The sequence below is a fragment of the Deinococcus betulae genome, from assembly GCF_020166395.1.
GTDB lineage: Bacteria > Deinococcota > Deinococci > Deinococcales > Deinococcaceae > Deinococcus > Deinococcus betulae.
Map to the genome: position 1 here is coordinate 1 of NZ_JAIQXU010000010.1, position 110,934 is coordinate 110,934.

Here is a 110,934-nt window from a genome sequence, read left to right on the forward strand (position 1 = left end):
CCCGAAGTACAGCTAAGGGGGACAGGGAGAATTGTGATTCCTGGGCAATCTGGAAGGGGAGAATGGCGGTCCTGTCCGGTTCACGCCCAACACCAGCTGTATTCCTGCTCGCTTCACTCGAAAAGCATCCGTCTGAAGTGCAGCTATCCTGCGCCCCAACGGTTAAAGGAGGGTTGATAGAAAACACCGGCCCTGGCAGAGATGCCAGGGCCAGTGTGGGGCAGGGCTTTTACTTGCTGGTCAAGCGGTCGGGGAACGACTCGGTGGTCAGGCGGGCGACCTGCGTGTCCAGATACTTCTGGGCGGCGTCGCGAGCCAGCTGCTCACGAATTAGGGGCGCGGCTTCGGTCAGGGGAACCAGGCCGGCGGCATTGCGCTTGGTCACGGTCAGCACGTGCCAGCCAAACTGGGACTGCACCGTCTGCACCTGGCCCACCGGCCCAGTAAAGCTGGCCTTGTCGAAGGTTTCGACCATCTCGCCCTGGCCAAAGCAGCCCAGGTCGCCGCCCTGCGCCGCACTGCCAGGGTCCTGGCTCTTGTCGCTGGCGATTTTGGCGAAGTCGGCGCCGCCTGCAAGGTCCTTGACGATGGTCTGAGCCTCGGCCTGGGTGGGCACCAGAATGTGCTTCACGCAGGCTTCGGCCTCGCGGGTAAAGCGGGCCCGGTTGATGCTGTAGTAGCTGCCTACCACCGCGTCCCCAAAGGTAAAGCGCTTCTGGATGCCTTCCAGATACGTGCCTACGACGCCCTGCCTCTCCAGCTCGGCGCGCAGGGCGTCGGCGCTGGCGTATCCGGTGGCGGCCAGCGCCTCGGTGAACTCGGCCTCGGATTCAAAGTCGGCGCGGGCCTCTTGCAACTGTTCGTCCAGTCGGGCGGCCTCAACCTTGTTGCCAGCGGTGCGGGCCAGCTGGTACACGGCGCGGTCCCGCACGTATTGCTTCAGGAATTCAGGCCGGGCGTTCGCGAACTCCGTCAGGTAGCTGTCCTCAAAGGGAATGCCCTGCGCATTGACCACGCGGGCCGCTGCCAGGCGAAAGGCGCGGTCAAATTCGCCCAGCGTGATGGTCTCGCTGCCCACCCGGGCGACCACGGTGGCGGGGTCAGCGGCCGGGGTGGTCGTGGCGGGGGCCGGCGTGGTGGCTGGGGTCGTGGTGGCCGGGGCGGCTGGTGCCGGCGTGGCGGGCGTCGTCTGGGCCAGGGCGGCGCCAGACAGCAGCGCCAGGGTCAGCAGGATTTGTTTCATCCCTGCACTTTAGCGTCCTCTTTGCGCCCTTCTATGATGGCCGCGTGATGACGCTTTGGGGCAGCGGCGCTACAATCCCCCGCGTGCGCCTGACCCTGCAAGAAGCCACCGACCCGCGCGTGTACGACGACGCCGTGCGGTCTTTGCCCATCACCAGTGCCCTTCAGGGCTGGGGCTACGGGGAAGCGCGGCGCGTGCTGGGCCAGACCCCGGTGCGTTACCTGATTCAAGGCGGCGGCCGCACAGTGGGCGCCCTGCAACTGATTCGCAAGCGGCTGGTGCCCGGCTTCTCGACGCTGTACGCCCCGCGCGGTCCGGCCCTGGAGAGCCTGGACCTGCTGCCCGCCGTGGCCGACGCCGTCAAAAAGATTGCCCGGCCAGGTGACGCCCTGCTGAAAATCGAGCCGCCCGTGCCGTTTCTGGCCGACGACTCGGTGGTGCTGCCCGAAGGGTACGGCCCCTTTCGCCGCGCCGAGAGCGAGCAGCCTGAACACACCATCGTGGCTGACCTGACCCGCAGCGAGGACGAACTGTTTTCGGGCCTGCATTCGATGGCCCGGCGCAACGTCCGCACCGCCCAGAAGATGGGGGTGGTGGCTGGCCGCGACGACGACTTTGACGCTTTCTGGGAGATTTTTACCGCCACCAACGAACGGGCCAAGCTGGGCGCCTTTCCGCGCGCCTACTACGAAACCATGCTGCGCGAGGGGAATGCCCACGGCGGAGAAGCCTACATCGTCCTCTCGCGGCACGAGGGCCGCGCTCTGGCCGGCGGTTTTTTCCTGGCGATGGGCAAGGGGACGTACTACCTGTTTGGTGGCAGCGTGCGCGACGACCGGACCCAGCCCGACGGCAGCCCCGTCAAGGACGCCAAAGCGCCCGACGCTTTTTACTGGAACGCCATGCTGGACGCCCAGCGCCGGGGCTATGAACTCTTCGACTTCTGGGGGATTCCGCGCCAGCTGGACGAGGAGAAGCACTCGTTTGGCGTCTTCAAAATGAAACTCAAGTTCAGCGAGCAGCGCGTGTGGTATCCCGCCTACGACCTCAACCTGAATCCGGCGGCCCCCGCCATCGTCAAGGCCCTGCGCTGGCGCAAGACCCAGAACAATCTCCGCAAACGCGGCAGCGCCGACGACGTGCTGTAAGGGGCGGGAAGCAGGGAGTGGGTTGTAGGAAGTAGGAAAAGAGGAGAAGCGGTTGGCGGGGTGCAGGACAAAGACAGTGCCTGAGCGGGTGGCCTGGCTTCCTGGGTCTTATACAGATTCCGCTGAATTGCAGCGCAGCCGAAAAGGCACCGTCTGCGCTTCCATATCGCGGAATCCGCATCTGTTCCTGCTCGCTCTCCTGCGGAGCTTTTCAAGCCTGCTGCGCAGCTTTCCAAGTCTGTCTTAATCTGCTGGTTGGGCTTCCTGAGCCTTTTTGACCACCACGCCCCGGAGACCCAGGCTCAGGGCAAAGGCCACGGCCACCAGGCCCAGGGCCAGCCAGTAGGCGCGGCGCAGGCCCTCGGCCAGCTCAAAGCCGCCGGCCTCAATCGCCGCCGGGCCGATCAGCAGCGCCATCAGGGCCACGCCCAACGCGCCGCCCATCTGGCGGGCAAACAGCACGCCGCTGGTTACGGCGCCCAGTTCGCTGCGGGCTGCCGACTCCTGCGCGGCCAGCAGCAGGCTCAGCATGGCAAAGCCCATGCCCATGCCCACCGCGAAGCCCAGCGCACTGGTCACCCACAGCGGCGCGTGAACCGCAAACAGCAGCGCCGTGAACATGACCGTCAGCACGGCAAAGCCCGCCTGGGCAATCCGGGTCAGCGGCACGGTTTTTACGAGGCGCGCCGTGACGATGGCCGTCAGCGTCCAGCCCACCAGCATGGGCGTCAGAATGGCCCCGCCAGCGGTGGCGCCGCTGCCCGTCACGCCCTGGGCGTACAGCGGCAGGTAGGCAATCACGCCGAAGTAGGCCGCGCCGCCCAGCAGGTTGCCGGCGAAGGCCACGCGCGGCAATTTTTCCCGCAGCGCGCGCATGGGCAGCAGCGGTTCGGGGTGGCGGCGTTCTAGCCAGACGGCCCCGGCCAGTGTCACGGCGCCCAGCCCCACCAGCACCCACTGCCGTTGTTCCAGTCCCCACACCACCAGGCCGCTGCCCAGCGTGAACAGCGCGGCCCCGGCCCAGTCCAGGCGAGCAGGGCGGGGCTGTCCTGTTTCGGGCAGAAAGCGCAGCGCCAGCAGCAGAGCCGCGATCCCAAACGGCAGGCTGGCATAGAAGGTCCAGCGCCACGACGCCTGCTCGGTCAGCCAGCCGCCCAGCAGTGGTCCCAGCAGGCCCGACACGCCCCATACCCCCGAGATGAGGGCCTGTACCCGGCCGCGCTCTTGCAAGGCGTACAGCTCGCTGATCATGGTGAGGGTCAGGGGGAGCAGCGCGCCAGCCCCAATGCCCTGTGCCACGCGGGCGGCGATCAGGGTGCCCATGTCCTGACTGAGCCCGCACAGCGCCGAGCCCAGCAGAAAAATCACCACCCCCCACAGGTACAGCCGCCGCCGTCCCAGCAGGTCGCTGGCGCGGCCCCACAGCGGGCTAGAAACCGTACTGGCCAGCAGGTAGACCGCAAACGGCAGGGCATACAGGCGCTCGCCGCCCAGATCGCGGATGACGCTGGGCATGGCAGTAGCGACCACGCTGGCTTCCAGGGCCGCCAGAAACACGCCCACAATCAGGCCGGCGGTGGCCAGCTGGCGCACGCGGGGGGACAAGGCAGGAAGACTCACCTGCGCAGGGTACGCCTGCGGGGCAGATAAAGAGTGCATGACTGGCTTCACCCGCCCTGAATCGTTACAGTCGGCCCTATGGAACACAGCATGCATAGGCGCCCACTGGGCCGCACAGGCCTGAACGTCACAGAAATTGGCTACGGCGCCTGGGGGATTGGGGCCGATATGTGGAAAGGCGCCCAGGACGACGAGAGCCTGGGGGCCCTGCGCCGCTACATCGAACTGGGCGGCAACTTTATCGACACCGCAATGGGCTACGGCGACGGGCACAGTGAGCGCTTGGTGGGTCAGGTGGCCCGCGAGTACCCAGGCACCCTGGTCGCCACCAAAGTCAGCCCCCAGAACCAGCAGTGGCCCGCTGCGCCGGGGACCACGGCGGACCAGGCCTTTCCCGGTGAGTACCTGCGCCGCATGACCGACGCCAGCCTAGAACGGTTGGGTCTGCCCCGAATTGACGTGCAGCAGCTGCATGTCTGGAACGATTCGTGGTTGGGGGAGGGCGACTGGCAAGACGCCGTGGCCGACCTGAAACGCGAAGGCAAGATTGCCGCTTTTGGCATTTCCATTAACGACCATCAGCCGGACAATGCGGTTAAGGCCGTCGAGGCCGGCGCTGTAGACACCGTTCAAGTGATCTACAACGTGTTCGACCAGGCCCCACAGGACCGGCTGCTGGACGCCTGCCGCGCGCATGGCGTGGGCGTCATCGTGCGTGTGGCGCTGGACGAGGGCAGCCTGACCGGCCACATCACCCCCGAAACCACCTTTCCAGACGGCGACTGGCGCAACCGCTATTTCGGCGGGGACCGCAAAGAGCAGCTGCAGCCGCGCCTGCGCGCCATCGAGCGCGACCTGGGAATTGCCACAGACGGGCTGGCCGAGACTAGCCTGCGCTTCGTGCTGTCGCATCCGGCGGTGTCTACCGTCATCGTGGGTATGCGGAGCGTGCGCAACGTGGAGCGCAATGTCGCGCTGGCCGACGGCCGGGGCCTGGACGCCGAGGCCATTCATAAGTTGTACGCCCACCGCTGGGACCGCAACTGGTACGACCCCGCCTAAACTTCTCTCCTTAGACACCGCGCCGGGCTCCTGGCGCGGCTTTTTGCTGTAGGCCATGACGCCTATCGCATCCCTGCAGCCGCCCGACTACGCTGAACCTCCATGAACGACGACCGCATCCAGCGCTAAGGCCGCTGGCCCACGCACCTGCCGCGCCGCCCCGCCGTGCGCGACCCCTGGCATCGTCTCTCACAACTTCGGAGGTTCTTCCATGACCCTGACCGCCCCCCCGCAGGCGAGCAGCGCCCCCACTATGCCCCCACGCGACCTGAGTGGCCGCGACGTCGCCATTGACGTGCAGCACCTCGTCAAAGCCTTTCGGAAGCGCCAGGGGGGCACGCTGCTGCGCCCTCAGTTTTCCGAAAGCCGCGCGGTGGACGACGTGACCTTTCAGGTGCGCCGGGGTGAGATTTACGGCGTGCTGGGGCCCAATGGCAGCGGCAAGAGCACCCTGATTCGCGCCATGAGCACCCTGCTGATTCCCGACGCCGGCACCGTGGGCATCTTTGGCCTGGATGTGGTCAGGGACGAGGCGCAGGTGCGCCGGTTGCTGAACCGGGTGTCGGTGGACGCCGCCTTCTATAAAAAGCTCAGCCCGCGCGAGAATCTGCTGTATTCGGCGCAGCTGTATGGCCTGGACCGCCACGTGGCTGAGGAACGCGCCCAGGTGACCCTGAAGCGCCTGGGCCTCAAGGAAAAGGCCTTCTTCGAGCCGCTGGAGGAAATGAGCCGGGGCATGCAGCAAAAAGTCGCCATTGCCCGCGCGTTTCTGACCAGCCCTGTCATCGTGCTGCTGGACGAGCCCACCACCGGCCTGGACCCCAAATCGAGGCGTGACGTGCAGGAATTTGTGCTGGAACTGCGCGACGTGCATGACGCCACCATCATCCTGACGACCCATGACATGCCCGAAGCCGAGCGTCTGTGTGACCGCATCGCCTTTATCAGCGGCGGCAAGTTTGTCGCCGAAGGCACGGCCGAGGAGCTTCGTGGGCTGGTAGGCGAGGGCAAGACCCTTGAGGACGCCTTCATTGAGCTGACCGGCGAAGGGCTGGCTGAGCAAGAGGGCGAATGATTCCTGACCGTTCTAGTTCTCTGCTTCCTGAGGAGTGTCTATGACCATTCAAGCTGGCCCACCCTCTCCAGTGCCCGACCCTGCGCGGACCACGCCCGGTACCCTGGCCCACCAACTGCGCGCCGCCTTTGCCTTTGTCTTCCGCGACTTTCACCTGACCCGGCGCTACTGGTCGTGGGTGCTGGTCTTTACCTTCTACGACATGGTGTCAGCCGCCAGCATCATGCTCATTGGCGTGGCTGCAGGCGACCCGCGCCTGACGCTGACGCTGCTGCTGGGGGCGGTGATGTGGTCGTTCCTGGGGCGCCTGTTCGGCGAAATTGCCAACTCCATTTCCTACGAGCGCTGGGAAGGCACCATTGAGTACACCTTCATGGCGCCGGTCAGCCGCCTGACGCACCTGGTCGGGGTCAGCCTGTTTGCGGGGGCCTATGCCCTGCTGCGCGGCGTCCTGGTCTTCCTGTTCATGGGCATGTTCGTGGACATTGGCGCCAGCTTTGGGCAGGTGCTGCAGTGCCTGGTCGTCTTTATGGTCGCCAGCCTAGGCTTCATGGGGATTGGGCTGATGGCCGCCGTGCTGCCTGTCATGAGCACCGAAAACGGAGCGCAGGCCACCAACATCATTCAGGCGGTGTTTCTGCTGATCTCGGGGGTGTACTACCCGGTCAGCGTGCTGCCCGCGTGGCTTCAGCCGATCAGCGCGCTGTCGCCCGCCACCTACGCACTGGAGGCCTGCCGCAAGATTCTGGGTGTCAACGGCACAGGGAAGACCATTGAGGCCGGGATAGGGCTGGGTGGGGTGCTCCCCGAACTGGGGATTCTGTTGCTGTTTGGGCTGGTGACGATTCCGCTGGGGCTGGTGGTGTTTGGGCGGGCGGAGACGTGGGCGAAGAAGACGGGGAAATTGAAACGGGCGGGGTAAGGGGGTTGCCCCACCCCCCAGCCCCCATCCCCAGAGGGGACGGGGGAGCAACCGCTGCGCTCGGCAAGAGTTTCTACTGATGTCGGTTAGTGCGCTCTATATGTTCACGTGTCTGGCCTCGACGCCATCCGCTGCCCACGCGCAAGGGCCTGCGCGCTGCGCGCACAATGGCCTCGCCTGGACCTGGGCGGTAGGGGGGCAGGAAGGCGTGGTGCGTGCAGTGGGTTCTACTTTCAACAGCAAAATAAGGCGCCTCTGCTTTAGCGCCTTTCAAAAGTAGACCCTCGTGTTCTCAGCTTTCGTGCCTACCATCTTCACGGGGCAAGCAACGGAAGCCGTCGTGCGCGCAGCGCGCGGGCGTAAGACGATGGGCGGCAGGTGTGCCACGGCGTCCACCGCGTATAAAGTCCAGGCCTCTCCGCCGCGCCAGTCGACCCCTGCCTAGTGCCAACGTTGCTCCCCCTGCCCCTCTGGGGGAGGGGGCTGGGGGGTGGGGCGAACGAGGCAACATTTCTCATCCACCTAACCGGCGTAAGCTCTAAGCCTCAGGCCAGCCGTTTCTGCATCAGCGCCGTGCGCTTACACTTCGCCACCACCTCGCCACGCTGATTCAGCGCCCGGTGCTCCACAATCACAATGCCCGCGTCTGGTCGGCTGCGGCTCTCGCGGACCTCCAGCACCTCCGATTCGGCACGAATGGTGTCACCGTGAAAGACAGGTTTCGGAAAGACCACATCCGTCAGCCCCAGGTTGGCGACCAGCGTGCCCAGCGTCAGTTCATGCACGCTCAGGCCCACGAGCAGCGACAGGGTCAGGAGACTGTTCACCAGGGGCTGCCCGAATTCAGTCTGCGCCGCGTAGTCGTGGTCCAGGTGCAGTGGCTGCGGGTTCATGGTCAGCGTCGTGAAAAACACGTTGTCGGCTTCGGTCAACGTGCGCGTCACGCGGTGGCGAATCACCGTGCCGGGCGTCAGTTCTTCCAGGTAGCGCCCCTGCGGACGGTTCAGATCTTCATTCATAGGACACCTCGGAGGGTGGACAGTGGGGCGTGGTCAGGGGAGGAGCGGCAAAAGGCTCTGGCTTGGGCTCAGACTGCCCCACTGGCCGCTGCCTCCTCGTCACTGCCTGCGCCCGCAACAATGGCGCGGGCGGCGGCCAGCATCGGCTCGTCCACCATCTGCCCCTCAAAGGCGAAGGCGCCGTGGCCACTGAGGCTGGCGTCATGGGCGGCGGCCAGCAGCGCGCGGGCGCGACTCAGCTCGGCTGCCGTGGCGCCGAAAATGTCGTGGGCCAGGGTGACCTGTGCGGGGTGGATGCACAGCTTGCCGGCGTACCCCAGCGCGCGGCCCTGCGCGGCGTCCTCGCGGAAGGCGGCTTCGTCGTTCAGGCGCGTCACCACGATATCCAGCACCGGTACACCGGCCAGGCGCGCGGCCAGCGCCACCTGCGAGCGCGCGTACAGCACCTCCAGGTTGCCTGGGGTGCGCTGACCGCCCAGGTCCGTGGTGTAGTCCTCGGCACCAAAGTAAGCCCACGCCACCGCGTCTTCGCGCAGGATGTCAAGGGCGTGCCACACCCCCGCCCCGGTTTCCAGGCCCGCCAGCAGGGGGAGGCTCAGGCCCCTTGCCGCCAGCGCTTCTGCCACCAGCCGCACGTCGGCCGCTGATTCCAGCTTGGGCACCACCACCCCGGCCAGTTCGGGCGTCAGCACCGCCAGGTCACCTTCAAAGTAAGGCGAGTGCGGCGCATTCACGCGCAGAAACACTGGCAGGTGAGGATGGGCCGCGATCAGGTCCCGCGCTGCGTCGCGGGCGACAGGCCGAGCCGCCGCCTTCGCCTCGGCGTTGGCCGGAATAGCATCCTCCAGATCAATCACCACCGCGTCGGGGGCGCTGCGGGGCAGCTTGGCAATTAGTTCGGCGCGGTTGCCTGGGGCAAACAGCAGGCTGCGGGGGCGCAGGGATACGCCGGGCGTCATCCCCGGCCTCCAGAACGAACGTTTGTTCTCATAGCGGTCAGGATAACGGCTCAGGGCTAGGGGCTTTCGGGGCGTTGCAAGCGCAGTAGGGCCGGGGAGAGAAAGCCCAGCACGCAGACCAGGGTGCTCAGGACGCCGCCCACCATAAACACGCCGCGCACACCAATCCATTCGCCCAGCGGCGCGGCCAGGGCCAGCCCCACAGGTCCAGCCAGGCCCATCACCGTGCCCAGGAGGGACAGCACCCGGCCTTGCAGGTGGTTGGGCACGGTGGTTTGCAGCAGGGCCGTCAGCGGCGCGTTACCGAAAGCGAAGGCGCCGCCGCTGACCACCCACCACACCACCGCCAGCCAGAACCCGTTTGCCGGGGCCAGCGCAGTCAGCGCCACCGTCAGGCACGAAGCCGCCAGGGCCAGCAGCACGGTCACGATGGGCCGTTTCGGATTCAGGGCCGCCACCAGCAGGCCACCCGCAATCATGCCCACGCCGGAGAGGCCTTCCATCAGGGCCACCTGCCCGGCCCCGCCGCCAAAGTGCGTTTTGACCAGCAGCGGGGTCAGGGTAAAGGTCGGCATGATGGTCAGGACCACCACGCCCAGCAGGCCGTACAGCCGCCGCAGACCAGGGCTGCGCCAGACCACATTCAGGCCCTCGCGGAATTCGGCCCAGACGCCCCGGCGGTCTCCGGGCATCACCTGGGGCTGCGGAATGCGGTACAGCAGCAGCGGCACCACGCCCAGCAGCGCTGTCACCACGTCAATGCCCAGCGCCGCGCCCAGCGGCAGCACGCTGATCGCCAGCGCCCCCAGCGGCGCGGCGGCTACCGTCATGACGCCCTGAAGGGTCTGGTTGAGGCCAGCGGCGCGCGGCAGAAAAGCGGGCGGCACCAGCATGGCGGTGCTGGCGGCGGCGGCTGGCCCCTGAAACGCCTGCATAGCGCTGCGGACAAACATCATGGTGTAGACGTGCCACAGCTGCACGTTCCCGCTGGCAAACAGCCAGATCAGCACGCCCATGCACGCGGCGCTCACGGTATCGGCCCCAATCATCAGGGCGCGGCGGCTGTAACGGTCGGCAAAAGTGCCGCCCAGTGGGCCCAGCAGCGCCTGCGGCAGCAGCGCGGCCATGCCCGACACCCCCAGCGCGGCGGCGCTGCCGGTGGTGTCGGTAATCCACCACAGCAGCACGAACTGTGTCAGGGCCGACCCGATCAGCGACAGGGCCTGGCCACCAAAAATGGCCCAGTAGCGCGTGGCCCAGCCGGGACCAGGATGGGGGGTGCTGGCGGTCAGCGGGTCCATGCAGTCAGGGCCTCCCGGAGGTGCTGGGCCTGAACGGCGCTCAGGCGGGGCTGGTCGCTGCGTTCGGCCAGCCAGTAGCCGTCGCAGGCCAGGCGAACGGCGTGGGCCACCCCCGGAGGCAGGCCGTCGGCTTCGGCCTGGTCCAGCAAAAAGGTCTGGGCATCAGTCAGGGCCTGCATCAGCGTGGGCTGTTCGGTCAGGGGCGCCAGGGCGCGGTGCAGCGCCATGTCCTTCTCGCTGTCCTCGAACGTCAGGGTGATGTAGGCGCGCAGCCACGCGCCGGGCCGCTGGCCGTGGTTGGCACATTCGCGGGCATAAGCCGCGTCCAGTTCCTCCTTGAACTGCTCCACCAGCGCCAGGGCCAGCGCCTGAAGCAGCATGTCCTTGCTGGGAAAGTGGTGCAGCAGCCCCCCCTTGCTGACGCCAGCCGCGCGGGCCACCGCGTCCAGCGAGAGGGCTGCGCCCTGGTCCTGAACGACCTGCCGGGCCGCCTGGAGCAGAGCCGTGCGGGTGAGATCGGGCTGACGGGATCTGGGCATATAGATAAAATACCGTCTGGACGGTCGGTAAAACTACCCCCACTGGCCTGCCTAGTTCCACGATTGACCCCCGCCCGCCCCGCCCGGTACAGTTGGCCCCATGTTCGCGGCACACAACAACGTGAATGATGATCCCTGTTAGGGGACGTCTCGCCGCATACCGCGCCCCCGACCCCAGCACACGGAGTCGGGGGTTTTCCTTGAGCCCGCAGGAGGCACCCTCATGACCCAGACCGAATCTCAGCCCATCCACCTTCCCCGCACCCTGACCCGCGATCTGGCTGCGCACGACGGCCAGCAGGTGCGCCTGCAAGGTTTTGTTCATGCCCGGCGCGACCTGGGCGGCGTGCAGTTCGTGGTGCTGCGTGACGTCTCGGGGCTGACCCAGTGCGTGGGCAGTGGCCTGACCCTGCCGCTGGCCGAGAGCAGCGTGGAGGTCGTGGGCACCGTCAAGGCCCACCCCAAGGCGCCGGGCGGGTTCGAGGTGCAGATTCAGAACTTCCGCGTCATCAGCGCGGCGGTGGAGCCTGCCCCTGTTGAGATTCCCAAGATGGAATGGAACGTAAACCCCGAGACCATGCTGGACTACCGCGTGGTGACGGTGCGGGGCCTCAAAGAGCGCGCGGCGCTGAAGGTGCAGGCCGAACTGGTGGCGGCCTTCCGGGACCACCTGGCCGAGGAGGGCTTTACCGAGATCAGCACGCCCAAGATTGTCTCGGCGGGGGCCGAAGGCGGCGCGAACCTCTTTCCCATCGACTACTTTGGGCATCCGGCCTACCTGGCCCAGAGCCCGCAGCTGTACAAACAAATTATGGTGGGCGTCTTCGAGCGGGTCTTTGAGGTCGCGCCTGTCTACCGCGCCGAGGAACACGCCACCAGCCGCCACCTGAACGAGTACCTGTCCCTGGACGTGGAGATGGGCTTTATTGAGGACGAGGACGATGTCATGGCGCTGGAGAACCGTCTGCTGGCGGCTATCATGGAGCGCCTGAAAGCGCGGTGCGCGCCCGAGTTTGCGCTGCTGGGGGCCACCCTCCCCGAGGTGCCGGCCTACATTCCGCGCATCACCCTGCTCGACGCCCGCGCGCTGGTGACCGAGAAGTATGGTCACGCGGTCGGCGGCAAAGACCTGGATCCCGAAGCCGAGCGCCTGCTGTGCCAGCACTACGCCGAGACTGAGGGCAGCGACTTCGTGTTTGTAACCAAATACCCCCGCGCGGCCCGGCCCTTCTACGCCCATCCCGACGCCAATGCGGACGGCACGCCCAGCCAGGACCTGACGCGCGGTTTTGACCTGCTGTTCCGGGGCATCGAAATCACCTCGGGCGGGCAGCGCATCCATGACCACGCGATGCTGATGGACTCGATTGCGGCTTACAAACTGAATCCCGAGTCGCTGGCCGGCTACACCGAAGTCTTCAAGTACGGCATGCCTCCCCACGGCGGCTTCGCCATCGGCGCCGAGCGCCTGACCGCCAAGCTGCTGGGCATTGCCAACGTGCGGTATGCCCGCGCCTTCCCCCGCGACCGGCACCGGCTGACGCCCTGAGCTGGTCGGCGCTGACTGTGCTGGTCCCGCGCTTCGGGAGGCCTGAGGGCGGAACTCAGCGTGGTTGAGGGGTATGATCCTCAACCACGCTGAGGCGAACAGAGTGAGTCGCCGTCAGAGACAGCGGCGAAAGTGGAGTGGAGGGGCGTTGTTGGCCCCTCAATGGAACTGGTAGCCGCTATGGGGGCACTCCTCAAGAGCACGGACTCCCAACGCAAGAGAATTAAAAAGGTCGAAGAGTCTCAGGAGACGGGATGCCGACTTCCTTGGACTCTTTGCTACTCAGCCCTTTAGACTCCCTGCCTATGGAAGAATTCGCGCAGTTCAGTGTGGACGGTCAGCGGCTGTACGGCATGATGCACCGCCCAGAAGGCATCCCACCCGCACACGGCTGGCCCAGCGTGGTGATCCTGCACGGCTTTACAGGGAACCGGGGCGGAGACCACCGCCTGCTGCCGCTGCTGTCGCGTGTCCTGGCGGCGCGGGGGGTGGCGAGCCTGCGGTTTGATTTCCGGGGCAGTGGCGAGTCGCAGGGGGACTTTAGCGAGATGACTGTCTCGCGCGAAGTTCAGGACACCGAAGCCGCCTTTGAGTATGCGCGCCGTCAAGCGGGACTGGACCCCGAACGGGTCATGCTGCTGGGCTTCTCGATGGGCGGCCTCGTGGCGGCCCTGAGTGCCCCGCGCGTGCGCCCGCACCGGCTGGCGCTGTGGGCGCCGGCTCTGCCCGAACTGTGGTTGCCCTTCCTGCGCGGCGGGTTTCTGCCCGCCACGGTCACGGATTACAACGGCTGGCCGCTGGGCCGCGAATTCTTGCAGGAGATGACCCGCCTGAAGCCGCTGGACGCCGCGCAGGCCTGGGGCGGCGAGGCCCGCGTGTTTCACGGCGACGCCGACCAGACCTGCCCCCCCGAGTTTGGCGTGCGCTACGCCCGCGCCCTGGGCTGCGACGCGGTGGCTATTCCGGGCGCAGGCCACACCTTCGACTCGCTGGACGCCGTGGACATGCTCCACCGCGAGACCGCCCGCTTTCTGGCAAGCGGCTAAGAGATCGGTTGGGCTGGAGACCCTGCCTTTCTAGTCTTGGGAACAGAGGGCCTGAGAAAGGCTGTCTGGGACGAGCCTCTGGTGCCCTGGGAGAGAGTCACTCTCGATTGCACACGGGGTCGCCACCTGGCTATGGAGATTCGCAGTGATATGCAGTTTGACCGAGGCCACTCTCCCAGCGCGTTTGAGGCAGTTGCACTCAATGGCTCTGGGTACTGCTCCAAATTCTCCGTCCCAAACAGATAGAAGCAGCTCCGGCCAGCGCCTGACTAAAAGGCCCCTCCCTCCCTGTCATCTCATCAGCAGGTTCGGCAGGCTTAGTGATCCTGTGGAGGTGCCGCAACCTGCGGGTCGTTCTCGACCACATAAGCGTGGAGCTGGGCCAGTTTGCCGTCACGGAAGCGCCAGACGTCGCAGTAGGCGTGATGGGTCGCCTGGCCATCTTCGCCGGTCAACGTGATGTCGCCGGTGACGGCCAGAAAATCGCCTTCGGCAATCATGTGGTGAACGTTGAACCTGGGCGGTTCGCGGTACGCAGTGGCCATCCACTGCCGAACAGCGGCCTTGCCCTTCAGCGTTCTGTCGCCCACGAAGGTCCAGTCGGTGTCCTCTGTGCAGAACGCCAGGAAGCCCTCATGGTCCCCGGCCGAGATGGCCGCGTTGGCCTGTTCCAGCAGCTGCTTGTGGTGCTCTGACATAAAGCCTCCTCTGAGCGGTCTGCTGACTGTACCTCCTGGCCGAGAAGCCCCGCTTTACGTACTGGCCCACAACACCGCCGCCTCGGCGCGCAGCGGCAGCGGTTCCGGGGCCGGGCGGCCCAACACATAGCCCTGGGCGTAGTCGGCGCCCAGCGCCGTCACCAGTTTCAGAACGTCCACGGTTTCGATGCCCTCGGCCACCACCTCAATCTCTAATTCGTGGGCGTAGCGAATCAGGGCGGCCACGAGGTCCACCCGCGGGTCGTTGCCGTGCAGGTTGGCACTCAGGTCGCGGTCCAGTTTCACGATGTCGGGTCTCAGGGCGGCCAGATAGGTCAGGCTGGTGTGGCCGGCCCCCAGGTCATCCAGCGCCACGCGCGCCCCCTCGGCGCGGTAGCGGGTCAGAATGCGGCGCAGCATGTCCAGATCGGGAAACTGCTCGCTTTCCGTGACCTCGAACACCAGGCGGCCAAAATCGGCCCCGGCTTCGCGGCAGGCGGCAAAGGTCGTTTGGAGGCAAACATCCGGGTTGTACACGACGCCCGGCGCAAAGTTGATAAACAGTTGCTGGTCCTGCGTCAGCTGCGGCGTGGCCTGACGAATGGCCTCACGCCGGGCCAGCGCGTCGAAGGCGCGCAGGTGACCGTGGCTCTCGGCGGCCCGCAGGAGTTCGCCGGCGCCCAGGCGCTGACCCCTGTGTGGTGCCCGCACCAGCGCCTCGTAGCCGGTGACCGCGCCGGTGCCCAGGGCCACGATAGGCTGCAGGTCAAACGTCAGTGTTTTCAGCGCGTCAGCGTACCAGGGGGTTTCCAGGCGGTTCAGCCACACGGCCAGGGGGCGCACCGCCCAGGGGTCGGGCTGGCCCGAGGTCAGGGCCGGGGTCGCCAGCAGTTCGGTCTGGGCGGAGGGGCCAGCCAGCTCTAGCAGCGCCCGCAATTCGGCGTGTGCTGAGGCCGGAAAATGCCGCGCGTCACCAGGCTGCGGGCCAGGAGCCATGCGGTCCAGTAGGCGCTGCACGTGCGCGGTAGTTCCCCGGACCCACAGGCCCCCCGACTCATTCCAGACTGGCGAAGAGGTGGCCAGGCAGTCGCAAGGCGAAGAGGAGATTGGGGCTGGCATATGGGTCCTAGCGTGCCATATCCGGTCTGTAAAAATCCTTGCAAGGACTGACCCGCCGCTCTGTGAAGTTACAGCTCCAGCAGCGCCCCCAGTACCGCTGCGCCGACCACCACCAGAGCGGCATTCACCCGCGTGCGCCACAGCAGCGCAAAAGCGCTGACGGCGATCATGGCCTCGGCCCAGCCGTGCAGGGTGCCGCGGGCCAGGACCAGGGCGCCCGCCAGTAGCACCCCGGCCCCGAACGGCAGCAGAGCCGCGCGCAGGGCGGGCAGCCAGCGCCAGCGGCTCAGGCGCTGCCAGGCCAGCATGGCGGCGGCGCTGAGCAGGGCGGTGGGGCCGTAAAACCCGGCGGTGGCGGCCAGAGCGCCCCACCAGCCGCCCGCCGCGAAGCCGTAGTGCGTCATGGCCAGCATGTTGGGGCCGGGCATGATCTGGCCCAGCGCAAAGCCGTTGGCGAGCAGTTCGGGGGTCAGCCAGCCCCTCTGGTCCACCAGCACCCGCTCGATTTCGGGCAAGTTGGTGCCGCCAAAGCTGACCAACCCCAGCCGCATGAAGGTTAGCAGCACGTCCCAGGGATCGGCGGTCATGCGCCGCTCCGGGGGCGGTTGACGGTCAGACCGGCGGCCACCACCACTGCCAGCACCGGCAGCAATTCCAGCCGCAGCAGGGCCAGGGCGGCGAAGGTGGCCAGGGTCAGCGTCAGCCCGCCTCGCACCCCCAGGGCCACCTTCAACACCGGCACCGTGGCGGTCAACATCACCCCCAGTGCCGCGCAGGCCGCGCCCCGCAGGGCACTTTGCACGGCCGGTGGCAGCCCGCCGGGCAGGCCCAGCGTAATGACCGTAACCGTCAGCATGGCGACCAGCCCCGGCGCCAGCAGGCCCAGCACCGACAGCGCCGCCCCGCGCGGGCCGCACAGCTGCGCGCCAATCATGGCGGCTAGGTTGACAGCGTTGGGGCCGGGCGTCAGCTGCGCCAGGGTAAATGCCTCGGCAAAGGCGGCGTCGGTCAGCCACGCCCGCGCTGCCAGGGCGCGGCGGGTGTGCGCGGGCAGCCCCCCGCCAACGCCCGACAGCGCCACGCCCAGGAACAGGCGCAGCAGTCCCGCCGGGGTGGGGGGCGTGGTCGCTGTCACCGGAGACTGCTCCGGCTCTGGCACCGCTGGGACAGAGGCTGGGGCGCTCATGCCGTTCAGCCTAGAGCCGCGCGGGCCGGGGCTGGGCGTGACTGCACCGGGAACATGGGCGAACGGAATGCACGAAATAGAGGAAAAAGAGGGCGCTGCCTTAGCCGGTGAGGGGTGGAAGGTCCAGCCGCGCCAGGCAAAAAGGCCTCTGCCGAAACGGTGCCTGCGGGCCGCTGGGAGTGCTGTTTCTCAAGGACAGGCCAATCTCAACGCACCGGGCCGCATGGCTCGCCCGGCGCCGCCAGCCTCTGCTGGCAGGATGTGCGCGCCGACACGGTGCCCAGTTCCAAGCCGGAAAACGCCTGTGGGCCTGAGGACCAGAATGAGGAACGCCCAGTTCATCTGCCCAGCCGAGGGAACGCCCCAGCAGGCCACAGCTCTGTTCGGCGCACATTGCCGCCGGGCAGGGACCGCTGCTCTAGGCTGAGGCCACCTATGACCAGCCAGCCATCCAGCGCCGCCGTTCAGGTGCAAGGCCTGAGTAAAAGTTACGCCGTCCACGACAAGGAGCCGGGATTCGTGGGCAGTGTCAAAGCGTTCGTGAACCGCAAGACCCGGCAGGTGGAGGCGGTGCGCGGCGTCTCCTTTGAGCTGGCCCCAGGCGAGATTGTGGGCTTTCTGGGGCCTAACGGCGCCGGCAAGACGACCACCCTCAAGATGCTCTCCGGGCTGCTGCATCCATCGGGCGGGTCGGCGCGGGTGGCGGGGTTCGAGCCCCGGCGCCGCGAGCGCGCCTTCCTGAAAACCATCACCTTGGTCATGGGGCAAAAACAGCAGCTGATGTGGGACCTGCCCGCCCTGGACTCCTTTCTGATCAACCAGGCCGTCTACGAGATCCCCGACCAGCAGTACCGCGCCACGATGGCCGAATTTACCGAGGTGCTGGGGCTGGAGGGCATCCTGAAAAAGCAGGTGCGCAAGCTGTCTCTGGGCGAGCGCATGAAGTGCGAACTGGCCGCCGCCCTGCTGCACCGCCCGAAGGTGCTGTTTCTGGACGAGCCCACCATCGGCCTGGACGTGAATATGCAGGAAGCCGTGCGGGCTTTTGTGCGCGAATACAACGAGCGCCACGGCGCCACCGTGATGCTCACCAGCCACTACATGGCCGACGTGACCGCCCTGGCCCAGCGCGTGCTGGTGATTGACGCCGGGCAACTGGTGTTTGACGGTGACCTGCACGCCCTGACCGAACGCGGCAGCGGCGGCAAGACCATCCGGCTGCAACTGCGCCGCCCCGCGACCAGTGATGAACTGGCGGCGTTCGGCCAGGTGGTGTCCAGCGACGGCCTGAGCGCCGAACTGACGGTGCCGCGCGGCGAGGTCAGCGAGCGCGCCGCGCGGCTGCTCTCGGGGCTGGATGTGGCCGACCTGACGGTCGAGGACCCGCCCATCGAAACCGTGATGGCCGAGCTGTTTGGTGCCCGCTCGGCGCCGGCCTCTGCCCACCCGGCCCCCGAGGCCGCGCTGTGACCTGGGCGTGGCGCCGGCTGCGCGTGCTGTTCTCCACGCAGTTTGCCCTGATGGCCGAGTACCGTGCCGAGGTGATTATCTGGATGCTCTCGGGCACCCTGTCACTTGTCATGATGCTGGTGTGGATGGCGCAGGCGGCGGCCGCGCCGGGCGGGCAGGTACGCGGCTACTCGCCAGCCGAGTTTGCTACCTACTTTCTGGCGACCTGGCTGGTCTCGCAGCTGATGGTGGTCTGGGTGGCGCACGAGCTGGACCCGGCCATTCGCCAGGGGCAGCTCTCGCCCTGGCTGCTGCGGCCTCTGGACCCGTTCTGGTCGTACTTTATTGGCCACGTCGCCGAGCGCTTTGTGCGCCTGCCCGCGCTGCTGGCGCTGGTCGCCCTGTTCGCTTGGCTGGCCGGGGCGCAGTTTACCCGCGAGTGGTGGGTGTACCCGGCAGTGGTGGGGCTGGCGGCGCTGGGGTTTACCGTGCGCTTCCTGTGGGAATACCTGATTGGGCTCCTGGCCTTCTGGACTGACAGCTCGACCAGCTTTCAGGAACTCGTGTGGCTGCTGTACGCCGCGCTGGGCGGCATGTTTGCGCCGCTGGCCTTTTACCCCGAATGGGTGCAGCGCGTGGCGGTCTGGACCCCTTTTCCGTACATGCTGGGCCTGCCCGCGCAGCTGCTGTCCGGCAAGGCCACGGCCGAGCAGGCCGGGCAGGGCGCGGCGGTGCTGCTGGGCTGGGGGGTCATTTTTGTGCTGCTGCGTTTGTGGGTGTGGCGCGCAGGGTTGCGGCGCTACGGGGCGGTGGGCGCATGAGCGCGTCCGGTCTGACGGTTCCGGGCCTGTCCGGGGTGGCCCGGTGACCCGCTACCTGCGCCTGGTGCGCGTGTTTACCGGGGCCAGCGTGTCGGCACAGCTGGAATACCGCGCCAACTTTTTCGGGGCGGTGCTGGCCAGCCTGGGTGAGGCGGGGGTGGCCCTGCTGGGTATTTCCATCCTGTTTGGGCAGCCGGGGGCCACGTCGGTCGGCGGCTGGACCTTCCGTGAGGCGCTGCTGGTGACCGGCTTTTTTATGCTCACCGAGGGCTTTATCTCCGTGGTGGTGCAGCCCAACATGAGCCGCATCAGCGAGGCCATTCGCACGGGCAACATGGATTTCACGCTGCTCAAGCCCATTGACGCCCAGTTCAACGTGAGCGTGCGGTATCTCAATCTCCTGCGGTTTCCCGACGTGCTGCTGGGGCTGGGGCTCTTGCTGTACGCCTCGGCTGGCTTGCCCGTCACGCTGGCTGGCGTCCTGAGCGCCGCCACGCTGTACCTGTCGTCGCTGGTCATCGTGTACTGCATCTGGCTGGGTCTGAGCACCACCGCCTTCTGGCTGGTCAAGACGCAGAACGTCTCCGAGCTGTTTAACGGGGTCTTCGGCGCGGCGCGCTTTCCGGTCACGGCCTTTCCGGTGCCGGTGCGCGTGGTGCTGACCTTCGTGGTGCCGGTGGCGTTCATCACGACGGTTCCGGCGCAGGCCCTGGTGGGCAGCCTGACGCCTGCGCTGGCGCTGGCTTCGCCCGTGGTGGCCGCCGCGCTGTTTTGGGTCACGCGCCGCTTCTGGCTCTACGCGGTGGCCAGTTACACCAGCGCCAGCAGTTGAGAAGGTTGCCGTTCATTCCCCGATGAACCGAGCGGAGCGGGCCGCCAAGAAGTTCAGTTGTGGAGGTAATGGAGCGGTTCCGACCCTTTTCTGGACATGCGCCCTGCGGCAGCCTTGAGATGGATGCCAGTTCAGCCCGGAAGAAAAAGGATGGCCATTCGTATGATGGCTCTCGTATGACGAACGTGGCCGCCTGGACCGCGCTGGGTCAGCCGCGCCCGCGCGCCTTGCCTCTCACGGCAGCCGTCCGCGCTCAGCTGGCCCATCTGGCCGAGTGGCGCGACCTGGCCTCACCTGCCGCCGCCGAGCGGGCAGGAGCTGAGTTCTCGGGCGAGCGCGCCCTGGCCGCCGACCTGCTGGGCGTGCGCCCCTGGCTGCCCCCGGACCTGAGCCCCCGTCAGGCTGTTGCGGCGGTCTTTGCCCACGAGTGGGCGGGCTTTCTGGCGCTGCTGGGCGAACATGGTCCCTGGGTATACATCGCGGATGTGCGTGCCCTGCAGCGTCTGTCGGGGGCCTACGGCGCGCTGGTGGGGGCTGCCCAGGACGTAAGCGAGGAGGTCGTCCTGAGCGCCGCGCAGGCCTCGGTGACCCTGGGGCCTGGCCGCACGCTGCTGCCGCGCCTGGAGGCGGTGCCCTACCGCCAGCCCCGGCGCGGGGCGCTGGCTGCTGGGGCCCTGGTGGCGCTGGAATCGGCCTTCTGGACGCAAGCCGCCGAGCTGGCCCAGGAGCGGCACCGAGCCTGGGCGGCGCGGCGGCTGTAGCACGCTGATAGCGGCTGTGGGTTAGGGGCGGGGCTCACGCCCGCTAGCTCTTGGACCTGCTTCGTTCGTCTGCCTGTTCCACCCTGAAGGCAGACAACGCCCCCTCATAGCAGAACTCAGCGTGGTTGCGGATCACCACCCTCAATCACGCTGAAACACAGTGAGTGTCGGTCAGAGACAGCGGTGCCAATGGCACTGGCAGCCGCTGTCAATTCCGTTAGCGCTGCTGTCTCCTGCGGTCCTTCCCTCGGTTCACCCCCGCGTGGTTGAGGCCTCCTTCAGCGGTTCTACCGCTCTTGGCACCGTCCAGAGCCTCAGGACTGGCTCAACGCCGCGCCTCTGGCGGTCAGGCGCCGCGCCGCACTAGGCTCTCGCCATGACCGCCGAGCCCCTGCTGCTTCGCCCGCTGAAAATGCGTGACCTGACGCTGCCCAACCGCGTCGTGGTGTCGCCCATGTGCATGTATTCGGCCCAGAACGGGCTGGCCAACGACTTTCATCTGGTGCATCTGGGGCAGTACGCCCTGGGCGGGGTGGGGCTGATTTTCACCGAGGCTGCTGCCGTCAGTCCCGAAGGCCGCATCAGCCCTGAAGACCTGGGCCTGTGGGACGACCGCCACATCACGCCGCTGGGCCGCGTCACCGACTTCGTTCACACGCAGGGCGGGCTCATTGGCGTGCAACTGGCCCACGCCGGGCGCAAGGCCAGCACCTATGCCCCCTGGCGCGGGCGCGGCGCCGTGCCCGACGAGCGCGGCGGCTGGGAGGTCATGGGCCCCAGCGACCAGCCCTACAGCGAGGCCCTGCGTTCACCGCGCGCCATGACCGCCGAGGACATTGAAGCCGTCACTGCCGCCTTTGCCCGTGCTGCCCGCCGCGCCGAGATTGCCGGGTTTGACGCCGTGGAAATTCACGCCGCGCATGGCTACCTGCTGCACCAGTTCCTGTCACCCCTGGCCAACACCCGCACCGACGACTACGGGGGGGCCTTTGACAACCGCGTGCGCCTGCTGCTGGAAGTGACCCGTGCGGTGCGGGGCGCCTGGCCTTACCACAAGCCGCTGTTCGTGCGCCTGTCGGCCACCGACTGGGCCCCGGGCGGGTGGGACGAGGAGCAAACAGTCGCGGTGTGCGCTCTGCTGGCCCGCGAAGGCGTGGACGCCGTGGACATCAGCAGCGGCGGCCTGACCAGTGAGCAGCAGATCACGCCCGGCCCGGCTTACCAGGCGCCTTTCGCCGCCGCCGTCAAGGCCGCCGTGCCCGACCTGCACGTCATGACGGTGGGCATGATTGACACCCCTGAGCGCGCCGAGGGCCTGCTGCAAAACGGCGACGCCGACCTAATTGCCCTGGCCCGCCCCCTGCTGGGCGATCCCCACTGGACCCAGGCGGCTGCACAGGCGCTGGGGGTGCCGCTGGACTTGCCTGCGCCGTATGGCCGCGCGACCCGCACCACCTGAAGCAGACTGAGCTGAGAGGCGACGTGGGCCACCCCTCACGCCCATAGCCAGACGGCAGGGGAGGCGTGTTCCCGCCCCGCTCTATACTGCCCTCCAGAACGCCCCGTGGGACTCTGGCGTGACTTCCGAGACACCCCTCTGTAGGTTGCACCTTGCCGTCACGCCGCCATTTCCCGGCGGCGTTCTGCTGTGTTGCGTGCTCATGGAGCCTCAGCAGGAACAGGGCCGGCCCCTCACTGCTCCTCCGCCACAAGCCGTATGACTGTGCGGAGGCTTCCCGCCAGAATGGACAGGCGCCTGGACTCTGTAGCTTCAGGCAGTCACCTTTTGGAGGAACCCCTATGCCCAGCGCCGACACCGTGGCGCGCGAGGACCTGACGCTGTTTTTGAATGCCGCCTACGCGTGCACTGGACAGCGCGAGTTCTACCACACCGCCGAAGACCAGCGCGTCAGCGTGCAGTTTTTACACGCCTACATTCTGGGCAATTACCGGCGGCTGTATGCACGGACCCTGGCGGCGGGGGTCAACGACTTCAACGCCGCCGAAATCATCCTGAACCTGCTGCGCACCGGCCGGCAGACCCCGCCCGACTTCCGGGCCGAGGAAAACGCGCTGCTGACCGCCGCCCTGCGCCGCCTGCCCCCGCAGCGCGGCTGGAAACTCTTGAGCCGGCTGCGGCAGGAGCGGGTCAACAACCGCCGGACACGGGCGCTGCTGCGCGCCTATATAGCGGGTCAGCGCGACCTGACTTTTCAGGCGGTCAAATACCGGCGGCATGTGCGGGCGGCGGCGCTGCATGCCCACCTGACCCTGCCCGGCGAACTGCCCGCCTTCCTGTTCGGGCAGCATAGCCGCGCCTTCCTGACGCCGCTGCTGGAAACCTTCCGGCAAGCGCGCTACAGCGGGCAAGCGGTCTACGACCTGCCGTTCACGGTGGCGCAGGGTCTGGCGGCCAAGCACGGGATTCCCCAGGCGGTCTTTCTGAGCCGCATCGAGCCGCGACTGACCGAGCGCGAACGCCTGCGCCTCCAGGGTCAGAGTGAGGGCCGGGTCGAGCTGCGCCCCGAGCGCCTGTCGCTGAGCGCCCTGTGCCTGTACGTGCTGTCATTGCCGCTGCACGAGCGTCAGGCCCGTCAGGAAGAACTGAACGGCTGGCTGTCGCGCGCGGCTGGCGCCCTGCTGGCCCGCGCGCCGCTGCCGTTGCCCCCTGGCCCCGTGGCGTCGCTGCTGGACAATTCAGCCTCTGCGGCGGGGTCGCGGGAGAAACGCCGCCGCCCCCTGGCGCTGGCCCTGGCGGCCGACGCCCTGCTGCGGGCCGCCCGCCCGGAAGGCAGCTACCAGGCTTTCTGGACCCGGCCGCCCCCAGAGGCGCTGCTGGTACAGGCGCGCGGGCAGACGAACCTCAGCGAGCGGCTGCTGGACGCGCTGGACTGGGGCGCCCGCATGGTACTGGTGGTCTCGGACGGCGTGGAAAATGACCCGCCCGGCGCCTTTCATCCGGCGCTGGTGGCCGCCCGCCGCCTGGTGCCGGGCCTGGAGGTGGTGCATGTCAACCCTGTCTTTGACGCCGAGATGCTGACGGTGCGCGCCCTGAGCCCCCTGCTGCCGGCGGTCGGCCTGAGGAGCGCCGAAGACCTGCCCACCGCCCTGGGCTTTGCCCGGTTTGCGGCGGGCCAGGCCAGCCTGACCGAGCTGGAAAACTACCTGGCCGGGCGCGTGCAGACGTTCTTGCTGACTGGAGGGCGCCGTGCTGAGGCTTGAGGGCCTGACCCCGGCCCCGGCCCAGGTGCGCGGTGCGTTCCGGCTGGTGCCGCTGCTGCGCACGCGCCCCTGCGACGACGTGCGCCTGTCGCCGGGTGTCATGGCTGCTGGGGTCAAGGTGGTGGCGCTGCCCGACCAAGCGCACTACGTCGCCTTTGTGCCCCACGCCCTGCGGCTGGATTGGTCGTCTTCAGGCGCGCCGTTGATGGCGCTGGGCACCCAACTGGCGGGACCGCAGCATTCCTCCTCGCCGCAGCCCTGGCGCGGTCTGGAATTGGTGGACCGGATGCGCAAACGCGAGAGTGCGGGCCTGCGCTTTTTGCCGCTGCATCTGGCGCTGGAGGGCCTGCTGGCGCTGCACTTTGCGCCGCCGCGCGTGGCCTGGAAGGAGTTGTCACATGACTTTCTGCGCGCCGGGCTGGGGTTCCGGGCAGAATCGGGCGTGCCCGGCAGTCTCCTTCCCGGCTTCGAGGACGCCCTGAACACCTTTGAAGTGCATGAGGGCCAGGTGGGCCTGCTGGTATTCACAGGTGATCAGCTCGCCTCGGCCTTTGTGGTGCCCTCAGCGCAGGATTATCGCCGCCTCCACCGCACAGTGCTGGAGGACCTGTACGGCGAACTGGTGCTGCGCTACGCCGTGCTGTACCCCGAGCCGCCGCCCCTGGAGGCTGCGCCCCGCTTTGAGGCCGCCCGCACGCTGCCCGAGCTGCGCGCCGCCCTCATGGGGGTGCGCCGCGAGTGGGCCAGCTTTGTGGAGGGCGCAATGCTGACCGACCTGCTGCGCCGCCCACTGCTGACCGAGCCGGTCTATCAGGCCGGGCCGCTGCGCCTGGAGCGCTTCGTGACCGACCTTGATCCCCGGCAGATCAACCACGTTGGCGAGCGCCTGACCCGCCCGGACGGTGAACTGCTGTATCTCAAGACCTTTCAGCTGTCGGCGGCGCAGACCCGGCGCGCGTATCTGCTGCATCAGCTGGCTGGCTACGGGTGGCATCTGGCCGACGCCGCAGAGGGCCTGGGCACCACCGTACCAGACCTCGTGGCGCGCATCGAGAAGGCCGGCTTTGGTTACCTGCTGACCCAGGCGGTGCGCGAAACAGCCGCCAAAGCTCGGCGCCTCCGCTAGGTCGCTGGTTCAAAATCCGGCGCGTCGTCCGTAAATTGCCCGTCCAGCAGGTGCAGGGTGCGGTCGGCGTGGCGGGCCAACCGCTCGTCGTGGGTGACCAGCAGCACGCCTGCGCCTTCCTCGCGCGCCAGGGTGACCAGCAGCGCGGCCACCGCCTGCGCGTTGGCGCGGTCCAGGCTGCCTGTGGGTTCATCGGCCAGCACGGCTGCCGGGCGGGCCGCCAGGGCGCGGGCCACCGCCACCCGCTGCCGCTCGCCGCCGCTCAGAACGCCGGGGAGGGTGCCTTCGCGCCCCGCCAGACCCACGCGGCGCAGCAACCCCGCCGCCCGCGCCTCGTCGCCCTGGCCCGACAGGCGGCAGGGCAGCAGCACGTTTTCCAGCACATTCAGGTCGTCCAGCAGATAGTGGTGCTGAAACACCAGCCCCAGCTGCCCGGCCCGCCGCGCCGCCCGCACCTGGGTGCCCAGGGTGTCCACCCGCGTCCCCGCCCACCAGACCTCGCCGCCCTGCGGGGTGTCCAGGCCGCCCAGCAGGTGCAGCAGGGTGCTTTTGCCGCTGCCGGACGGCCCAGTCACGGCCACCACTTCGCCCGGCGCGACACTCAGGCTCACGCCGCGCAGCACCGTCATGGGGCCGTACGCCTGGGTCAGGTGGCGGGCGTCCAGGGCGGCAGGGGCGGGGTGGGTCACGCGGCGCATGGTAGCTCATCCGGTTTCCGGTGCAATTGTTGGTACCGGCGGTGCCAGTTGAGGAACAGCGAGTAGGAGCCGAAAGGGTGCTGGGCAGGACAGATAGCAGCCCATCACTGTAGGTCAAGATCCCCCCAGTGGGCGGCGCCGTTGTGGTGGCTGGGGCCGGCACGCTAGCATGGGCCGCAATGGCGCGCCTGGACGACCTCAAAGCATCTTTTCTTTTCCACAACGTGCCCCAAGGAGCGCTGCAAGAGGCGCTTCAGGTCATCACCGAGCGGCACTACCGCGCGGGCGACACCATCCTGGAGCAGGACGCCGAGGGCGAGGCGCTGCACCTCCTCACGCGCGGTGTCGTGCGGGTCAGCCGGGTGAGTCTGGGCAGCCGCGAGCGCGTGATGGGCGACGTCTACGCGCCGGGCGTGGTGGGTGAAACCGCCGTGCTGGGCGGCGGCGAACGCAGCGCCACCGTGGTCGCCCTGACCGACGTGACCACGCTGATGCTCTACCGCTCTCATTTCCGGCAGATTCTGCGCCGTCACCCGGACGTGCTGTGGAACCTGAGCGTCATGCTGGTGCAGCGCGTGACCCACCTGAACGACGAGCTGATCGCCTTTGGCCTGAACACCGAAGCGGCCCTGAGCCACGTCTTTACCACGCTGTACCGTCAGCGGGTGCAGGCGCAGGTGCCTCAGCCCGAGGTGCTGCCGCTGTCCACCCAGGACATCATGAGCCGCATTTCCAGCAGCCGCGAAACCGTGTCGCGCGTGATGCGCAAGCTGGAAGGGCAGAAGCTGCTCAAAAGTAACGGCCAGACCGTGACCCTGCTGGACCCAGGAGGTCTGGAAAACGTCACGATGGAAGAAGCCGACAGCCTGGACTGACTGCAGCTTTCAGCGTCTGGAGAGCGGCTTCTATAACCTTGATGATGCTGTCCGGCGACCACAGAAGACAGTTTTGAAGCGGCGCTCCAGCCTGCGCCCGCTATCCTGGCCCGCATGAATCTCGTTCGTATGACGTGGCAGGGGCAGCCCTGCTGGGGAGAGCTGGAAGGGGAGACCGTTCACCTGCGCGCCGGCATGCTGGGGCCGCGCACCGGCGAGGCGGCGCCTTACACCCCCGCCGCCCTGCTGGCCCCCGCCGAGCCCAGCAAGATTGTATGTGTGGGCCGCAATTATCTGGACCACATCCGCGAACTGGGCAATGACGCGGCTGGGCTGCCCACCGAACCGGGCATCTTCCTCAAGGGTCCCAACGCCCTGGCCGAGCCGGGCGGCGCCGTCACCAGACCAGATTGGACCGAGAACTTTCACTTTGAGGGTGAACTGGCCGCTGTCATCGGCACGCGGGCCAGCCACCTGACCCCGGAGACGGCCCTGAGCGCTGTGGCGGGCTACACCTGCGGCCTGGACCTGACAGCCCGCGACCTGCAAAAGACCGACCTGCAATGGTTCCGCGCCAAGGCCGCCGACCGCTTCTGCCCGCTGGGGCCGCAGCTGGTGACCGACCTTGACCCCCTTGACCTGCGCGTGCAGACCCGCGTGAACGGCGAGATTCGCCAGGACAGCCGCACCAGCCACATGATCTTTGACCTGCCGGCCATCCTGACGTACATCACCCGTTACGTGACCCTGGAGCCGGGCGATGTGGTGCTGACTGGCACCCCCGAAGGCGTCGGGCCACTGGAACGCGGCGATGTGGTAGAGGTCGAGGTCGAAGGTGTCGGGGTCCTGCGCACGCCGATTTTGTAACGTTGGGCGCTATGCTGGCGCCACTGTGACGTCCGAGTCTGGCCAGCCTGTCCCCGCTTCACTACCGCCGCTAGCAGTCGTCTTAAACCCCCAGGCGGGCGGCGGCCTGGCCCTGCGGGAATGGCCCCGGCTGGAAGCTGAGTTGCAGCGGCGTGGCCTGGCCCACACTCTGATTCAGGAGGAATCCGGCGAGGCGGCGCTGGCGCGGGTGGCGGCCTTACCGGCCGACATGGCGGTGATGGCGGTGGGCGGTGACGGCACCGTGGGCGCCCTCCTGAGCGCTGTGGTGGGCACGGGCCGGCCGCTGGCCATCGTCCCGCTGGGCACCGGCAACGATTTTGCGGGGCTGCTGGGCCTGCGCCCCGGTCAGTTTGGCGAGGCCCTGGACCGCCTGCACTACCAGCCGCGCGCCCTGGACGCCATGCAGGTCACTATTGTTCAGGGCGATGAGGCTGGGCGCACAGTCGTCCTGCTCAACGGCCTGGGCATGGGCTTTGACGCCGATGTCACCGCCAACATGGACACCATGCCCGCGCGGCTGCGCGGCCTGGCGCGGTATGTGGCCTCGGCGCTGTCCACCCTGCGGCACCTGAAGCTGGCCCGCGTGGAGGTGGTGGCTGACGGTCAGACGCTGTATGCCGGCCCCAGCCCCCTGGCCGCCGTGATGAACGGCACCCGCTACGGCGGCGGCTTTCTGATCAGTCCTCAGTCCGATGTGCGCGACGGCCTGCTGAACGTCGTGGTGGGCGGTCCCATGACCAGGGGCCAGCTGCTGGGCCTGATGGTCCGCGTGCTGCGCGGCGCCCACCTGGGTCATCCGCTGGCCCACCACACCCAGGCGCGCGAGGTGCAGGTAACCTGGGACACGCCCACCCGTCTGCATCTGGACGGCGACCTGTACGGCCGCGTGACCGCACTGCAGGTGCGGGTGCTGCCAGGGGCGACGCTGCTGCTCAATGCGTGAAGGAAAGTGGGGAGTGGGTTGTGGGCAGTGGCAAAAGATTTGGAGAGTCAGTCGCTCTGTCCTCGGCCAGCAGAAAACCTGACGTGAATTGAGCTGGAAAGCGTCAGGGACGGCAGCGAGCCTCGCTTCCCCTCGCCGAGTCCGAAAAAACCTTCTCTCTGGCTTCCAGCTTGCCGCAGCAGCTCGCATCAGGCATCTGAACGAGGAGAGGTGGGTTGGGGAATGCTCTTCCCACAACCCACCTCCTCCACCCCGCAACCTTATTTCAGCTTCGCCAGCGTGGCCTTAGCCAGCTCCTCGTTGCGCTTTTCCCAGAAGGTGTCGGCGCTGAAGCTCAGGGCCTTGTCCAGCTGGGCAGCGGCTTCGGCTTTCTTGCCCTGCAGAATCAGGGCGTTGGCGTACTCAATGCGGTGAACGGCCACGTTGGGCTCCAGCGCAATGGCCTTTTCAAAGTTGGGGATGATCTGGTTGCGGTCGGCCCCGGTGGCGCGCGTGGCGATAAAGCCCTTACTGATCAGGTTGGCGTTCCACAGCCCCAGAGCCACGTAAGCGCCCGCCAGCTTGGGTTCTAGGCGCACGGCCGTATCCAGGTTCTTTTTCATCTCGCCGGCCAGGCCCAGGCTCTGCAGGATGCCGCTGAATTGTGCTAGGCGGCCCTGGGCGCGCGCCAGTTCAAAGTAGGCCTCGGCGTTGTTCTTGTCCCTGGCAATCGCCTGACGGGCGTAACCCTGGGCCTTTTCAAACTGGGCCTTTTTCTGAGCGTCCGGCACCAGGCCGGCGCCAGCGGTGGTGGCCTCGGCGGCCAGGGCCAGGCCCTCGGCCGTGTTCAGGGCGGCGGCGGCGCTGGCCGCTTCCTGCCACTTACCCTGGTCAAACAGGCTCTTGGCGGCCTGCTGGCTCTGGGCGGCAGCGGTCACGGCGAGGGCAAGGGTAAACGACACAATGGCTGTACGCATGGGGGTTCCTCCGGGGGAAATGAACTGAGTTGAAAGCTGGGCAAAGTATACACATCCCGCCTCACAGATTGCTGACGAAAGCGTCAGGAACGGCTGCGCCCTGGCTTTTTTAAACCGGGTGCAGCGGGTGCTACGCTGGCGCAGTGCCCCGCGCCCCCACAGGACCGCGCCGTGCCTGAGCGCCCCTTGGACGAGCGGGCGGTGCTGGCTGACCTGCGCGCGCATCTGCCTCCCACCCCCGGCGGCCAGGCGCGCGGCAGCCTGCGCTGGCTGGAAGCCGAGATGCGCCGCCGGGGGGCTAACCCCAGCAGTGTGCGGAACATCGTGTACCGGGGCGTGGGGACCGCCGCCGACAAGGCCGCGCTGCGCGGCATCCTGGCGGACCTGGCCCGTGAGGTCGGGCGTCCACTGCCCGAGGTGACTGCGCCTGCCCGGCCCGAGACCCCTCCCGAACTGGACCTGCTGGGCCGTAGCAAGACGCGCGCCTACCGGCAGTTTCTGGCGGGCGTGCGGGCGGGCCGCGCCCCACGCCTGATGGTCTGGGGCCGCGCGGGGGCGGGGAAGACGGTGCTGCTCTCGCACGTGGGCCGGACGCTGGAGGCGCAGGGGGTGCCGGTCACCCGCCTGTTTCTTTCGGGCGAGGGGGCCAGTGCCCTGAAGATGCCGCCGCCCGCAGGCACGTCTTACGCGGCGCAGGCCCAGGCACAGGCGGACGCGGCGCTGGCCGCGCTGCCACCCACAGGGGCGCTGCTGGTGAGGGTCACGGCCGATCTGCGCTTTGATGGGCAGCCGCCGCGAGCCCTGGACGGCTCGCCTCTGGGTGCAGCGGCCTGGGCCGCCGGGGCGCTGCTGGCCCGCGCGCCGGCCGGGGTGGCCGTGCTGCTGGCCCTGGAAGACGAGCCGCCACCCGGCACAGCACTGGAGTGCATTGAGCTGCGGCCCCCTACCCCGGCCGAGGCCCGCGCCTACCTGATGACCCACCTGAACCTGCCGCGCGCCGAGGCCGAGCGCCTGGCGCACGAAACGGGGCGCAGTCTGGACCGCCTGACCCTGCTGGCCCGCCTGGCCCATGAAGGGGCGACCCCCGCCGACCTGCTGGCCGACCCCGACACCCGCGCCCTGACCGAGGCGGCGGCCGCGCTGCACGCGGCGGGGCCGGATCCGGGGGCCCCCTGGCCGCACGCGGCGCTGACCGCCGTGCTGGGCCGCGACGCAGCGGCGCTGCCGCCCCACGCCCGCATGTTGCTGCGCGGCGACCCCCAGGCCGGCTGGCAGCCTGCGCCGACCCTGCGCGCCGCCTGGCCCGAGGTAGCGCCCCAGGCCAGAGTCGCCCCGCTGCGCGCCCTGGCCAGCAGTGAAGCGGCGGCGCTGACGCCCCTGCGGCTCGCGGCATGGGCGGCCTTACATGACTGGGCGGCGGTGGCGGCTCATGTCCAGGCCGCCCCGGACGACGCCCGCTTTTTGCCGCCGCTGTGGCCTGTCCTGCGCGAAGCCCCGCCCGGCGACCACCGCGAGGCGCTGGCGCGCGCCGTGGTCGCGCACCACGCGGGCCGGGGCGATTACGGCGAGGTGCAGCTGCGCGGCGCCCTGTTTACCCTGCTGGAATCGCCGCGCGACCCGGTGCGCGCCTGGGCGCGGGTCAAGCTGGCCGAGAGCAGCCTCGAACAGGGCCGGATGGACGCCGCCCAGACTCAACTGGCCCACCCCGACGTGACTGGCATGACTGGCCACGACCCCTGGACCCGCGCCGCGCAGGCCGATGCCCTGCTGGTGCAAGCGGCGTTGGCCCGCTGGCGCGGTGACCTGGCGGCGGCCACTGGAGCCGTCACCGACCCCCGCGCTGCGCAGGGGGGACCCCGCGCCGGGCTGTGGCGCGGCCTGATCGCCAAGGACGCCGGGCGGTGGCCTGAGGCGCTGGCGGCCCTGCGGGCGGTGCCGGCGGGCAGCCCACTCCTCTCGGCGCGGGCGCGGTATCAGGAAGGCGACCTGTTGCTGCGCCTGGGGCAGCCCCTGCTGGCCCTGACTGCCCTGCAAGACGCGTCCAGGCGCCTGGCCGCCGCCGGCAGCGCCGATGAGGAGCAGGCTCGCGTGCTGGCCCGCACCGCCACGGCCCTGCGGCGGCTGGGCCGCTCGGCGGAAGGCTGGAGTCACCTAGAGCGCGCACTGGCCTTGGTGCCGCCCCCCGAACGCCGCCACGCCGACGGGGTGCCGCGCGCCCGCCTGCTGTCGGAGGGGGTGCCGCTGCTGCTGGCCCTGGGCCGTCCCGACGCCGCCCTGATGCACGCCGCGCAGGCCCTGACTCTGCTCGCGCGCCCCGACGCTCGCCCCGCCGAGGCGAGTTACCGCGAGCGCCGCACCCGCTACCGCGCCGCCCTGGCCTACCTGTCGCGTGGGCTGGGGCGGCCGTACCTGCAACCCCTGGCCGGGGCCACGGCCGACCACCCCGACCTGGTCCACGCTCGCGCCGCGCTGGACGAGCTGCTGGCCGGGGGTGGGGGCGGGGCCGACCGCGACCACCTGCTGCACCTCGACATGTGGCTCAGCCGCGCGCTGGCCGAGCCGGACCCGGCGCGCGCCCTGGCCCTCATTGGGCAGGCCCTGGCGCTGGCCGCCCATCCTTACGAAGAAGCCCAGGTGCGGGCCATGCGCGCCGAAGCCCTGGTGCGCGCCGGACAGCCAGAGGCTGCGCTGACCGACCTGAACCGCGCCCACGCCCTGCTGCGCCGCGCCGCCCCGGACGGCGGCCCCGGCGACCCTGGCCTGCAGGCCCAGCTGCTGGCCGTCGAAGCCCGCGCCTCGGTGGCCGACGGCCTGACCATGCTGGCATGGCTGCGCGCCGCCCTGGCCGACCCCCACCTGGCGCCCTTTCGCGCGGGGGTGTGGCGCGAGGCTGGGCACGCCCTGGCGGCGCGCCCGGACGCCGGGGCCCTGCTGAGCGCCTGGGGCGTGGACCCGCACAGCGTCTTTCGGCTGCCCGACGCGCTGGTGCTGCACGAGGCGGCGCGGCTGGCCAGCGGGGATGAGCGCTGGTGACTGGGCGCGGCACCCTCACCCGGTCTCAAAAGCCGGTATGCTACAGCGCGTGAGTACCAGTGAACCGCCGCCTGTGGGGCGAGCCGCCGTGCGGCTGCTGCAAGGGTATGTGTGGCACCCCCAGGACGCCGAGATAGACCTGGAACACTTTCTGCCGCATGAACTGGACCTGCCTGGCCCAGAACAGGAAGAGCACGAGGCCGCGCATGTGCTGTGGGACGCCGTCACGCCTCCCTTTGCCTTTTTCGAGAACGGTGAGCCCACCGCGTCGCAGGCGTTTTACCAGTTCACCGTGCTGCGCGTCTATGAGGCCCGGCCGCCCAACGACGCCCTGCACGCCGATGCCAGCGCCGCCAGCGAACAGCTGGGGCCCCTGCTGGACGGCACCCCGGACGGCGTGGGCTGGCAGCTGTGGGAGGACCTGCGCGACCTATGATCACCTGGCTTGACCTGACGGTCGAGGGCGATCCCCACCCGCGCCGCTTTGACCGCCCCGACACCGCCCTGACCTACCTGCTGCGCGTGGAGCGCCTGTCGGAAGAAGCGGCCCAGCATCTGCTGGAGCACGGCGAGGTGGAGCCGCCTCTGGCGCGGCGGGCGTACACCCTGCGCCCCCTTGGGACCGCGTGACCGACCCAGAACCGGCCTCACCCCCCGGCCCCGTGGTGGCGCTGCCGGTCTATCCCGGCGTCAGCGAGCTGGAACTGGGCCTGATGGTGACCGTTCTGCGGCTGTGCGGCGGCGAGAAGGCGGCCCTGACCGTTCACCGTTCGCGGATCAGCGTGGTGACGGCAGGCGGGCTGGTGATGACGCCGCATGTGCTGTACGCCGCGCTGCCCGAGCCGGCGGCGCTGCTGCTGCCGGGCGGCCCCGGCGCGGCCAAGGCCAGCCGCGATCCCCTGCTGCGCGCCTTTCTGGCGGCGCACGCGGCTCTGCCCACAGGCGTGAGTGGCAGCGGCCTGCTGCTCCTGGGCGAGGCGGGGGTACTGGATGGCCGCGCGGTGGGCGGTCCCGCCGACCTGACCGATACGCTCTGGAATTACACGCCCCAGGAGGTGCGCCCCGGCGAGGTCGTGACGGACGGTGCGCTGTGCAGCGCCCCCGCTGGGCTGGGGGCCCTGCACGCCGCCCTGCATGTGGCGCGGGCCGTATGGGGCGAAGAAGCGGCGCAGGACACATTGGTACGTATAGGTGGAAATTCTTTATTGATACCGGCATAAGTTGGAATCCATCAGGTGACGAGGCAGTTCGACGTATCGAACCCGCTGCCAAGCCGTCACGAGCTTCGCTTTCAGCACGGTGACCGAACGGGCACAGAAGTTGCCCAGCACATTCCTTTTGACATACGCCCAGACCAATTCAATCGGGTTCAACTCGGGGGCGTAGGGCGGCAGAAAGACCAGTGAGAGGCGTTCGTGGCCTGCCACGGACGCCTGTGTTGCTCTGGCCCGGTGGATCCCAGCGTTGTCCAGCACGACCACGATCTCCCCTTGAACGTGACGCAGGAGATGCTGGAAGAACCGGATGACGTCCCCACTGCGAATCGCCCCGGACTTCGTGTGCTGGAAGAATCGCCCATCCGACGTGATCGCTCCAATGGTCGAGAGTTTCTCCCAGTTCGCCGGGAGCGTGACCAAGGGCGTCACGCCCCTGGTCGACCACGTTCGTCTCCGCACACCTTTCAAGGAGAAGCCGACCTCATCCAGGTACACGAGCGTCGCGCCCTCAGCGACCTTTTTTCCCCAACTCCGGCGCGATCTGTTCCTGCCAGGACGCGATGCGGAGTTCGTTGCGTTCAGCCGCCCGTCCATCTGGCATTTGGGGCGTGAAGCCCAACTGGCGGAGAATTCTGCGCACATGGTCGGGGTGGTACCACACGTCGAAGTGCCGCCCAATCAGGTCCGTGACTCGCCTGGTGCTCCACGTCTGGTCAGGGAACCCATGCTGGACGGCACCCTCCCGCAGGAGGGTGCGGACTTGTTCAAGTTGGGTGGCGGTCAGTCGGGAGGGGCGTCCAGTCGTCACCGTGGCCTGGAGGCTACCGGTGCGTTTCAGGCGCTTCTTCCAGTTACTGACGGTGTGTATGGAGACGCCGAAGTGCTGCGCGATCTCCTGCTGTGAATGGCGGCCCCCTTGAAGCCAGGGGGTCGCGGCCAGCCGGCGTTCTTCCAGCTGGGCACGGGAGTATTTCGAAGGATGCCATTCGGCCACGCCGCCAGCCTACCAGCCTATACTTACATCGCTATCAATAACGAGATAATCAATTAAAATATTATATAATATTAAAACAGTTTAAGTTCATCTAGCACATCTGCTGTTCTCTTAAAGCTGCTGTTTCTTTTGTCGACCAAGAGTGACATATGTAGCATTCTAAGTATCACTGCCTGTCTGCTCGCGCCAAAGATTCTGACTAAGCGGCCAGTGACTATTCTTAGCATTTCTTGATTGTATCTTTGTTGATCTACAAAAAGCAGGGCCTTTCCATGTCGATATAAATGATGTTTAGCAGCGATTTTTCGGAATTCTAATAAGAAATAATTCCTTGGTAATAAAATACAACTGGCCAAATAATTTGCTTGAAATTCCATTCTGGAAATATCTTTTATTGCCCATTTATGATTATATCTGCCGATATCGTCGTCGTCATACTCTTCTTTTGTCATGTTCGAGTAAGAAGTGGACAAATTCGTGAACGATTGTGAATCGTCGCCTACCTACATTGATGGGATTGTTTTTGTAGATATGGATGCTTGGATATAAAAAATTAGCCGTGGCGAGAACATGATCATGTATGGCATCATCTGGTCTATCGCAGTTTTCATACAGAGAAACTTTGGATAGAATGGGATTTTTCTGACGTAGAATCTCAAAATCTACTTTTCCACCCGTATAATTAGCAAGAGTTAGGGCATCACCAGCTATATCTTCAAGATGCTGTTTGCTAACAGACGGTACAACAGACCTGGAAGGCTGCTTAGCCTGTAAAAAGAAATTTCTTGCTTCAAACTCAAATAGTAAATTTCTGAAAAACCTCTCAATTGAATTGGTGTGTATGCCATTGGACCACATAAAATAGTCAAAATTTGAGCTTTGATATGCCTGATTGGTGAGAGCATCTTCAATCTCATTTATAGAAAGCGAAGCTAATGACAAACTGGAGGAAGGGCGAGCTAACTCATGCTTAAAGTTTGCGTCTGGAAAATAGCGGTAATGTCCAATCCCATCATGTTCTGCCAATTTTTTCGCACTCTTCTGTAGTGGTGACACTGTTGCAAAAATTCCCTTCGTCCCAACGCCTGTTATCTGTTGTAACTTTCTGCTAAATTCTTCTACGTCATTCACTGCAACTGAATGTTGATAATTCTTGCATTCTATTATGATAAGTTGTGAGCATTTATCCATTCTTGGAAGAACCAATTCTATAGATATATCAAAAGTTATGCAATCCCCTCCGGCTGGAGAATAATATTCCTTCTGTCTAAAGATTTGACAGAATTGAGGCACAAGACCGAGATGGCCAGAATTATTGACTCCGGCATGAGTTGGAGACGAGAGGTAGACTTCGGAGGTGCTGCCTGTCTGGCGACCCTCCACCTTGACCCGTGACCAACTGGAAGAACGGCGGCTGTATGTCCAGCAAGTCCTGGCCGCAGGTGAGGTCAGTTCCAAGGAGATTGCGGCAATAGTCGGCGTTTCGGAGAGTACGGTCCGCACCTGGAAACAGCGTCTCCGTGAGCGCGGAAGCCTTCAGGCCACCCGAGCCTCCGGGCCTCCACCGCGCCTGAGTTCAACACAGCGCCCTCAACTGGGCGAACTGCTGCGTGCCGGACCGCTGGCGGCAGGGTAGTCCGATCAACGCTGGACGACCTCCCGCGTGCGGGAGGTCATGGGTCTGCGATTTGAGGTGTGGTACCACGCCGATCACGTCAGGAAGCTCCTTCATCAGCTCGGGTTCAGCCCCCAAAGGCCAGAACAGCGTGCCGTGGAACGGGAGGAGCAGGCCATTCAAACCTGGGTCGAGTGCACGCTCCCCAGCTTGAAAAAAAAGATCAAGCGGGGCGTCACCATCGTCTTCGTTGATGAGAGTGGGTTCAGCCTCAAACCGACCGTGACCCGCACCTGGGCCGTCCGAGGACAAACACCCATCATTCGGGCCAAAGCCAGTTGGGACAAGCTCTCCACCATCGGTGCCCTCACCACGAGCGGCCAATTCCTGCAACACACGCACTCAGGGGCCATTCGAGGCGCACAGGTGGTGGCCTTCTGCCACCATCTCCTCCGGCACGTTGGAGGCGAGATCGTCGTGCTCATGGACAATGCCCGCATTCACACAACGAAGGCCCTCAGGGCCTTCGTCGAGCAGCAGCCCCGTCTTGCCGTCGAGTACCTCTCCCCCTACGCTCCTGAACTGAACCCCATCGAGCGAGTGTGGGCCTACGTCAAAAGGTCAGTCCTTGGCAACTTCTGCCCCAAGAATGTCGGTGAGTTGAAGGCCCGGCTGAACGCGGCGTGGCAACGTGTTCGCTCCGTTCAGCTCCGGCGCCTCACCTATGCCTTTGCCTCGTCCCAAACCTAGGCCGGAGTCAATAAGTAACATTTCGAAATGTTTGAAGGTAAGATCTTCGAACTCATCGCCTTTCTTGCGAGAATTCATGCGTCTTTTAGATTCTTTAACATAAGAAATTTTTATTTCTGAGCCAGTTTCTTGCTCAGTTCAGATGCTCAAACCCCGCCAGGCCGTCGAACAGGCCGCGCAGCGGATAGCTCCCAAGGGCAGTGCGGGTACCGCCGATGCTAAAGCGCTCGGCGCCCAGCAGCATCGCTTCCATTGTGGCGCGCTCTTCAGGGCTCATCTTGCCCATGACGCTCTGCTCGCCGGTCTGGGTGCCGTGGGCCTTCAGGGCAGCGCGTTTATTGTCGGCGTAGGCGGCCACGTCAATCTTGACGGCCACCGTTTCCTCGGACACGCCGTAGACCAGCGGGTCCAGGTTCTCGCCCATGCGCGACAGGCCCTGCGCCGCCTGGGTGGTCAGGGCGGTGTAGTACAGGCGCTGCGGCCCGCCGCCTGGCAGGTGCCCAGTGCTAAAGAAGGCCGCCGTGGCCGCGCGGTGGATTTGCAGGTGGTCAATGTGACCGTAGCCACCGTGGGGGTCAAAGGTCACCATGACCTGCGGCGCCACCTCGGCAATCAGGGCGCGCAGGCCCACTTCAACGTCTAGTGGGTTCACGTTCATCAGGGCCCTGGGGTCGCTGTGCCGGGTGCGCTCGTAGCGGCCCGAATCGTGGTAGTCCAGAAAGACGGGGGGGCCAATTTCCAGCGCCTCGCACGCCTCGCGCAGTTCCTGTTCGCGCTGGGCGCCCAGGTCGTCCACCGTCATGCCGGGCACGGTAATTTTTCCGGCCTCGCCGCGTGTGGCGCAGGCCAGGACCACCTTTACGCCTTGACGGGCGTAGTGGGTCAGGGTGCCGCCGACACTGAACGCTTCGTCATCCGGGTGGGCAAACACAGCCAGCAGGGTTGGGGTCGTCATGCTCGGCCCAGTGTAGCGGTGGCCAGTGGAATTCAGCCAAGGGGCCCGGCGTGGGCGGGTAGGGGCGCCCTAAACTGCCTCGGTGCAGCCCTACTTCAACGCGCCTTATGACTGGCGCCCCGCCGCGACCTCAGAACAACTGGAGGCCGCGGCCCAGGCCCTCGAAATAACTTGGCCGGATGCCCTTATGTCACTGTACGAGGAGCACGATGGCGCTGGCCCTCAGAGATTGGCTTCAGACTGGGAGGAGCAGTGGGAGGGCGTCTTGGACGAGGATGAGGACGCCCGGCCTCAGGCGCCTTTCCTGATGAGTCTGGAAGAAGCTGCGGCGTGGTACGTCAGCACCGCAGAGTTATTTCCGGCGGACCTGCGGTTTTTCTGGACGGATGACAACTCCAATTACGTCGGTGTCTATGTGCGGGGGCCGCTGGAAGGCATGGTGTGCGTGCTAGGCCATGACGGTGGTGGTCTGGTGCCGGTCTTTCGAACCATTCCGTCTTTTCTGGATTGGGTGGACGCGCATCCTCTGCGAGATGTCTTCACGGACGGCGCTCTCGTTCCCGCCTTTCCAGGCCGTGCGCCAGACCCTTTACATGATGAAGAGGACTGGCAGCGGGCACTGAGCCTCTATCAGAATGCGGAGCAGCGAGAGGACAACCCCCGCTTGGCCTGTGCCATGGCCCTTACCCCTTATGGGCAGAGCAGCGTCCTGCTGCCCTTTCTGGATCATCCAGACTTTTACGTGGTGGCGCGTGCGGTAGAGATTCTGGCGCAGCGGCGATATACCCCCGCCTACACGCTGATTCGGGAGCTAGCGGTCCAGCCGGGCAACCGCAGCAACGGCGCCGCCGAGCGGGCCATGAGAACCTGGCGCCCCTGAGGGCCGTCAGAGGGATTCCGCTCGCGCCAGCACCTGCCCCCGGCCGTAAAAGTCCCAGCAGGCTTCCGGCCAGGTCCGCAGAATGAGGCGGCGGTTGACCGCGTCGGCGGCGTGCAGCGCCTCGCCCAGCGCGCAGTAAAAGCGGCTGCCCTGCTCCTGCATGGCGCGGGCGGTCCAGTACACCGGGGCCTGTTCCAATTCTTGTTGCTGCTCGGGGCTGGGCATGGCCCCTATCTTGCCGCAAGCCTCCGGCTGGCCACGCTGCCCGCTACAGCTGACCGGGGGCCAACGTGGTGGGTGCTACCCTGGCCCCAGCATGACCCGGACAGTAGCCATCACTTCGGAAAAGGGGGGCGTGGGCAAAAGCACCCTGGCGGTCCACCTGGCCGGCGCGGCGCAGGAACAGGGCCTGCGGCCCCTCCTGATTGATGAAGACGGCCGTGTGGGCAGCAGCCTGCGCTGGGCGGCGCGGACGGGCGGACTACCGTTTGACGTGCTGGCCGCCGAGGACGTGAAGCCCAAGAAGCTGGCCGGGTACGACCTCGTGGTGCTGGACACCGAGGGCCGCCCCAAACGCAAGGAGCTGCGCCAGCTGGCCGAGCGCGCTGACCTGCTGCTGGTGCCCAGCGGGGTTAGTCCCCTGGAACTGGACGCCACCCGTGAACTGATAGATTTTCTGCACGCCGAGGGCGCCGCCCGCAAGACCCGCGTGGCCCTGACCCGCGTGCCGCCCGTGGGCCACGCGGCCGAGGACGCCCGCGAGGGTCTGCGCGACGACGGCTTTACGGTGTGCAACGCGGTGGTGCGCCAGTACGCCGCCTTTGGCCGCGCCGCCGAACTGGGCGTGCTGGTGCGCGACGTGCCCGTTCCCCGCGCTGACCTTGCCTGGACCGACGTGACCGCCCTGGCCCGCGAGCTGTGGTGACGCGCTGAGCATGGGCCGCTTTGATTACCTGAGCAAAACGGGCAAGAAGGCCAAGAAAGAGGCCGGGCGCAAGGTCACCCCGGCCCCCGACGCCCGGCGTACCCACGCACCCGACCCCGTCGAAGCTGTGTATCTGCGCCGCGAAACAGTCCGCGCGGTGAGTAGGGCACTGAAAAAGGGCGGCGGCGAGAGCGTCGAGGAACTGGCCGAGGACCTGCTGCTGGCCTGGCTGCGCGCCCGGTCATGACGCTGGCAGCGGCGCGCGCCGGTCGGGCGGTCGCCCTGTTGCTGGCCCTGTTCGTCACGGTGCCGGGTGTGCTCAATCCCTTGCAGCCGGGCTGGCTGAGTAACGTCAACCTGGTGTTCCACGAGGCCGGGCACGTGCTGCTCATGTGGGCAGGCGAGACGGTGACCCTGCTGGGCGGCAGCGCCGTGCAGGTGCTGGTGCCGGCCGCCTGCGTGGCGACCTTCCTGGCGCGTCGGGAGCGCTTTGCGGCTGGGCTGGTCACCCTCTGGCTGGGGCACTCGCTGGCAGGGGTGGCGGCGTACATCCGTGACGCCCCGGCGCGCGAACTGCCCCTGCTGACGGGTGACCCCGACACCCACGACTGGTGGCAACTGCTGGTCGGCTGGAACGCGCTGGGCGCCGCCGACCCGCTGGGCCGCTTCGTGCTGTTTCTGGCCTACGCCGCCGTCATTCTGGGGACGCTGCTGGCCGTCTGGAACGAACTGAACAGCCCGCCGGAGTCGGCGTGAGCGTCGTCGGCCGCTTTGCACCCAGCCCCACCGGCGCCATGCACCTGGGCAATGCGCGCACCGCCCTGCTGGCCTGGCTGCATTCGCGCGCCCAGGGTGGGCGCCACTTCTTGAGGTTTGAAGACCTCGACACCGGCCGTGTGCGCCCCTGGGCCTTTGAAACCACCCGCCTGGACCTGGCCTGGCTGGGCCTGGACTGGGACGAGGAGGTCATCCAGTCCAGCCGGCTGCCGCTCTACGAGGCGGCCCTGGCCCGCCTGGACACCTATCCCTGCACCTGCACCCGCAAGGAAGTGCAGGCGGCCATCCAGGCGAGTGCCGGCGCCCCCCACGGCGCCGAGCCGGTGTATCCCGGCACCTGCCGTGCGGGCCATATGCTGGGCCGCCCAGCGGCGGTGCGCTGGCGCGTGCCAGGCAAGGTGGTCTGTGCCCAGGACGAGCTGTCGCAGACCACCCTCTGTCAGGACCTGCCCACCGAGGTCGGTGATCTGGCCCTGCGCCGCAACGACGGCGTGTTCGCTTACCACCTGGCGGTGGTTGTTGATGACGCGGAGCAGGGCGTGACCGACGTGGTGCGAGGCGCCGACTTGCTGGGCGCCACCCCCCGGCAGGTGGCCCTGCAAGGCGCGCTGGGCCTGCCCACCCCGCGCTACTGGCATGTGCCGCTGCTGCTCGACTTCCGGGGCGAGCGTTTGGCCAAACGCGGCGGCGCGTCCCCCGTGCAGGCCCTGCGGGAGGGCGGCGATTCGCCGGGGCGTGTGCGCGCCGAACTCGCCCGCAGCCTGGGCTGGGCGGTGCCCCCCGAGGTCAGTCTGGACGACCTGCTGCCTCTGTGGCACGCGGTTCTTGAGGGCCACCTGTCCCTGACCACCTGACCCCGTCCCGCCTCTTCAATCTAGACAGATTGTCTAAGTTTGCCTAACGCCCGTTCGTGGGCGGGGTCTACGCTGGTGACATGGCTTTGTCTCTTCCCACGTATCCTCAGCCCGACGAACGTGGCCGCTTTGGCCGCTTCGGCGGGCGGTATGTGCCCGAAACGCTGATTCCCGCTCTGGATGAACTGGGCGCCGCCTACCACGTGGCCAAGGTGGACCCGGCCTTCCTGACTGAACTGGACCGTTTGCTGCGCGAGTTCGTGGGCCGGCCCAGCGCCCTGTACCTGGCCCGCCGCCTGACCGAGCATGCGGGCGGCGCGAAAATCTACCTCAAGCGCGAGGACCAGAATTACACGGGCGCCCATAAAATCAACAACTGCCTGGCGCAGGCGCTGCTGGCCGTTCGCATGGGTAAAAAGCGCGTGATTGCCGAAACCGGCGCCGGGCAGCACGGGGTGGCCAGTGCCACCGCCGCCGCCCTGCTGGGGCTGGACTGCGTGGTGTACATGGGCGCCGAGGACATCCGCCGCCAGGCCCTGAACGTCTTCCGGATGAAACTGCTGGGCGCCGAGGTCCGTGAAGTCACCTCCGGCACCGCCACCCTGAAAGACGCCACCAACGAGGCCATCCGCGACTGGGTGACCAACGTGCGTGACACCTTTTACATCCTGGGCAGTGTGGTGGGGCCGCACCCGTACCCGGCCATGGTGCGCGATTTCCAGTCGATTATTGGTGAAGAGGTCAAGGTGCAGCATCAGGCCCTGGAGGGCCGCCCCACCCCTGACGCCATCGTGGCCTGCGTGGGCGGCGGCAGCAACGCGATTGGCATCTTTGCGCCGTTTGCATACCTGCCCGAAGAAGAGCGTCCCCTGCTGGTCGGCACCGAGGCCGCCGGAGAGGGCGTGGAGTCCGGCAAGCATGCCGCCAGCGTGGCAGGTGGGCGCATCGGCGTGCTGCACGGCGCCATGATGTACCTCCTGAACGACGACGAGGGCCAGATTGTGCCGCCCCATTCCATCAGCGCGGGCCTGGATTACCCCGGCATTGGTCCGGAGCACTGCCTGTATGCCCAGACCGGGGCGGCCCAGTACGTCCCGGTGACCGACGCACAGGCGCTGGACGCCCTGCAACTGCTGACGCGCCTGGAAGGCATCATTCCTGCCCTGGAAAGTGCCCACGCCATCCACCACGCGGTCGAACTGGCCCGCACCATGCGCCCCGACCAGACCCTGGTGGTCAACCTGTCGGGCCGGGGCGACAAGGACGTGGCCGAGGTGATGCGCCTCCTGAGCCTGCAAGAAGGAACAGGGGACGCGCCAGGCCAGATTCTGTCCCCAGAGGTTCACGCATGACGGCCACTGTTTCTGCCACGCGCGGCGCCGCCCGCCTGCACGCCGCCTTTGCCCAGGCGGCCGCCCAGGGCCGCGCGGCCTTTATTCCGTACATGACGGCCGGTTATCCCAGCGCCCACGTCTTTCCGGCTCTGGCCGCCGACCTGCTGACCCACGCCGATATTCTGGAAGTTGGGATTCCCTACAGTGACCCGCTGGGCGACGGCCCCACCATTCAGCGGGCCAGCGAGCAGGCGCTGGCAGGCGGCACCAGCACCCGCCATTCCCTGCGGCTGATCGCCGGGCTGCGCGCCCAGACCGACAAGCCCATCGTGGTCATGACCTATGTGAACCCCATCTATGCCGTGGGACCGCGCGAGTTCATGCGCCTGGCCCAGGAAGCGGGCGTGGACGGCCTGATTCTGCCTGACCTCCCGCCGGACCAGGACCTAGAGATTGCCGACCTGGCCGCCGAACACGGCCTGGCCGTCACCTTCCTGATTGCGCCGACCAGCACCCCGGCGCGTGTGGCGCTGGTGGCGCGCGCCTGCACCGGCTTTCTGTACGCGGTCAGCGTGACCGGCGTGACCGGCGCCCGTGAAGGCGCGGCGCTGGGCGAGGTGCCCGCCATGCTGGCCCTGGCCCGGCAGCACGCCCGCGTGCCGGTGGCAGTGGGCTTTGGGGTCAAAGACGCCGCCACCGCCCACCAGGTCGCGCAGGTGGCGGACGGCGTGGTGGTGGGCAGCGTCTTTATCACCGCAGCGGCCAATGGCCAGGATGTCGGCGCGCTGGCGGCCAGCATCGCTGCTGGGTGCGGGCGTGAGCCGGCTCGGTCACTGGGCTGAGTGACTGGGCTTAAGCCGGGCGGCTGTCAGCCCCCTGTGAGCGCGCCCTTCCTAGACTGACCGCCACGGTTGGCTCCTTGCGGCGCCTGCCCTGGAGGCCCGCATGCACCACACAGAGCCGTCTTCGCTGGGGTCAGCGCTGCCCCCCACCGCCCCCGAGCGCACCGACGAACTGCTGCGGCGTTCCGCAGAGCTGATCTTTCAGCAGGCCCACCTGGCAGTGGCCTGTGCCGAAGAGGCGCTGGCGCTCTCGCGGGCGGCGGGTGACCTGCCCCGCACGGCGCTCAGCGCGCTGCGTCTGGGCAATGCCACATCGGTCTCAGGGGATGAAGCGCGGGCGGCGACCCTGGTCGAGGAGGCGCTGGCCCTCTACCGGCAACTGGGTGACCCCAGCGGCGAGGCCGGCGCCCTGCTGAGCCTGTCCACCATTACCCGCAACCTGGGTCAGTTGCTGCCGGGCCTCCAGTGTGCGCTGCAGGGGCTGGCCGCCGCGCGTTCCCAGGGCCTGCGTTCCCTCGAATGCGGCTGCCTGAGCAACATCGGCCTGGTGTACACCGACCTGGGTGATTACCAGAAGGCGCTGGAGGCGTTTCTGGACGCCCTGCCCATCGCCCGCGCCGCCGGGGCCAGCGAAAACGAGGCGCTGTGCCTGACCAATCTGGGCGACGTGTGCAGCCGCGCTGGCCAGCCCAAGCGGGCGCTGGAACACTACCAGGCGGCCCTGGACATCAACCGGGCCATGGCCGACACCCACCGGCAGATAGACACCCTGTGCGGCATGGGCTTGGCCCACCTGCAACTGGGTCAGCCGGTGCCCGCTCTGCGGCTCTTTCAGGAGGCGCTGGAGATGGCGGCGGCGGCGGATGACCATAAGTGCGACGCCCGGCTGCTGACAGGTCTGGGCGACGCCCATGTCGTGCAGGGTCAGCCAGAACAGGCGCGGGCCGCCTACGAGCAGGCCCAGCAGCTGGCCGCGCAGGCCCGCGCCCCCCAGGAAGAGGTCGCCGCGCTACGGCAGCTGGGGGCGCTGGCCCTGGCCCAGCAGGACAGCGCCGGTGCCCTGGAACACCTGAACCGGGCCCTGACGCTGGCCGCCGCCTGTCAGGCGCCGAGAGAGCAGCAGGAGATTTACGCCCTGCTGAGTGCCGCCGAGCGCCTGCGCGGCCACTTTGAGGCGGCCCTGGCGCATTACCAGCAGCACCACCAGTTGGAACGCGACCTGAACAGCCGTCAGGCGCTGCACCGCACCCAGGCCCTGATGCTGGAGGTGGACATTGCCCAGGCCCGGCAGGCCGCCGAGGTGCAGCGCCAGATCAACGCGCGCCTGACCGAGGTCAATGAGCAGCTGGCCACCGCGAACGAGCAGAAAGCGCAGCTGCTGGCCCGCCTGCAGGAGCAGGCCCAGCACCTCGTGCGCCTCTCGCAGGAGGACGCCCTGACTGGCCTGGCCAACCGCCGCCACTTCAACGAGCAGTTTGAAACCGAGGTCCAGCGCGCGGCCCGGTATCTGCGGCCCCTGAGCGTGGTGCTGCTGGACATTGACCATTTCAAGGCGGTGAACGACACCTATTCGCATCAGGTGGGCGACCTCGTGCTGCGCGAACTGGCAGGGCTGCTTCAGGCCGGGTGCCGTCAGACGGACCTGGTGGCCCGCTTTGGCGGCGAGGAATTCGTGCTGCTGCTGCCCGAGACCCCGTATGCCGACGCCCTGGTGGTGTGTGAGCGGCTGCGGCGGTGCGTCGAGCAGCACGCCTGGGCGGCGGTGCAGTCCGGCCTCCAGGTCACCATCAGCCTGGGGGTGGCGGCCGGGTCAGGGCTGAACACCAGCCAGCTGCTGGCCCTGGCGGACAGTCAGCTGTACCAGGCCAAGCGCAGTGGCCGCAACCGGGTCTGCGGCGAACTGGCCGGGCCGCCCCCGCCGGGTTCTGGAGAGAATGTCAGAGAGGCCAGTTGACCCCTGATGCTGTCTGCCGGGGGAGAGCAGCTGGTCTGGCTCTCCCCGGCGTGGTGTGGCAGTGGCAGGAGATGCTGTGAACCTCTGGGGCAAAAGTAGGGCTCGTGACGGTCTCTCTTGTGCAAATCCCAGACGGGCGCCGCCCTCTGTCTGAGGTCGGAGGTTTGCTCGACTGCTCCGCATCACAGGCTTGCCTGTCCCAGCGCCCTTGAGAACGACATCTTCTGTTTTGCCTTTAGTCCAGCGTCCAGACCTGCACCTTCAGGTGCGTGGCGTCCGGATAATCCTCGCCGGCCCCGAACTGGCGAATGAGGCTGGCTGGGCGACTCGCCTCCACTGTCCCGGCCTCCACCATCTGGGCCAGGCTGCGGCCCGTCACGCCTGCATGGTTCAGGAGCGCCAGTAGTTGCCCGCCCGGCGCCGTGACCCGCGCGGCCAGTTCGGCCAGCCGCGCGTAATCGCGCTCAGCCCGCCACACTCCCGCCTTGCCCCGCGCGAAGCTGGGCGGGTCCAGCACCATCAGGTCGAAGGTGTCGCCGCGCCGCTCCAGGCGGCCCAGCCACTCGAACACGTCGCCGTAGAGAAAATCCTGGTCAGGAGCGTGAAGGCCACTCAGGGCATAGTTGGCCTGCCCCCAGGCCAGCACTTTGCGCGACAGGTCCACATTCTTGACAGTCGTCGCCCCGCCCAGCGCCGCGCTAAGGCCAAAGCCGCAGGTGTAGGCAAAAGTGTTCAGCACCCGCCGCCCAGCCGAGTGGGCGCGCACCCAGGCGCGGGCCGGGCGGGCGTCGGTGAACAGGCCCACGCTCAGGTCGGCGCCGGGGCGAATCAGGAAGGGCACGCCGTCTTCCAGGCCCACCACTTCGGGCTGGGCTGCCCCCCAGATGGGTTCAGCCGGGGTCAGCTCGGCCCGCTGGACATTGGCGGCGTGGCTGGCCCCCACAGGACGGCGCTTGAGGTACACGCTGGCCAGGGGCATGGCCTCTGCAAAGGCGGCGGCCAGCTCGTGTTCCTGGGCCCCTGTCAATTCTTCGTAGAGGCTTAGCATGCCCGTGTCGCCCGCCACATCCAGCGTGAACTGCCCGCCCGTTTCGGTCAGGTGCGCGGCGCGGTACAGGGTGTTACCCTGCGCGGCCAGCGGCGCGCGGCGGGCCAGCAGGCGGGACAGGTCAGGGAGGTGCAACGTCACGCGCCCGAGTGTAATGCGCAGCCCAGGCGAAGATGGACTTCGGTGGGATCAAGAGAAGCCGCAAGCATGGACGAGGGGCGAGCAAACCGAGAAAGGCAAGACAGCCTCTACCGATGAAAAGTCATTTGGGTAGGGTGCTGGGACAGAACTTTAAAAAGAGTTCTGTCTACCGCCGCCGCTATCGCGCCCATCCACGCGGCTCATCATCAAAAAAGGGGAGAGGCGCGCTGCCCCTCCTCCCACTGTCCTGCTCTGTTACGGCCGCCCGCCCAGCAGCCACCACACACCGGCTGTGGCCACCGCCGTGATGGCCCAGAAGCGCATGGTGACGTGGGTCTCGGGCCAGCCGATGTCCTTGTGTTCAAAGTGGTGCTGAATGGGCGCCATCTTGAAGACCCGCTTGCCGCGCAACTTGAACGAGGCCACCTGAATGATGATGCTCAGGGTGGCGACCACCGGAATGATGGCGGCCAGCGGCAAGAGCCAGACATCGGCGTACAGCACATAAGCGCCCGCCGCAATGGCCCCGATCGCGTGGCTGCCCATGTCGCCCATGAAGACCCGCGCCGGGTAGGCGTTAAACCACAGAAAGCCCAGCAGCGCCGCCGCCAGCAGCGCCCCCACGGGCGACAGCCCCAGCAGCGGCAGCAGCACGATAATGGCCACGCCCGCCAGCAGCCCGTCCACGCCATCGGCAAAGTTAAAGGCGTTCACGCTGCCCACCATGACCAGAGTCAGCAGAATCACGTCGCCCACTGGCCCCAGGCTGGGCACCAGCTCGTGCGAGGCCAGCGGCGCGGCAAAGTACGCGAACGCGGCGGCCACCACAAACTGAAGTGGGAATTTTTCGCGGGCCAGCAGCTCGGTCTTGCCGCCGCCCTTCATGCGCGAGCGGATTTTCAGGAGGTCGTCGGCCCCACCGACCAGGCCCATGCCCAGCGCCGTCAGCATGATGAGCAGTTCGCGCGGTCCCCCAGCGTTACCGCTCAGATACAGCGGCACGAACACCAGCAGCGCCGCCAGCACGAAGGGCACGCCGCCGGCGGTGGGCGTGCCTTCTTTCACCAGATGGGTCTGTGGGCCGTCCACCCGCACCCGCTGGCCCCAGCCCCGCGCCTTGCTGACCCGCACGAACAGGCCCACCAGAAACCACGACAGCAGCGCCGTGACAATCATCATGGCCGCTTCACTCCGCTTCGCAACGTCATCTCAAGCGCGGAGCCTACCACGCGCCCGGCCAGCGCCGCCCGCCTGCAGAGTCCAGGTCAGCCGCTGCGGGGCCTTTACTCCTCGCTGTCACCGTTTTCCTTCTTCCCCTCTTGATCACGGCGTAGCTTTGTACAGCTTGACTTGATGCTGGGGTGTCTCAACGGCGTCATGTCGGCCTTGAGACTCGGCAGACCCTCTCACAGCTCTCCTGTGATTAAGCACCCTCCGTGAGCATCTGAATGGTTTTCGCCACCCGCCGGGCACGGGTCTCGGGGTTCTTGGTACCCTCCACCGCCAACACATGCTGACGCTGCTGGCTATAAGAAAGCCGTCTGAAACGCTCTGAGGCGCCTGGCGTGCCATCCAGCGCGGCCTGCAAGTCGTCGGGCACAGTGACTTGACGGGGTTCCGTGTCCAGGTGCAGGGTGACACTCACGTGGTCTCCTGCCTGAACGCCTGCACCCTGACGATGTTCGGCGCTGACCGGCAACATGTACCGGCCGCCCATCACCGCCACCGTGCTGCGGTACGTGTAACCGTTCAGGGTCACCGTCACGGCCGGTTTCTTCCCCGTGCCGAGTTCCGCCACAATGTGTGGGGGGACTTCGATGCCGGTGGCCGTCTTGCGTTCCAGTCTCAAGGTCGTCTCGAACGTGGGCATAGGTCTGTTTTATACGCCTGATGCGAGAGTGCGTTGGGCCGGAGAGCAAAACAGAACGGCGAGGAAGAAACGCTAGAGGAGCGCGAGCGGTTTGAACAGTGTCGTGTCAGCCCAGATGCTCAGGAGACCCGTGCGAACCCTGACCCCGATCAATGGGTGAATCAATGCTGGAGGAACGGCTTGACCGGAGGCCTTGATCAGTCGGCCAGATAACGAATAAAGTCCCGCATCTCATTGACGCAGGCGCTGGCGTCCTGGGCGGCGCTGCTGCCCGTCACGGTGCGCAGCAGGCCGCTGTCACTCAGGTACAGCTGACTGACCCGGTAATTCACCCCGCCTTCCTGAAAATCGTAGGCGGCCAGCACGCTCCAGATGCCGGCGCGGTCCACCGGCTGGGTGACGACGTTGCGCACGTTGCGCCCCAGGCTGCCCTGCAACTTCAGGGCAAAGGCGCGGGCCTCTTCGGGGGTGCCGAAACGGGGAAAGGCCTGCCCATGTCTCTCCTCGCGCATCAGGCAGTTGCCGCTGGCGTCGGTCCAGTAATTCGCGTCGCCGCCCACCGGCGTCCAGCCGGGCATAGGTACAATCAGGGCGCCCGAGGTCCAAGGCAGCGTCAATGCGGCGAGGCAGACCGGCAGCAAGGGGCGTGGCATCAGCGGTCACGCTAACAGGCAGTCTGATGACAATCTTGAAGCTCTTCTCATGGAGTGGGGCCAAACAGTTCGTCCAGCCGCCGGTCCAGTCCGTCGCGCACGGCCGGCCACTCGTCCCTCAGCACGCTGAACATCACGCTGTCGCGCGCCTGGCCATCTGGCCGCACCTGATAGGCCCGCAGCACCCCTTCCTCCACCGCGCCCAGGCGGCGCATGGCGCGGCGGCTGCGTTCGTTGCGGGCGTCCACCTTGAAATGAACCCGGCCGGCCCCCAACACCTCGAAGGCGCGGGCCAGCAGCAGCCGCTTGGCGTCGGGGTTGACCCCCGTGCCTTGCGCGGCAGGCAGCAGCATGGTGCCGATCTCGGCCCAGCGGTCGGCGGGCCTCACCTCGCTGTAGCTGATGCGGCCCACCACGCGCCCCGCCTGCCAGACGGCAAAATTGACCCGCTGCGGCAGGGCATTCAGCCGCTTGATGTACTCGCTCCACGCCTCTGGGGTCGGCGCGCTGGGACCGCCGCGCGCCAGAAAGCGAATGGTGTGCTCGTCGGCTCCGGCGCAGAGGTCGGCCGCGTGTTCGGGCTTCAGCGGCCCCAGCTCAATCAGGCGGCCGCGCAGGGTGGGCGTGGCCAGCCAGTCGGCCGCCGGGGCGGATGGGGGAGCACTGGTCATGCCGGGCATGGTACGCCGCCCGCCGGTTACGCCCGGTGATACGGCTCGCCCGCGCTGATGGTGGCGGCCCGGTACAGGGCCTCTAACAGCACCACCATGGCGAGGTCGTGCGGCAGGGTCAGCTGCCCCAGGCTCCAGAGGCGGTGCGCGCCGGCGCGCAGGTCGTCGGTGTGGCCCTCTGGCCCCCCAATCGCCAGGGCCAGCTCACCGACACCACCCACCGCCTGAGCGTCCAGATAGGCACTCAGGCCCTCTGAGGAAAACTGCGTCCCGCGTGGGTCGAGCAGCAGCAGTGGCGTGCGCCCGGCGGCCCGGCGTACCGCCTCACTTTCCTGGGCCTGGGTGCGCCCAGTGACCCGCGTGACCTGAAGGCGGTGGTAGCGCCGCAGCCGCTTTTCGTATTCGTCCCAGCCTGCGCGGGCGTAGGCCAGCTTCGGCTCTCCGACGGTAATGATATGCAGCCGCACGCCGGGCAGCTTAGCGTGCGGCGGCCCCCTGCCCGCTACACTGGGGGCCATGCGAGGCCCGATTTGCCCATGCTTTCCCGGAGAGCAGGCATGAACTACGCCGCAACGCTGGCGGTGCTGGTGGTGCTGGCCTTCAGCTTTCCGCTGACGGTGCAGCTGGGCGCACAGGTGGGCGTGCCAGAGGCCGTGATGCTGTCTATTCTGGGTGCGGCGCTGACCTTCAGCCTGGCCACCTTTCTGGTGCGCTGGCAGGTCAACCGCCACCGCGCCCGTCTGGAACGCCTGAACGCGGCGCGCGCCCAGATTGCCGCCGAGCCGGACAACCCGCGCGCCTATTTTGTGGGGGGCGAACATCTGGCCGCACTGCTGCTGCGCCTGGACCGGCGCCGGGAAGCCGCAGAAGTCATTGACCGTTACGCCCGCCTGGGCGGCGCGCGGGAAGCAGAAATCGTAGCGCTCCGGGAAGCGCAGTCGGCAGCCGAACGCCGCGTGCGCCGCGCGCAGGGGAGAGAAACATGAAAGCGTACAAGGGCGTCGTGGAAAACGGCGTGGTGGTGGTCATTGGCGGCCGGCTCCCTGAGGGCACGGTCGTGACGGTGACGGTGGGTGAGGGCGAGTTGCTGCGCGCCCGCATCACGAATGTCCTCAAGCGGCCCCGCAAGGTGCGCGTGCGCCTCAAGCCCACGCCTGGCCTGGCGGTCAGTGGGGTAGGGCTAGACGCGGGCAGCCCCGTGCTGCGCCAGGACGGCGCATGGGCGGCCGATGACTGAAGGGCCCGAGCTGGACCTGACGGCCACCGGGCCAGGGGAGGCTGAGAGTCCTGCCCTCCCCGGTGGTGCCCGCGTGTGGCTGGTGCCGACCCCGGTGGGCAACCTGGGCGACATCACCCTGCGGGCCCTGGAGGTGCTGCGCGGCGCCGACGCTGTGGCCTGCGAGGACACCCGGCGCACCGGCGCCCTGCTGACCCACCTCGGGATTCGCAAGCCGCTGGTGCGCCTGGACGCCCACACCATGCACCGCGCGCCGCAACTGCTCGAGCGCCACGCCCGCCTGGCTTACGTCAGCGACGCAGGCACGCCGGGCATCAGTGACCCCGGCGCCGAACTGGTGCAGGCGGCCATTGCGGCTGATGTTCCTGTGGAAGTGCTTCCAGGGGCCACCGCCCTGATTCCGGCCCTGGTGCTGTCGGGTCTGTCCGCAGGACGCTTTGCCTTTGAAGGCTTCCTGCCCCGCAGCGGCCGCGAGCGCCGCGAACGCCTGGAAGCCGTGGCGCACCGCGCTGAAACCAGTGTGCTGTACGAGAGTCCCCACCGCCTCCACGCCACGCTGCTGGACCTGGCCGGCGCATGTGGCCCTGAGCGCGCCGCCAGCGTGACCCGCGAACTCAGCAAGCGGTTCGAGGAAACGGCGCGCGGTCCCCTGGCCGACCTGGCGACCCACTTTCAGGAGGGCGTGCGGGGCGAGATTGTGGTGGTGGTGGCGGGTGCGCCAGCCACGCCGGCCCCCCAGGCCGCCGACTACGCCGCGCAGGCCCGCGACCTGGCCGCGCAGGGCCTGGGCGTCAGGGATATACGTGACCAACTGACCCGCCTGGGTTTGCGTAAGAATGACGCTTATGCGCTGGCGCTTCAGGCGACCAGTACAGGCGCGCAAGACTGACCCTTTTTCCAGACCAACGAGGCTTTTTTCCATGACCGACCTGCCCCACTGTCCCCCCCAACCCAACCCGGCCAACATTCGCCGCGTGGCCGTCCTGACCAGCGGCGGCGACGCCCCCGGCATGAACGCGGCCATTCGCGCCGTGGTGCGCACCGCGACCTCTCAGGGCATCGAGGTGATCGGCGTGCGCCGGGGCTTTTCCGGCCTACACCGGGGCGACTTCGTGACCCTGGGGCCCAGAGACGTGGCCAACACCATCCAGCGCGGCGGCACCATCCTGCTCTCGGCACGCAGCCACACCTGGCGCACCCCCGAGGGCCGCGCGCGCGGCGCCCGTCACCTGCACGCCCACGATGTGGACGCTCTGATCGTCATCGGCGGCGACGGTAGTTTTCACGGTGCCCACTACCTGCAAGAAGAGCACAACATCCCCGTTATCGGTCTGCCCGGCACCATCGACAACGACCTGTACGGCACCGACCACACTATCGGGTACTTCACAGCTGTAGAAACCGCGCTGGACGCCGTGGACAAGCTGCGCGACACCGGCGCCAGCCACGAGCGCATCTTCGTGATTGAGGTCATGGGCCGCCACGCCGGTCACATCGCCCTGGACGTGGCGGTGGCCGGCGGGGCCGAGGAAGTGTTTATCCCCGAAGACGCCAAGGACATGGACAGCGTCCTGGAGACGGTGCGCAGCAGTGTCAAACGCGGCAAGCTGGGCAGCATCATCATCGTGGCCGAGGGATATCCAGGGGGTGCACAGGGGGTGGCGGCGGCTATTGAGCAGGGCACCGGCATGGAAACCCGCGTGAGCATCCTGGGCCACATCCAGCGCGGGGGCACGCCGGTGTCGTCTGACCGGGTGCTGGCCAGTCGCCTGGGCGAGGCCGCCGTCTACGCCCTGATGGAAGGCCGCAAGGGTGTGATGGTGGGCCGCCAGAACCACGAAACCAGCTTCACGCCTCTGCCCGAAACGTGGGAACAGCGCAAGGATGTCAGCCGCGACCTCTACCGCTGCGCCCGCACGCTGAGCATCTAGCCTGTTCAGGCGCACAAGGAAGAAGCCGCTGGCGATAGGGCAAAGCGGCTTCTTCCTCGTGAACTGTCATAAAGACGGTGGACACCACTAGGGCACCTATCTGCTCCGAGGTGACTGAGGCAAACCCTTAACCAAGACTGCGTTGAGCCGTCCATCAAGCCGCCAGCTTCTCTACATCTCTTGAAAAGTCGCTGCGGAGATGCACGGCTCCAGGTCAAAAGGGCGCTCGCTGGCTGCCCTGTCTTCTCTAGCGTCCCTCGCCGTTCAGGTCGCTGGACGGCACGTTAATGGTGGGGTGGCGCTTTTCAAAGCGGATGGTCAGGACACCGCTGCTCAGGCTAGCCACACCTGACTGGGGCAGCACGGCTTCCGGGAAGGTCAGGGTACGGCTAAAGGGGCCACTGGGCCGCTCGCCGCTCAGCAGGCGAGGGGTGGCCTCCCGGTGACCAGCCACCGTGACCTGGCCGCCGTCCTCCTGCACTTCCAGGGTGTCGGCGGCTACGCCAGGCACGTCCAGGCACAGCAGCAGATGGGTGTCGTCCTCGGTCCAGTCAGCGGCCGGGCTCCAGACGGCTGGGGCCGAGAGGGTTTCCACCTCTTCCCGCAGCGTCATCAGGTGGTGCAGGCGCGCCAGTACGGGTTCGTTCATGCCGCACAGGCTATCATCCTCGCCGTGCGCGCCCTGCCGATGTTGACTGCCCCCACCGCTGCGGGCAAAAGCGCCCTGGCGCTAGACCTGGCCGAGCAGGCCGGCGCCGAACTGGTCTGCGCTGACGCCTTCACTGTCTATCAGGGGCTGGATATTGGCACCGCCAAGCCGGGGGCTGCTGAACGCGCGCAGGTGCCCCATCATCTGCTGGACGTGGCCAGCGTGACCGGGCCGTTCGATGTGGCGCAGTTTGTCGCTCTAGCTGAAACCGCCATCGCCGACGTTCTGGCGCGGGGCCGCACGCCGCTGATTGTCGGCGGCACCGGCTTTTATCTGGCGGCCCTGCGGCGCGGCCTGCCGCTGACCCCACCCAGCGACCCCCAGGTGCGCGCCGAGATCGAGGCCGAGTTGCAAGAACGTGGCCTGGACGCCCTGCTCGCCGAGATAGAACGCCGCCACCCCCAGGAGGCCGCCCGCCTGGAACGCAACCCGCGCCGGGTGGTGCGCGCCGCCGAGCTGTACCGCCGTACCGGCCGCTACCCCGGCGAATTTGGGCATCAGGCGCCCGCCTACCGCTACGAGGTGGTGGCGTTTACCCGGCCTCCGGCTGATCTGGAAGCCCGTATGCACGCCCGCACCCTGGCCATGTTTGCGGCGGGCTGGGCCGACGAGGCGGCGTGGCTGGCCACCCAGGTCAGCCCCGACCAGACCCCGCGCCCGACCGCTTGGCAGGCCCTGGGTTACCGCGAAGCGCTGGCGGTGGCCCAGGGCACCCTGAACGTTCAGGCCGCTGCCGAGCAGGTGACTCTGGCCACCCGCCAGTACGCCAAGCGGCAGCTGACCTTTATGCGCACCCAGCTGGGCGCGGCGCTGTTAAGTGAGGGTGAAGCGCGCCGGCATTTGCGCGCAGCGCTGGCCCGCTAGCGTAAGCCCCCGTCAAGGCCGCCAGAGTGGACATTCAGGCACGCTGGGTGTGAAGACCGCGCCCAGCCGGTACAGTGACGGTGACCGCCTTTAAGTGGCGGGCGCCGTATTGACCGAAAGCCGATTTTCAGGGGGAGCGCATGAAAGCAAGGGTTCTCGGCATGATTCTCGCGGGTGGTCAGGGGTCCAGGCTGGCCCCACTGACCCAGAAACGCAGCAAACCGGCTGTGCCATTTGGCAGCAAGTACCGCATCATCGATTTCGCCATCAACAACTTCATCAATTCGGGCGTGTTTTCCATCTACGTTCTGACGCAGTACAAGGCTCAGAGCCTGACGGAGCACATCCAGCGTGGCTGGCGCTTCGGTACTTTCCTGAGTGACTACTTCATTACGCTCGTCCCGGCGCAGATGTACCGCATCGAGGAACTGGGACCGGTGTGGTACCGGGGCACCGCCGACGCCGTGTATCAGAACATGCACCTCATAGACAACTACGAAGCCGATTACATCGCCATTTTCAGCGGCGACCACATTTACAAGATGAATGTGGAACACATGCTGCAAAAGCACATTGACAGCCGCGCCGACGTGACGATTGCGGCCTATCCCATGCCCCAGGCGCAGGCGCACCAGTTCGGCGTGATGCATGTGGATGAGAGCTGGCGCGTGACCCAGTTTCTGGAAAAGCCCAAAGACCCCCCCGCCATTCCAGGCCAACCCGGCACCAGCCTGACCAGCATGGGCAATTACATCTTCTCGCGCCGCGCGCTTGAAGAACTGCTGGAAACCAACATGGGCGGCGGTGAGGACGGCTTTGACTTCGGCGGCGACGTGATTCCGCGCGCCCTGTCCGACGGCTACACGGTGATAGCCTACGACTTTCACCGCAACCCCATTCCGGGGCAGGCCAGTGCCAACACCTACTGGCGCGATGTGGGGACGCTGGACGCCTACTACGAAGCCAACATGGACCTCGTGAGCATCAACCCCGAGTTCGACTTCTACAACCCGCAGTGGCCGCTGCGCACCAGCAGCGAGTTCTCGCCGCCCGCCAAGTTTGTCCATGAAAGTGATGGCCGCAAGGGCCAGGCCTTCAACTCCATCATGGCTGGGGGCATCATCGTCAGTGGGGGCACGGTGCGTGACAGCGTCCTGGGCCGCAACGTGCGCACCCACTCGTACTCGCTGGTGGAAAGCTGCGTGCTGTTTGACGAGGTTGAGGTGGGCCGCCACGCCCACCTGCGCCGCGTCATCGTGGACAAGAATGTGGTGATTCCGCCTGGCACGAAAATTGGCCTGGACCCCGAGGAGGACCGGGCACGCGGCTTTACCGTCACCGAGAGTGGCGTGACCGTGGTGCCCAAGAGCTACACCTTCTGACCGCACCCTACGGGCTTCAACTGTGCCCCCTCATCGCTGAGTCGATGAGGGGGTCTTGCTCTGTCAGCGCTCTAGATCAGTTGGAGCTGTCTACATCGCTGCCCGAACGGCGGCCTGTTGTAGATTCCAGTTGAATCCGGAATCTGTTTCGCGTTCACCTCGACTAGCCGCAGCGGGAAAGAGCTCAATGTTCAGAGCTCCATCTGCCTCATGCTCGGTGCGACGGCAGAGGGGATGTCTGCCCACCTCTAACGACTTCAGGCGCCTATGCGGTCTGACTCAACGTTGCGCTGGATGCCTCCCTCAAATGGCTCGTTGAAGCCACGCTGCCTGTTGAATAGGTGTGTCAGATTTGCGACAGGTGATGTGGAGATAATTTAAGACACTTAAAAGATCCTTCACGCTTGCGCGAGGGACCTGGGGAGAGTGCATGGACGAGTCGGGCAAGTCTTTGAAAGCCGTTGCTTTTACCTCTCAGGATCTCATTCAGGACGGAGAGGGGAACTGGTATCACCTGCCCACCCTGCGCGCCCTCCACACCGCTGGTCGCCTGGCCTCCGGTAGTGCCGGCTACCTCCTCCTGATGCAGCACGCAGCGCTGAACCGCCCCCGCCTGATCGCCTGAACGGGCCATCTGGAACAGCTGGGGGCAGGACCAGGAAGGCTGTTCTGGGTAGTACACCTGGAGCGTTCGGTGGCCCGTTTGCCCTAAGTCAATGACTCGGTCCTGAACCGGAATAAGCACAGGCCACACGACAATTTGGCAGAAGAAGCTGGACGGCCTGATTGAGGAGGCTGTCCGCTTTATGTGTCAGGAAAGGTCTGACTGTGGTGTGCCATTTCACCCTGCGGAGAAGCGCTACCTGTCAATTCCATTTCAAGTGCTGTCTATGACAGCTACCAAGGCTTGAAGATTTCCCTCAAATGACCGCTTTGGCAGTGTGCTAATTGCTCTCGGATGTCGTCTGGGCCATGTCCTTTCTGACGGCGGAGGTCAACGGAGAATCCACACTCGGCCATGCACTACACTGCCGCGCGTGAGAAATTTTGTGGGTCTTTTGCGGTGGCCCCTGCACGCGCTCGCTGCCCCATATGGTCTGGTCGCGGTGAGCGGGTGACGCGCCGCTCCATCCGTTTGCTGCTGGGCTCGCTGCTGGTTTGCTCGGCCTTACCGGCCAACGCGGCTTCTCTGTCTCCCCGCACTCTGCTCAGTGTGCCTGGCGACACCCCACTGGAACTGCGCCCGCTGACCAGCGGCCTGGTGGCCTGCCTGGGGGACCGCCTGCTGCTGCTGGGCGCTGGCGGCGAGCTGCGGCGCAGCCTGCCCACGGGCGACCGCTGCGCTGGTCTGAGTGTGAGTCCGGACAGCCGTTATGCCCTGACCCGAACCGCCGAGCAGGTCAGTGTCTGGCGCCTGGCCGACGGAGTGCGCCTGGCGCGCTTGGAGACGCCTGGGGTGGTGGGGGCGGGCTTTAGTGGCGCGCAGGACCTCCTAATTGGGTCAGGGCGGGGGACCGAGCGGGTCTCGTTGACCACCCTTGCGCGCACGGCCCCGGTGGGCGATGGGGTAGACGCGCTGGTCACGGCCCCAGACGGCCTGCGCGCGGTGGTCACGCGCGGTCAGCGCGTTCAGCTGCTCGACAGCGCCACCCTGAGTATTCAAAGCGCGGTGGCCTGTGCCGTGTCCTGCACTCTGGGCCCTGTCGCCTTCGCCTCAGATGGCCGCACCGCTGCCGTGCAGGCGGGTGGCGAGGTGTACGCCCTGCGCGCGGGCTTCCCAGCGTCAGTGGTGGTGCGCCGGAGCGACGCGGCGGGCGCGGTGGTCAGTGCCTTGCCCCGACCTGACGGCAGCGTGTTGGCCCTGCGCGTGGGTCAGGCCGAGGTGCGCGACCTGCAAACCGGTCACCGAGAGCGGCTCCTGCCTGTGGCCGGGTTGCAGGCTGCCCCGGCGGCCCTGACTCCCAGCGGTCGTGTTTTGACCGTGCAGGGCAACGTGCTGCTGGACAGTGCCCCTGACCTGACCACGCCCCGGACTCTGCTGACCCTGCCCGGTGTCCTGACTGGCGGCGGCCTAGACCCCGCCACAAATGAAGCGCTGGCCCTGCTGCCCGGCGGCGCCCTGAAACTTGGGACGCAGGCCGCCGGGGACGTGATGGCTGTGCAGACCATGAACCGGTTCACCTGGCTGCTGAGCAGTGACAGGGCAGGCGGCGCAACCCTGAGCCAGTTCAGTGGTGGCCAGCGTCGCCCTGCCGCCGGCCTGAGCACCAGCACCCACCTGAGTGTGAATCACTGGGGCAACCACGCGGCCGTCTGGGACGACACGCGCCTGGTGGTGGTGGCGCAGAAAACCGGCCAGGTGGCGGTCACGCTGCCCGTGTCGGGCGCGGCGCGCGTCACCGTCTCGCCTGACGCTACCCGCGCCTATGTGTTTCCCCGCAGCGGTGACCCCGCTGTCATCTTGACCGCCAACGCCAAACGCTTTCCGCTGCCGGTCGTGGCCGGGGTGCGCTACGCCGACGTACAAATCAGTGGGAAAGGTCAGTTCGCGTACGTGCGCGCTGGGGGCGGCCTGGACCTGTACCGCCCTGGCCAGCGCTCGCCGTTTGCTGCTCTGCCCACCGTCAGCGATCAGGAGGGCGGCGTGCGGTACAGCCCCGACAGCGCCCACCTGGCCGCCGTGACCCGCGCCGACGGCGGCTGGCAGGTCACGCTGCTGGACCCCGAAACGGGCCGCGTGACGGCCACCAGCGGGCCGCTGGGCGACCGGCCCGCCTTTCTGGCCTGGAGTGCTCACAGCCGCAGCCTGACGGTGGGGGCTGGTCTGGGCACGGCACTGAACAATGTGACTGTGTTTGAGGTGACTCCTTAAAAGTTGGCAGATCCACGTGTTACTCAGTCGGAATGGTGATGCGGCGGCAGACCAGTACAGTCTCCAGGTGGGGGTAAACAGCGGCGCAGCGCGATCAGCAATCCCATATCAAACGGCCTTCTAGAGAGGTGGCGCTTCGCCAACGAGGCGGCGAAGCGCCGTATTTAGCTCCTCCCAGAGAGGCTGACCAAGCGCCGCGCGGTACTCAGCCTCAATCTCCTGCTTGATGGCCTGTGCGTCCAGCAGGTAGTGCCAACCTGCTGCTGTGAATTGGACCCGCGTGGCCCGGCCATCGTCGGGGTCGGGGTGCCGCTGGACGTAGCCGCCCTTTTCTAGCTCGGTGACCAGCTGCCCTGCCGCCTGTTTGGTCATTCCGGCACGCTCAGCTAGCGTGACAATTCGCGTGCCCCCGATGTCCAGATAGGGCAGGAGATTGGTATGGGCCAGACTCAGGGTGGTGTGCCCGCGCTCATGCAGTTTGTCTAATGCCAGGATGTTATAGGCCCGTGCGGCCCGGTGTAGCAGGCGGCCGACATGGTGCTGGCGGGCATGTTCGAGAGTAACGGAATCTGGTTTCTGGGACAAGATGGTCAGTCTCCTTGTCTAATTAGACAAGATGGTTTACTATATTTGAGTCTGTCTATAGAGGACAGGGAGGTTCTTATGATGGTGCTCCACGCTCAGCACATGCAAGCACTCGAAACCCCCAACGGCAACTGGGGCACGGCGCTGGCTACCCCCCGACTGGGAGCCACTGAGGTCACGGTCATTCACCAACGTCAACAGCCAGGCGGATTTAATCCCCTTCACCGGCAGTCGCGGGAAGAGGTCATGGTGATGCTCGTAGGTGAGGTGACCGTCAGTCAAGGAGATGAGCGCGTCCGGTTAGGCGCCCACGACACACTGATTATGCCCGCTGAGATCCTGCACCGCGTAGATAACACCGGCGACGTGGACGCCGAGTGGCTGATTATTTCTCCAGCTGGGATGCGTTTTTTCCGTGACACTGGTGAAGAGGCCAGCCCACCCTGGCTGAAGTAAGTGAGGCGACCTCCGCTCATGGCGGAGCAGGCTGTCACTTGCTGATGAAGCCAAAACTAACAGCCTCTATCAAATACGCCGGGCCAAATACGCCGGGCGCCATGTGGACACATGGCGCCCGGCCCGGTGGGCTCTTATACCACCGCCGGTTCCACGTATTCGCCGTACACCGTCTTGAGCACGTCCATCTGTTCACCCAGCGTGCAGTAGGCGTGGGCGCATTCCAAAAAGGCGGGCATGGAGTTGGCGCCCGTGACGGCCGTGTCGCGCAGGGCTGCCAGTGCCGCTTCTACCCGCATAGGGTCGCGCTCGCGGCGCACCTGGGCCAGGCGGGCTTCCTGCACACGCTCGACTTCCGGGTCAATGAGCTGGATGGGCACTTCGACCGCGTCCTGCACGAAGTCGTTTACGCCCACGATGATGCGTTCTCCGCGCTCGACTTCCAGCTGGTAGCGGTAGGCGGCCTCGGCCATTTCCATCTGGAAGAACCCGCTTTCAATCCCGGCCTCCACACCGCCCATCAGGCGAATCTGCTCGATGTAGCCCATGGCAGCGGCCTCAATGTCACCCGTCAGTTTCTCGACGTAGTAGCTGCCGGCCAGGGGGTCCACCACACCGGCCACGCCGGTTTCATAGGCAATGATCTGCTGGGTGCGCAGGGCAATGGTCGCGGCTTCCTCGGTGGGCAGCGCCAGCGCCTCGTCAAACGAGTCGGTGTGCAGGCTCTGGGTGCCGCCCAGCACAGCGGCCAGCGCCTGAATCGCCACGCGCGCGATGTTGTTCAGGGGCTGCTGGGCGGGCAGCGACACCCCGGCGGTCTGAGAGTGCGTGCGCAGCATCCATGACCGGGGGTTCTTGGCGCCGTAACGGTCACGCATCTGCCGCGCCCAGATCCGCCGGGCGGCGCGCAGCTTGGCAATCTCCTCGAAAAAGTCGTTGTGAATGTCCCAGAAAAAGCTGATGCGCGGCGCGAAGTCGTCAATGTCCAGCCCGCGTTCCATCGCCTTTTCCACGTAGTGAAAGCCGTCGGCCAGGGTAAAGGCCAGTTCCTGCACCCCGGTCGCCCCCGCCTCGCGGATATGGTAGCCGCTGACTGATACGAAGTTCCATTTGGGCACCACTTTCGGGCCCCATTCAAAGGTGTCAATGACCAGCTTGACGCTGGGGCTGGGCGGGTAAATGAATTCCTTCTGGGCGATAAATTCTTTCAGGATGTCGTTCTGGATGGTGCCGCCGACCCGCCCCAGGTCCTTGCCCTGCTTCTGCGCGTTGGCGATGTACATGGCCCAGATGGCGTTGGCCGGGCTGTTGATGGTCATGGAGGTGGTGACGGCGGTGGGGTCGATGCCCTGAAACAGGATCTCCATGTCGGCCAGGCTGGCCACCGCCACGCCGCATTTGCCGACCTCGCCCTTGGAAAAGGGGTGGTCCGAGTCGTAACCCATCAGGGTCGGCAGGTCAAAGGCGGTACTCAGGCCCGTCTGACCGGCCTTGAGCAGCGCGTGAAAGCGCTCGTTGGTCTGCTCGGCGCTGCCGAAGCCCGCGAACATGCGCATGGTCCAGAGCTTGCCCCGGTAGACGCTGGGCTGCACACCGCGCGTGTAGGGGAATTCGCCAGGATAGCCCAGGTCGCGCTCGGTATCCCAGTCTTTCAGGTCGTCGGCCGTGTAAATCGGCTCGGGGTCCATGTCCGACAGGTTCTTGAAGTTGTATTTGCGCTCGGGGAACTTCTGCGCGGCCGGGCTGTAGACGCTCTGCATCCACTCGTTCTTGCTTTTCATGTGGGGCCTCCGGGGGTGGGGAGCCAAACGCTCGTTAGAGGCACAGGGTAGCAGAGTGGCTCCAGGCAAAGGTGCGGGACAGGGCCAGATGTGACCACTACTATTATCCCAGTGACCCTTTCTGATCTGCCCACGGCCGCAGACCTGGCCCGTTTCAGCCTGGCTGCCCAGCATCCCCTGACCCTGAACTGGGCTGACACCTCCGAGCGTCTGAGCCGCCTGGCTGGAGGCCACGTCTTTGACCTGCAACTGGCCACCGACCTTGACCTTGCAGGGCAGCGGGCCGCTTTCCTGAACGCGGGTCCGGCCGCGCCCGAGTACCTGAATCACTGGGTCTATGTGCACAGCGACCTGCACGCCATGCTCAGCATCCGCTTTAAAGGGCTGGATGTGAGTAAACCTTTCATGGAAGTCAGCGTGACTTCCCGGCCTGTCGTGCCCGCCGACCTGGCTGCCCTGTGCGCGGCTGCTCAGGTCTACCACGCCTTTCGGCCCCCCAGGCTGCGGTTCTGGAGTGCGGCCCCACAGACGGTCTGGGCAGACCTGGCCCCAGACCGGCGTGTCCTGGCAGCTCCACTGCCCGACCTGCGCGGCGGCGCCGTGCCGGGCGGCCTGACCCTGCGGCCTACCGTGGATGCCGCCCAGTACGCCGAAGCTTGCGCGGCCTACGCCTCTGTGGACGCCGACCACCCTGGGCATCCAGAGCAGGCCAGAATTCTCAGTGAGGACGATCTCCACAAGACCATCGCCGCCGGCACGATGTTTGACGTGCTGTGGCAGGGGCAGTGGGCGGGGTACGTCGGGACTCAGGCTTACTCGCAGTTGGGACTGGACGCCCAGGTGATTCAGGAAGTGCTGCTGGCGCCACACGTCAGGGGCCGCCGTCTGGGCACGGCGCTCAGCACCCTGCTGGCCCGGCACCTGCCCGGCGAGCGGCAGGTCCTGAGCGGCACCATCCACGGCCACAACCGGGGCGCCCTCCAGGCCGCGCGGGGGGCGGGCCGCCACGATGTCGGTGGCTGGTGGTGGGTGCCGCTGGGCTGAATGGCGGCTCGACTGGGGCATTCAGTTCTGGTGCATGGCGCGTTTTTAGGCCTTCAAACTTCCGCCACTAACCTGACTGCCGATCTGACTGCTCCTGCTGCGCGGCCTCAAGGGCCTGTGACACCGCCTGCGCCCGCACCGTTCTGGCGGCGCGCACGGTAAACAGCATGACCACGCCGGCAAACAGCATCGTGAAATACAGGTAGGCGCTGGGCACCCCCACCTCGAAGGCCTCTGCCACCAGATTGGTTCCCACCAGCAGCAGGAAGGCAGCGGCCAGCAGTTTCAGCGGCGGGTGCGCGTCCAGATACCGGCTGATGGGCCCACTGGCCGCCACCATCACGACCATCGCCAGGACCACGGCGGTGACCATCACCGGCACGTTGCCGCTGATACCGATGGCCGTAATTACGCTGTCGAGGCTGAACACCACGTCAATCAGGGGAATTTGCAGGATGACACTCAGCAGCGAGACCTGGCCGGCGCTGGCCTCGCCGGTGCCCAGGGGGTCAGCCGCCATCCGCGACAACTCGCGCACACTCTTGACCATCAGGAAGAGTCCGCCGCCAATCAGAATCAGGTCGCGCACGCTGAGCCCCTGGCCCAGCACCGTCAGCAGCGGTTCTTGAAGGCGCGTCAGCCAGGCAATGCCGCTCAGCAGCGCCACGCGCGTCACGACGGCCAGGGTCAGCCCCACGGTGCGGGCCAGTGCCTGCTGTGAGGCGGGCAACCGGGACGCCAGCAGTGTGATAAACACAACGTTGTCAATGCCCAGCACCAGTTCCAGCAGGGTCAGGCTCAGCACGCCGACCCACGCTGAGGGACTGCTCAGCGCCTGCACAAAGTCCGCCATACCCTTCACCCTACGGTGAGCGGTCCCCGCGTGGCCCGGCTTAAAGGGTCGGTCAAGATATAAGGCGTCAGGCGAACGCTGACCTTGCTGTGTGGGCACACAACTGGGTCGCCTGACAGGGCTGCGGCGCGGCCATCTTCAGGTTGACAGGGCGCTGGGAGGGTCGGCTCCATTCTACAACCAGAAGAAGGCCGTACCAGGCTTGTCCTGTCTGCCTCGTTCACTCATCAGAAGGGCCCCAATGTGTCGGTGTCACGTTCGGCTCCCCGCCCTGCGCGGCCTGAAGCTTTTTGCAGACGCTTCAATCGGGGGCCCTGACAGACTGTCCAGAGCCCCTGATTTCTGCTAAACTTTCTGTTTGGGTGTCCCGCCCACGCGATGTGAGGCGGGCTTTTTCATGCCAATGAGAGCAGAAGGCCGCCCGCGCCGCCGGGGCCAACCGCTCCGCACCTAAGGAGCTGCAACTATGGAATACCGTAACATCGCCATTATCGCCCACGTTGACCACGGCAAGACCACCCTGGTGGACGGCCTGCTCAAGCAGACCCTAAAGCTGGGCCACGGTGAAGAAATTGCCGAACGCGCCATGGACAGCAACGACCTGGAAAAGGAACGCGGCATCACCATCCTGGCGAAAAACACCGCCGTGGAATACAAGGGCGTCAAGATCAATATCGTTGATACCCCTGGCCACGCCGACTTCGGCGGGGAAGTGGAGCGCGTGCTGGGCATGGTGGACGGCGCCCTGGTGCTGGTGGACGCCGCCGAAGGCCCCATGCCCCAGACCCGCTTTGTGCTCAGGAAGGCTATCGAGCTGGGCCTCAAGATTGTGGTCGTCATCAACAAGATCGACCGCCAGGACGCCCGCATCGAGGACGTGGTCAACCTGACCTTCGACCTGATGGCCGAACTGGGGGCGAGCGACGAGCAGCTCGACTTCCCGATTCTCTACGCCGTGGCCCGCGACGGCAAGGCGTACAAGGACCTGGACAACCCGCAGGAGGACATGCACGAGCTGTTCGAGATGGTGCTGGAGCAGATTCCCGCGCCGCCCGTGGATGTGGACGCCCCCTTCCAGATGGTCGTGACCAACCTCGACTACTCCGAGTACCTGGGGCGCATCGTGCTGGGGCGCATCCAGCGCGGCACCGTCAAGAAGGGCGAGTTCGTGCAGCTGATCCACAAAGACGGCACCATGACCAAGTCGCGCATTGTGCAGCCCTTCACGCACCTGGGCCTGCGACGCATCGAGGCGGACACCGTCAGCGCGGGCGACATTGTGGCGCTGGCGGGCATCGAGGACGCGCAGATCGGGGAAACCGTGGCCGACCTGGCCGACCCGGAAGCCCTGCCCATCATCACGGTGGACGAGCCGACCGTGTCGATGACCTTTCAACCCAACACCAGCCCGTTCGCGGGCAAAGAGGGCAAGTACGTCACCTCCCGCCACCTCAACGACCGCCTGAAGCGCGAAGTGATGACCAACGTGTCCCTCAAGGTCGAGGAACTGCGCCCCGACGAGTTCAAGGTCAGCGGCCGCGGCGAGCTGCATCTCTCCATCCTGCTCGAAACCATGCGCCGTGAGGGCTATGAAGTTCAGGTCGGCTCGCCGCAGGTGATCATCCGCGAGATCGACGGCGAGAAGCACGAGCCGGTCGAGCACCTCGTCATCGACGTGCCGGAGGGGCACGCCAGCACCGTGATCGGCGTCCTGAGCGCGCGCAAGGGCCAGATGGTCAATATGGAGCCGCAGGGCAAGCGCACCCGCGTGGAGTTCAAGATTCCTTCCCGGGCGCTGTTCGGCTTCCGTACCCAGTTCCTGTCCATGACCCAGGGCGAGGGCATCATGAGCCACATCTTCGACGGCTACGCGCCCTGGGCCGGGGAACTCAAGACCCGCCAGAACGGCTCGCTGGTCAGCATGGAAGACGGCACGGCCTTCGCCTACTCCATCTGGAAATTGCAGGACCGGGGCGGCTTCTTCATCGACGCCGGAGCCGACGTGTACGTGGGCATGATCGTGGGTGAGAACGCCCGCGAGCAGGACATGAACGTCAACGTCTGCAAGAACAAGAAGCTGACCAACGTGCGCTCCAGCGGTGCGGACGACGCGCTGACCCTGATTCCGCCCAAGCGTCTGAGCCTGGAAGACGCCCTGGAGTACATCAGCGAGGACGAACTGGTGGAGCTGACCCCCCAGAGCATCCGCCTGCGCAAGAAAGTGCTGAACCCCAGCATGCGCAAGTAAAGAAAGAAGTCCACAGAGGGCCGCAGTGAAGTTGCTGTGGCCCTTTCGCATGGCTGGAGAGGTCCGGCTTTCGGGCCTGCCGCCGGCCAACACGGTGCCCTTCAAGCGAAGCGGCTCGGCGCGGGGGCAACTGACCAGCGAGGTGTGAGCAGGGCGGCCGCGTGGTGGGCCTGACAGCCGACAGGCCGTATTAGGCTCTGGGCCATGTTCACTGCGCCTCTTGTTCGCCCCGCTTTCCTTCGGGACGTGCCGGCCATCACGGCCATCTACAACCATGCCGTTGTGCACACGACCGCCTCCTATGACCTGGAGCCCGTCACCGAAGCCTCGCGCCTGGCGTGGTTCGAGGCCAGGCAGGCGGACGGCTGGCCGGTCTGGGTGGCTGAGCAGGGCGGGCAGGTGGTGGGCTGGGCCACCTTCGGCCCCTTCCGCGCCAAGCCGGGCTACCGCTTCACCGCCGAGCACTCGGTCTATGTGGCCCCAGACGCGCAGGGCCAGGGCGCTGGGCGCCTGCTCATGACCTATCTGATTGCGGAGGCCCGCCAGCGTGGCCTGCACAGCCTGGTTGGCGGTGTGGACGCCGAGAACACCGGCAGCTTGGCCTTTCATGCCCGGCTGGGCTTCGTGCCGGTCGCCCACTTCCGACAGGTGGGCCGCAAGTTTGACCGCTGGCTGGACCTGACCTTTGTGCAGCTTCTGCTGGAGCCGTAGGCGGCTTTGCGGCGCGGCGGGTGTACCCTGTACCCATGCTGGCGGCCCTAGAGAGCGTGCGGAGCTTGGTGGAACCTTTGGGTGGAATGGTCCATGTTGCGGCTGGCTTTGCCGTGGCGTTCTTTGCCTCCTCGGTGTTTTCGCCGGCAGGCAAACACGCCGCCGTGGTGGGGCGGGCCGCCGCCGTCGTAGTGGTGCTGACCCTGCTGGGCGCGACCTGGCTGGTGCACCCGGCGGCGGGGATGCTGCTGGGGTACTTCGGGTCAAGGGCCTTCACGCGCAAGCAGAGCACGCCGGGGGGCCTGCTGGCAGCGCTGCTGGCTGGTCTGGCCTTTATCGCCCTGGGGGCGACCTGGCTGCTGTATCCGCTGTTTTTCATGGCGCTGGCCTGGCTGCTGTCGGGCGGCTGGCAGCGGGTGGCCCGGAGCCCCGCACCCGCCACCCCTGACCCGGTCGTCCCGGCGCCACTGCCCGCTCAGGCCAGTGGCACGCCCATGCCGGCCGCCGAAAGCCCCCTGGTCGCCCTGCTGCGCGATGAGCGCCTGCCCCCCGAGGCCCGGGCGCAGCTGGCGGCCCTGAACCTGCGGACCCAGGAGGCCCTATCGCTGCTGCAGACGCAGGGCGTGGACGGCAGTGAGGCGGGTTACCTGACCCGCGCCATCCGCGACGAGTACGCCCCTGGCGCCGTGAACGCCTACTTGAAATTGCCGCGCTCGCTGGCCGATTCTGCCCCTCTTCAGGACGGCAAAACAGGCCGCGCCCTGCTGGCCGAACAGCTAGAACTACTCCTGGAAGGTGTTCAGGACGTGATTAACAGCACGCTGCGCAGCGGCAGTCAGGATCTCCTGAGCCACGGGCGTTTCCTGCGGGACCGCTTTGAAAAGGTGAGCGCCGACCTGCGCGTGCCGGTTGAAGTCAAGGCGAAGTAGAGGGGCCGCTCTCTTTCATTACGCTCTGCACAGAACGCGCTATGCTGAGGGGCGATGTCTGCCGTGCTGCCCGCCCCTGAATCCGCCCTGAGTGTCCTGAAAACCGTCTGGGGCTATGACGCCTTTCGGGGCGTGCAGGCCGACATTGTTCAGACGGTAATGGCCGGGGGCAACGCCCTGGTGCTGATGCCCACTGGCGGCGGCAAGAGCCTGTGTTATCAGGTGCCCAGCCTGCTGCGCCCTGGCGTGGGCGTCGTGGTCTCGCCCCTCATTGCCCTGATGAAAGACCAAGTGGACACCCTGCGCGCCCTAGGCGTGCGGGCCGCGTTCCTGAATTCCACCCTCTCGCCTGAGGGTGCCCGAGAGGTGGAGGCGGCGCTGCTCTCAGGCGACCTCGACCTGCTGTATGTGGCCCCGGAGCGCTTGCTCCTGCCCCGGACCCTGGACCTTCTGGAGCGCGCCCCCGTGGCCCTGTTCGCGGTGGACGAAGCGCACTGCGTTTCTCAGTGGGGGCACGATTTCCGCCCTGAATACCAGGGCCTGAGCATGCTCCCCGAGCGCTTTGGGCACATCCCGCGCCTGGCCCTGACCGCCACCGCCGATGACCGCACCCGCGCCGACATCCTGCGCGTCCTGGGCCTGCAAGGGGCGCCGCAGTTCATCTCCAGCTTTGACCGGCCCAACATTCAGTACCGCGTGGCGAACAAGGAAGGGCCTAAGACCCAGCTGCTGGACTTTATCCGCTCGGAGCACGCCGGAGACGCGGGCATTGTGTACTGCCTGTCGCGCAAGTCGGTGGAGGAGACGGCGCAGTGGCTCTGCGCGCAGGGGGTTGACGCAGTGGCCTACCACGCGGGCCTCTCGCCACGTGAACGCAACCAGGCCCAGGAGCGTTTTCTGAATGAGGAGGGGCTGGTCGTGGTCGCCACCGTGGCGTTTGGGATGGGCATTGACAAGCCCAATGTGCGCTTTGTGGCCCACCTGGACCTGCCCAAGAGCATGGAAGGCTATTACCAGGAAACGGGCCGCGCTGGCCGTGACGGCCTGCCGGGGACCGCCTGGATGGTGTACGGCCTGGCCGACGTGGTGAATGTCCGCCGCATGCTGGCGGGCAGCGACGCCCCTGAAGAGGTCAAGCGCGCCGAGGCGGGCAAGCTGGACGCCCTGCTGACCTACTGCGAGACCGCCGCCTGCCGACGCGAGGTGCTGCTCGCCTACTTTGGCGAGAGCTTTCACGGCCCCTGCGGCAACTGCGACACCTGCCTGAACCCGCCCCAGGTGCGCGACATGACCCGCGAGGCGCAGATGGCTCTGTCGGCCGCTATTCGCACCGGCAACCGCTACGGCGCGGCCCACCTGACGGACGTGCTCCTGGGCCGCGCCACCGAGAAAGTCGTGGGGATGGGCCACCACACCCTGCCCACTTTTGGGGTCGGCGCCGCGCACGACGAGAAGGTGTGGCGTGGGGTGCTGCGCCAGCTGGTCAGCCTGGGCTACCTGGCGGCGGGTGAATACCACGGGCTGTCGGCCACCGGCAAGGCCCGCACGCTTCTGAAAGGCGAGACGGCCCTGGTGCTGCGGGAAGACACGCTGCAACCCAAAACGAATAAGCGCGAGCGCACCCGTGACCGGGGCGGCAGCCGCGCTCCTGTGGCCCCCAGCGACCAACCGCTGTTTGAAGCCCTGCGCGGCTGGCGCCTGGCCCGCGCCCGCAGCCTGGGCGTGCCGCCCTACGTCATCTTTACCGACGCCACCCTCAAGGCCATCACCGAACTAAAGCCCACCAGCCACGCAACCCTGGGCACCGTCAGTGGGGTGGGGCAGCGCAAGCTGGCCGATTACGGTGACGAGGTGGTGCAGCTGGTCCGCGACTCGCTGGGCGGCCTGACGCCTGCTCCGGTCAGCGCCCCTGAACGCGGCGCGCGTGAGAACAGTGCGCTGCTGGGCATTCTCAAAGGCCGCCCGGCGCCCGAGCCAGTGCTGCTGCCCCCCACTGCCCCCGCCGACCCGGCGCACACCGAGCAAGTGGCCGAGGCCCTGCGCGAGTTACGCAAGGCCCTGAGCAAGGAAACAGGCCACAGCGCCTTTGTCATCTTTCCAAACGCGACGCTGGAAGCCCTGGCGGCCCGTCAGCCCCACACCCTGGCCGAGATGCAAGACCTCCCCGGCTTTGGCCCCAAGCGCCTTGAGGCCTATGGAGAGCGGGTGCTGGAAACGGTGCGGAGCGTGCTGGACGAAGGCTAGAACCTGGTCTGCCCCAGCGACGAGCGCTGACCAGGCTTGCTCGGGGTGGCCTGGTCTGACTCTCCTTGATAGCCGTGGCTGTCTCTGGAATCTGCTAGCCCTCATTGAACTGGGGAAACCGGGCGGCTTCACAGCTCACCACACTCCAGCCGGCCCAAGTTACATGCTGGGCACTCCATGCTTCATCGGTCGCCCGTAGGAAGAGCAAAGGCGACCCCTCACCGACAGTCAGCCGCGAGATGAAAGGCCAATCATACGGATTCCGCTTTATTGCAGCACAGCCGGACAGGCACCGTCGGTGCTTCCATATCGCGAAATCCGCATCTGTTCCTTCTCACTCCGCTCGGATTCCACCCGGCATTCTGCTCGATTCAATCGGAGGCCGTATCAGTCCCTATCCTCCTGCCGCGCCTGATGACCATCAATCTCGCGCTGAAGGAAGAAATTGAGCAGTGTTCGCAGCGCCGCGATGGCGGCCAGCTTGCCAATGTCGTCCCAGGAGGGCGCGATGGCCGTGCGCAGAATATCGGCCGCCAGCGTGAATTCCAGGGCGACCGCCAGCCAGCGGCCCAGCTCTAATCTCAGGCTTTCTTTCTGCACGTCTGGTTGCGTGCTGGGCCGCACAAACGCCGTGGCTGCTCGTCCCAGGGCCACCAGCACCGCCGCCGCAATGACCAGCGCGGCGGCCACCTCGACCCCAGTGGCCACCCACTCGGTTACCACCTTGACCTTCTCCAGCAGGGTCACAGGGTCAGCGCCAGCTCCACAGCCTCGCGCAGACCCCCGTCGTCCACATGGCCGACAAAGTGCCGCGCTGCCTGCCGGGCCGGGGCGTCGGCGTTGCCCATGGCCACCGGATGCCCCACCTCGCGCATGGCAGTCACGTCGTTCTCGCCGTCCCCCACCATCATCACGCGGTCCAGCGGCACCCCGTAGGCCCGCGCCACCTGGGCCACCGCGCTGCCCTTGCCCACCCCTGCCCGCGTGACCGAGATAAACATGGCGTCCGGCATTACCGGGCTGCCGGCTGGGTGCAGGCTCAGCCCCTCGTAGGGCGCAGCGGTCACGGCGGCTTCTTGCTCACGCGCCACCACCCACTGCACCCGCACCACGTCGCCGCTCAGGTCGCTGAGCGCTTTGGGGTGATACGGCACCCCCAGCAGCCGCGCGTGGCGTTCGGCGTAGTCGCCGGGTTTGGTGATTGCAAAGTCCAGGTCGGTGTAGACCTCCAGCAGCCGGTCTTCCTGCTGCGCCCGCGCCAGCAGGCCCGGCAGGCTTTCTGATGGAAACGGCTCGGAGAGGCTGTGGCCGCTGCTCACGTTGACGATGCTGGCCCCGTTCTGAAAAATATGCCAGCCGTCCCCGTCTATCCGCTCGGCGTAGGCGCGGGCGTTGCCAAAAGCCGGGCGCCCGCTGCACAGGGCCAGCCGCACCCCCTGCGCGCGGGCTGTCTGGAGCGCCGCCCACACGTCTTCCCGGATGATGTTCCCCGTGCCCACCAGGGTGCCGTCCACGTCAATGCAAATCAGGCCAAGCATGGGGCGCAGTCTAGAGTGCTACCGCCCCACCACCGGGCGGGGTGCCCAGGTGCCTTCGCGCTCCACCGTGGCCTGACCGCCCACATGCACCGCTGTGACCCGCTCACCCTGCAGTTCCAGTTCCACTTCGACCTCGCCGGGGGTGCCCAGCGCGTGCCCCTGATACACCACGCCGCAGGCCCGTTCGCCGCGCACCGGCAGGCGGCCCTGGCTGGCCAGCAGCGCCATCAGAGCGCCGGCCGCGCTGCCAGTCACCGGGTCTTCCGGAATGCCCACGGCTGGGGCAAAGTCCCGCGCCGCAAAACGGTTGACGCCCATCGGTGCGTAGGCGTACAGGCTGACCACGCCCAGCGCCTCGGTCAGGGCCTGAATCCGCGGCAGGTCCGGCTCTAGGCCGTCCAGAATCACGCTGTCGAGCAGCGGGAGAAAGACACTCCAGAGACCCGTGCTGGCCGCCGCCATCGGCAGTCCCCGGTGAACCATGCGCGCGTCAATGCCCAGGGCTTCGGCCAGTTCAGTGCGGATGCTGCGGGGCAGCGGGCGGTAACTGGGCGCCGGTTGCTGCATCCACACCCGCTGCGGCACCCCTACCACGCTGTCCAGCCGCAGCGGCACCCGCCCGGCCAGCGTGTCCAGGTACAGCACAGAGGTGCCGTCCCACTCGCCGGCCTGCGCCAGGGTCAGGCCCAGGGCCACGGTGGCATGGCCGCAGAAATCTACTTCTTGCGTCGGCGTAAAGTAGCGCACCCGCAGAATCTGCCCTTCGCGCCGCATGACATACACCGTCTCTGGCGCGCCGATCTGGGCCGCCAGGGCCTGCATGTCTGTGCGGCTCAGTTCGCCGGCGCGCAGCACCACGCCCGCCCGGTTGCCGTGCCCTGGCGTCTCGGTGAAGGCACTCACCTCGCTATAGGCAATCATGTCTCTACTGTATCCCAGCACCTTAAGACTCACTTGAATGGATCTGAAGCGCATCTCCATCAATCTGCTTCTTGGCCAAGACTTGAGCAGAGTCGTAAAAATCTTTGCGTTTGCCCTGCCACACTCCGGCCAGTTCATTCCCTTCCCGGGTGAGCCCATTCAAGGAGGCTGTTATGGCACGTTTGATTCCTGTTTCCGAGTTGGTGCGCGACCGTTCCTACGACCTGGGCGATACCTATGACATTGTGGGCCGCAACGCCTACGCGGTGGACGAGAAAGTGGGCACCGTGCGCGAGGCCCTGACCGACGACGGTGGCCAGATTCGTTACCTGATTGTGGACGTGGGCGGCTGGTTCTCGGCCAAAGAAGTCATGGTGCCCGTCGGCATGGCGCGTATCGAAGACGACGGCGTCTACCTGGATAATCTGACGAAAGATCAGGTCAAGGGGCTGTCCGGCTATGTCGCTGGTCAGGACTACGACTACGACGCCCAGGTGGGCGACGAGCGCATTCTGCGTGGTGTAGACCACGCTGAGCATCAGACCAACGCCGGCGAATTCATCTACCGCGATGAAGATACCCTGTTCCAGACGCCCCAGCGCCTGCAACTCCTTGAAGAACGCCTTCGAGTTAACAAGGACCGTTACGTCGCGGGTCAGGTGCAGATTGGGAAGCACGTCGAGACCCGCACCGAGAACGTCACGGTGGGTCTGGAGCGCGAAGAGATCGTCATCGAGCGTCATGTGGTGACGGATGCCCGGCCTGTGGACGGCAACGTGACCCTGGGCGCCGGCACCGAGACCATCCGGGTGGACCTGGAAGCCGAGCGTGCCGACGTGAGCAAGCAGGCCTACGTCACTGAAGAGGTCGAGATTGGCAAGCGCACCGTGACCGAGCAGCAGACCGTCAGCGAGACGGTGGGCCGCGAAGTGCTGGACGTAGACCAGTCCGGTCAGGTGGCGGTGCAGGGCGCCGAGGGCACCACGCTGCGCGATGACCGCAACCTGGGCGAGCGCACGGTGGACGCCGTGAAAGACGCCGTGGACCCCCTTGACGGCAAGATTGACCGCCGCTAAGAGGAGTGTGGGAAGGGCCACTGTGCTCTTCCCCCGTTTCCTATGAAGGAAGAACGGAAGGTCAGCCGCGCCCTGGAAGGGGTGCTGCAACTGCGTGAAGAACGTGCCGAGGTCCGCAAGATTAGGGAGGCGACGGGGCAAGTGATGCTGCGCCGTGAACGCCGGGTCCGCGAGGAAACGGTGCGCGTGGAGCTTGTCTCCGAGGTTCTGGTGATTACCGCCGTAGAGGGTGCCCCCACCGTGCAAATCGGCACCCGCACCCTGGCTCCGGGCGAAAGTTATGAGGTGCTGCTCTCCGATGAACGCGCCGTAGTAGATAAGGTGGTAGCCCAGACGCAAGAAGTCCGGGTGTTCAAAGACACCTTCGTGCGCGAGGAGACGGTGCCCCTTCAACTGGCGTATGAAGAACTGGTAGTGGAGGAAAAGACCTTTCTTCCAGATGCCAGCACCTGAAGAGCCACAAAACGAAGCCCCAGCGGAAAAGTTCGCTGGGGCTTCGTCTTTGCCGCTTAAGGGCGCATGCGGGTGAGCATCCGCGGAAAGGGAATGGCCTCGCGGATGTGGTCAATGCCGGTGATCCAGGCAATCACCCGTTCCAGGCCCATACCAAAGCCGGCGTGGGGCATGGAGCCCGTGCGGCGTAGGTCCAGATACCACTCGAAGGCTTCGAGCGGCAGGCCTTCGTGCTTGATTCGGGACTTGAGCAGCTCATAGTCGTGAATGCGCTCGGAGCCGCCAATAATCTCGCCGTAGCCTTCGGGGGCAATCATGTCGTCGCACAGGGCCACGCGGGGGTCTTCGGGGTCAGGCTGCATGTAAAAGGCCTTAATGGCCGCCGGGTAGCGTTCAATGATCACGGGGCGGTCAAAGTGGTGACCCAGAATCGTTTCGTGCGGGGCGCCCAGGTCGTCTCCCCAGTCCACCGGCTGCACGTCGGCCTGCACGTTGTCGGGCAGGTCACCACTCTCGATGTGCTGCCGAATAATCTCCAGCGCCTCGGTGTAGGTCACGCGCGGGTAAATGCCCTCAGCAGCCCCGGCCAGCTTGCCCACGTCGCGGCCCAGCAGCGCCAGCTCCTCAGGGCACTGTTCCAGGACGCGGCGCACCAGAAAACTGACAAAGCGCTCTTGCAAAGCCATGTTCTCGGTGTGATTGCTGGGGACCACCTCCGGCTCGATCATCCAGAATTCCAGCAGGTGGCGCCGCGTTTTGCTCTTTTCCGCGCGGAAGGTGGGGCCAAAGGTATACACCTTGCCAAAGGCAAAGGCGCCGGCCTCGGCGTGCAGCTGGCCCGTCTGGCTCAGGTACGCCTTGTCCTCGCCGAACAGGTCAATCTCGAACAGCTCGGTGGTGCCTTCAGCGGCATTGGGCGTGAAAAAGGGCGCGTCAAAGCGGATAAACCCTTCCCCGTGAAAGAAATCCACGATGGACCGCTGCACGCAGTCGCGCACGCGCATAATCGCCCAGGGGCGGCGGTGACGCAGCCAGATGTGGCGGTGGTCCATCAGAAACTCGATGCCGTGTTCCTTGGGCGTGATGGGATACTCGGCGTGGTTCTCGCTGATGGGGGAGAGGCCACGCACGCTTAGCTCCACGCCGCCCGGCGCGCGCTCATCAGCCCGCACCTCGCCGGTCACAGTCACAGCCTGTTCCTGGGTCAGCCGCTTGGCCGCTTCGAAAACGTCCTCGGTCACGTCGCCTTTAAAGACGGTGGCCTGCACAAAGCCGCTGCCGTCGCGCAGCTTCAGAAACTGAATCTTGCCCTTGCCGCTTTTGTCAGTCAGCCAGGCGTGGAGGGAAACGGTTTGCCCCACATGCTGCTTGAGGTCATGGATGGTCGAAAACAGGCTCATGTCGGCGCTCAGTATAGGCAGAGCTGCAGAGAAGGCGCCTGCCGAGGCTGGTGGTGGGACTCTCACTCTCGTCAAGGGCTAGGAGGAGTCTTCTGTATTCTCGCTATTCGCGCCAAGTGAGAATGATGCGGATGAGGCCAAAAATTCACGATTGAGGCCAAAAATTCACGATCTGGAATAATTGTGAAACTATTCACTTAATACGGTCAATGTTTTTCCATGAATTCTGAGGGGCTCGGTGCTTTGAGTAAATGCACCGAGCCCCTCACCACCTGCTGTTACTTCAAGGCGTCGCTCATGCCCAGAACATCCGGGACTTTGAGGCTGGCGCCGCCCACCAGCGCGCCATTTACATTCGGCTTGGCGCAAATGCTGGCGATGTTGTCCGGCTTAACGCTGCCTCCGTACAGCACCCGGAGTTCATCTGCGTCGCTGCCGTAGCGCGTCAGCAGGGCTTCGCGGATGGCGGCGGCCAGTTCCTCGGCGTCCTCGGCGGTGGCCGTCTTGCCGGTGCCAATCGCCCACACGGGTTCGTAGGCAATCACCACTTCTGGGCCCACGCCAGCCAGGCTGCCGTTCAGCTGCGCCAGGGTATAGGCTACCTGTTTGCCCTGCTCGCGTACAGCCAGGCCCTCGCCCACGCAGACAATCGGAATCAGGCCGTTGGCCTGGGCCTGTTTGGCCTTGGCCGCCACCACCGCGTCTGTTTCGCCGTGGTACTCGCGGCGCTCGCTGTGGCCTACGATGACGTAGGTGGCGCCCAGGTCCTTGAGCATGGCGGCGCTGACCTCACCGGTGTATGCCCCGCTCTCGTGGGCCGACACGTCCTGTCCACCAAAGGCCACCCCCGCAGGCAGGTTGGCGGCCAGGGCGCTTAAGGCCACCGCCGGGGCCAGGACGGCCAGTTCGGCCGCGCCGCCCTCCAGCTTCTCGCCCAGTTCCTGCGCCCAGGCGCGGGCCTCGGTGGGGGTCTTGTTCATTTTCCAGTTCAGTGCGAGCAGGTTGTGCATCTTCAGTCCTCCCTGGGCAGGCGCGAAAGAATGGTGTCAATCTCGCCCTGCCAGATGGTGGTCGCCATAAAAGGCCGGAAGCCCATCTCGGTGTTGATTTTGAGCATGGCGCTGTTGCTATCGGCGTTCTGCGTGCGAATTTCCCTGGCCTGTGGGCTGAGGCGCCGCAGGTGGGCAACGTTCGCGGCCTTGAGCCAGCGGCCCAGGCCGTGGCCCCGGTGGGCGGCCAGCACCCCTGTATTGCCCTGGCTCACGATGCCCGGTTGCGACGCCCGCCACGACAGGTCGTTCAGGCCGGCCAGCGTGCCGTCGGGGGCACGTACCACTGCGGTCAAGCTGACCCGCCCACCGGCGCGGCTCAGGCCTTCCAGTTCGCGGACCTCCTGCGCCGACACGGTGGTGTCTTCGGCCTTCAGGTCACCCCGTGGGGCGCTGTTCATCACGCTGAGGAGCGCCGCGTAGGCGGCCAGGTCCGCTTCGGGCACCTCACCTTCCCAGACTTCCAGGGTGTAGCCGTCCGCTGGGCGGGTGGTCCAGCGCTCCAGCAGGCCGCCCGGCAGATCAGAGAGCAGCAGCTGGTTTTCGTGATTGGCCAGGCCCGGTGTAAACCCACAGTGCGCCGCGAAGGCCTCGCCCGCCGGCACGCGGTCGGTGGTGCGGGCCAGCAGCAGGGACCGGCCGCGCGCCTGCATGGCCTGCGCCGCGTGGCGCAGCAGCGACCCGCCCACTCCGCGCCCGCGCCAATCCGGGGCCACCATCAGTTCCAGGTCGGCCAGATGCTGGTTGTCCTCTGTGTTCATCAGCTGTGTGCGCGCGTGGGCGTGAATGCCGCTGCTGTCCTCCACCGTCCAGAGGTCCAGTTCCAGGAGGGGTGGCAGGTGCTGCATCTGGCCCCAGACATGCTCAGGGTTGACGGGTGGGTCGTCGGGGTGCGTTTCCTGGCGCAGGCGGTTCAGGTGCGCGACCAGTTGGTGGGCAAAGGCCTCTGTGAATTGACGCTGGGACCGGTGGATCAGCTGCGTGGCCTGTGCCGTCATGGTGCCGCTCCTGTGCGTGATGGGCCGTGGCAGACCCGGCCTGTATTGTTCTGTGCCAAGGGGGGACAGGTTGCCTAACCCATCGCCTCGACGCCGGGCAGCACCTTGCCTTCCAGCAGTTCCAGGCTGGCGCCGCCGCCCGTGGAAATGTGGTCAATCTGGTCAGCCCGGCCGCTCTTGTTAATGGCGCTGACCGAATCGCCGCCGCCCACCACCGTGTAGGCCTGGTCTTTGAGGCTGCCCACAGCCGCCGCCACTGCATTCGTGCCCGCAGCAAAGGCCTCGAACTCGAAGACGCCCATCGGGCCGTTCCAGAACACCATTTTCGCGCCTTTCAGGGCCTCGGCATAGGCGGCCTGCGTCTGCGGCCCGATATCCAGGCCCATCCAGCCGTCTGGAATGGCCCCGGCGGGCACCACCTGCGTCTGGGCGTCAGCAGCAAAGCGGTCGGCGGCCACCGCGTCGGTGGGCAGCATCAACTTGTCGCCGTAGGTATCCAGCAGGTTGCGGGCGTACTCCACCTGATCCTCTTCCACGAGGCTGGCCCCAATCTGCCCGCCGCGCGCTTTGAGGAACGTGAACATCATGCCGCCGCCAATCAGCATGCGGTCCACCTTGGGCAGCAGGGTTTCAATCACCTTGATTTTGTCGCTGACCTTGGCCCCGCCGATGATGACCACGTAGGGGCGCTCCTGGCCCGACAGCACCCGGCCCAGCGCGTCCACCTCGGTTTGCAGCAGGTGCCCCGCCGCGTGGGGCAGCAGGCCCGCGACCCCACTGACGCTGCTGTGGGCGCGGTGCGCGCTGCCAAAGGCGTCCAGCACAAAGGCGTCGCCCAGCCGGGCCAGACGTTCATTCAGCCCCGCGTCGTTCTGTTCCTCGCCGGCACTGAAGCGCACGTTGTCCAGCAGCGCCACGGCGCCCTCAGGCAGCGCCTGCACGGCGGCCAGCGTCTCGCTGCTGTCAGCGGTGCCGGAAATGAACGTGACGTCGCGGCCCAGCGCCTCTTGCAAGACGGGCGCCACCGGCTTCAGGGAATACTTGTCTTCCGGGCCGTTCTTGGGCCGGCCAAAGTGGCTGAGCAGAATGACATTGCGCGCGCCCGCGTCCAGCAGCGCGCGCAGGGTGGGCAGGCTGGCCGTCACGCGCGTCGTGTCCTGCACGGCGCCGTCTTTGACTGGCACATTGTAATCCACGCGCACCAGCACGCGCTTGCCACGAACATCTAGGGTTTTCAGGTTTTGCACGGTTACTCCGGAAAAAGTGAGAGACAAAAACTGATGGTTGATGGTGACAGGACCAGGGTCCCCACCATCAACCATCAGCCGTCAGCCATCAGCCTTTTTGCTGAACGAGTTCCACTAGGTCGGCGATGCGGTTGCTGTAGCCCCACTCGTTGTCGTACCAGCTGAAGAACTTCACCAGGCTGCCCATCGCCATCGTCAGGCCGCCGTCAATGATGGCGCTGTGGGGGTCGCCCACAATGTCGGCCAGCACGATGGGGTCTTCGGTGTAGGAGATGATGCCCTTGTGGCTGCCCTCGGCGGCCTTCTTGAACACGTCGTTGACTTCCTGAACAGTCACGTCGCGCTTCAGAATGACCACCACGTCGCTGATCGAGCCGGTGGGGGTGGGCACGCGCAGGCTGGTGCCGTCAAACTTGCCCTTCAGCGCGGGGTACACCTGCGACACGGCCTTGGCGGCGCCCGTGGAGGTGGGGATGATGTTCACGGCGGCGGCGCGCGCGCGGCGCAGGTCGCTGTGCGGCAGGTCCAGCACGCGCTGGTCGTTCGTGTAGCTGTGCACCGTGGTCATGATGGCCTTTTCGATGCCAAAGGCCTCGTCCAGCAGCTTCATGGGGGCGCCCAGGCTGTTGGTGGTGCAGCTGGCGTTGGAGATGATGTTGTGCTTGCTGGCGTCGTAGTCGCCCTCGTTCACGCCCAGCACCAGGCTGATGTCCTCGTTCTTGGCGGGCGCCGTGATGATGACCTTCTTGGCGCCGCCCTCAATGTGCTTGCTGGCGCCCTCGCGGCTGGTAAAGATGCCGGTGGACTCAATGACGATGTCCACGCCCAGCTCGCCCCACTTGATGTTGGCCGGGTCACGCTCGGCCAGCGCGTGAATCTTCTTGCCGTTCACGGTCAGGCTCTCTTCGTCGTACTCGACGGTGCCGTCAAACTTGCCGGCGGTGCTGTCGTACTTCAGGAGGGTGGCGAGCGTTTTGTTGTCGGTCAGGTCGTTGATGGCCACCACTTCGACGCCGCGCGCTTCCAGGACACGAAACACCAGACGGCCAATGCGGCCGAAACCGTTAATCCCTACTTTCATGCTGTGCCTCCAGTCGTGAGGGCCACCCCCCCCAGTGGGGGAGAGCAGAGACCTCGCATGTCGCAGTGTACCCCCTGATGCCGAAAGGCAATTTCGTGTCCTCTGGACACCAACAGGAACTTAGACCCGGTTCAAGCAGCCTGGCGGCGGTGGGTGAAGGGGCCGGCGCCTCAGCCCAGGCCACTCCGACGGCGCCTACCCTGCTGGCCGTGAACGCGCCAGCAAAGCGCTCAGCGCCCGCTCGGCCCGCTCATCCGCCGCCTCGTCCTGAACAAAGCGGCGCGACACATGATGCGCGAGGTAGAGGCCGCACAGTTCCCAGACAAACTGCTCGGGGTCCAGGTCAGGGCGTAACTGCCCCAGTGTCACCGCTTCGCGCGTCCAGGTGGCCAGCAGCGCGCGCCACTCGCGCTCGGTGTTCAGCAGCCGGTCTCGCAGCGGCCCCGGCTGGTCATCCAGTTCAAAGAGGCCGGCCGCCACCGGACAGCCGCCGGTCAGGCCCGCGCGGGCCGGCCAGCCCAGCCAGAGCCGCGCCGCCCGTTCGAGCCGGGGGAGGCCCGGCGCTTCCCGCAGCGCCCCCTCCAGCACCGCCGCCTCGAACTCGCGCGAGGTCTGGTCCAGAAGTCCCAGTTGCAGGTCCTCCTTGGAACCAAAGTGCGCGAACAGCCCACTTTTAGACCGGCCTGTGTGTTCGGCCAGCATGCCCAGGCTCACCCCGGCAAAGCCGTGGACCGTCACCAGGTCCAACCCCTGCCGCAGCAGCGCCACCCTTTTGCCAGATGTAGGGACATTCATCGCTTCAAAATAGCACGACCGGTCGTGCTAAGTTTTATCTGCTGGTGGCCTAGCTTTGTGGCCAGTAGCAAAGGAGCGATATGGTCTGGACCGAACTGCTGATGTCCAAAGTGCAGCTGCTGGGGCCCCTTGACTGGCTGGCCCCGGTGCTGATTGGGCTGCTGTACATCTCGCTGTCCTCGCTGCTCAGGGAACCGGCGCGGCAGAAGTTCAGCGCGGTCATGATTGCTGGCGCGGGGGCGGCCTACCTGAATGGCGGCTTTGGCGCCTGGGAGTTGGCCTTTACAGCGCTGGTCACGGTCTGCGCGTACCGGGGGCTGACCAGTTACGCCTTTATCGGCGCCGGCTGGCTGCTTCACACTGGCTGGGACGTGCTGCATTACCTGTACGGCAACCCTATCGTGCCGTTTTCGGCCACCTCGTCGTTTGGCTGTGCCGTCTGCGACCCCATCATCGCGGCGTGGTGCTTTGCCGGAGGACCATCCGTGTTCGGGGGGCTGCGCCGCCGTGTTGGTGCCCACCGGCCCTAGACAGGCCCGCTGTGAACACCGTTTTTGCGCCCCTGACCTTTCCAGAGCTGCTGGGCCGCTTGGGGCTGGCCTGCCTGATTCTGGTGCCACTGCTGATGGTGCTGGGCCAGGTGTTCGTGCGTTTGACCGGCGTGCCGCCCAGCTATCCGCCCCTCAGCCCGCTGCCGCTGCTGTCAGGGGCCATTGGCGGGTCGCTGCTCAGTGCCCTGGGGTACTTGCTGCTGAGCACTGTCATTAAAGACCAGAAGACGCTGTGGACCGTGCTGGTGGTGCTGGCCCTGGCCCTGCTGGTCGCCAGTTTTCACCTGCCCTGGCGCCTGAGCTACACCCGTTCGGCCCGGTTTACTGGCGTGACCGTTTCGGCGCAGGTGGCTCAGGCCATGCTGCACTGCGTGGTGGTGGGCACCAACCTGGCGGTGCTGCTGCGGCGTTAGGGTGAAGTGGGGACGGCCCCACGCAGCAGCACCGTGGCCCGGCGGGTCAGGTGCCAGGGGGCAACCCTAAAAGTTGCTTCCAGGACGTAGCGGCCATCGGGGAGACCGGTCACTTCAGGCGGCAAGCCTTCCACGCGCACGCTCCGGGCCGGCAAGAGCAGCTGCTCTGGATTTCAGCACAGGCCACATGGTCGGGGAAAGCAGAGACCTCCCGGCTCTCCGGCGTGAGCAAGCGGTATGTGATGGTAAAACAGCTCAGCTCAAGGGTCACTGGCCCAGGGCCCAGATTGACCAGCCGCGTCTGAATGTTGTCCCAGGTCAAGGTGGAGACCGGGGACGGCACGAACATCACCAGAGCCAGTCGGGGCACAGGCGTAGCCCATGCGCTGGTCAAGGAGAGCAGCAGGGCCTGCGCAGCGGCCTGGCGCACGAGTGTCCTCAGCCTTTGGTCAGGGTGAAGGACACGTCCACCGTCACCGAGTCGCTGCTGCCGGGGTAGCGCACGTCATAGTCGTAGGGATTGAACTTGAACTGGGTGCTGACATTCACCTTGCCGCCCTGCAAGGTGGCCTTGACCGGCACGCTGATGGTCTTAGTGGTCCCCTTGACCGTCAATTTTCCGGTGGCGGTCGTGGACAGCGTCTGCCCTTCGGCCAGCTTGCCGCCGGTTAGTTTTTCCAGGGCAAAGGTGGCGTTAGGAAACTTGGCAGCGTTCAGGGCGTTCTCGCCCTTGGCATGGGTGTCACGAAGGCCGATACCCGTTTTCAAGCCCGAGACTGGCACCTTCACCGAGCCGGTCGTGGCCGCCAGATTCGCCGGGTCCAGCTCCACGCTGGCCGTCACTCCGGCGATGTTGCCGCGCACCGGAATCAGGCGCACCGTATGGGTGAAACTGGCCTGACCGTCGGCTGCCCGGTAAGCCGCTCCCTGGGCCTCGCCCGCCATCAGAACTGCCGCCGTGCCTGCCGCCCAGAGTCGTTTCATAGGCCGATATTGAGTCAGCCGTGTGAAGAACAGGTGAACCTGCGTCCCGGCCTGCGCGACCATGAACCCAAAGTCAGAATTTTCACCTTTCGTGGCCACTTCGTACAAAAGTTCATCTGAAGCTTCTGTTCTGACAGGTGACTGTGCCACTCCATTGCCTACCGTGAGGCCATTCTCCGCGTGCCTGCCCCGGCTGGCCGCGTCCCTCACGGAGGTTGTATGAAGCGCGTCCTGTCTTTGGTGTCTCTGGTCCTGTCGAGCGTTGCCCTGGCGGGCAGCGGGCAGATGTCCACGCCGGTTCGTCTCACGGTTCAGCCGGTCTGCGAAGTGCAGAGCGTGACCTCGGAGCGCGTGACCCTGCACTGCACCCGCAACTACGTGCCTTCTGTGCCGCACGACCTGCCTCAGCTGCTGGGCAAGCTCCCGCTGGCCGAGCTGCGCCTGACCAGCAGCGCCCCGGCCCCCAGCGGCGGCACCCTGAACACCTACGCGGTGCAGCCACTGGGCGCAGCAGGCGAACTGGTTTTCTACTGACCGCCGCCTGCACTGGCCTTGGTGAGCCCACATGGCCATCAAGGCCAGTTGGCTTGCGCAAGCGCCCGTCTTCTGAAGCCGGGAGTAGGGAAAGTCAGGTGCCAGACATCTGCCCAGACGCCCCCCCCGCTCCGCAGCAGACGGCGCGGCATACTGCGTGCCATGAAGCCCGAGCTGTTGGTCATGAAATTTGGTGGCACGAATATGCAAGACGCCCGCGCCATTCGCCACAGCGCGTCTCTGGCGGCGCGCAGCCTCCGTGAAGGGATCAAGGTGGTGGTTGTCGTCTCGGCGATGGCGGGCGTGACCAACAGCCTGCTCAAACTGGCCGACGCCGCCCAGTCCGGCGACATCGCCAGCGCCAACGACGAGATTGCCCTGCTGCGGACCCGGCATTTTGCAGCGGCCCAGGAGCTGGGCGCGGCCCCCGACAGCAGCGCTGTGCGAGAAATCCGCGAGATGCACGAAACCCTGCGCCAGGCCATCTACGGCGTCTACCTGCTGCGCGAACTGACCCCGCGCAGCCGCGACCTGATTGTGGCGTTTGGCGAGCGCCTGTCGGCCCCCCTCATGAGCCTGGCCCTGGAGCAGGGCGGCCTGCGCGCCCACCACCTGACGGGCGGCGAGGCCGGCATCCTGACCGACAGCCACTTTGGCAACGCCAAGCCTCTCCCCAGTACCTACGAGCGGGTCAAAGACCGCCTGAGCGGCCTGCTTGCGGCGGGCGTGACCCCGGTGGTGGCGGGCTTCATGGGCGAAACCGACAAGGGGGCCATGACCACCCTGGGGCGCGGCGGCACCGACTTCAGTGCCACGATTGTCGGCAAGGCCCTGGGCGCCGACGAGGTGTGGGCCTGGAAAGACGTGGACGGCGTCATGAGCGCCGACCCCCGCGTGGTCAAGGACGCCCGCAACATCGAAGTTCTGAGTTACGGCGAGGTCATGGAGCTGGCCTACTTTGGGGCCAAGGTGCTGCACCCACTGGCGGTGACGCCCCTGCAGGACAGCGGCATTCCCCTGCGCGTGAAAAGTGCCGCCGACCCCGACTTTCCCGGCACGCTGGTGCAGGCCCAGCCGCGAGACGAGGAAGGTCACCCGGTCAAGGCTGTGACCGCCATTCGCAACGTGAGCATCGTCAATGTCAGCGGTGCCGGGGTGCTGGGGATTCCCGAAGTGATTGCCAGCGTCTTTGACGCCATTGCCCGCGAAAACGTGACCCTGCTGATGGTCTCACAAAGTTCGTCTATGAGTAACGTCTCTTTGGCGGTGCAAACCGCCGACGCCGAGCGCACCCTGGCTGCCCTGCGCGCTGGGGTCAGTCTGGAACTGCATGTCGAGGAACAGCCGGGCGTGGCGGTGCTGGCCATTGTAGGCAGCGGGATGCGCGGCCAGAAGGGCGTCTCGGCCCGCATGTTCACGGCGCTGGCGGCGCAGGACGTGAACATTCTGATGATCTCGCAGGGCAGCTCCGAGCTGAACGTGTCGGTGGCCGTCGAGGCCGGGCATGTGGACACCGCCACCCTGGCGGTTCACCACGCCTTTGGCCTGGGCGAACCTGCGCTCGCCGCTGGTTGAGCGGTTCTGGCACCTGCACTTTAGGCAACCCACGAGAATGCGCCAGGCAGCTTGATCTCCGGGCTGCCTGATATGACGTCCCGGTAGCCGTAGTGCCGCTGGCTTATGCGACTGCGCTTTTTGAAACCTTCATCTATCTGGTCTCTTGCAGGTGAAAATTCAGGAGTTGCCTTCATGCTGAGGAAATCCGGCTGCTGTCATCCCCTTTTAAGCTGAACAGCATGCAAGCCTACGGTCGGAAGTGGCCAGCGTGGAGTGTCGCAACGCTCTCCAGCAGGGCCGGGTTGTGATTGATTTGATGGTGGGTCAATCCAACGGAGCGGCGGAAGCCCACCCAATGCCTCCGGCCAGTCACGTGTATCAGCATCTGCTGGAGGCGATGCCCGTGATGCTCTGGACCGCCAATAAAGACGGCGTGTGGGAACACGTCAATGGGGCCTGGATTGCCTACACGGGCGTCATTGGTCAAACGCGGGGATTTGGGTTTGAAGCAGCCGTGCACCCAGCCGATGAGGCGCGGACGGTCGCGGTCTGGAAACGGGCCGTAGAGCAGGGTCAGGACTACCAGATTGAGTACCGATTGCGGAGCCAGACGGGGCATTACCGCTGGTTCCTGACCCGTGGTGTCCGGGTGACGGATGACCTTGGGCTTCAGCTGGCGTGGGTCGGCACCTGTACGGATATCGACGACCGGAAACGTGCCGAGCAGCAGGCCGTCGACGCGCGTGAGGCGGCGGTGCGCGCCCTGGGACTCGTTCTGGAAGCGCGTGACCGCGAGACCAAGGGCCACACCGACCGGGTGATGGCCCTTGCCCTGGAGCTCGGACAGGCCCTGGGGCTGAGCGGGGCTCAGCTTGAGACGCTGCGTCTGGGTTCGTACCTGCACGACATTGGGAAGATGGTCATTCCAGACGCGATTCTCCTGAAGACCGGTCCACTGACCGAGCAGGAGTGGGCAGTGATGCGCAGCCACACGCTGGAGGGGGAACGCTTTGCGGCGGCGCTCGGGTTCGTGCCGCCCGAGGTTCTGGAACTCATCCGGTTTCACCATGAGCGCTGGGACGGCGGCGGCTATGTCAGCGGCCTGAGCGGCGAAGCCATTCCACTGCTCGCCCGCGTCTTTGCAGTCGTTGACGTCTATGACGCGCTGTTAAGCGAACGGCCTTACAAGGTGGCCTGGACCCAGGCCCAGGCCGCCGACTACCTTCAGGCGGAGGCTGGGCGACAACTTGATCCCCACATTGTGGCCACATTCCTCCATGCCCTTCAGGGCGGCCCGGCGACTGCTGGCTGACGCACTTAGGCCGGCAAGTAACGCCGCCCGAACTCTTCGGCAGACACAGGGCGACCAAGAAAAAAGCCCTGCCCAATGTCGCAGTCCAGAGATTTGAGCGCCTCCAGCTGAGCCTGGGTCTCAATGCCTTCTCCGACCGTAAAGACGTTGAGCCCATGACCCAGCGTAATCGCACTCCGAACCATGGCCAGCACCTTGTGACCTCCTGGGAGAGGTGTGACGAAGGAGCGGTCCAGCTTCAGCTGACTGATCTCAAGGTGCTGCAACTGACTGAGGTTGGAAAAGCCAGTCCCGTAATCATCAAGTGACACCTGAACGCCCAGAGAAGTCAGGGCCTCTGTGAGCTTGAATGCTTCCGGCGAAGCCTTGAGCAGCACGCTCTCGGTGATCTCCAGCACCAGCTGGGCCGGCGGAAGGGCCGTGTCCTGAAGAACCTGTTGAATCATCTGGAGAAAACCAGAATCCTGCCACTGCTGGGCCGAAACGTTAACGGAGACCTGCCAGGTCTGTGAATGCTGGGAGCGCCACTGAGCCAGTTGGGCGCAGGCTTCGTGCAGAACCCACTCGCCCAGCGGAACAATCAGGCCCTGTTCTTCTGCCAGGGGAATAAACTCCGCCGGCGAGATCCACCGGCCATCCCGTTGGGGCCACCGCAGCAGCGCCTCCATGCCCACCACCTGGCCCGTGCGGAGATTGATCTGGGGTTGATAGTGGAGCTCCAACTCCCCTTGTTCGATGGCCTGGCCAAGCCGGTTGCGCAGAGACAATTTCTCCTGGGCTGCTTGGGTCATGCACGCCTGGTAGAACTGGTACTGCCCTTTGCCCAGCGCTTTGGCGTGATACATCGCGGTGTCGGCGGCGCGCAGGAGGCTTTTCGTGTCCTGACCATCTGTGGGATAGAGGCTGACCCCAACGCTGCAGCTCAGGTTCAGCACATGTCCGTGGACCTGGAACGGTTGGCTCAGGGCCTGCTGAACATCATGTGCGAGCCGCGAGACATGCAGACTCTTATAGACGCCGGGAATCAGAAGGACGAATTCATCTCCACCAAAGCGCGCGATCAGATCGTCTGCACGGAGCAGGCCAGAGAGCCGGTGGGCCACCGCCTTGAGAAGTTCGTCGCCTGTGTCATGACCGAGTGAATCGTTCACGAGCTTGAACCCATCCAGATCCAGGACCATGACCCCGATCCCTGTCTTGTGACGGCGCGCGAACTGGAGCGCCTGTTCAGCCCGGTCGAGGAACCGCAGCCGGTTGGGCAGCCCTGTCAGCGCGTCATGGTGCGCCAGATGCTCACTGCGTTCGTGGGCAGCCTGCCAGTCAAGCGTGATGAGCCGCAACTCCAGTTCATCCATGACGATGGCTGCCAGGTCTTCAAGCAACTTCAGGTCATCCGCTGTCAAGATCTGGGGGCGCCTGTTGTACACGGCGAGGCTGCCAATATGAAACCCGTCTGGCGTCGTCAGGGGCACACCTGCGTAAGAGCAGGCACCCTCGAATTTCACCATCGGATCGTTCTGAAAACGTGGACTGGCGTGCAGGTTCTCAACTGTAAAAGCGGCGCCGCGCTGAACGGTTTCTCCGCAGCAGACGCTCTCCCGGTCCATTTCGTGGATGTTCGTTCCAGCACCGGATTTGAGCCAGGTGCGCCGCGCCGCGACAAAATTGATGATGACAATCTGAACATTCAGGAACCGCTGAACAAGGCGGGTGATGCGGTCAAAGGCCGGTTCAGGAAGACTGTCGAGCACGTGATAGCGGTAGAGCGCGGCAAGTCGGTCTGGTTCATGTGGGTGCTCTGGGGGCTTCACGCTGTTCCTTTTCCTCTCTTGCAAGGGAGCGGCTCGTGAGGTGGAACTGGAGATGAGGCTCTGCTCCTCTCCTGCTGTCAGTCTCTGAGCTGAATTTTCTCCCGTGACCTTCAGCGTTTCAGTCACGCCGCCTGGGATACGGAAGTCTAAGGGTGGCGTTCTGCTCAGGCGGTACGAAGCAGGTGGTGGCCCATTTATCTAAGTGGGTGCAAGTCCATGCTCAAGGCAAAGCCCTGTTTATCTTCAGGAGGTTCACCATAACTGGCGCAGGATGGGCTCACCGTCTGTGAAGGGGATTCTGGCACTTTCGCCTGGTTAGGTGGGTAAGGTGTGTCTGACTGAAGGCTCTGCCGCCATCAGTGTTCCCTGAAGGGTAGATTTTGCCCTTTGACTCTCTGAGCGCTACTCCGTGTTGCTGCAGCCCGCTGCACCACCCAGGTTCAGCAGCAGTCAGACCTCATACGGGTGCTGTTCGGAGCACTGCCTTGACGGGCTCGGCAGTCAAAACAGGTCCAGTCCAGGTGCCAACGGCACCAGCGGACTGATAAGCCTGTGGCTCAAACCTCCGCCGCTCCACTTGCAGTACGTCCCTTGCTGTCCTCAGCTGTGCAGCGCTGCGCCGCGAGGAGGACGCCTTGACCTCTCCGCCCTCTGGTCTTCGCCAGGATTCAGCGGCCAGAACTGCTCAACCGGCATCTGTCGCAGGATCGGTGAGGTGCCGTTTCCCCTCCTCAGCGGGCTCACGTTCGGGTATCGCGTTGCCCACCGGGCGACTGGCGCAGCCCCGGCCAGCGGCGACTCATCAGGATGTACAGGCCCGCCACCCAGACGCTGCTGGCTGTAATTCCTGCCAGCACGTCTGACGGGTAGTGGACGCCCAGGTAATTCCGGCTGGTGCCTACAGCGACCGCCCACAGCGCCCCAAACACGGCCACCGGCCAGCCGGCCCGCGACCGCCAGAACACCAGTGTCAGGGCCATGCCAAAAGCGGCGTTGGCCATGGCGTGCCCGCTGGGAAAGCTGTAGCCCGGTTCGGTCAGGACGGCCACCATCTCGTCGGGTCGGGGGCGCTGAAAAATGACCTTCGCCACCACGTTCAGCAGAGTCGCGCCCATCACGCCCGTCAGGAGAAACCAGCCGTGGGCCCGGCCGCGCCCGCTGTCCGCCTGCCCCAGCAACCAGGCAATCGCCAGGGTGATCAGGGGGAGCACCTGCACGCCCCCAATCTGCGCCAGCGTCTCGGCCACGCGCGTCAGGGTAGGCGTGCGCTGCGCGGCGTACCAGCTGAGGACCGCCTGGTCCCAGGCAAAGCCGCCTTCTTCCAGCACCTCCTCGGCCAGTTCGGTAAACAGCAGCAGCGGCCCGAGGACCCCCAAAAGCAGCAGCAGCAGGGAGCGCCAGTGGTGCCGCACAAAAGGCAGAAATTCCTGGCGCACGCGGGCAAGCATCCTTCTATTACAGCCGCCTGCCGCCTGCGCCGCGTTGCCGGATGCTTAATGCCGCTAGGCACGCTGGCGCATGGGCCGCTGCGTCAGGTGCCGCATGTGCGCCCTGGGGGTCAGGCCGCACCATAAGGGCACAAGGAACGCGCTGGCCGAATGGCTGCCAAAGAGGCAGCGGCGCGGGCCTTGGCGGAGAGCCCCAGATGCATCAGTACCCGATTCACCTTCACGCCCACGACCTCTTGCGGGAAGCCGCCCAGGACCGCCTGGCCCGGCAGGTGCAGGCCGCCAGCCGCTCTGCCCGCGCCCCTCGTCCCCACCTGAACCTGCTGGCCCTGCTGCGCCGCCTGCGCCCCGCGTGAGGCCCGCCCACATCCACTCGCCGCTCCCTTCTTCGTGAAGAGGAGCGGCGAAGTTTTTGGTGGGCCAGAGGGGTGAGACGCCCAAGGGACGCGCTGGGGTGTCCCTGGAAAACGGCAAGGGCTGATCCGGCAGTTCGCTACCGGCTCTGGCCCCTTGCCAAGTAGCGTTCCTGTAGGCCGGGGCTTCAGCGGTGCCTGGGGAGGGTGAAGCCGAAGGTGGCCCCGTCCGTGCCGGAACTCTGGGCCATGACCTGCCCCCCATGCCTCGTGACAATGCGCCGCACGGTGGCCAGGCCAATCCCGGTGCCGGGAAACGCCTCATGAGCATGCAGCCGTTGAAACAGACCAAACAGCTTGTCCGCGTATCTGGGGTCAAAGCCCACGCCGTTGTCCTGCACCCAGACCTGCACGGCGTCAGGGTGCTCCTCCGCCCAGATACGCACCTCGGCCACTGGCCGGGAACTGGCATATTTCACGGCGTTGCTGACCAGATTCGTCATCACCTGCTGTAAGAGCCCCGGGTCCCCCTGCACCACCGGCAGCGGCCCCAGATGCCACCGTGGGGCCTGCGCCGGATACTCTGCCGCAGCGTCCTGCTGGGCCTGCTTGACCAACGCGCTCAGCTCAACGGCTTCCCGCCGGAGCGACTGCCGACCGGACCGGGACAGGACCAGCATTCCGTCAATCAGGGTGCTCATGCGGGCGGCCCCCTCTTTAACGACCTGAAGGTGCCGGGGCACTTTGTCGAGCTGTCCTTTGTCCAGGCCGCGCTGCGCCAAGTCGGCAAACGCCATGACGTGGCGAACGGGGGTGCGCAGGTCATGCGACGCCGAGTAGGTAAAGGACTCCAGTTCGGCGTTGGCTTCCTCCAGGTCCTGTGTGCGGCGGTTCAGTGCGTCCCGCTGCTGCGTCAGCTGCTGGGCCTGCACCGCGCGCTCGACGGCCAGGCTCAGGCCTCGCACCACCGCCCGCACAATCGCCTGGTCCTGCGCCGGCCAGAGCTTGGCCGCCCGTTTCCCCACCGCAAAGATGGCCCGGACCTCTCCGCCGATCAGCAGCGGCACGAAACCGGCGGCCCCGTACACCTTGGCTGCCGAGAGCGAATTGTCTTCGGCCGCCCAGCCCTGCACAAAGACCGGCCCACCTGTGCGGACCGCTTCGGCGAAGTCCGGGGCGTCCAGCGGGACCCCAGCCTGCATTTGTTTCACGACCTCAGGACTCACGTCGGCGGACCACACCACCCCTTTCCAGGCTGTTTCCTTCAGTTCGTAGTAGGCCACGCTGACATCGCTTAGGTGCGCCTGGACCACTGCCACCGCCTGCCGAGCGAGGCAGTGCAGGTCCGTTTCTACCCCCACGGCCTCGGTAAAGCTGACGAACGCGTCCAGCGCCACCGCGCGCTCTTCAAGCACCTGGGCCTGCCGCACCCGTTCCAGTGCCAGCCCCAGGCCCTGACCCACCGAGGCGATGGTCGCCTGTTCCTGCTCTGTCCAGAGAGGCCGGGTGCTGCCCGTCGCCAGGAAGGCAAACGGCTGGCCCTGCGCAAGATAGGGCGTGATGCTCAGCGCTGTGCTGTGGCCCACCGATTGGGCCCGGCCCTGCGCGCCGGTGGCAAAGGTCGTCTGCCCGGTCCTGAAGGCTTCAGCGGCCAGCGGCGTCCTAAGGGGCACCCCAGCCTGGCGTGCGGCAACGACCTCAGGAGGCGTGTTCGCGGAGAACGTCAGGGGCAAGGCGGTGTCGCCCTGAACCAGATAGAAGCCGCTGATGGCGCCCTCAACCGTGTCCTGAAGAATCTGTGTGGCCGCTGCCCCCAGCACCTTCAGGTCTGTGGAACTGGCCACAGCGGTCGTGAACGTGACGAAGGCGCCCAGCGCCTGTGTCTGCTGACGCACCTGCTGCTCTAACGTGGACGCGTGGTGGTGCAGGGCGGCCTGGCTGGCCTGACGGTCTTCCTCGGCCGTTTTACGCGCCGTGATGTCGCTGGACATGGCGAGCAGGTGGGTGATGTGCCCGTGGTCGTCCCGCAGGGGGGACACCGAAAGCCTCCACCATTTGGGCGTGCCCGCAAAGGTCCGGGCCGGGGCCTCAAGGGTGGTGGTCTGCCCGGCCCGGGCGGCGTCCAGGGCGGCCTCGACCTGAGCCTGCGCTTCGCCTTCCCAGAAGGAAGTCCACAGGACATCCTGGCACTGCTGGAAGTCGTCAATCTCCATGACCTGCTGACCGCCCAGGTTCATGGTGAGCAGCCGGGCGTCCAGGCCCAGCACCTTGATGCAGTCGCCGCTCGCGTCAATGATGGTCTGCAACTGCCCTGGGGTCAGCCGCACCTCGGCAGCGGACGTCATAGCGGAGAACGGGTAGCAAGCGACGTGAGGCGAAGCATTCTCTGAAGAATACCGGAACCGGGGAATGCTCTGTGCAGTGCGGGAGCGATCGTGCCAGCGCTGCGTGGTGTGACATCGCCTCCCGGTGTCCGGTGCCTGGCGTCAGCCCGCACGGGGTGTTCTCTATGGACGGATCAGCGTCTACCAGGCGCCTGTCATCAGGTTACGAAAAGGAACGTCGCGGGGCGGGCCAGGTCGATGGAGTCTCCGACCTGGCCCGCCCCGCCGCCGCCTTACTTCGTTTCGACCAGCTTGTAGGTGCCGCTGCCGCTGTAGCTGTAGATGTACCAGCGGTAGGTGCCCGCAGATGCCGTGACCGACACGGTTTCCTGACTGCTCGGGCTGGTGCTCTGCCCAGCCGTGGCCCAGGCCGAGCCGGTCCAGCGCTGTAGGTACAGGTCAAAGTCACTGCCGGCCGGCCCGGTCAACTCGCCTTTCAGGGCGCCGCCTGCGTAGGAAAAGCCCGATGAGCCCGGCTGAACCGTAGCGGCGCCCTGGTTGAGGGTGCCGGTGTAGGTGCGGCCCGGCGTGGGGGTGGGCGGCGTGGTCCCGCCGGGGTAGATGGCCTGCAGGGCGAAGAGGTCACCCCGGCTGAGTTCGGTGGCCTTGCCCAGGTTGGCGGGCGTGCCGTTGTACTGGCCCACCGGCTGGCTGCGCGCATAGATGTACGGCGGGAAGTAGTTCATCACCGAGTCGTAGTCGTAGGGGCCGTGCGTGTAGGCGTTGCAGGTCTTGCCGAAGTTCGTGGTGTCGCCCACGTAGTTGCTGCCCACCGTGATGTAATTGTCGCGGTCGCAGCGCTGGTGTTCATGGTGAAAGCCCGAGGCGTGGCCCATCTCGTGAATGATGGTGCTGTTGGTAAAGCAGTTGGGCGCGATGGTCAGCGTCTGGGTGCCGCCAATGGACCCCACATAGGACGACCCGCAGCCGCCGCCGCCCACGACAAACTCCACCTTGTTGGCGGCGTTCGGGTTCCACACCCAGCGTAGCGTCGTGCCCGCCTGTGCGTTCCAGCGTTCGACAGCGGCGTTCACGGCGGCCGCCTGCGTGCTGGTCAGCCCGCCCTGGCGCCAGAAGTACGATACCGTCTTGCCCGACCAGTTGCCCCCGCCTGCCGCAAAGCGCGACAGGCTCTGGCCCGACAGCATCCCGGCCGACTTGTTCAGCCGTTCCAGTACCCGCACAGCGTTCTCTGAGCGGTCCAGCAGCATGTCACCGTCCAGCACCATATGGCCGCCGACATTGCGGTACATGACCGTGGTGCCGTCCCGCAGGGTCACTTCCACGGCGGCGTCCTGCCCCAGTCGGGTGCGCTGAGCGTCGGTCAGGTCAGCCAGCGGCGTCTGGCGCAGGTCCAGGGCAAACGTGGGGCCAGACGCATTCTGGCTGGCGCCGGGGGTCTGGGCGGCCGCTGGGGCCGGCGTCTGCTCGGCGCAGCTGGCCAGCAGGGTCAGCGTGGTGAAGGTCAGGGCGGCAGCAAGGACATGGTTCATGGTGGCCTCCAGAAGGCTGGTGGAAGTGTCAGGCAGACCAAACCGTCGCCCCGGCTGGCGTAACGGCGTGCGCGCTGGACTGTGGTGTTGGCCCGCATCGTGACACATCTGGTTCACTGGGTGGTCTAGTCAGGGGTAGGTGTCCAGTTAAACTGGCCCAACCCATCACCATCGAATGGTCAGGCTTTGAGCGGTTGGCTGAGCAATGAGGTCCCTAGATGCTAGTGGAATGTGGACCATCCGCTGTGGCCCATCGTCTTTTCCCTGTTCTGGGTAGAGTGCTTGAACTGCGAGTGAGAGGCTAAGGAGCCTCTCAAGCCATGGTCAACCGTCAGTCGTCCTTGTGCGCAGCCGGGTGACGGCGGCGGTAATGCCGGGCCGCTTTCACCCGGTTCCCGCACGTTTTCATATCGTGCCAGCGGCGGGCATTCTTGGGGCTAGTATCGAAGAAGTACAGAATACAGTCTGAAGCTGCACACTGCTTAATGCGTTGCGGTGCGTCTCGGCGCAGTTCAAAGAGGTTGTACACGGCAAGGTACGCGGGCCGCTGGTCTGCGGAAACGATGAGCTGCAGGCTAGGCCCGTCCAGGTCGAACTGCGCCTGCCAGTGCCCGGCCCGCAGCTGTGCATTGAGCGTCTCGCGGTGGGTCGTGGTATCCCCCTGGAGAAACGCCCGGATGGCCTGGCGGACCTGGAGCAGCTGCTGGCGTGCAGGGGCGAGCGGCATATCGTCGTTCCAGAGCTGGCATTCAATGAGCCATTCACGTGTCCCTTCAAGGGTGAGCAGGGCATCTTGCAGCGCGCCGTTCTCTATCCACTGGGTATTGAGCAGATCAAGAGCCAGTGGCTCGTCGCGGAGAGGGCGGGCAAACACCTAGACAGTTTACTCCTCTAGATTCTAACCCCTTGTTTAGCTTTGAGTGGTTGACAAGGAGTTGCTCTGATGTGACAGTTTCTCTAACCACCTAAAGTTATTTGAGTGGTTACATGAGTTTTTGATCCCAGCAGCGAAGCGACTCGCCTCAATTCTGGGCCTTCCTCTCATCTGCGTCCCTCGTCTCTTGCTCGCTCTACGCTCCAGGAGTCCACATGTTGCCTCTGACACAGCACCGCACCATCTCAGTCAACGGTTTGACCCTCTTCTACCGGGAAGCAGGGCCTGTTGACGCGCCGCCCCTAATCCTTCTGCACGGCTTCCCGTCTAGTTCGCACATGTTCCGTGAGCTCCTGCCCCGACTGGCTGACCGGTATCACCTGATTGCCCCCGACTATCCCGGTTTCGGCTATAGCGACGCTCCTGCCCCAGATGCCTTCGAGTATTCCTTTGATCACCTGGCCGACGTGACCCAGGCTTTCCTCGACGCCATGGGCCTGACCCGGTACAGCCTGTACCTGCAGGATTACGGCGGCCCTGTGGGGTTCCGTCTGGCCACCCGTCACCCTGAACGCATTGAAGCCCTGATTCTTCAGAATGCCAATGCCTATACCGAAGGCCTCAGCGAATTGTTTCTCCAGACCCTGCAGCCTCTCTGGCAGAGCCGCACCAGTGCCACGGAAGCGCCTGTGCTGCGCAGTTTTAGTCCTGAGGGCATACGTGACCAGTACCTGACCGGCGCGCGCCATCCCGAAAGCCTCAATCCAGATGCCTGGACCCATGATCAGGCCCGGTTGGCGCGGCCTGGCAACGCGGCCATCCAGCTGGAATTGCAAGCGACCTACTACACGAATCTTGCCCGCTACGGGGAGTGGCACGAGTATCTCCGAACAGCCCGTCCACCCGTGCTGGTGACCTGGGGCCAGGGAGATCCGCTCTTTACCGTGGCAGGCGTTGAGCGCCTCCAGCAAGGCGTGCCTGACGCTGAAGTGCACTTTCTCGATACCGGTCACTTCGCGCTGGAAGAAGACGTTGAGCTGATTGCCCAGCTCATCGCCAACTTTCTGGAGCGGGTGCTGGTCACAGAACCCCGTTAAGGCGCCGTTCAGCAGAGGCGCCGAGTCAGGCCCGGAGTGTCAAGTTGAGATTCCCCTGGCCTCAGCATCGCTGCTGTAGCTGCATGGACGTCCTTCCGAAGGCTCTTGGCGCTCAACCTGACACCTGTCAGTTGAGGTTGGTACCGGATCGCCGGCGTTCTTGTTCACCGCTCAGCCCCAGGCTTCTGCGGTGCGGTGGCCAGGTCACGAGCTCCCCTCGCGCATTGTCCTGGGCTGAACCCGAGGCCTGCTGAAGTCGGCTCAGCGGGTGATGGGCGCTTGGTTGGCTTCCCGCTCGGCCAAGAAGGTCTTGACACTCTGCGCGGCCCGCGTGGTCATGCCCGGCACCGCCGCAATCTGCTCAATGGGCGCACTGGCCAGGTCTTCGAGGCTGGTGAAGTGCTCCAGCAAGGCGTCGCGGCGCTTTTGCCCGATGCCCGGCAGGTCGTCAAAGACGCTGCGCAGCATGTCCTGGCCCCGCAACTTGCGGTGGTAGGTCACGGCGTAGTTGTGGACCTCGTCGCGCACGCCAATCAGGACACGCAGCGCCGGGTGGGTGTGTGGCAGCAGCAGTTCGCGGTCCACGCCGATTTCAGTGCCGGTCTCCAGCCACCACTGCGCCCCAAACCGGCTGGGCAGAATCAGGCGTTCCTCGCGCTTGGCCAGCCCCACCACCGGCACCTGCACATTGGCTTCTTTCAGGGCGTCCAGGGCGGCATTCACCTGCCCACGTCCGCCGTCAATCAGCAGCAGGTCCGGCAGCGGCAGCTTGTCCGACAGACTGCCGGTAAAGCGCCGCGTAATCGTCTGCCGCATGCTAGTGTAATCGTCGGGATGGTCTAGGCCCTTGACCTTGAAGCGGCGGTGGTCGCCCCGGCGCGCCCGGCCGCCCTCGAAGACCACCATGCCCGACACGATGTTGGTGCCGAACAGGTTGGAGTTGTCGTAGCCCTCGATGCGCCAGGGCCGGTCGGGCAGCGCCAGCACCTCGCGCAGCGCGTCCAGCCCCGGATGGTCGCCCCGGCGTTCCAGCAGCGCCAGTTCGGATTCCAGGCCCGTGTGCGCATTGCGCTGCGCCATCTCGACGAGGTCCACCTTGTCGCCGCGCTTGGGGGTCCGCATCTCGATTTTGCGCCCGGCCTTTTCCGACAGAAACTCGCTCCAGACCGGGGCGTCCTCAAAGTCGGCGGGCAGCAGAATCAGGCCCGGCACATGGGTCGCCTGGGTGTAGTAGTCCTGCACGAAGGCTTCGACAATCTCGCCCAGCGGCGCGTCCTCGGTGCCGGCCAGAAACCGCTTGTCACGCCCCACCACGCGCCCGCCGCGCATGCGGAAGAGTTGCACCATCGCATACTCGCCGGCCTGCGCCGCGCCCAGAAAATCCAGGTCGGTCTCGTCGCTCACAAAGGCGTGCTGCTCAGTGCCAAACAACTTCTCGACGGCCTGTACACGGTCACGCACCCGCGCGGCCTGCTCGAAATCCTGGCCCTGCGCGGCCAGTTTCATGTCGTTTTTCAGGCGGGCAATCACGGGCGCCGCGCGGCCTTCCAGCAGGGACTTCACGTCCTCCACCGCCCGCGCGTAAGCGGCTGGCTCGGCCCGGTCCACGCACGGCCCCAGGCAGCGCCCCATATGAAAGTTGAGGCAGGGCCGGGCCTTCTTTTGCAGCGGCAGGCCACTGTTCTTGCGTAGCGGAAACATGGTGTCAATCAGGTTTTTAACCCGCCGCACCGCCGAAGAATCTGGATACGGCCCGTAGTAGCTGCCCCCGTCTTTCAGCACCCGGCGCGTGACGACCAGCATGGGAAAAGTCTCGTTCGTGAGCTTCAGGAATGGATAGTGCTTGTCGTCTTTCAGCGTGACGTTGTAGTGCGGCCGGTGCTGCTTGATGAGGTTGGCTTCCAGCACCAGCGCCTCGACCTCATTGCGGGCGGTAATGAACTCCAGGGTGTCGGCCAGCGCGGTGAATTTGCCGCTTTTGCCGCCTGCTTTGAAGTGCTGCCCCACCCTTGACCGGATGTTCTTGGCCTTGCCGATATAAATCGGCGTGCCCCCTTTACGGAAGATGTACACGCCGGGCGTGATGGGCAGCACAGGCAGGTCGTCAAGATGCACGGCCTCAGGATAGGGGAGGGGCGGCGCGGACTCCGTGAGCAAGGGCGCGCTCTGGGCCTCTACACTGCCCCCGATGAACTTGTGGCTCATACGGCACGGCCAGACGGCGGGCAACGTGGCAGGCATTTTGCGCGGCGCGGCCAGTGCAGGCGACGAACTCAGTGATGTAGGGCACGCCCAGGCCGCCGCGCTGGCCCCGTTGCTGGCGGCTCGGTCCCCCCGGCCCCAGGCGGTCTATGCCAGCACCTACCGCCGCGCCCAGCAAACGGCTGAGCCGCTGGCCCGCGCTCTAGGCCTTTCGGTTCAGGTGCTGCCTGGGATTCAGGAGGTGGACTGTGGTGACTGGGCCGGTCAGCCGTATTCGGCTCTGAAGACACACGCGGCGGCCCTGCGCCTGCCCTCTGGCGGCCTGGGTTTTAAGGGTGGTGAGACCTTCACGCAGATTGCGGACCGCTTTGTTCGGGCCGTAAAAGGCCTCCCGCCTGGCCAGGATGCGGCACTGGTGTCGCACGGTGGGATTCTGCGGATTGGCCTGGCCGCGCTGCTGCAGCAGGACATTGAAGCTGCCTGGCAGCGTGGCGAGTGGGTCCTGGGGAATGCTGAAGTTGTGCAGCTGAAGCGAGATAAGAAGGTCTGGAAAGTCAAAAATTAAAAAATGAAACCGAAAAATCACGACTTGGATTAATCGTGAATCTATTCACTAGCTTGTTCAACTATAACTATCACACACTTCTCTCCAAATAAGTTCTAGCCATAAGAAACACCGTCCTCATCCCCCAGCCTCACCGCCGTCCCAAGCTGCCGCGCCCGCTCAGCGGCAAACGCCAGGCGGTGGGAATCCAGCGACTGCGCCAGCGGCGTCGGGGGAGAGGCCTCACCGCGCAAACACGCCAGCCAGGCCCGCACCAGGCCGTCGTCGCCGCCGCCGTGGGTGCCGGCAGTGTCCACCACCCAGCGCCGACTGGTGCCGGTGCGGAAGTCATGCACCTCCAGTTCGCCCCGGTCCATGTGGCCGCGCAGTTCGCCGTGTGTGCCCAGCAGTTTGAGGGTGCGGGTATTGTTGTGGGTAAACGCACTGACTGTCAGCTGTGCGGTCACGCCGTTCCTGAACACCACCGTCACCGCCTGATGGTCTGGCTGGTTGTTGTACCCCAGATACACGCACTGGCCGTAAGGCCCGCTGCGCAGGGCATCCTCCAGCGTCTGGCCCCCAGCAGTGAGCACCGTGACCGGCCAGCGGGTCGGGTCGCGGTCCCGGTAAATGGCGCGGGCATCGGACGGACACCCCAGCACCGGGCACTCCACACAGCGCGGCGCCGCGCCGGCCGGCGCCTGCTCTGGCCGGAAATGGTGCAGGGCGCCCTCGCTGCTGACCCAGTGGGGCGCCGCCCCGGCAAAGGCCCGCAGCAGGTCGAGGTCGTGACTGCTCTTGGCCAGCAGAAACGGCGCGGCGGGCGGCGACAGACGCCAGTTGCCCCGCACGTAGGAATGCGCGTAGTGCCAGTGGGCCACGTTCTCGGCGTGGACAATCCCCACCAGTTGCCCCAGCTGGCCCGAGGCCAGGACCGCCTGCACCGCCTGAAAAAACGGCGTGGCACGCAGCACATGGCAAACGGTGACGCGCCCAGTCGAGGCCGCCTCAGCCTCAAGCAGCCTGTCCAGGTCGGCCTCGTGCAGGCACACCGGTTTTTCCAGCAGCACGTCGTAGCCCAGGGTCAGTGCCTGAAGGCAGGGCGCCACATGGGCGTCATCTGGCGTGGCCACCACCACCGCGTCGGCCACCCGGCCGAGCGCAAAAAAAGCGTCCCAGTGAGCAAACTGCTGTTCCGGTGGAACACCATGCCGCGCGGCCACCTCGGCCCGCCGGGCTGGGCGAGGCTCGACCAGATGGGTGATGCTCGCCCCCTGCGCGGCCAGCAGCGCGCCGTACACGTCGGCCCCCCGGTTGCCGCAGCCGATGAGGGCGACGCGCATCATGCGGGCGCCCCCACCCGCGCTCTCAGACTCACCGCCGCTCCACGCCCCAGCCCTGGCCCTGGGGCCGGGCCAGCTGGCCCGCTTGCCAGTCCAGACCCACAAACGGGTCGTCGGCCAGCAGCAGGGCGCCGTCCAGGTCGGCCCAGTCGCAGGCACCAGCCAGCGCCGCCGCCGCCGCAATCCCCAGACTACTTTCGATCATGCAGCCCATCATGACGCTCAGCCCGCCCTCGCGCGCCAGCCGCAGCGCCCGCAGCGCCTGAAGGGGACCCCCCAGCTTGGCCAGCTTGAGGTTCACCCCATCAAAGGCGCGGGCCAGCGCCAGCACGTCGCCCACATGGTGCAGGCTCTCGTCGGCCACGATGGGCACGCTCGACACCGCCCGCAGGGCCGCGTGACCGTCCAGGTCGCCGGCGGCCAGCGGCTGCTCGACCAGCTCGGCGCGCGCGGCGGCCAGCACGTCCAGCATCCGCCGCGCCTGGGCCCGGGTCCAGGCGGCGTTGGCGTCCACCCGCAGGGCTACCGCCGGCGCTTCTTCCCGCAGGGCCTCCACGATGGCCTCGTCGTGGTCGGTGCCCAGCTTGACCTTGAGGACCCCGTGCCCGCGCGCGGCCGCCTCACGGGCCTGGCGGCGCATGTCGTCCAGCGCAGCGATGCTGACCGTATAGCTGCTTTCGGGCAGGGGCGACGGGCTCAGGCCCAGCAGTTGCCAGGCGGGCAGGCCCACCGACTGCGCGCACCAGTCCACCGCCGCCATTTCCAGGGCACACCGGGCGCTGGGGTGCCCCTGCGGCATCAGGGCTTTCAGGCGGGCGTGGAGGCCGTCCCAGTCCCAGGGGTCGGTCAGTGCCTCTGCCAGAAGGGGCAGCGTCGCCTCGACCGTGCCCCGCGTCTCGCCGTAAAAGGCGTTCGGGGCGGCCTCGCCCTGGCCAGTGACGCCCCCCTGCGTGAACGTGACAAAGGTGCGCGGGTACACGCTGTGGGTCCAGCGGGCAATCCCGAACGGCTGCGCGGTGTGCAGCTCGTGGGTCTTCCAGCTCAGGCTCACGCCGGCCACCGCCCGAAGCCCTGCAAACTCTCCTGCAGCCGCGCGCCGTACTCGCCCTCGCCCAGCGTCTCCACCGTCACGCGCATGTGGGTGGCGTTGGCATGCACCAGGCGCTGCCCGTCCAGCATGACGCCCACATGCCCCGGAAAAAAGGCCAGGTCGCCGCGCTGCGCCGCGTCCACCGGGGTCAGCGCCGCCCGCTGCTGGTCGGCGTCGCGCGGGAGGGGCCGTCCAAAGGCGCCGTAGACCAGCTGCGTCAGCCCCGAGCAGTCCAGGCCCCAGGCGCTGCGCCCCCCCCAGACATACGGCGTGTCCAGCAGCCGCAGGGCCAGCGCGGCGGGGTCAGCGTCGGGCAGGGGTGCAAAGGCCACCTCCTGCACCCAGGCGTCCTCGCCGCCCGGCAGCAGGACCGGCACCCAGCGGCGGCGGTCTTCCTCGACCACCTCGCCGGGGCTGCGCCCCACCTGCGCGCCGTAGGCCAGCTCGGCCACCGGCCGGCGGCGCATGCTGGGGCCCGCGTAGGCGTGTGCCCGCAGCGCGGTGACCGTCCAGCCCTCCGGGCCGGCGGGGTGGTGGCGCAGCGTCTCAGCCGGCGTCCACCCCAGGTAGCCGTCATGGAGGGTACGCACCCGCGCCCAGCCGTCGCGGTTTTCCCACAGGAGGCTCAGGGCTTCACCGGGCAGCGCCTCGGTGACCTGCTCGGCGTCGGCCTCGGGGGCCGCCCGCAGGCTGACGCGGGCGGCCTGCGCCCACATGGGCCGGCTGCCCAGATACCGCCAGCCCTCGCCGGGCAACTGGCCCCGCAGGCTGGCTTCTGCCACGCGGTTGTCGAGGTCAAAGGCATGCAGCCGTGGGTCGAGGGCGAGATCACTCACGCGCCCCAGCCTAGCCCACGCGGGGGCCGCCGCCCTTACAGGCGCGTGGTCAGCCAGCGCGCCCAGTGGCCGCCCGCCACCCCCGCCCGGACCTCGGGCGGCAAGGCACGGAGCAGCTGCGGCACATCGCGGTAGCGTTCCAGGCCCGCCGGCGTCTTCTCGGCGCCAAAGCCGCCGTCCAGGTCGGTGCCGAGGCCCACATGCGCCCAGCCCACCAGATTGGCGTAATGCTGGGCATGGGCGGCCAGGTCGTCCGGCGGCACCCGGTCCAGGCTGCCCAGCGGCAGTGGCCGCAAGAAACGGTTGAGGCATACCAGCCCAATCACGCCGCCGCTCTGGGCCACCGCACGGGCCATGTCGTCACTCAGCTGCCGGTTGCCCGGCACCAGCGCACGGGCATTGGCGTGGGTGGCCACCAGCGCCGGCCCCAGTTCAGCAGCTTCCCAGAACGAAGCGTCGTCCATGTGCGACACGTCCAGGGTCAGGCCCAGCGCGGCCATGCCCTGCACTAGTTCACGGCCCGCCGGGGTCAGAGGTCCGGGGGCATCGGTGCCGCCGGCAAAGCGGGTGCGCCCCCAGGCCGGCCCGATCAGGCGCACGCCGGCCTGATGCCAGAACGGCAGGTCGTCGGCGTCCCGCACAGGGTCCGCCCCTTCCATCAGCAGGACCACGCCCAGCGGGGCAGCGGGGTCGGCCAGGTGGGCGGCCACCGCCGCCCCGCTGGTCAGCAGCCGCAGGTGCCCGGTGTCCTGCCAGCGGCGGTACTGATCGAGCTGGCTCAGGGCCTGGGCCCGCGCGCCGGCGTGGTCGGTGTAACCGTGTGGACTGTCCGGCGTGCGCGGCAGGGCAAACAGGGTGCCCAGACACACGCGCACCTCGGCCGCCCGCAGTTCGGGGAATGACACCGTGGCGCGCTGCCCCAGCACCGGGTCGCGGGCCCGCAGGGCGTCCAGTTCCAGGGTCAGGTCACGGCCATCCGCCGCATTCATGGCGAGGTCCAGGTGCCCGTCAATCAGCACCGGCCACCGCCTCAGGCACCAGCGCCAGCACCGCGCGCAAGTCATGCAGGGCGCCTGGGGCCTGACCCGTGAGGTCAATCTGGGCCCCCTGCATCCCCAGGGCGCGCGCGGCCTCGACATTGTCCAGTTTGTCGTCCACGAACAGCACCTGCTCGGGGGGTAGGCCCAGGGCGCCGGCGGCGTGCAGGTAGACCCCGGCGTCCGGCTTATGCACGCCCACCACGCAGCTGGCCACCGCCACGTCCACCAGGTCGGCCAGGCCCACCGCCTGCAGGGTGCGGTCAATGCTGGGCAGCGTGTTACTCAGGACCCCCACCTTCAGGCCGCGCGCACGCAGCTCGGTCAGCACCTCGCGGGCGTGGGGGACCGGCTTCATATAGGCCTCGTAGGGGTAGGCCGTCATGAGCTGCTCGGCGGCCTCAGCCGGCAGGCCCAGGCGGCCGGTCAGCTCGGTGCCGTACTCGGCCCAGAACGCGGCCTCGTCCTCATCGGTGCGCAGGTGCCACCACGTTAGGGCGCGCGCCGCCCACTGGTCCCGCAGCGCGCCCAGCGCCGCGCCTGTCTCCAGGCCAAACGTCTGGGCCAGCCACGCGGCCGCCTCGCGGTAGACCCCGGGGTCGGTGTAGGCGATGGTGTCGTCCCGGTCAAACAACACCGCGCGCAGGCTGGGAAGGGTCATGCCCGCCATGCTATACGCCGCGTGGGCCAGGCAGGGGCTAAAGAGGAGGCGACGCTAGGTGGCACCCTCCCAGGCCAGCACCTCCAGCCCGGCCACGGTTTCAAAGCCCAGGGCCGCGTACAGAGGCCGCCCCATCTCGGATGACAGCAGGACGCACCGCCTGACCCCCTGCGAGGCCGCCGCCCCAATGAGGGCCTGCACGACGGCGCGCCCCAGCCCCCGACGGCGAAACTCAGGCCGCGTGACCACGTTGTCGAGCACGACATCCTCTCCCCAGATCACCGCGCGGCCATACACCGCCGGGCGACCCTCCACCTGAAGCCAGATGTAGATCCGCGTCGGGTCCTGCAGGTGGCCCACAGGCGCAAAGTCCCGGCCCAGGGCCTGATTGACCTCCAGAGCCTCGGCTTCGGTCCTGACCTGCTTGACGGGGAAAGCGGGCGGCGTCGCAAAGGCCTGGGCCGTGACGGGCACTTGCATCAGGAATTCGTGCGTGGGGGCGCCGAAGCCCTGCCCCCGCAGTGCGGAGGTCTGGTCTGTGGTCCACCCAAACCCGCTGACCCAGAGTGGCGGGGCCAGCGCTATCAGCTGATCAAGAACCAGTGCAGGTGCGGCGCCATACACGAAGGCTTCGTGCTGCCGCAGCCCCGGCGCGCCGCCCGACGAGAGCAGCGCCCAGCCGGCGGCGACCGTCAGGCGGCTGCGCTCATCGCCCAGCAGGTGGAGATAGGCCGGGAGGAAAGTGTCTTCCAGTAAAGGGGCAATTCGGGGGTCAGGGGTCATGGTTCCTTGGCGGCGAGGGGGGCGAGGTCAGATAGGTGAGCACCAGCATACGGCGCCCTCCCCATGCGGCGAAGCATCAGGCGAGTCCTCCCGCCCACCTTCTCGCAATTCAGCAGCCTATTTGGTCATGTCGCGCAATTTTAACCTCTCTGGCTTGCCTAAAACCTCTCTACTCGCAATCCTGTTGCCAAACCTCCCCAGAATCCGTTAGCCTGAAGCCATGTCCGACCCGCAGCCCGACCACACCCTGCTGACGCCTGGCCCCACCCCCATCCATCCGGCGGCCCTGCGCGCCCTGACGCGCCCCATGCTGGGCCACATGGACCCCGAGGTGTTCGCGCTGAACAGCGAGATTCAGGCCGGGCTGCGGACGATGTACGGCGCGGCCGAGGGCACCTTTACCGCGCTGCTGGCCGGCACCGGCAGCCTGGGCATGGAAGCGGGGTTTGCCAATCTGGTCGAACCGGGCGACGAGGTGCTGGTGTGTGCCAACGGGTCCTTTGGGGCGCGCATGGCCGAGATGGCCGGCCGCTACGGCGCGCAGGTGCGCCTGGTCACGGCGCCGCTGGGCCAGCCGATTGACCCGGCCGACGTGGCCGCGCAACTGGACGGCGTGAAGATGGTCGCGGTGGTTCACGGCGAGACGAGTACCGGCGTGCTGAACCCAGTGCCGCAGATTGCGGCACTGGTGCGGGGCAGCGGCGCCCTGCTGACAGTGGACGCGGTGACCACCGCCGGCATGGAACCGTTTGACATGGCGGGGTGGGGCGTGGACTACGCCTATACCGGTGCGCAGAAATGCCTCTCGGCGCCGCCCGGTCTGGCCCCGGTGGCCATCAGCGAACGGGCCTTTGCCCGCTTTCATGCCCGCCGCACGCCCACGCCGCTGTGGTACTGCGACTTTGAGGGCCTGCGCGACTACTGGGACCGCCACAGCTATCACCACACCGTGCCGGTCAACCTGCATTACGCCCTGCACGCGGCCCTGCACGCAGCCCTGGACGAAGGCCTGCTGACCCGCCAGGCCCGCGCCGCCCAGATTGGCCAGGCGGTGCAGGCCGCCCTGGCGCCGCTGGGCTTTACGCCATTTGTCGTCAATCCAGCGCACCGCTTGCCCACCGTGCTGGCCCTGCAGCTGCCGACCAGCTTTGATGACGCGAGGGTCCGGGCCGCGCTGCGAACGCGGCACATCAGTGTGACCGGCGGCCTGGGGCCCACTGCCGGCCAGATCTGGCGCCTGGGCCTAATGGGCGAGACCGCCCGCCCAGCGCCCTACCTGACCTTGCTGGGCGCCCTGGAGGAGCTGCTGGGCGAGCGGGGTCTGACGACGCGCTTCCTCGACGCTCTGGAACCTGCGCTGGCCTGAAGTCAGGCAGGAGGTTAAGGGGACAGAGGCAGCCCAGATGTGGCTGCCTTACCAGGTGTGACTGGCCGAAGACCGGGGCTGCAAGCCGGTTCGTACAGCATCCTCTGAGCGGGCGTTTGAGCGAATCTTGCTCCCAGACGGCGAAGTGGTCTGCCCGATTGCGTACCGTTCTGTCTTCTGCACTCTGTCACCCTTCAGCGCATGACCCAGAACGGTGTTGCGGCTCGGCCCCTCGCTCTCGTGACTGGCGCGTCCGCCGGCATCGGCTGGGCCTTCGCGCACCGCCTCGCCGCTCAGGGCTACGACCTGAGCGTGGTAGGGCGCCGGGCGGAGCGGCTGGCAGAGCTGGCTGCCGAACTGCCTGGTGCCCAGGTGCGCCCGGTCGTGGCTGACCTGGGCACCGATGCGGGCATTGCGGCTGTGGCCGACCTCTGCGCCAGTGAACCGCTCGCGCTGCTGGTCAACAACGCGGGTGTGGCCCACTACATGCCGCTGACCCAGTTGCCGGCTGACAAGGCAGCGGAACTGCTGCACGTCAAGGTCATCGCCCCGACGATGCTGTCCCGCGCGGTCGTCCCTGGAATGGTGTCGCGCGGCACAGGCACCATTATCAACGTGGCGGGTATGCTCGGGTTCGGTGCTGCCGCACCCCCGCAGGGCCGCGTGACCTACGTGGCCACCCTCGCCCACCTGATCGCGCTGTCGCAGGCCATGCACCAGGAACTCAGTCCGCAGGGGCTTCAGGTGCAGGTGCTGTGCCCCGGCGTGGTCGCCACTGAATTCCATACGAGGCAGGGCTTTGACCTCAGCGCCATTCCGAGGATGTCGGCAGACGACGTGGTCACCGCCAGCCTCAAGGGGCTGGCCCTGGGTGAAGTGATTTGCGCGCCTGGGGTGGAAGACGCCGAACTCCTCAAGACCGTGGAGCAGGCCGAGCTGGCTGCGTTTCACGGCCAGTCGCCGGAACTGGCGCAGCGTTACCGGAACTAGCGGCAGAGTCTGCCAGCGGCGCCCTCCGAACTGGAGGGCGCCGCTAGCTCTCTGGTGCACCTTTCCCTCAGCCCATGCGCCCGGTGCGAATCACGTCGGCAATGACCGGCGGCAGGTTCCAGGCCATGATGTCAAAGGCGCTGGAGGCAAAGTCATAGGTGACCTTGTGCAGCGAGACCTTGGGCTTGCGGCCCACGCAGTCCACGATGGCCACGTCAGCGCCGGGTTCGTGGTTCAGGGTCAGGCCCACGCTGCCGGGGTCTACAAAGGTGGTGTCGCCCAGCACCCGCACAAACGGCACATGCGAGCCGCCCACCACAATCACCCGCGCGCCCAGCGAATCGGCCAGGGCTTCGAGTTCGCGCTCGGGGGCCATCAGGTCCAGGCGCTGATCGGGCGCGTGGGGGCTCCCGTGGAAAAAGCGCACGCGCCCAATCGGCGTGGTGATGCGCCCGCCCGGCGGCAGGCGGCGCAGGAAGTCCATCTGCTCGGGGGTCAGAATCTTTTTCGTCCAGGTCAGGACCTGGTCGGCCACCCCTTTGCGGTCGCTGCGGTCGCCGAGGTCAATCGCCACGCGCATGTCGCTGGAGCCCAGGGCCGTGACCCAGCCCTCGCGCCGCACGAAGTCAATCACGGGGCCAGGGCTGGCGCCGTAGCCCACCAGATCGCCCACCACGATGACCTGGTTGACGATATTCTCGTTCAAAAAGCGCTTGACCGCCGTCAGCGCATGAATATTGCCATGAATGTCACTGAGGAAAGCCACTCGCAAAGTACCCTCATCCTAGAGCATCTGCGCGCGTCTGTGCCGCCGCGCCCCCCCCAGAGTCCCCCTATCATGGCAGCGATGCCCCTTCCCGCCCTCGCCTTTTTGCTGGGTCTGGGTCTGGCCGCCTGTGGCCTGCCCCTGCCCTGGAGCGCCCTGAGCGCGCTGCCCCTGGCCGCCATTCTGCTGTTTGTCGCCCGAGCCGAGCCGCCGCGGCAGGCTGCGGGCCGCCTCTTCTGGGCCGGCTTCGGGTACTTTGCGCTGCACCTGTGGTGGCTGGGTGCTTTCGTGGCTGACCTGTTTGGCCTGGCGCCGCTGGGCCTCCTGGCTGGCCTGCTGTTTGCGCTGGAGGGGGCATTCTTGGCGGCGATGGCCTTCCTGGCCACCTCGCTGACCCGCTCTACTCCCGGGCGCGTGTGGACCCTGGCGGGCGGCTGGGTGCTGCTGGAATGGCTACGTTTTCTGGGCCCGCTGGCGTTTCCCTGGCCGACGCTGGGCTACACGCTGCTGCCCACGCCCGCCATTCAGATTGCCGACCTGGGCGGGGTGCTGCTGGGCAGTGTGCTGGTGAGCTTTACAGCGGCCGCCCTGGCCCATGCTTGGCTGGGTTGGCAGCAGGGGAGAGCGCCGCTGCGCCCAGCCATGCTCGCCGCTGTGGGCTGGGCATTGGCGCTGGGCTATGGCCTGACCCGGACGCCGGGCGAGGGGCCTGAACAGCCCATGCGGGTGATGCGGGTCACGTTCGACTCGTTTGCTCGGGCGGCTGATGCGCTGACTGCTGAAGAGGAATTCCCTCTGCAGCGCAAGGCCAGCCTGGACCGCCCCGCTGGCAGTGTCGTGGTGTGGAGCGAGAGCGCCATTCGGCAGGACAATGCCCAGCCGGGCGCGCGCGTCCCTAATTTCCCTGGACCTGGGCTGAGTGGGACAGGTGGCACCGACTGGCTGACCAGCAGCACGGGGCAGACCACCTTTCGTCAATACAACCGCGTCGCCAGCCTGAACGCCCGTGGTGAGGTGCTCACTCTCAACGACAAGGGGCGCCCGGTGCCCTTTGGAGAAACCAGACCTTTTGAGTTGGTGCTGTCGCCGGTGTACAACCTGCTGGGGCGGGTGCTGGGTCTAGAGCTTGGGAATATCCAGGGCGCCCAGACCCTGACGCCCCTGGCATTGAACGGCGTGCAGTACGGCGCCTACATCTGTTACGACAGCGTGTTTCCCTGGGTGTCGCGCACGCTGGCCAACAAGGGCGCAGAACTTCTGGTTAATCCCAGCAACGACGGCTGGTACAAGGGCTGGGGCGTGCAGCAGCATTTCAACATGGGCCGGGTGCGCGCCATCGAGACCCGGCGCTGGCTGGTGCGGAGCGTGAACAATGGCGTGGCCGGCAGCGTGGATGATCTGGGCCGCCCGGTGCAGACAGTGCAAAGTGGTGACACAGTGCAGGTGCTTGATGTCCGGCCCAAACGCCTGAGCGGCACCACCCTGTATATGCGCCTGGGCGACTGGCCAGCGCTGCTGCTGGCGCTGGGTATGGTGGTTTACGGCTGGCGGCAGCGGGGGCGAATTTGGTAGCGACATGGGTGGCATAATCGAGGCCGCTTTTGTTTGGGTTTGGCGGGTACGACCAAGCACATGCCTCAACGCTGAGAGCACTGATGAGCTGCAGATTGTCGCGTCCACGCATACATTTGGCAGTCAGCCCTAAGCACGTGTAGGGCCAGCCGCTGCCTGCGGAGCGAGTTGTACTCGACGATAGAATGGGTTGTTGACGTCATTAATGCTCAGAACGAAGCAACGCCACAAACTTCGCTTCCGTTGATAAGGCATGTTATCATCGTCATCTATGGCCGAGAGTCTCACGCTGTATGCCGGTGACCGCCTGGCCCAGGCCCGTGCGCTGGCTGGGCTCAGTGACGAGGCGCTGCGGGTTCAGGCCGTAACCGCCGCCCGCGACAAATCGTTTGAGGACCTGTGGGCCTTGACGCTGGCGTACCTCAGCAGCGAGACCAGCGCTGGAGTGCGCCTTAGCCCCCATACGCTACGGGCCTACCGCAAAGGCCTGGAGGTTCTCCTAGAACACGCCGCCGCCAACGCCTGGAACCTGCTGCGTCCTGGCCGCCGCGAGCCGCCGCTGTATGTGGCGGCGCTGACCGCCTCCGGTCTCAAACCAGCCACGGTGCAGGCGCGGGTGGCGGCGGCGGGCGCCCTGTACCGGGCGTTGCGCTGGGCCGGTGCCACCGACGCCGACCCTTTTGCCGATGTCAAGCGCCCCAAAGACCGCACGCGCGGCGTGGTCAAGAATCCGCCCTACCGCGAGGAATTTGTGCAGGCGCTGCTGCTGGAGGCGGACCCACACGAGGCGGCGCTGCTCCTCCTGCTGGCCCACGCCGGATTGCGGATTGCCGAGGCGCTGGCCGTCACCTGGGCCGATGTCAATCTGCCGGGTCGCCGCCTGCTGGTGGCGCACGGCAAGGGCGACAAGGCGCGGATGGTTCCCCTCAGCGCGCGTCTTCGTGAGGCCCTGAGCACCTTGCAAGCGCAGCCCCATCAGGCCAGCGACTTTGTGCTGCCGCTGCGCGCTTACTCCAGCGCCTACGAGCGGTTGCAAAAGCTGGCCCTAAAATGCGGCCGCGAACACGAATTCCGGGGGTTTCATGCTGGGCGCAAATACGCAGGCACCCAGCTCTATGCTGCGGTCAAGGATTTCACGCGCGTCGCGGGCTTTCTGGGCCATGAGCAGGTAGATACGACGCGGCGCTATGTGGAGTTGCCAGAAGACGACTTAAATGACGCAGTGGAACATTTTTGACTAGGGGCTCAACTCCTCACGGTCGCTTTCTCACCCCTTCCTGGCCATTCTGTGAGCCTGCCTTTTTTCACTGTGCAGGCGCGGGATTTAAATCCCTTTCAAATGACCCATGGTCAGGTTTCCAGATCACCACGCTGGGCCGCCGTGAGGAACCGGATGGCGCCCGGCAGGATGCGCGCCTGAAACGGTGTGGTCTCCACATGCAGTTCGCCGTCGTACTGCAGCGGAAACGGGTCGGCAGCGTCCACCTGAATCTCACGGGCTTCCAGGGTCTCTAGGTTACCGCTGAACATCGGGTCACCCAGGTTCAACTTGGCCCGCACCGAATCAATCAGGTTGGGAATCAGGCGCATGATGTTCCCCGCCTTCATCAGGATGACGGTAAAGCGGCCGTCGCTGGGGCTGATGTCGCTGGTGATGGGCAGGCGGTAGTTGGCCATGCCAAAGTTGGCAACCATCACGCCGATGCCTTCAAACTCGCGCGGCTCGCCGTCAATGACCAGGTTGAAGATGGTCTTCTTGGGGTTCAGTTGCCGCATGGCACTCATGACGTAGGCCAGGGCACCAAAGCGCTCTTTGAGTTCCTCGCTGTCCCGGATCATGCTCGCGTCGGCGCCGGCGCCGGCCAGCATGCAAAAGCCGCTCTTTTCGCCCTTGACCTCAACCTCGCCCATGTCCAGGCGCAGGCTGTGGCCTGCCCGCACCACCTCCACCAGGGCGGGGGCGTCCTGCGGCAGGGCGAGGTTCTGGGCGATCAGGTTGGCGGTGCCGGCGGGAAACGCCAGCAGCGGCACATTGCGGTTCCGCGCCGAGTAGGCCGCGCTGCTGACGGTGCCGTCGCCGCCTGCGGCCACTAGCACGGTGAAGGTTTCCAGGTCGTCCAGATACGAGGCCATTGGGGTGTCGTGGCGCAACTCGCGTTCAGTCACTTCGGCGCCTTCGGCGCGCAGCAGGGACAGAAAGAGCGGCAGCTGACTCTCCCCGCTGCCACTCTTGGGGTTGAAGACCACCAGGAGGCGTTGGCCGCGCAGTGAAGAATCAGGCGTAGAGACGGTCATCGGTTGTATTAGACTGCGGGCACGGAGGCTCAAACATGCTGCGTTTCTTGGTTGCTTCTTTAGTGTTTACCGCCACGCTCTCGGCGTGTGCGCCCGCTCAGCAGGAACAGAGGGTCACGGTCACGCCCATGCTCATCAAGGTGTCGGAGGCGGCGGCACGGGGCGGCACGGTGACTGTTCAGGGCCGCTACCTGGGTGGCCCCAGCACTGGCCGCGTGCGCCTGGGCGCCGACGAGCGCGGGCAGGGCGGCTACCTCTTCCCGGCGTCAGCCGTGCAGTCGTGGACCGACAGCCAGATCGTTCTGACCATTCCCGCCGACGCCCCAGTGGGGGGCAGCTGGCTGTTCGTGGAGGTGGCGGGCCGCCAGTCCACGGGTCTGCCCTACAGCGTTCGGCAGTAACCCCGTTTCGTTCCGGCGTGGCCCCACCTCCTTGGCTGGGGCCACGCCGGCTGTCGGCCCCGCTAAGCTCGGGGGCATGTGGATCACGCGCGCGCTGGGCGCTCTGGGCTGGGGTGTGCTGACCTTCGGCACGGTGTCGGTGCTGAACTCGTATCAATTTGTGGTGAGCCGCCAGCGGGCGGCCATTCCTGGGCTGACCCGTCCGGTCCGCATCGCGCACCTGAGCGACCTGCATTACGGCGTCTTTATGAGGCGCGGGCTGG

111 protein-coding genes and 1 pseudogene (1 of these 112 only partly in view) are annotated in these 110,934 nt (G+C 66.4%); 60 read left to right on the plus strand and 52 right to left on the minus strand.

The features are described 5' to 3' along the window. Positions 1-229 precede the first annotated feature (229 nt). Entirely contained in the window at positions 230-1,243 is a 1,014-nt protein-coding gene (locus tag K7W42_RS09200; protein WP_224574151.1) for a peptidylprolyl isomerase, read from the minus strand. 83 nt (positions 1,244-1,326) lie between these two features. Here K7W42_RS09200 and K7W42_RS09205 point away from each other — a divergent pair, with 83 nt between their 5' ends. Beyond that, the gene (locus K7W42_RS09205) at positions 1,327-2,391 is read left to right on the plus strand and encodes a lipid II:glycine glycyltransferase FemX (RefSeq protein WP_224574154.1); all 1,065 of its coding nucleotides are present in this window, start codon (positions 1,327-1,329) and stop codon (positions 2,389-2,391) included. Positions 2,392-2,634: 243 nt separating this feature from the next. On the opposite strand, the gene K7W42_RS09210 is transcribed toward K7W42_RS09205, so the two are convergent. Then, positions 2,635-4,050 (minus strand): MDR family MFS transporter, encoded by a 1,416-nt coding sequence (locus K7W42_RS09210; RefSeq protein WP_224574156.1) that lies wholly within the window; start codon positions 4,048-4,050, stop codon positions 2,635-2,637. A 39-nt stretch (positions 4,051-4,089) separates the two neighbouring features. On the opposite strand from K7W42_RS09210, the gene K7W42_RS09215 reads away from it, so the two are divergent. The 3 genes from K7W42_RS09215 to K7W42_RS09225 all read left to right on the plus strand — a co-directional run bounded on the left by K7W42_RS09215 (position 4,090) and on the right by K7W42_RS09225 (position 7,070). Continuing rightward, positions 4,090-5,073, plus strand: a complete 984-nt coding sequence (locus K7W42_RS09215) for an aldo/keto reductase (RefSeq protein WP_224574158.1) — start codon at positions 4,090-4,092, stop codon at positions 5,071-5,073. A gap of 211 nt (positions 5,074-5,284) precedes the next feature. Further along, complete coding sequence (locus K7W42_RS09220; RefSeq protein WP_224574161.1) at positions 5,285-6,148, plus strand: ABC transporter ATP-binding protein; 864 nt, start codon at positions 5,285-5,287, stop codon at positions 6,146-6,148. A 40-nt stretch (positions 6,149-6,188) separates the two neighbouring features. Next, complete coding sequence (locus K7W42_RS09225) at positions 6,189-7,070, plus strand: ABC transporter permease (protein ID WP_198170585.1); 882 nt, start codon at positions 6,189-6,191, stop codon at positions 7,068-7,070. A 545-nt stretch (positions 7,071-7,615) separates the two neighbouring features. Here the strand turns inward: K7W42_RS09225 and K7W42_RS09230 are convergent. From K7W42_RS09230 to K7W42_RS09245, 4 genes are all read right to left on the minus strand, one after another. Continuing rightward, a complete protein-coding gene (locus K7W42_RS09230) occupies positions 7,616-8,089 on the minus strand; it encodes a MaoC family dehydratase (protein ID WP_224574164.1) in 474 nt (157 codons plus the stop codon). A 68-nt stretch (positions 8,090-8,157) separates the two neighbouring features. Continuing rightward, on the minus strand, positions 8,158-9,048 hold the full coding sequence (locus K7W42_RS09235) for an HpcH/HpaI aldolase/citrate lyase family protein (RefSeq protein ID WP_224574167.1): 891 nt from the start codon (positions 9,046-9,048) through the stop codon (positions 8,158-8,160). Positions 9,049-9,104: 56 nt separating this feature from the next. Next, the gene (locus K7W42_RS09240) at positions 9,105-10,349 is read right to left on the minus strand and encodes an MFS transporter (protein ID WP_224574170.1); all 1,245 of its coding nucleotides are present in this window, start codon (positions 10,347-10,349) and stop codon (positions 9,105-9,107) included. Further along, positions 10,337-10,888 (minus strand): TetR/AcrR family transcriptional regulator, encoded by a 552-nt coding sequence (locus tag K7W42_RS09245; protein ID WP_224574173.1) that lies wholly within the window; start codon positions 10,886-10,888, stop codon positions 10,337-10,339. Before K7W42_RS09245 ends, K7W42_RS09240 begins: the two co-directional genes overlap by 13 nt. 223 nt (positions 10,889-11,111) lie before the next feature. Here K7W42_RS09245 and aspS point away from each other — a divergent pair, with 223 nt between their 5' ends. Continuing rightward, on the plus strand, positions 11,112-12,437 hold the full coding sequence (gene aspS, locus K7W42_RS09250) for an aspartate--tRNA(Asn) ligase (protein ID WP_224574176.1): 1,326 nt from the start codon (positions 11,112-11,114) through the stop codon (positions 12,435-12,437). 305 nt (positions 12,438-12,742) lie between these two features. Next, positions 12,743-13,483 (plus strand): alpha/beta hydrolase family protein, encoded by a 741-nt coding sequence (locus tag K7W42_RS09255; RefSeq protein ID WP_224574179.1) that lies wholly within the window; start codon positions 12,743-12,745, stop codon positions 13,481-13,483. 317 nt (positions 13,484-13,800) lie between these two features. On the opposite strand, the gene K7W42_RS09260 is transcribed toward K7W42_RS09255, so the two are convergent. From K7W42_RS09260 to K7W42_RS09275, 4 genes are all read right to left on the minus strand, one after another. After that, positions 13,801-14,181: a nuclear transport factor 2 family protein gene (locus K7W42_RS09260; RefSeq protein ID WP_224574181.1), complete on the minus strand. Its 381-nt coding sequence runs from the start codon at positions 14,179-14,181 to the stop codon at positions 13,801-13,803. Between the two features lie 54 nt (positions 14,182-14,235). Further along, positions 14,236-15,177 (minus strand): EAL domain-containing protein, encoded by a 942-nt coding sequence (locus K7W42_RS09265; RefSeq protein WP_224574182.1) that lies wholly within the window; start codon positions 15,175-15,177, stop codon positions 14,236-14,238. A gap of 191 nt (positions 15,178-15,368) precedes the next feature. Further along, positions 15,369-15,887, minus strand: coding sequence for a chromate transporter (locus K7W42_RS09270; RefSeq protein ID WP_224574184.1), 519 nt, complete (start codon positions 15,885-15,887; stop codon positions 15,369-15,371). Further along, positions 15,884-16,486, minus strand: a complete 603-nt coding sequence (locus tag K7W42_RS09275; protein ID WP_224574186.1) for a chromate transporter — start codon at positions 16,484-16,486, stop codon at positions 15,884-15,886. Before K7W42_RS09275 ends, K7W42_RS09270 begins: the two co-directional genes overlap by 4 nt. Positions 16,487-16,921: 435 nt before the next feature. Between K7W42_RS09275 and K7W42_RS09280 the strand changes: the two genes are divergently transcribed. The 7 genes from K7W42_RS09280 (at position 16,922) to K7W42_RS09310 (ending at position 24,697) form a co-directional block, all read left to right on the plus strand. Further along, positions 16,922-17,956 carry an ABC transporter ATP-binding protein gene (locus K7W42_RS09280; protein ID WP_224574188.1) on the plus strand — a complete coding sequence of 345 codons (1,035 nt, stop codon included), beginning with the start codon at positions 16,922-16,924 and terminating at the stop codon, positions 17,954-17,956. Further along, positions 17,953-18,756, plus strand: a complete 804-nt coding sequence (locus K7W42_RS09285) for an ABC transporter permease (protein ID WP_224574190.1) — start codon at positions 17,953-17,955, stop codon at positions 18,754-18,756. The genes K7W42_RS09280 and K7W42_RS09285 overlap by 4 nt, the downstream gene beginning before the upstream one ends. A gap of 43 nt (positions 18,757-18,799) precedes the next feature. Continuing rightward, positions 18,800-19,588, plus strand: coding sequence for an ABC transporter permease (locus K7W42_RS09290; protein ID WP_224574192.1), 789 nt, complete (start codon positions 18,800-18,802; stop codon positions 19,586-19,588). 176 nt (positions 19,589-19,764) lie between these two features. Beyond that, positions 19,765-20,349, plus strand: coding sequence for a hypothetical protein (locus K7W42_RS09295; protein WP_224574194.1), 585 nt, complete (start codon positions 19,765-19,767; stop codon positions 20,347-20,349). A gap of 376 nt (positions 20,350-20,725) precedes the next feature. Further along, positions 20,726-21,808 (plus strand): NADH:flavin oxidoreductase/NADH oxidase, encoded by a 1,083-nt coding sequence (locus tag K7W42_RS09300; RefSeq protein ID WP_224574196.1) that lies wholly within the window; start codon positions 20,726-20,728, stop codon positions 21,806-21,808. Between the two features lie 341 nt (positions 21,809-22,149). Then, the gene (locus tag K7W42_RS09305) at positions 22,150-23,571 is read left to right on the plus strand and encodes a hypothetical protein (RefSeq protein WP_224574197.1); all 1,422 of its coding nucleotides are present in this window, start codon (positions 22,150-22,152) and stop codon (positions 23,569-23,571) included. Next, entirely contained in the window at positions 23,558-24,697 is a 1,140-nt protein-coding gene (locus tag K7W42_RS09310; RefSeq protein ID WP_224574198.1) for an ARPP-2 domain-containing protein, read from the plus strand. Before K7W42_RS09305 ends, K7W42_RS09310 begins: the two co-directional genes overlap by 14 nt. Here the strand turns inward: K7W42_RS09310 and K7W42_RS09315 are convergent. Then, positions 24,694-25,395 (minus strand): ABC transporter ATP-binding protein, encoded by a 702-nt coding sequence (locus K7W42_RS09315; protein ID WP_224574199.1) that lies wholly within the window; start codon positions 25,393-25,395, stop codon positions 24,694-24,696. The two genes, K7W42_RS09310 and K7W42_RS09315, sit on opposite strands and share 4 nt — an antisense overlap. Before the next feature lie 179 nt (positions 25,396-25,574). Here K7W42_RS09315 and K7W42_RS09320 point away from each other — a divergent pair, with 179 nt between their 5' ends. From K7W42_RS09320 to K7W42_RS09330, 3 genes are all read left to right on the plus strand, one after another. Further along, positions 25,575-26,270, plus strand: coding sequence for a Crp/Fnr family transcriptional regulator (locus tag K7W42_RS09320; RefSeq protein WP_157461528.1), 696 nt, complete (start codon positions 25,575-25,577; stop codon positions 26,268-26,270). A 114-nt stretch (positions 26,271-26,384) separates the two neighbouring features. After that, complete coding sequence (locus K7W42_RS09325) at positions 26,385-27,137, plus strand: fumarylacetoacetate hydrolase family protein (RefSeq protein ID WP_224574200.1); 753 nt, start codon at positions 26,385-26,387, stop codon at positions 27,135-27,137. Positions 27,138-27,162: 25 nt separating this feature from the next. Then, on the plus strand, positions 27,163-28,101 hold the full coding sequence (locus K7W42_RS09330; RefSeq protein ID WP_224574201.1) for a diacylglycerol/lipid kinase family protein: 939 nt from the start codon (positions 27,163-27,165) through the stop codon (positions 28,099-28,101). Positions 28,102-28,361: 260 nt separating this feature from the next. On the opposite strand, the gene K7W42_RS09335 is transcribed toward K7W42_RS09330, so the two are convergent. Then, on the minus strand, positions 28,362-29,057 hold the full coding sequence (locus tag K7W42_RS09335) for a hypothetical protein (protein ID WP_224574202.1): 696 nt from the start codon (positions 29,055-29,057) through the stop codon (positions 28,362-28,364). 171 nt (positions 29,058-29,228) lie between these two features. On the opposite strand from K7W42_RS09335, the gene K7W42_RS09340 reads away from it, so the two are divergent. Genes K7W42_RS09340 through K7W42_RS09355 form a run of 4 tightly spaced genes read left to right on the plus strand, consistent with a single transcriptional unit; the run spans position 29,229 to position 33,310 of the window. Continuing rightward, positions 29,229-32,090, plus strand: coding sequence for a hypothetical protein (locus K7W42_RS09340; RefSeq protein WP_224574203.1), 2,862 nt, complete (start codon positions 29,229-29,231; stop codon positions 32,088-32,090). A 37-nt stretch (positions 32,091-32,127) separates the two neighbouring features. Then, entirely contained in the window at positions 32,128-32,526 is a 399-nt protein-coding gene (locus K7W42_RS09345; RefSeq protein WP_224574204.1) for a DUF3208 domain-containing protein, read from the plus strand. Continuing rightward, a complete protein-coding gene (locus K7W42_RS09350) occupies positions 32,523-32,720 on the plus strand; it encodes a hypothetical protein (protein ID WP_157461518.1) in 198 nt (65 codons plus the stop codon). Before K7W42_RS09345 ends, K7W42_RS09350 begins: the two co-directional genes overlap by 4 nt. Beyond that, positions 32,717-33,310 (plus strand): DJ-1/PfpI family protein, encoded by a 594-nt coding sequence (locus K7W42_RS09355; protein WP_224574205.1) that lies wholly within the window; start codon positions 32,717-32,719, stop codon positions 33,308-33,310. The genes K7W42_RS09350 and K7W42_RS09355 overlap by 4 nt, the downstream gene beginning before the upstream one ends. Here the strand turns inward: K7W42_RS09355 and K7W42_RS09360 are convergent. From K7W42_RS09360 to K7W42_RS09370, 3 genes are all read right to left on the minus strand, one after another. Continuing rightward, a protein-coding gene (locus K7W42_RS09360) for an IS630 family transposase (RefSeq protein ID WP_224574206.1) occupies positions 33,293-34,301 on the minus strand; the annotation gives its coding sequence in 2 pieces (ribosomal slippage) (positions 33,293-33,832 and positions 33,834-34,301; 1,008 coding nt in all). The genes K7W42_RS09355 and K7W42_RS09360 overlap by 18 nt on opposite strands. A 71-nt stretch (positions 34,302-34,372) precedes the next feature. Then, positions 34,373-34,753, minus strand: a complete 381-nt coding sequence (locus K7W42_RS09365; protein WP_224574207.1) for an ImmA/IrrE family metallo-endopeptidase — start codon at positions 34,751-34,753, stop codon at positions 34,373-34,375. Continuing rightward, positions 34,734-35,804 carry an ImmA/IrrE family metallo-endopeptidase gene (locus K7W42_RS09370; RefSeq protein WP_224574208.1) on the minus strand — a complete coding sequence of 357 codons (1,071 nt, stop codon included), beginning with the start codon at positions 35,802-35,804 and terminating at the stop codon, positions 34,734-34,736. Before K7W42_RS09370 ends, K7W42_RS09365 begins: the two co-directional genes overlap by 20 nt. Between K7W42_RS09370 and K7W42_RS09375 the strand changes: the two are divergent. Then, positions 35,686-36,666, plus strand: a pseudogene (locus K7W42_RS09375) (IS630 family transposase). The gene K7W42_RS09370 and the pseudogene K7W42_RS09375 overlap by 119 nt on opposite strands. A 133-nt stretch (positions 36,667-36,799) precedes the next feature. Here the strand turns inward: K7W42_RS09375 and K7W42_RS09380 are convergent. Then, positions 36,800-37,621: a PIG-L deacetylase family protein gene (locus K7W42_RS09380; RefSeq protein WP_224574209.1), complete on the minus strand. Its 822-nt coding sequence runs from the start codon at positions 37,619-37,621 to the stop codon at positions 36,800-36,802. Positions 37,622-37,703: 82 nt separating this feature from the next. Here K7W42_RS09380 and K7W42_RS09385 point away from each other — a divergent pair, with 82 nt between their 5' ends. Further along, entirely contained in the window at positions 37,704-38,501 is a 798-nt protein-coding gene (locus tag K7W42_RS09385) for an SMI1/KNR4 family protein (RefSeq protein WP_224574210.1), read from the plus strand. Positions 38,502-38,507: 6 nt separating this feature from the next. Here K7W42_RS09385 and K7W42_RS09390 read toward each other — a convergent pair whose 3' ends face one another. Further along, a complete protein-coding gene (locus K7W42_RS09390; RefSeq protein ID WP_224574211.1) occupies positions 38,508-38,726 on the minus strand; it encodes a hypothetical protein in 219 nt (72 codons plus the stop codon). Positions 38,727-38,817: 91 nt separating this feature from the next. Here K7W42_RS09390 and K7W42_RS09395 point away from each other — a divergent pair, with 91 nt between their 5' ends. From K7W42_RS09395 to K7W42_RS09425, 7 genes are all read left to right on the plus strand, one after another. Then, a complete protein-coding gene (locus tag K7W42_RS09395) occupies positions 38,818-39,426 on the plus strand; it encodes a nucleotide-binding protein (protein ID WP_224574213.1) in 609 nt (202 codons plus the stop codon). 10 nt (positions 39,427-39,436) lie between these two features. After that, positions 39,437-39,673 (plus strand): hypothetical protein, encoded by a 237-nt coding sequence (locus tag K7W42_RS09400; protein WP_157461523.1) that lies wholly within the window; start codon positions 39,437-39,439, stop codon positions 39,671-39,673. Beyond that, positions 39,670-40,182: a hypothetical protein gene (locus K7W42_RS09405; RefSeq protein WP_224574215.1), complete on the plus strand. Its 513-nt coding sequence runs from the start codon at positions 39,670-39,672 to the stop codon at positions 40,180-40,182. The genes K7W42_RS09400 and K7W42_RS09405 overlap by 4 nt, the downstream gene beginning before the upstream one ends. Further along, a complete protein-coding gene (gene gluQRS, locus K7W42_RS09410) occupies positions 40,179-41,057 on the plus strand; it encodes a tRNA glutamyl-Q(34) synthetase GluQRS (protein WP_224574217.1) in 879 nt (292 codons plus the stop codon). Before K7W42_RS09405 ends, gluQRS begins: the two co-directional genes overlap by 4 nt. An 80-nt stretch (positions 41,058-41,137) precedes the next feature. Beyond that, a complete protein-coding gene (trpB, locus tag K7W42_RS09415) occupies positions 41,138-42,409 on the plus strand; it encodes a tryptophan synthase subunit beta (RefSeq protein WP_224574219.1) in 1,272 nt (423 codons plus the stop codon). Beyond that, a complete protein-coding gene (trpA, locus tag K7W42_RS09420; RefSeq protein WP_224574220.1) occupies positions 42,406-43,233 on the plus strand; it encodes a tryptophan synthase subunit alpha in 828 nt (275 codons plus the stop codon). Before trpB ends, trpA begins: the two co-directional genes overlap by 4 nt. 103 nt (positions 43,234-43,336) lie before the next feature. Then, entirely contained in the window at positions 43,337-45,187 is a 1,851-nt protein-coding gene (locus tag K7W42_RS09425; protein WP_224574222.1) for a tetratricopeptide repeat-containing diguanylate cyclase, read from the plus strand. 235 nt (positions 45,188-45,422) lie between these two features. On the opposite strand, the gene K7W42_RS09430 is transcribed toward K7W42_RS09425, so the two are convergent. The 6 genes from K7W42_RS09430 to K7W42_RS09455 all read right to left on the minus strand — a co-directional run bounded on the left by K7W42_RS09430 (position 45,423) and on the right by K7W42_RS09455 (position 50,037). Beyond that, the gene (locus K7W42_RS09430) at positions 45,423-46,376 is read right to left on the minus strand and encodes a class I SAM-dependent rRNA methyltransferase (RefSeq protein WP_224574223.1); all 954 of its coding nucleotides are present in this window, start codon (positions 46,374-46,376) and stop codon (positions 45,423-45,425) included. 255 nt (positions 46,377-46,631) lie between these two features. After that, positions 46,632-47,555, minus strand: coding sequence for a phospho-N-acetylmuramoyl-pentapeptide-transferase (locus K7W42_RS09435; protein WP_157461023.1), 924 nt, complete (start codon positions 47,553-47,555; stop codon positions 46,632-46,634). 244 nt (positions 47,556-47,799) lie between these two features. Further along, positions 47,800-48,246: a YdeI/OmpD-associated family protein gene (locus K7W42_RS09440; RefSeq protein WP_224574224.1), complete on the minus strand. Its 447-nt coding sequence runs from the start codon at positions 48,244-48,246 to the stop codon at positions 47,800-47,802. 197 nt (positions 48,247-48,443) lie between these two features. Further along, positions 48,444-48,899 carry a hypothetical protein gene (locus K7W42_RS09445; protein WP_224574225.1) on the minus strand — a complete coding sequence of 152 codons (456 nt, stop codon included), beginning with the start codon at positions 48,897-48,899 and terminating at the stop codon, positions 48,444-48,446. A 47-nt stretch (positions 48,900-48,946) separates the two neighbouring features. Next, positions 48,947-49,570, minus strand: a complete 624-nt coding sequence (locus K7W42_RS09450) for a GNAT family N-acetyltransferase (protein ID WP_224574226.1) — start codon at positions 49,568-49,570, stop codon at positions 48,947-48,949. Between the two features lie 26 nt (positions 49,571-49,596). Then, positions 49,597-50,037 carry a 23S rRNA (pseudouridine(1915)-N(3))-methyltransferase RlmH gene (locus K7W42_RS09455; protein ID WP_224574227.1) on the minus strand — a complete coding sequence of 147 codons (441 nt, stop codon included), beginning with the start codon at positions 50,035-50,037 and terminating at the stop codon, positions 49,597-49,599. 90 nt (positions 50,038-50,127) lie between these two features. Here K7W42_RS09455 and K7W42_RS09460 point away from each other — a divergent pair, with 90 nt between their 5' ends. The 4 genes from K7W42_RS09460 to pfkA are packed head-to-tail and all read left to right on the plus strand — an operon-like array spanning position 50,128 to position 52,738. Beyond that, positions 50,128-50,556, plus strand: a complete 429-nt coding sequence (locus K7W42_RS09460; protein ID WP_224574228.1) for a hypothetical protein — start codon at positions 50,128-50,130, stop codon at positions 50,554-50,556. After that, positions 50,553-50,807: a hypothetical protein gene (locus K7W42_RS09465; protein ID WP_224574229.1), complete on the plus strand. Its 255-nt coding sequence runs from the start codon at positions 50,553-50,555 to the stop codon at positions 50,805-50,807. Before K7W42_RS09460 ends, K7W42_RS09465 begins: the two co-directional genes overlap by 4 nt. Then, entirely contained in the window at positions 50,800-51,696 is an 897-nt protein-coding gene (gene rsmI, locus K7W42_RS09470) for a 16S rRNA (cytidine(1402)-2'-O)-methyltransferase (RefSeq protein WP_224574230.1), read from the plus strand. Before K7W42_RS09465 ends, rsmI begins: the two co-directional genes overlap by 8 nt. A gap of 31 nt (positions 51,697-51,727) precedes the next feature. Then, positions 51,728-52,738: a 6-phosphofructokinase gene (gene pfkA, locus K7W42_RS09475; RefSeq protein ID WP_157461037.1), complete on the plus strand. Its 1,011-nt coding sequence runs from the start codon at positions 51,728-51,730 to the stop codon at positions 52,736-52,738. A 247-nt stretch (positions 52,739-52,985) separates the two neighbouring features. Here pfkA and K7W42_RS09480 read toward each other — a convergent pair whose 3' ends face one another. Next, on the minus strand, positions 52,986-53,387 hold the full coding sequence (locus tag K7W42_RS09480; RefSeq protein WP_224574231.1) for an Hsp20/alpha crystallin family protein: 402 nt from the start codon (positions 53,385-53,387) through the stop codon (positions 52,986-52,988). A gap of 24 nt (positions 53,388-53,411) precedes the next feature. Here K7W42_RS09480 and miaA point away from each other — a divergent pair, with 24 nt between their 5' ends. From miaA to K7W42_RS09500, 4 genes are all read left to right on the plus strand, one after another. Continuing rightward, the gene (miaA, locus tag K7W42_RS09485) at positions 53,412-54,311 is read left to right on the plus strand and encodes a tRNA (adenosine(37)-N6)-dimethylallyltransferase MiaA (protein WP_224574233.1); all 900 of its coding nucleotides are present in this window, start codon (positions 53,412-53,414) and stop codon (positions 54,309-54,311) included. Positions 54,312-54,451: 140 nt separating this feature from the next. Continuing rightward, a complete protein-coding gene (gene glgC, locus K7W42_RS09490; RefSeq protein ID WP_224574235.1) occupies positions 54,452-55,693 on the plus strand; it encodes a glucose-1-phosphate adenylyltransferase in 1,242 nt (413 codons plus the stop codon). A gap of 430 nt (positions 55,694-56,123) precedes the next feature. Further along, positions 56,124-56,318 carry a hypothetical protein gene (locus K7W42_RS09495; RefSeq protein ID WP_224574237.1) on the plus strand — a complete coding sequence of 65 codons (195 nt, stop codon included), beginning with the start codon at positions 56,124-56,126 and terminating at the stop codon, positions 56,316-56,318. Positions 56,319-56,807: 489 nt separating this feature from the next. Next, positions 56,808-58,565, plus strand: coding sequence for a WD40 repeat domain-containing protein (locus K7W42_RS09500; protein WP_224574238.1), 1,758 nt, complete (start codon positions 56,808-56,810; stop codon positions 58,563-58,565). Positions 58,566-58,685: 120 nt separating this feature from the next. Here K7W42_RS09500 and K7W42_RS09505 read toward each other — a convergent pair whose 3' ends face one another. Further along, positions 58,686-59,150: a MarR family winged helix-turn-helix transcriptional regulator gene (locus K7W42_RS09505; RefSeq protein ID WP_224574240.1), complete on the minus strand. Its 465-nt coding sequence runs from the start codon at positions 59,148-59,150 to the stop codon at positions 58,686-58,688. Positions 59,151-59,252: 102 nt separating this feature from the next. Here K7W42_RS09505 and K7W42_RS09510 point away from each other — a divergent pair, with 102 nt between their 5' ends. Next, positions 59,253-59,606, plus strand: a complete 354-nt coding sequence (locus K7W42_RS09510; RefSeq protein WP_198170829.1) for a cupin domain-containing protein — start codon at positions 59,253-59,255, stop codon at positions 59,604-59,606. Positions 59,607-59,740: 134 nt separating this feature from the next. Here the strand turns inward: K7W42_RS09510 and K7W42_RS09515 are convergent, their stop codons facing one another. After that, positions 59,741-61,387, minus strand: coding sequence for a methylmalonyl-CoA mutase family protein (locus K7W42_RS09515; protein WP_224574242.1), 1,647 nt, complete (start codon positions 61,385-61,387; stop codon positions 59,741-59,743). 111 nt (positions 61,388-61,498) lie between these two features. Between K7W42_RS09515 and K7W42_RS09520 the strand changes: the two genes are divergently transcribed. Continuing rightward, entirely contained in the window at positions 61,499-62,431 is a 933-nt protein-coding gene (locus K7W42_RS09520; RefSeq protein ID WP_224574244.1) for a hypothetical protein, read from the plus strand. 67 nt (positions 62,432-62,498) lie between these two features. Here K7W42_RS09520 and K7W42_RS09525 read toward each other — a convergent pair whose 3' ends face one another. After that, complete coding sequence (locus K7W42_RS09525) at positions 62,499-63,284, minus strand: TerC family protein (RefSeq protein ID WP_224574246.1); 786 nt, start codon at positions 63,282-63,284, stop codon at positions 62,499-62,501. A 466-nt stretch (positions 63,285-63,750) separates the two neighbouring features. On the opposite strand from K7W42_RS09525, the gene typA reads away from it, so the two are divergent. From typA to recQ, 5 genes are read left to right on the plus strand one after another with little or no spacing between them, the layout of a single operon-like run. Next, complete coding sequence (typA, locus tag K7W42_RS09530; protein ID WP_157461056.1) at positions 63,751-65,532, plus strand: translational GTPase TypA; 1,782 nt, start codon at positions 63,751-63,753, stop codon at positions 65,530-65,532. Positions 65,533-65,557: 25 nt separating this feature from the next. Then, positions 65,558-65,680, plus strand: coding sequence for a hypothetical protein (locus K7W42_RS22945; RefSeq protein WP_255639165.1), 123 nt, complete (start codon positions 65,558-65,560; stop codon positions 65,678-65,680). Positions 65,681-65,736: 56 nt separating this feature from the next. Next, positions 65,737-66,243, plus strand: a complete 507-nt coding sequence (locus tag K7W42_RS09535) for a GNAT family N-acetyltransferase (RefSeq protein WP_224574248.1) — start codon at positions 65,737-65,739, stop codon at positions 66,241-66,243. A gap of 35 nt (positions 66,244-66,278) precedes the next feature. After that, the gene (locus K7W42_RS09540; RefSeq protein ID WP_224574251.1) at positions 66,279-67,172 is read left to right on the plus strand and encodes a hypothetical protein; all 894 of its coding nucleotides are present in this window, start codon (positions 66,279-66,281) and stop codon (positions 67,170-67,172) included. A 54-nt stretch (positions 67,173-67,226) separates the two neighbouring features. Beyond that, positions 67,227-69,416 (plus strand): DNA helicase RecQ, encoded by a 2,190-nt coding sequence (gene recQ, locus K7W42_RS09545; RefSeq protein ID WP_224574253.1) that lies wholly within the window; start codon positions 67,227-67,229, stop codon positions 69,414-69,416. Positions 69,417-69,803: 387 nt separating this feature from the next. Here recQ and K7W42_RS09550 read toward each other — a convergent pair whose 3' ends face one another. From K7W42_RS09550 to K7W42_RS09560, 3 genes are read right to left on the minus strand one after another with little or no spacing between them, the layout of a single operon-like run. Further along, positions 69,804-70,157, minus strand: coding sequence for a DUF1622 domain-containing protein (locus K7W42_RS09550; protein WP_157461104.1), 354 nt, complete (start codon positions 70,155-70,157; stop codon positions 69,804-69,806). 2 nt (positions 70,158-70,159) lie between these two features. After that, positions 70,160-70,954 carry a Cof-type HAD-IIB family hydrolase gene (locus K7W42_RS09555; protein ID WP_224574258.1) on the minus strand — a complete coding sequence of 265 codons (795 nt, stop codon included), beginning with the start codon at positions 70,952-70,954 and terminating at the stop codon, positions 70,160-70,162. Between the two features lie 18 nt (positions 70,955-70,972). Further along, positions 70,973-71,875: a PhzF family phenazine biosynthesis isomerase gene (locus tag K7W42_RS09560; protein WP_224574260.1), complete on the minus strand. Its 903-nt coding sequence runs from the start codon at positions 71,873-71,875 to the stop codon at positions 70,973-70,975. A 173-nt stretch (positions 71,876-72,048) separates the two neighbouring features. Between K7W42_RS09560 and K7W42_RS09565 the strand changes: the two genes are divergently transcribed. Both K7W42_RS09565 and K7W42_RS09570 read left to right on the plus strand, forming a co-directional pair. After that, a complete protein-coding gene (locus K7W42_RS09565) occupies positions 72,049-72,951 on the plus strand; it encodes a PRC and DUF2382 domain-containing protein (RefSeq protein ID WP_224574263.1) in 903 nt (300 codons plus the stop codon). Positions 72,952-72,993: 42 nt separating this feature from the next. After that, entirely contained in the window at positions 72,994-73,404 is a 411-nt protein-coding gene (locus K7W42_RS09570) for a DUF2382 domain-containing protein (protein WP_224574265.1), read from the plus strand. A 56-nt stretch (positions 73,405-73,460) separates the two neighbouring features. Here K7W42_RS09570 and asnS read toward each other — a convergent pair whose 3' ends face one another. The 6 genes from asnS to K7W42_RS09600 all read right to left on the minus strand — a co-directional run bounded on the left by asnS (position 73,461) and on the right by K7W42_RS09600 (position 79,974). Beyond that, positions 73,461-74,804 carry an asparagine--tRNA ligase gene (gene asnS, locus K7W42_RS09575; protein WP_224574267.1) on the minus strand — a complete coding sequence of 448 codons (1,344 nt, stop codon included), beginning with the start codon at positions 74,802-74,804 and terminating at the stop codon, positions 73,461-73,463. Between the two features lie 278 nt (positions 74,805-75,082). Further along, a complete protein-coding gene (gene tpiA, locus K7W42_RS09580; RefSeq protein WP_224574269.1) occupies positions 75,083-75,814 on the minus strand; it encodes a triose-phosphate isomerase in 732 nt (243 codons plus the stop codon). A 2-nt stretch (positions 75,815-75,816) separates the two neighbouring features. Beyond that, the gene (locus tag K7W42_RS09585) at positions 75,817-76,851 is read right to left on the minus strand and encodes a GNAT family N-acetyltransferase (protein WP_224574271.1); all 1,035 of its coding nucleotides are present in this window, start codon (positions 76,849-76,851) and stop codon (positions 75,817-75,819) included. Positions 76,852-76,925: 74 nt separating this feature from the next. Beyond that, positions 76,926-78,098, minus strand: a complete 1,173-nt coding sequence (locus K7W42_RS09590) for a phosphoglycerate kinase (protein ID WP_224574272.1) — start codon at positions 78,096-78,098, stop codon at positions 76,926-76,928. Positions 78,099-78,186: 88 nt separating this feature from the next. Further along, complete coding sequence (gene gap, locus K7W42_RS09595; RefSeq protein WP_157461077.1) at positions 78,187-79,179, minus strand: type I glyceraldehyde-3-phosphate dehydrogenase; 993 nt, start codon at positions 79,177-79,179, stop codon at positions 78,187-78,189. Positions 79,180-79,374: 195 nt separating this feature from the next. Next, complete coding sequence (locus K7W42_RS09600; RefSeq protein ID WP_224574274.1) at positions 79,375-79,974, minus strand: TetR/AcrR family transcriptional regulator; 600 nt, start codon at positions 79,972-79,974, stop codon at positions 79,375-79,377. A gap of 80 nt (positions 79,975-80,054) precedes the next feature. Between K7W42_RS09600 and K7W42_RS09605 the strand changes: the two genes are divergently transcribed. Together K7W42_RS09605 and K7W42_RS09610 are read left to right on the plus strand one after the other, a co-directional pair. Then, positions 80,055-80,504 carry a DUF6010 family protein gene (locus tag K7W42_RS09605; protein ID WP_224574276.1) on the plus strand — a complete coding sequence of 150 codons (450 nt, stop codon included), beginning with the start codon at positions 80,055-80,057 and terminating at the stop codon, positions 80,502-80,504. Between the two features lie 11 nt (positions 80,505-80,515). Continuing rightward, entirely contained in the window at positions 80,516-80,938 is a 423-nt protein-coding gene (locus K7W42_RS09610) for a hypothetical protein (RefSeq protein WP_224574277.1), read from the plus strand. Here K7W42_RS09610 and K7W42_RS09615 read toward each other — a convergent pair. After that, complete coding sequence (locus tag K7W42_RS09615; RefSeq protein WP_224574279.1) at positions 80,935-81,093, minus strand: hypothetical protein; 159 nt, start codon at positions 81,091-81,093, stop codon at positions 80,935-80,937. The two genes, K7W42_RS09610 and K7W42_RS09615, sit on opposite strands and share 4 nt — an antisense overlap. A 283-nt stretch (positions 81,094-81,376) precedes the next feature. Then, on the minus strand, positions 81,377-81,922 hold the full coding sequence (locus K7W42_RS09620) for a YceI family protein (protein ID WP_224574281.1): 546 nt from the start codon (positions 81,920-81,922) through the stop codon (positions 81,377-81,379). Between the two features lie 219 nt (positions 81,923-82,141). On the opposite strand from K7W42_RS09620, the gene K7W42_RS09625 reads away from it, so the two are divergent. The 3 genes from K7W42_RS09625 (at position 82,142) to K7W42_RS09635 (ending at position 85,325) form a co-directional block, all read left to right on the plus strand. Next, on the plus strand, positions 82,142-82,456 hold the full coding sequence (locus tag K7W42_RS09625) for a hypothetical protein (RefSeq protein ID WP_224574283.1): 315 nt from the start codon (positions 82,142-82,144) through the stop codon (positions 82,454-82,456). Between the two features lie 162 nt (positions 82,457-82,618). Beyond that, positions 82,619-84,031 (plus strand): aspartate kinase, encoded by a 1,413-nt coding sequence (locus tag K7W42_RS09630; protein WP_224574285.1) that lies wholly within the window; start codon positions 82,619-82,621, stop codon positions 84,029-84,031. A gap of 286 nt (positions 84,032-84,317) precedes the next feature. After that, positions 84,318-85,325: an HD domain-containing phosphohydrolase gene (locus K7W42_RS09635; RefSeq protein WP_224574286.1), complete on the plus strand. Its 1,008-nt coding sequence runs from the start codon at positions 84,318-84,320 to the stop codon at positions 85,323-85,325. 5 nt (positions 85,326-85,330) lie between these two features. Here the strand turns inward: K7W42_RS09635 and K7W42_RS09640 are convergent, their stop codons facing one another. Together K7W42_RS09640 and K7W42_RS09645 are read right to left on the minus strand one after the other, a co-directional pair. Beyond that, positions 85,331-87,136 (minus strand): putative bifunctional diguanylate cyclase/phosphodiesterase, encoded by a 1,806-nt coding sequence (locus K7W42_RS09640; protein ID WP_224574288.1) that lies wholly within the window; start codon positions 87,134-87,136, stop codon positions 85,331-85,333. Between the two features lie 740 nt (positions 87,137-87,876). After that, positions 87,877-88,584 carry a phosphatase PAP2 family protein gene (locus K7W42_RS09645; protein WP_224574289.1) on the minus strand — a complete coding sequence of 236 codons (708 nt, stop codon included), beginning with the start codon at positions 88,582-88,584 and terminating at the stop codon, positions 87,877-87,879. 197 nt (positions 88,585-88,781) lie between these two features. Here K7W42_RS09645 and K7W42_RS09650 point away from each other — a divergent pair, with 197 nt between their 5' ends. Next, positions 88,782-88,940, plus strand: a complete 159-nt coding sequence (locus tag K7W42_RS09650) for a hypothetical protein (RefSeq protein ID WP_157461094.1) — start codon at positions 88,782-88,784, stop codon at positions 88,938-88,940. Positions 88,941-89,125: 185 nt separating this feature from the next. Here K7W42_RS09650 and K7W42_RS09655 read toward each other — a convergent pair whose 3' ends face one another. The 3 genes from K7W42_RS09655 to K7W42_RS09665 form a co-directional block, all read right to left on the minus strand. After that, on the minus strand, positions 89,126-91,282 hold the full coding sequence (locus K7W42_RS09655; RefSeq protein WP_224574290.1) for a PAS domain-containing sensor histidine kinase: 2,157 nt from the start codon (positions 91,280-91,282) through the stop codon (positions 89,126-89,128). 272 nt (positions 91,283-91,554) lie between these two features. Continuing rightward, complete coding sequence (locus K7W42_RS09660) at positions 91,555-92,814, minus strand: M12 family metallopeptidase (protein ID WP_224574291.1); 1,260 nt, start codon at positions 92,812-92,814, stop codon at positions 91,555-91,557. A gap of 331 nt (positions 92,815-93,145) precedes the next feature. Continuing rightward, positions 93,146-93,688, minus strand: coding sequence for a CGNR zinc finger domain-containing protein (locus tag K7W42_RS09665; protein ID WP_224574292.1), 543 nt, complete (start codon positions 93,686-93,688; stop codon positions 93,146-93,148). A 215-nt stretch (positions 93,689-93,903) separates the two neighbouring features. On the opposite strand from K7W42_RS09665, the gene K7W42_RS09670 reads away from it, so the two are divergent. Continuing rightward, the gene (locus K7W42_RS09670; protein WP_224574293.1) at positions 93,904-94,785 is read left to right on the plus strand and encodes an alpha/beta fold hydrolase; all 882 of its coding nucleotides are present in this window, start codon (positions 93,904-93,906) and stop codon (positions 94,783-94,785) included. A 261-nt stretch (positions 94,786-95,046) separates the two neighbouring features. On the opposite strand, the gene uvrC is transcribed toward K7W42_RS09670, so the two are convergent. Continuing rightward, on the minus strand, positions 95,047-96,900 hold the full coding sequence (uvrC, locus tag K7W42_RS09675) for an excinuclease ABC subunit UvrC (RefSeq protein WP_224574294.1): 1,854 nt from the start codon (positions 96,898-96,900) through the stop codon (positions 95,047-95,049). A gap of 73 nt (positions 96,901-96,973) precedes the next feature. Here uvrC and K7W42_RS09680 point away from each other — a divergent pair, with 73 nt between their 5' ends. Beyond that, entirely contained in the window at positions 96,974-97,552 is a 579-nt protein-coding gene (locus K7W42_RS09680; RefSeq protein WP_224574295.1) for a histidine phosphatase family protein, read from the plus strand. Positions 97,553-97,647: 95 nt separating this feature from the next. Here the strand turns inward: K7W42_RS09680 and K7W42_RS09685 are convergent, their stop codons facing one another. From K7W42_RS09685 to K7W42_RS09710, 6 genes are read right to left on the minus strand one after another with little or no spacing between them, the layout of a single operon-like run. Then, the gene (locus K7W42_RS09685; RefSeq protein WP_224574296.1) at positions 97,648-98,877 is read right to left on the minus strand and encodes a Gfo/Idh/MocA family protein; all 1,230 of its coding nucleotides are present in this window, start codon (positions 98,875-98,877) and stop codon (positions 97,648-97,650) included. A 28-nt stretch (positions 98,878-98,905) separates the two neighbouring features. After that, entirely contained in the window at positions 98,906-99,934 is a 1,029-nt protein-coding gene (locus K7W42_RS09690; RefSeq protein WP_224574298.1) for a dipeptide epimerase, read from the minus strand. After that, positions 99,922-100,800: a C40 family peptidase gene (locus K7W42_RS09695; RefSeq protein WP_224574299.1), complete on the minus strand. Its 879-nt coding sequence runs from the start codon at positions 100,798-100,800 to the stop codon at positions 99,922-99,924. The genes K7W42_RS09690 and K7W42_RS09695 overlap by 13 nt, the downstream gene beginning before the upstream one ends. A gap of 35 nt (positions 100,801-100,835) precedes the next feature. Further along, a complete protein-coding gene (locus K7W42_RS09700; RefSeq protein ID WP_255639180.1) occupies positions 100,836-101,789 on the minus strand; it encodes a dipeptidase in 954 nt (317 codons plus the stop codon). A gap of 19 nt (positions 101,790-101,808) precedes the next feature. Further along, positions 101,809-102,498 (minus strand): HAD family hydrolase, encoded by a 690-nt coding sequence (locus K7W42_RS09705; RefSeq protein ID WP_224574301.1) that lies wholly within the window; start codon positions 102,496-102,498, stop codon positions 101,809-101,811. 54 nt (positions 102,499-102,552) lie between these two features. Beyond that, positions 102,553-103,281, minus strand: a complete 729-nt coding sequence (locus tag K7W42_RS09710; RefSeq protein WP_224574302.1) for a GNAT family N-acetyltransferase — start codon at positions 103,279-103,281, stop codon at positions 102,553-102,555. A gap of 220 nt (positions 103,282-103,501) precedes the next feature. Here K7W42_RS09710 and K7W42_RS09715 point away from each other — a divergent pair, with 220 nt between their 5' ends. Together K7W42_RS09715 and K7W42_RS09720 are read left to right on the plus strand one after the other, a co-directional pair. Beyond that, on the plus strand, positions 103,502-104,647 hold the full coding sequence (locus tag K7W42_RS09715; protein ID WP_224574303.1) for an aminotransferase class V-fold PLP-dependent enzyme: 1,146 nt from the start codon (positions 103,502-103,504) through the stop codon (positions 104,645-104,647). Between the two features lie 201 nt (positions 104,648-104,848). Then, positions 104,849-105,637, plus strand: coding sequence for an SDR family NAD(P)-dependent oxidoreductase (locus K7W42_RS09720; protein WP_224574304.1), 789 nt, complete (start codon positions 104,849-104,851; stop codon positions 105,635-105,637). 67 nt (positions 105,638-105,704) lie between these two features. Here K7W42_RS09720 and K7W42_RS09725 read toward each other — a convergent pair whose 3' ends face one another. Then, positions 105,705-106,409 (minus strand): metallophosphoesterase family protein, encoded by a 705-nt coding sequence (locus K7W42_RS09725; protein ID WP_157460749.1) that lies wholly within the window; start codon positions 106,407-106,409, stop codon positions 105,705-105,707. A gap of 75 nt (positions 106,410-106,484) precedes the next feature. Here K7W42_RS09725 and lnt point away from each other — a divergent pair, with 75 nt between their 5' ends. After that, the gene (gene lnt / locus K7W42_RS09730; protein ID WP_224574305.1) at positions 106,485-107,975 is read left to right on the plus strand and encodes an apolipoprotein N-acyltransferase; all 1,491 of its coding nucleotides are present in this window, start codon (positions 106,485-106,487) and stop codon (positions 107,973-107,975) included. A 271-nt stretch (positions 107,976-108,246) separates the two neighbouring features. Beyond that, positions 108,247-109,212, plus strand: coding sequence for a tyrosine-type recombinase/integrase (locus tag K7W42_RS09735; RefSeq protein WP_224574306.1), 966 nt, complete (start codon positions 108,247-108,249; stop codon positions 109,210-109,212). 113 nt (positions 109,213-109,325) lie between these two features. Here the strand turns inward: K7W42_RS09735 and K7W42_RS09740 are convergent, their stop codons facing one another. Next, a complete protein-coding gene (locus tag K7W42_RS09740; RefSeq protein WP_224574307.1) occupies positions 109,326-110,270 on the minus strand; it encodes a diacylglycerol/lipid kinase family protein in 945 nt (314 codons plus the stop codon). A gap of 35 nt (positions 110,271-110,305) precedes the next feature. Between K7W42_RS09740 and K7W42_RS09745 the strand changes: the two genes are divergently transcribed. After that, the gene (locus K7W42_RS09745; protein ID WP_157460745.1) at positions 110,306-110,671 is read left to right on the plus strand and encodes an IPT/TIG domain-containing protein; all 366 of its coding nucleotides are present in this window, start codon (positions 110,306-110,308) and stop codon (positions 110,669-110,671) included. Between the two features lie 76 nt (positions 110,672-110,747). Continuing rightward, positions 110,748-110,934: the start of a metallophosphoesterase gene (locus tag K7W42_RS09750; RefSeq protein ID WP_224574309.1), read on the plus strand. It continues 683 nt past the right edge of the window; 187 of the gene's 870 nt are visible here — the first part of the coding sequence; its start codon is at positions 110,748-110,750; its stop codon lies beyond the right edge, outside the window.

Bases quoted from the DNA above. Each gene is read 5' to 3' on its own strand.
- K7W42_RS09200 (WP_224574151.1), bottom strand. From the start codon at position 1,243: ATGAAACAAATCCTGCTGACCCTGGCGCTGCTGTCTGGCGCCGCCCTG.
- K7W42_RS09210 (WP_224574156.1), bottom strand. From the start codon at position 4,050: ATGCACTCTTTATCTGCCCCGCAGGCGTACCCTGCGCAGGTGAGTCTT.
- K7W42_RS09215 (WP_224574158.1), top strand. From the start codon at position 4,090: ATGGAACACAGCATGCATAGGCGCCCACTGGGCCGCACAGGCCTGAAC.
- K7W42_RS09220 (WP_224574161.1), top strand. From the start codon at position 5,285: ATGACCCTGACCGCCCCCCCGCAGGCGAGCAGCGCCCCCACTATGCCC.
- K7W42_RS09225 (WP_198170585.1), top strand. From the start codon at position 6,189: ATGACCATTCAAGCTGGCCCACCCTCTCCAGTGCCCGACCCTGCGCGG.
- K7W42_RS09230 (WP_224574164.1), bottom strand. From the start codon at position 8,089: ATGAATGAAGATCTGAACCGTCCGCAGGGGCGCTACCTGGAAGAACTG.
- K7W42_RS09235 (WP_224574167.1), bottom strand. From the start codon at position 9,048: ATGACGCCCGGCGTATCCCTGCGCCCCCGCAGCCTGCTGTTTGCCCCA.
- K7W42_RS09240 (WP_224574170.1), bottom strand. From the start codon at position 10,349: ATGGACCCGCTGACCGCCAGCACCCCCCATCCTGGTCCCGGCTGGGCC.
- K7W42_RS09245 (WP_224574173.1), bottom strand. From the start codon at position 10,888: ATGCCCAGATCCCGTCAGCCCGATCTCACCCGCACGGCTCTGCTCCAG.
- aspS (WP_224574176.1), top strand. From the start codon at position 11,112: ATGACCCAGACCGAATCTCAGCCCATCCACCTTCCCCGCACCCTGACC.
- K7W42_RS09255 (WP_224574179.1), top strand. From the start codon at position 12,743: ATGGAAGAATTCGCGCAGTTCAGTGTGGACGGTCAGCGGCTGTACGGC.
- K7W42_RS09260 (WP_224574181.1), bottom strand. From the start codon at position 14,181: ATGTCAGAGCACCACAAGCAGCTGCTGGAACAGGCCAACGCGGCCATC.
- K7W42_RS09265 (WP_224574182.1), bottom strand. From the start codon at position 15,177: ATGGCTCCTGGCCCGCAGCCTGGTGACGCGCGGCATTTTCCGGCCTCA.
- K7W42_RS09270 (WP_224574184.1), bottom strand. From the start codon at position 15,887: ATGACCGCCGATCCCTGGGACGTGCTGCTAACCTTCATGCGGCTGGGG.
- K7W42_RS09275 (WP_224574186.1), bottom strand. From the start codon at position 16,486: ATGAGCGCCCCAGCCTCTGTCCCAGCGGTGCCAGAGCCGGAGCAGTCT.
- K7W42_RS09280 (WP_224574188.1), top strand. From the start codon at position 16,922: ATGACCAGCCAGCCATCCAGCGCCGCCGTTCAGGTGCAAGGCCTGAGT.
- K7W42_RS09295 (WP_224574194.1), top strand. From the start codon at position 19,765: ATGACGAACGTGGCCGCCTGGACCGCGCTGGGTCAGCCGCGCCCGCGC.
- K7W42_RS09300 (WP_224574196.1), top strand. From the start codon at position 20,726: ATGACCGCCGAGCCCCTGCTGCTTCGCCCGCTGAAAATGCGTGACCTG.
- K7W42_RS09305 (WP_224574197.1), top strand. From the start codon at position 22,150: ATGCCCAGCGCCGACACCGTGGCGCGCGAGGACCTGACGCTGTTTTTG.
- K7W42_RS09315 (WP_224574199.1), bottom strand. From the start codon at position 25,395: ATGCGCCGCGTGACCCACCCCGCCCCTGCCGCCCTGGACGCCCGCCAC.
- K7W42_RS09320 (WP_157461528.1), top strand. From the start codon at position 25,575: ATGGCGCGCCTGGACGACCTCAAAGCATCTTTTCTTTTCCACAACGTG.
- K7W42_RS09325 (WP_224574200.1), top strand. From the start codon at position 26,385: ATGAATCTCGTTCGTATGACGTGGCAGGGGCAGCCCTGCTGGGGAGAG.
- K7W42_RS09335 (WP_224574202.1), bottom strand. From the start codon at position 29,057: ATGCGTACAGCCATTGTGTCGTTTACCCTTGCCCTCGCCGTGACCGCT.
- K7W42_RS09345 (WP_224574204.1), top strand. From the start codon at position 32,128: ATGCTACAGCGCGTGAGTACCAGTGAACCGCCGCCTGTGGGGCGAGCC.
- K7W42_RS09350 (WP_157461518.1), top strand. From the start codon at position 32,523: ATGATCACCTGGCTTGACCTGACGGTCGAGGGCGATCCCCACCCGCGC.
- K7W42_RS09365 (WP_224574207.1), bottom strand. From the start codon at position 34,753: ATGACAAAAGAAGAGTATGACGACGACGATATCGGCAGATATAATCAT.
- K7W42_RS09380 (WP_224574209.1), bottom strand. From the start codon at position 37,621: ATGACGACCCCAACCCTGCTGGCTGTGTTTGCCCACCCGGATGACGAA.
- K7W42_RS09390 (WP_224574211.1), bottom strand. From the start codon at position 38,726: ATGCCCAGCCCCGAGCAGCAACAAGAATTGGAACAGGCCCCGGTGTAC.
- K7W42_RS09395 (WP_224574213.1), top strand. From the start codon at position 38,818: ATGACCCGGACAGTAGCCATCACTTCGGAAAAGGGGGGCGTGGGCAAA.
- K7W42_RS09400 (WP_157461523.1), top strand. From the start codon at position 39,437: ATGGGCCGCTTTGATTACCTGAGCAAAACGGGCAAGAAGGCCAAGAAA.
- K7W42_RS09405 (WP_224574215.1), top strand. From the start codon at position 39,670: ATGACGCTGGCAGCGGCGCGCGCCGGTCGGGCGGTCGCCCTGTTGCTG.
- trpB (WP_224574219.1), top strand. From the start codon at position 41,138: ATGGCTTTGTCTCTTCCCACGTATCCTCAGCCCGACGAACGTGGCCGC.
- trpA (WP_224574220.1), top strand. From the start codon at position 42,406: ATGACGGCCACTGTTTCTGCCACGCGCGGCGCCGCCCGCCTGCACGCC.
- K7W42_RS09425 (WP_224574222.1), top strand. From the start codon at position 43,337: ATGCACCACACAGAGCCGTCTTCGCTGGGGTCAGCGCTGCCCCCCACC.
- K7W42_RS09435 (WP_157461023.1), bottom strand. From the start codon at position 47,555: ATGATGATTGTCACGGCGCTGCTGTCGTGGTTTCTGGTGGGCCTGTTC.
- K7W42_RS09440 (WP_224574224.1), bottom strand. From the start codon at position 48,246: ATGCCCACGTTCGAGACGACCTTGAGACTGGAACGCAAGACGGCCACC.
- K7W42_RS09445 (WP_224574225.1), bottom strand. From the start codon at position 48,899: ATGCCACGCCCCTTGCTGCCGGTCTGCCTCGCCGCATTGACGCTGCCT.
- K7W42_RS09450 (WP_224574226.1), bottom strand. From the start codon at position 49,570: ATGACCAGTGCTCCCCCATCCGCCCCGGCGGCCGACTGGCTGGCCACG.
- K7W42_RS09460 (WP_224574228.1), top strand. From the start codon at position 50,128: ATGAACTACGCCGCAACGCTGGCGGTGCTGGTGGTGCTGGCCTTCAGC.
- K7W42_RS09465 (WP_224574229.1), top strand. From the start codon at position 50,553: ATGAAAGCGTACAAGGGCGTCGTGGAAAACGGCGTGGTGGTGGTCATT.
- rsmI (WP_224574230.1), top strand. From the start codon at position 50,800: ATGACTGAAGGGCCCGAGCTGGACCTGACGGCCACCGGGCCAGGGGAG.
- pfkA (WP_157461037.1), top strand. From the start codon at position 51,728: ATGACCGACCTGCCCCACTGTCCCCCCCAACCCAACCCGGCCAACATT.
- K7W42_RS09480 (WP_224574231.1), bottom strand. From the start codon at position 53,387: ATGAACGAACCCGTACTGGCGCGCCTGCACCACCTGATGACGCTGCGG.
- glgC (WP_224574235.1), top strand. From the start codon at position 54,452: ATGAAAGCAAGGGTTCTCGGCATGATTCTCGCGGGTGGTCAGGGGTCC.
- K7W42_RS09495 (WP_224574237.1), top strand. From the start codon at position 56,124: ATGGACGAGTCGGGCAAGTCTTTGAAAGCCGTTGCTTTTACCTCTCAG.
- K7W42_RS09510 (WP_198170829.1), top strand. From the start codon at position 59,253: ATGCAAGCACTCGAAACCCCCAACGGCAACTGGGGCACGGCGCTGGCT.
- K7W42_RS09515 (WP_224574242.1), bottom strand. From the start codon at position 61,387: ATGAAAAGCAAGAACGAGTGGATGCAGAGCGTCTACAGCCCGGCCGCG.
- K7W42_RS09525 (WP_224574246.1), bottom strand. From the start codon at position 63,284: ATGGCGGACTTTGTGCAGGCGCTGAGCAGTCCCTCAGCGTGGGTCGGC.
- typA (WP_157461056.1), top strand. From the start codon at position 63,751: ATGGAATACCGTAACATCGCCATTATCGCCCACGTTGACCACGGCAAG.
- K7W42_RS09535 (WP_224574248.1), top strand. From the start codon at position 65,737: ATGTTCACTGCGCCTCTTGTTCGCCCCGCTTTCCTTCGGGACGTGCCG.
- K7W42_RS09540 (WP_224574251.1), top strand. From the start codon at position 66,279: ATGCTGGCGGCCCTAGAGAGCGTGCGGAGCTTGGTGGAACCTTTGGGT.
- recQ (WP_224574253.1), top strand. From the start codon at position 67,227: ATGTCTGCCGTGCTGCCCGCCCCTGAATCCGCCCTGAGTGTCCTGAAA.
- K7W42_RS09555 (WP_224574258.1), bottom strand. From the start codon at position 70,954: ATGCTTGGCCTGATTTGCATTGACGTGGACGGCACCCTGGTGGGCACG.
- K7W42_RS09560 (WP_224574260.1), bottom strand. From the start codon at position 71,875: ATGATTGCCTATAGCGAGGTGAGTGCCTTCACCGAGACGCCAGGGCAC.
- K7W42_RS09565 (WP_224574263.1), top strand. From the start codon at position 72,049: ATGGCACGTTTGATTCCTGTTTCCGAGTTGGTGCGCGACCGTTCCTAC.
- K7W42_RS09570 (WP_224574265.1), top strand. From the start codon at position 72,994: ATGAAGGAAGAACGGAAGGTCAGCCGCGCCCTGGAAGGGGTGCTGCAA.
- asnS (WP_224574267.1), bottom strand. From the start codon at position 74,804: ATGAGCCTGTTTTCGACCATCCATGACCTCAAGCAGCATGTGGGGCAA.
- tpiA (WP_224574269.1), bottom strand. From the start codon at position 75,814: ATGCACAACCTGCTCGCACTGAACTGGAAAATGAACAAGACCCCCACC.
- K7W42_RS09585 (WP_224574271.1), bottom strand. From the start codon at position 76,851: ATGACGGCACAGGCCACGCAGCTGATCCACCGGTCCCAGCGTCAATTC.
- gap (WP_157461077.1), bottom strand. From the start codon at position 79,179: ATGAAAGTAGGGATTAACGGTTTCGGCCGCATTGGCCGTCTGGTGTTT.
- K7W42_RS09600 (WP_224574274.1), bottom strand. From the start codon at position 79,974: ATGAATGTCCCTACATCTGGCAAAAGGGTGGCGCTGCTGCGGCAGGGG.
- K7W42_RS09605 (WP_224574276.1), top strand. From the start codon at position 80,055: ATGGTCTGGACCGAACTGCTGATGTCCAAAGTGCAGCTGCTGGGGCCC.
- K7W42_RS09620 (WP_224574281.1), bottom strand. From the start codon at position 81,922: ATGAAACGACTCTGGGCGGCAGGCACGGCGGCAGTTCTGATGGCGGGC.
- K7W42_RS09625 (WP_224574283.1), top strand. From the start codon at position 82,142: ATGAAGCGCGTCCTGTCTTTGGTGTCTCTGGTCCTGTCGAGCGTTGCC.
- K7W42_RS09630 (WP_224574285.1), top strand. From the start codon at position 82,619: ATGAAGCCCGAGCTGTTGGTCATGAAATTTGGTGGCACGAATATGCAA.
- K7W42_RS09645 (WP_224574289.1), bottom strand. From the start codon at position 88,584: ATGCTTGCCCGCGTGCGCCAGGAATTTCTGCCTTTTGTGCGGCACCAC.
- K7W42_RS09650 (WP_157461094.1), top strand. From the start codon at position 88,782: ATGCATCAGTACCCGATTCACCTTCACGCCCACGACCTCTTGCGGGAA.
- K7W42_RS09655 (WP_224574290.1), bottom strand. From the start codon at position 91,282: ATGACGTCCGCTGCCGAGGTGCGGCTGACCCCAGGGCAGTTGCAGACC.
- K7W42_RS09660 (WP_224574291.1), bottom strand. From the start codon at position 92,814: ATGAACCATGTCCTTGCTGCCGCCCTGACCTTCACCACGCTGACCCTG.
- K7W42_RS09670 (WP_224574293.1), top strand. From the start codon at position 93,904: ATGTTGCCTCTGACACAGCACCGCACCATCTCAGTCAACGGTTTGACC.
- K7W42_RS09680 (WP_224574295.1), top strand. From the start codon at position 96,974: ATGAACTTGTGGCTCATACGGCACGGCCAGACGGCGGGCAACGTGGCA.
- K7W42_RS09685 (WP_224574296.1), bottom strand. From the start codon at position 98,877: ATGATGCGCGTCGCCCTCATCGGCTGCGGCAACCGGGGGGCCGACGTG.
- K7W42_RS09700 (WP_255639180.1), bottom strand. From the start codon at position 101,789: ATGAATGCGGCGGATGGCCGTGACCTGACCCTGGAACTGGACGCCCTG.
- K7W42_RS09705 (WP_224574301.1), bottom strand. From the start codon at position 102,498: ATGACCCTTCCCAGCCTGCGCGCGGTGTTGTTTGACCGGGACGACACC.
- K7W42_RS09710 (WP_224574302.1), bottom strand. From the start codon at position 103,281: ATGACCCCTGACCCCCGAATTGCCCCTTTACTGGAAGACACTTTCCTC.
- K7W42_RS09715 (WP_224574303.1), top strand. From the start codon at position 103,502: ATGTCCGACCCGCAGCCCGACCACACCCTGCTGACGCCTGGCCCCACC.
- K7W42_RS09720 (WP_224574304.1), top strand. From the start codon at position 104,849: ATGACCCAGAACGGTGTTGCGGCTCGGCCCCTCGCTCTCGTGACTGGC.
- lnt (WP_224574305.1), top strand. From the start codon at position 106,485: ATGCCCCTTCCCGCCCTCGCCTTTTTGCTGGGTCTGGGTCTGGCCGCC.
- K7W42_RS09735 (WP_224574306.1), top strand. From the start codon at position 108,247: ATGGCCGAGAGTCTCACGCTGTATGCCGGTGACCGCCTGGCCCAGGCC.
- K7W42_RS09740 (WP_224574307.1), bottom strand. From the start codon at position 110,270: ATGACCGTCTCTACGCCTGATTCTTCACTGCGCGGCCAACGCCTCCTG.
- K7W42_RS09745 (WP_157460745.1), top strand. From the start codon at position 110,306: ATGCTGCGTTTCTTGGTTGCTTCTTTAGTGTTTACCGCCACGCTCTCG.